Consider the following 91390-nt stretch of genomic DNA (forward strand, 5'->3'; position numbering starts at 1 on the left):
AAAAAATGTTATAAATTTGGAGTTAAAGTTGTGATTTTTAGCTTTTGCTGGTATAAATTTGTCAAAAAGACTACTTCTTTGCGTCTGGTCATAAATGTAGCTAAGATCAGCATTTAGGTTATCAAATTCGCCAAGATAACCCACACCATAGCTCTTTTTCTCGTAGTCGTAAGCGTTTAAGACGTTCATTCTTGGATTTGGATCGGCTGTTTTGCCCTTGGAGCGTGAGTAGTTGTGTTTTTCGTTTGAGCCAAGGATGAAGAATTTATTGTGTTCATCTGGCGTGATCCAAAGTTTCGCACTTAAATTTCTCTTATCGCTTTTTTGATAGCCACCAACATAACTATCCTCATCTCTTAGCTTTTTATAACCCCAAAGCTGAAGCGCTAAAAACTCTTTATAAAGAGGTAAATTTAGATAAAAGTCGCCCTGTCTGCCGTCTCCTATGCCTTTATGCGTGTTTATCGTGGTTGAGATGCCGACGTTGCCGCTAAATTTTGAAAAGTCTTTTTTGGTAATGATATTTATAACGCCTCCAACCGCGTCGCTACCATAAAGCGAGCTCATAGGGCCGCGGATGATCTCTATACGCTCGATCGCCTCGGCTGGCGGGATGAAATTTGAGTTCATATCCCCTGCTCCGCCCTTTGGGTTTGCGCTGCTTGAATTTGCTCTTTTGCCATCAATCAAAACTAGCGTTTGAGAGCTCTCCATACCACGTATAGAGATACCACTAGCTGGACCATCCTCGCCGCCAACGACATTTACGCCTGGTACCTTTTGCGCGATTGAGTGAAGTGAGGTAAAGCTATCTTTTGTAAGCTCATCACCGCTTATCACGCTTATGCTTGCAGGGGCTTCTTTTATCTGCTGCGAGAAGCCACTCGCACTTACTACGACGCCATCTAGCTTAGTTTCGTTATTATCTTTCTCTACTGCATAGAGAGAATTTGCCACACAAGCGCTAAGGCAAATGGCGATAAATTTTGATCTATTCACGGATATCCTTTTGTTAAATTTAATCTTTGATAATGAAAGCGAAACGCAAATTTAACAAAGCAAGCATAAAAACAATATTAATTATCATAATTTTAAACAACAATGTAGAAAAAATTTATGAAAATAAAATTTAAATCAATCTAAGAGGAGCTAGACTCAAAGCGAGTCTAGCAAATTTGAAGTTATTTTGAAGCGACCATTTCGTTGTATGAGTTAAATATCTCTCTACTAAGATCTTCGAGCTTTCTAAACTCAGTGACAAAATGTTTTAAATTTTTCTCGTTATAGCCCTTGCCAGCTTCTGTCAAGATGGCTTTGATATTTTTGTTAAACTCATCCACTAAATGGCGTGATTTCTCGTAGGTTTTAGTGTGGCTAAAGCTCTTTGCACACTCATTTTCATACCACGCTACAAGATCGTCTGCGTCTTTTGCTATATCGTCGCCGTAACCTTGCTCATTTACCGTATCTGAATAAACACCCACTTTATAGACGATGATAGCTATCTTTGCGATGATGCCAAAGGTCTTGTCTTCTACATATTTTGATCTTTGGGCTGTCTCTTTTGCATTTTGGTTAAAGCTAGCTAAAGTTTGTTTGAAATTTTCGACATTTGCTGTGGCGATCTTTGAAATTTCATCTATCTTTTTAGAATTTTCATCTATATCTTTGGCTTCTTGCTGAAGTGTTTGGATATTTACACCGATCTCATGTGTCGCTTTTTGGGTATTTTCAGCTAGCTTTCTAACCTCATCAGCGACAACTGCAAAGCCACGTCCATGCTCGCCTGCTCGTGCTGCCTCGATAGCTGCGTTTAGAGCTAGCAAATTTGTCTGCTCAGCTATATCTTTTATCAAATTTACAACCGAAGTGATGTCATCTGTTCTGCTATTTAGCGTGCTTATAGCGTGGCTTGAGCCCTCTATCAGCTCCTCAAGTGAACTCATATTTACGCTTAGCTCATTTATGCTTTGCGTCGTATCCTCAGCGATCCTAGCTGTATCTTGTGCCATGTGTGCCATTTGGCTTAGGTTTTTGATGCTCTCATTTAGATCGTTTCTAACATCTTCTATGCCGTCATTGCCATTGCCAAGTGTGTCGAGCTCTTTTGAAAGTAGGCCTCTTACTTTACTTTTGTGACTATCTTTTATACCAGTTACGCCGTTGCTCATAGAGATGGCATTTTGTTTAAATATACCGCGAAATCCCTCTGTAAAGATATTTCTATATGTTAGTCCGCTTTGAGCAGCGTCTATTGAGGTTGAAATTTCTCTTTGGAGCGCCTCTACTTGATCAAGCAAGTCATTTATACCAAGTGCTACTTCATAAAGAGGGTCATTTTCTTTTACATTTACTATCCTAGGCTCTAATATGCCGTTTCTAGCTGAGCCTACTACGCTTAAAATTTCATTTATAGAGTCAAGTTTTTTTCCAAACATCTTATAGCCTTTGTAGGTTATTTACAAATTCATCATAACTTATATTTTTTTCTTTTAAAAATTCAGTTAAAAATTTCATCGAAGCATCCATGCCACCGCTCTTTTCTACCGATAACAACTTTTGATATATAGGCTCTATCACCTCAATTGCCTTTGGATTTGGCTTGCGTCTAACTGAGTAGTAGCCAACTGGATTATTTTGCACATCAAGCGAAGTTGTGATATTTGCAAATACCCAGTAGTATCCACCATCAAAGCTTTTGTTTTTAACATAAGCAAAAATTTCTTCTTTATTTTTTATGCGCTCCCAAAGTAGCTTGAAAACAGCTCTTGGCATATCTGGGTGTCTTATGATGTTGTGAGGCTTACCCAAGACTTCAGCTTGTTTGGCTCCAACTATCTTTAAAAATGGCTCGTTACAATATGTAATACGTCCTTTTAAGTCGGTCTTTGAGACCAAAAAGGCGCTCTCTTCGACCATGTGTTCTTTGTTTTCAGACATCTTCTCTCCTTTAAGATTTTAATTATTTTAGTTTTTAACGGCTTTTGATAGATCCCACATCGGCAAAAATATACCAAGAGCTAGTAAAAGCACCATACCTGCTATAAAAACGAGCAAGATAGGCTCTATATAGTTTGAGATGTTATCAATAATATCGTTAAATTTCATCCTGTAATAGTCAGTTACTTTTCCGGTCATATCATCCAAGCTACCGCTTTGCTCGCCAGCGCTTATCATCTGTATGAGCATATTTTCATATAAATTTGTATCTCTAAAAGCCTCCGTTAGGCTAACACCCCTACCAACAAGTATCTTAACGCCACTTAGCTTCTTTTTGATATCCTTGTTTGAGACTGTTATCACAGCCGTATCAAGGGCATCTGCTATAGGCAAACCAGCTCGAACAAGCTCTGTAAAGATGAGGTTAAACCTGCTCATATTCGAATAAAATATGATCTTGCCGATGAGATAGACTTTCAAAAGGTATTTATCGACCTTATCTTGAAATTCTTCACTCTCAAGATAGTATTTTCTAAGCAAATATCCGATAAATGCAAGTGCTCCAAGGATATAAAAGCCGTAGTTTGTCATGACGTATTCGATATTTAGCAAAATTTTAGTTGGCAGTGGTAGCTCTGCATTTAACTGCTCAAAAATTTCTCTAAACTGCGGCACAACAAGTATCATAAGGATGACAAAGGCTATGATGATCGCGCAGATGACTGTTATCGGATAGCGGATAGCTTTTTTAAATTTTTGCTGATTGTCCCAGACCTCTTGCAAGATAGAGGCAAGCTTTGCAAGCGCGTCAGCCATATTACCAGTGCTTTCCCCTAGTCTTATCATCGCTAGCGTCACGTCGCCAAGCTCTTCTTTAAAATTTTCTATACTATTTGTAAGGCTTGAGCCTTGATTTAGCTCCTCATCTATGGTCTGAAATATAAATTTAAGGCGCTTATCCTCGGTGGAGTTTGCAACCTCTTTAATGCTATCGTGGATAGAAATTCCAGCATTTGTCATAACGCTAAGCTGCCTTATGGTGGCTACTAAATTTGGGATTTTCACCTTTGGATTAGTAAAAGCTTTTGCGATCACGTTTTGTAAATTTTCAAAGTTATTTATGCTAGAAGTTTGCGTCTCTTTGATCTTGACGATCATGCCAGTAACATTTGCTTTGTCTTTGATCTCGCTTTTATTATTCGCTCTTAGGCTCATCTTGTGGCGTTTGCCGTTTTGGATGTACTCAACCTCAAAGTATTTCATATCTTAGCAACCCTATAAACTTCTTCAAGCGTGGTTATGCCATTTGCTGCTCTTATGACGCCATCATGAAACATATCTATAAAGCCCTCTTCGTAGGCTACGCTTTTAAGCTCATCTTTAGAAGCGCCATTTGCAACCATACTTGCTATATGGTCACTAATAGGTAAAATTTCACTTATCATCTCACGTCCTAGATACCCAGTTTGTGAGCATTGTGGGCATCCGACACTTTTATAAAACTGGTAGTTTTCAGGGACAAATTTCTTAACCTCGTCAAATGTCTTTTGAGATAGAGTGATCTTTTGTTTGCAGTGTGGGCAGAGCTTTCTAACAAGTCTTTGAGCCTCTATACAAACGAGCGCGCCACTTACTAGATAAGGCTCGATGCCCATATCTATCATACGAGGAAGTGCGCTAATGGCATCATTTGTGTGAAGCGTAGAAAAGACAAGGTGACCAGTAAGTGCCGCTTGTATCGCTATGCGAAGCGTCTCTTGATCCCTGATCTCGCCTATCATTATGACGTCTGGATCTTGCCTCAAGATAGAGCGAAGAGCTGAGACAAAGGTAAGTCCAGCCTTTTCATTTACATGCACTTGTTGGATCATATTTAGCTGGTATTCGACCGGATCTTCAACTGTGATGATCTTAGTTTTTACGCTTTTTATATCATTTAGCGCGCCGTAAAGCGTCGTTGTCTTACCTGAGCCTGTTGGACCAGTGACTAGGATGATGCCATAAGGCGCTTTCATACTCTTTTTAAATTTAGCGAAATTATCTGGATGCATGCCAAGATCTTCTAAATTTATAATGACCTTTGACTTATCAAGAATTCTTAAAACTATACTTTCGCCATTTAAGATGGGTAGCGTCGAGATACGAAAATCATACTCTTTGTCTAAAATTTGAGCAGAAAATCTACCATCTTGTGGGCGGCGGCGCTCTGCGATGTCCATGTTTGATAGTAGCTTCATACGGCTAACCATCGGCGGATAGATATCTTTATCAAATATAAATGTCTCGCTTAGCATGCCATCGATCCTGCTTCTTACGATACAGTTTGTCTCGGTCGGCTCGATGTGGATGTCGCTGGCTCTGCTTTGGATAGATGTTTTTAAGATGATCTCTATTAGCTTTAAAATTCCAGAGTTTTCAGTGTTTTGACCTTGGCTAGCTGAGCTTGAAAGCTCTCTTCTGATCTCTGTTATCACATCTTTTATGCTCTCATTTAGCGCTAGCTTGCTTATATATTTTTCTATCTGGGTTGGCTGAGCGATGGCAACTTTTAGTAGTTTTCTATTAAATAAATTTTGCACCTTATCTTGAGCCATAACGTCAAATGGATTTTTAAAAGCGACATATACGCTTATCTCATCCTCTTTTACTGGGATCGCGCTATATGTCTTTAGCTGAGCGGTGCTTAGCTTTTCGCTGATGCGGTAGTCGATATCGATATCATCAAGGTCAAAGTATAAAACCTTAAATTTCTCGCTTATAAATTTAACAAAAGCCTTTATATCAAGCTCAAGATCGTTTGAAATTTCATCGATATTTACATGCCCTCTTCTATAGATATCAGACAAAATTTCCATAAAGTCTTCATCATTTAGTAAATTTTCATCTCTTAAAATTTTAACAAGACCTTTGCCTTCTTGCTCGCTTATCTGCTTTATCTTTTCTATATCTGATGTGCTTAGTTTGCCGTTTTGTTCTATATTTTTTAAGATTACATTTTCTACATTTTTCATTATCTATACTCTATTTGTGATTTCAGGTCGTTATTTTTAAAAATTTTAAGCACTAGCTTTGGTATTTGTCCATTTGTTGGACTTATCTCATATCTTGTGTCAGAATTTGGCTCTTCAAAGATAAATGTGCCAAGCTCTTCAACATACTCTTTTTTTACAAATTTATCAAACAAAAATGAAAGTATATAATCACTCTTTGGAAGCCTGATATAGCTTATATCAACGCCATCTATCATAGCGTGAAATAAGAGCTTTTTCTTAAATAAGATATCAGCAAAATAGGCAGCATTTTCTCTTGATTTTTCGCTCTTTACTAGCTTATCGATCGGAGTTGCTAGCCTGTTTAGATCGTTCATCTTTATGCAAGCGATGCCAAACATAGAAATTTGCTCTTCGTTATTTTGTGTTTTTAAAAATTCCTCAACCTTTTGGTTGCAGACTTTTGCATAGTTTGCGCTGTTAAAGTCATCTCTTATCTCAGTTAGGCTAACAGCAAAAACTTCACAAACAAAAACCAAAAAAATAACAAAAAATTTCATAATGTTCCACTTTTTATCTTATTTATAAGCTCATTTATCGAAGCTTTGTTTAAGTTTTTATTATACTCCCTTAGAGCTTTGACGGCATCATCGCTTTGTTTTAGCTTATATTTTGACTTTGCAAAGATGATCCATGACTCCTCTAAGCTATTATCTATATCGTTTGCTGCAAGCGACCACTTTATAGCTTCTTTGAAATTATTATTTCTAAAATTTAATCTAGCAAGCTCGAGTGCGATAGTTGGATTGTTTGTTTTTAGAAACTGCTCTCTTAGCACGCTCTCTTCATTTGATGCTGAAGTTACTTGTATATTTACACGCTTTCTAGCTGGTTTTGACTCAAGATCTATCACTTCATCTTGTGGCACGCTCATGCCGTTTATGCCATTTTGTTCGCTAAGTGGCTCTTCATCAGGGATATTTAGCTTAAGCCAACCTTGTGAGCTTCTTTGCCTTTTTGGGTCATTTTTTGAAGTATCGTTTGTTTCGTTTATCTTTACGACCTCTTCAAGCTTTTTAGCTATCTTGTCAGCTAGCTCGTCTTGTTTTTTACCTTCTTCAAATTTAGCCTTAGCAACCTCGCTCTTTTGCTTTAGCTCGCTAAGAACGCTTGCATTTGTCTCGTTTTTTTCTACCATTTTTACTGCGGTTGCATTTTTGGCTAAAAATTTATCGCTTTTACTAGCAAGACTTGGAGTTTTCTCTATGCTTAGCGCTATCAATGCAGCCAGCAAAATGATTATAAGTAAAAGCTCTATGATTAAAATTTTAGAGTTTTTGGCATTAAAAATTTTATGTAAAAAACCGCCATTTTTTTTCTTGTAGCTTTCATAAAGCTTTTCTAGTCTTTGAATTTCTTGTGGTTCAAGCATCGATTAGCCCCGCATCAAGTGCAGCCATGGTGAGTATCATGGTATTTGCCTTATCACCGCTAAGCTTTGAAGGCAGATACTGCTCGTAGTATTCGCAAATTTCATAGAATTTATACATGATCTTGTTTAGCGTTCTTAAATTTCCACCGCAAAATGAGTAGGCGCACTCGTAATCTTTTTTCTCAAATTTAAGATATTTGTCATAGTTTTTTTGACTAAGCTTTCTTTGCAAGTAGATGATGATCTCATTTACATCAGCGCTACTTAGCTCGATGCTCTCCCAAATTCTAGTCTGAAAATAATCTTTTGCCAAAATATCTTCGTTTTCGGTTTTATGTATCGTAAAGAGAAATTTAAACATCCTAGTATCAGCCATAAGCCTTATCTTCTCGATAAGTTCAGTCGGATAGAGCTGCGCTTCATCTAGGATAACCGTCATTTGATTTTTTAAAATTTCATCTTTACTGCTAAAGTCTTTTGAATAAAATTTTATAAAGCTCTCGAAGTTGTTTATATCTTCAAACTTTTTTCCATAAATTTGCTCACAAAGTGCCTCGATAAATGTTGCCTCGCTAAAAAATGGATGTGGGAAAAAGATGAGGCTTTTATCCTCTTTTAGATCATTTGCGATCTTGTTTAGCAAAAAGGTCTTGCCGCTACCTGGCTTGCCATAAAACAAGATGAGTTTAAGTGGCTTTTTTAAAGCTAAAACTATCTTGTTGTAGCAGCTTATAGAGTTGTCTAAATTTACGAAATTTAAACTCTCGTCTTCATCTATGAAAACATCTTTTATATGCGTATAAATATTTTCGTTACTCATAGATCGATTTAGAAAATCCTAGATCTTTTAGCGACTGCTGAACTGGTTTTGGATCTTCAAGATCAACAACTCTTGGCGTGATGACAAAGATAAGTTCAGTCGTTTTTACGCCATCTCTTGTGCTTTTAAAGACGCTACCTATCAAAGGTATGTCAGCTAAAAGTGGCACGGCTGTATTTTGCTTATTTTTAGTCTGTCCAATAAGTCCGCCAAGTATGATAGTATCGCCACTATTTACTTGAACAACTGTTGAGAGCTTTTTCTGAACGGTGTCAGGCGCTATCTCTCTAATAGAGGTGTTTTGACCTCTTGTGTCGTCTTCTGCATACTTAAAGCTGCTCAAGCTTGGGTTGATGCGAAGCATGATCTTGTTGTTATCTGAGACTTCTGGAAGTAAATTTAACAAGATACCGATAAATACAGAGTATTGCTTATAAGTTGTTGTAAGCCTGTTGTTATTGTTATTGTTGCTACCATTATCTGTCTCTTCCATTACGCGGTAGTTTATATTATCACCCACAGAGATTAGCGCTTGTTGGTTGTTTAGAGTGGTTACTTTTGGACTTGAAACGACCTTTGTTTTGCCATTTGTTTCAAGGAAATTTATCATACCATCAAGGCTAAAGTTTAAATTTGCAGCGATATTTAGTGTGCGACCAAAGCCATCGCTTAAGCTGTTGCCCTTGTTTGTCCAGCTTGCACTTGAGCCGGTGCTAGAGCCTTGGTTGCCTATATATGAGTTAAATCCAAGCTCAAATTTACTCCAATCAACACCTTGCTTATACTCATTATTTAGATCAACTGCAATGATAGAAACATCGATGATGACTTGTTTTTTAAGTCTTCTTTGCATCTCAGCTATATATTTTTCAACACGTTTTAGCTGTGATGGGGTAGCTGTAACCGTGATAAGTCCAGCATTTTGGTTTATGATAGGATCTGGCGCTGTGATGTGCTCACTGCTATTATTCAAGATAGCTTTTAGCTCAGCATCAAGCTTCTCCCAGAAGTCAAATTTTTCTGTTGTTCTTATCAAGTTGTTTTCATTTTTTATGTCATTTGAGCTAGTGTCACTGCTTGAACTATTGCCAACCTCTGACGGAGAGGCATCAACCGAAGCTTTTGTGATGGCTGTGCCCTCACGGATAGAGGTGATATAGTCTATTTTAAAAATTTTTGTTTGAAGCGATGAGATTTTTAAGACATTATTTGAAAACTCATAGCTTAAATTTTTCTCATTTAAAAGCAGATCAAAGACCTCGCTTAAGCTCATGTTTCTTATATTTACGCCAAAGACTTTATCATCAAGCTCTTTTTTGCTATAAGCATCTTTTGCAACGATACTAAAGTCACACATTTCAGAGAGCTGATTTAAAACATCTCCAAGGCTTATATCATCTGTGATCTTCATACTAAAATTTTTACTCAAGCATGTGCTTGGTTTTGCCATTATAGGGGTAGCTAAAAATGAAGCTAACGCCGCAATTATAATAAATTTACTTAATTTTGATACCAACATTTTTACTTCCATTTTTAAGAGTTAGTTCTTGTTTTTCATCATCTTTTACGATGATAACCTTGCTGCCTTGAACACTTGTGATGTTGTAATCATCAACCATATCTCCCACTTTATACCATTTGCCATTTATGTTTGCTTTATTTAACAAAATGGCCTTTAGCATAAACCCCCTTGCAGAAGAGTATTTTGTAGCGTTTTGATCGCCTTTTGGAGCAACTGGCAAATTTAGCTTGAAAGGATCTTGCAAGCTAGAAATTTCACCGCTATTAAGCCCTTTTCTTTGCTCCTTTATCTTAACAAAAACTTCATCATAGTTTTTCATCTCGCCTTCAAACTCATTGCCAAATAGACTTAGAGCTAAAATTAAAAATAAACCAAATTTTTTCATCAGTACTTCATACCCCACACTGAGATAGAGAGCTTAGCTCCTAGATCTTTTTGGGTGGAATTTATATCCATCTTGTGAAGATCTACTACGAGTTTTGACTCTTCAAGTCCGTTTATATAGCTAAGCATATCTTTAAAATTTCCAAGGCAAGTGACATCTATATTTAAAATTTGCTCTATCTTTTGGAAATTTGGCTCTTTTATATCGCTTTTAAGCTCTAAAATTTTTATATTATTTTGTTTTGCCAAAAGCACGATACTATCTATATAATTTGCCCAGTTTTGATTGTCAAAAAGCAAAAATGAAAGCTCTTTAAGCTTTGAGTCAAAATAGGTATTAAATTTCAAAATATTCGTGTAGCGAAGTTTTAGATTGCTTAAATTTCTATTTTCTTCATTTATCTTGAAATTTCTATCGCCATCAGGAGAGCTTACTGAGGCTAGATAGTTTCTAGTGTTTTCTAGCTTTGTAGAAATTCTCGTATGTTTATCAAGCTTTTCGTCAAAGAAATTTTGCGCAGGATCAAAGCATAGCATATAGACAAGATAGGCTATGATAAGCGCTGAGCCAAGAAAAATGAGGTTTGTTTCGTTTGGCTTTTTGCTATCAAAGTATTGATCTATTTTGCTCAAAATATCTTGTCTCATTGTCTAATCTCTATGCTTATATTACTTTCATACTCGTGTTTAGCGTCATCGGAGCGAATTTTTTTAGTATTTACCAAGTATTTTTCATCTTTGCTGATATCTTTGATCAACTGGGTTATCCTTTTTTCATTATCGCTAACTGCAGTTATGGTCAAATTTCTATCGTTATTTACGATGTTTGTGATATGAACTGCGTTTAGATTTAAAATATCGGTAATTTTAAAAAGATTTAAACCCTTCATAGCGTAATTATCTTTTTTATTTTCGATCTCAGCAAGCAAACCTTTTCTGAAATTTAGCTTTTCATTCTCTTTTTGAGTCTGCTCTTTTACCGCTTCTTGTTCTCTTGAAATTTTAGCTAGCGTCTCTTTTATCTGCATCTCTTGTGCGTTTAGGACGCTATATTCGTCATTTAGTCTTGCGCTGTCTTTTTCTAAAACAAGACCAGCTATGTAGTTGTAAGCTGGATATAACATACTTAGCGCAAATGCCGCAGCGCAAGTGAGCAAAAATTTACCACTTTTTCTTTTGACAAATGGATCTGGACGAAGCATATTTGAGAGGTTAAAATTCTCATAAAATGGCTCTTTGGTATAGAATCTACCAAATAAAGCCATAACGTTATAACGCTCGTTTATGGTATAGTTTTTGTTGTTTATCGCAACTTTTATGTTTATATACTCGGCATCCAAACCAAGTTTGGTTGAGATAAAATTTGCAAAATTTTTGATCTCATAGTCACAATCTATATAAATTTTCTTTATGGCTATGCCATTTTGGCTATTTATAATGTTTAAAATATCGTTAAAGTAAAAGATATAATCTTCAAAAACTGTGTTTAGATCGTAGTTAAAGCCATCATCATCTTTATTTACAAGCCCTCTTTGAGATAAAACTTCGAGAAATTTTTCATCACTCAAGCGATCGCCGCTTTGCTCTAAGAATTTATCTTTAAGATAGTTTAAGTTATAGCGAATTTCTCTAGTAGTAAAGAAATCACCATCTAAATATATACTTAAAAATGATTCATCTTTTCTAAGTGCTATAAAGCAGTCTGCTTGTGTGCTAGGTAGCAAGCCCTTTTTATAAATAGCAGAGTAGATCAAAGGCTCAGGCGCAAGATAGTCGATATATGGGACTTTTTTTGCAACCGCTTTAAAGGTTGAATTTATATCTTCATTTGTGATAGCAAAAACGGTGAAAATTCTCTCTTGAGCTTTTGTAGTGCCTTCTGAGAAAAATATCTTATTGTCAAGTGCTGGATCAAGTGAGAGCTCTGCATAGGTCTTTGAATAAAGCTCCTCATATAGGGCGTCGTTATCAACACTTCTAGGGATAAAAAATGTTGTTGTTTTTAAGTCTTTAAATTTTATGTATGAGATGAAAAAGTCGCGTTTATTGACTGTTTTTGAAAAGTTAAAAGCTTCTACATTGCTGTTGTGATAACGAAATCCTTTATAGTCATACGGATCTAGTGCAACTATAGAAATTTCACTATTTTTTTTAATATTCATCATGAATCAAAAAACCTTCCTAAACGCTTATATTGAGTATTTTAATATCTTTAAAATAAAAAATCAATAGCCGATTATCTTATTTAGGCTCTTTTCTTCTTTACTCCAGCCTTTTTTAACGACTACATCGAGCTTTAGAAAGACCTTTGTGTTGGTTAAATTTTGTATTAACTTTCTTGCAAAAATTCCAATTCTTTTAATAGTTTCACCATTTTTTCCGATGATCATGCTTTTATGGATCTCACGCTCCGTGATGATACTAGCATAAATTTCAGTTATGCCAGTTTTTTCTTTTACGCTTTTTATGATCGCATCGCTAAGATATGGGATCTCGTCGCTTAAATTTTCATAGATCGCTTCAAGTATAAATTCTCTAAAAATTTCCTTCTCATTTGTCGGTGTGAGAAATTCTGGATCGTAAAAGTACTCATGCTCTGGCAAAAGCTTGCAAATTTCATCAAGAAGCGGCTTTTTATAGGTAGGCTGCTTGGTGCTAAAAGTAAGAAGTGCTGCAAATTTATCTTGAAATTTCTGATACTTAGTGATCTTTTCAAGCACTTTAGCATTTGAGCTCTCATCGACTTTTGTTAGCACTAAGATGTGTGGTTTTTCTGGATTTAGAGCTAGAAATTTCTCATAGTCGCTTGTACTATCATGAATAGGCGCTAAAAATACGATGAGATCGCAGTCTCCCATCGATTTTATAGCTTGGTTTATTAGTAGTTGATTTATCGCCTTGTTGCTCTCGTGAAGCCCTGGCGTGTCGGTGAAGATGATCTGATCTTCGCCGTTCATCACGATGCCATTTATCTTTCTGCGAGTTGCGTTTTGCTTGTGCGAGACAATGGCGATCTTTTCGTTCAATAAGGCATTTAAAAACGAGCTTTTGCCAGCATTTGTGCGTCCTATGATGCTAACAAAGCCTGATTTCAAAGTATATACCTCGCTAGATCTTGATCCTCAACAACGTCTTTTAGGCGCTCTTTTACAAGCTCTTTTGTCACATTTATCTTCTCGCCGCTCTTTTCGCTAGCTTCAAAGCTGATATCTTCTATCACGCGCTCGATCACCGTGTGAAGGCGTCTAGCACCGATGTCTTCCATCTTTTCATTTGCTGCGTGAGCGATCCTTGCTATCTCTTTTATCGCTTCATCGTCAAATTCTAGCTCGACATTTTCAGTTGAAAGAAGTGCGATGTATTGTTTTAAAAGCGAATTTTTTGGCTGAGTTAAAATTTGATAAAGCGCGTCCTCATCAAGGCTATCAAGCTCGACTCTTAGTGGGAAACGGCCTTGAAGCTCTGGGATGAGATCGCTTGGTTTGCTTATATGAAAGGCGCCAGCTGCGATAAACAAAATGTGATCTGTCTTTAAATTTCCAAATTTAGTATTTACATTTGAGCCCTCAACGATAGGTAGCAAGTCTCTTTGCACACCTTCTTTGCTAGGGTCTTGCCTGTTTGAGCTACCTGAGCCAACGGCTACCTTATCGATCTCGTCTATAAAGATGATGCCCTCGTTCTCAGCTCTTCTTAAAGCTTCTGTTTTTACGCTCTCAAGGTCTAAAATTTTATCATTTGCCTCGCTTTGAAGAGCTTTTTTGGCGTCTTTTACCTTCATCTCTTTTTTGATATTTTTGCCGCCGATACCAATTATCTTTATAAAACTCTCTTGCATCTGCGCCATATCAGGTGGCACGTTTGAGCCAGCTTCAAGTGGGTTTTGCTGCACTTCTATCTCGATGCTTAGCTCGTCAAGCTCGCCGTTTCTTAGCCTATTTAGCATTTTTTCATAGCTCTTAGCGTATTCTGCTTGCTTCTCTTCGCTTGCACCTTTTGGCAGTGGTGGAAGTAGCTTTGAAACGATCTTTTCTTCGATGTAGGCGTTGATTTTATCTTGATTTTTCTCGCTTTGCTCGTTTTTTACGAGATTATATGATGCCATAGCAAGGTCTCTTACCATGCTTTCAACGTCACGACCGACAAAGCCAACCTCGGTATATTTACTAGCCTCGACCTTTATAAATGGCAGCCCCATCATCTTTGAAAGTCGCCTTGCGATCTCGGTTTTACCAACGCCAGTTGAGCCGATCATCAAGATATTTTTTGGCATGATGTCATCTTGTAAGCTCTTTTCAAGTTTCATACGGCGATAGCGGTTGCGAAGTGCGATCGCTATGATTTTTTTGGCGTCCTTTTGACCGATCACATAGTCATCTAAAAATTTAACAATTTCTCTTGGTGTTAAGTTCATTTTCTCTCTTATTCTAAAACATAAGTTTTGATGTTTGTATTTGTATAGATGCAAATTTCGCCGGCGATCTTGAGGCTCTCTTTGACTAGCTCTTCTTCGTCGATATCGGCAAATTTATCTAAGGCACGGGCCGCTGAAAGGGCGTAGTTACCGCCGCTTCCGATAGCTGCTATCTTGCCATCTTCTGGTTCTACCACATCACCAGTGCCACTAAGTAAGAAAATTTTATCCCTATCAAGCACAAGCATCATCGCTTCAAGCTTTCTTAGATACTTGTCTTTGCGCCACTCTTTGCTAAATTCTATCACCGCCTTTAGCAAATCGCCCTTTGTATGTTCTAAATTTTTCTCAAACATATCAAAGAGATTAAACGCATCAGCGGTGCTGCCAGCAAAGCCAGCTAGGACTTTGCCGTTGTGAATTTTGCGAATTTTTACGGCGTTGCCCTTTAAGACGGTGTTGCCAAAGCTAACCTGTCCATCACCGCCGATGACCGCTTTATTTTTGCCTTTGTAGGCTAAGATGGTTGTCGCATGAAACATCTACTCTCCTTGCACATCAACCTTTAAGGTCGCATTTATCGAGTGACCAAGCTTTATAGAGACATCATAAAGACCAACTGCTTTTAGGTGTGTATCCAGATCGATAGCCTTTTTCTCAACTACCAAATGATGTGTCTTTTCAAGCTCTGCTGCGATCTCCTCTTTTGAAACTGAGCCAAAGAGTGAGCCATTTGCACCAAGAGTTTTCTTGACGACGACTGTCACTTTTGCAAGCTCTTCTTTAAGTTTTTCTAAATTTGCGATCTCATATTTTAGCTCTTCAGCCTTTCTCTTTTGAGCTGCTTCGTATTGACGAAGGACATCTGGAGTGGCTGCTTTTGCAAAGCCTTTACCGATTAAGAAGTTATTGCCATAGCCGTCTTTTACCTCTTTTATCTCACCAGCTTTGCCAAGCGCCTTTACATCTTTTATTAGTAGTACTTTCATTTTTATCCTTTTAAATTTTATTTTTAGTCAAATTTTCGCCCATTTTTGCGTGCGATGATGAAACGAAGCGCATTTAGTTTGATAAATCCAGCTGCATCTTTTTGATCATAAACGCTATCTTCTTCAAATGTGCAGTATGCCTCGCTAAATAGATTATCATTTTTACTGCTTCTGCCAAGGATAGTCACGTTGCCTTTATAAAGCTCAACTTTTACAGAGCCATTTACGTGCTCTTGGCTCTTGTCGATGAGAGCTTGGAGCATATTTCGCTCAGGTGACCACCAGTAGCCATTGTAGATTAACTCGGCATATTTTGGCATGATCTCATCTTTTAAGTGAGCTGCACCGCGGTCAAGTGTGATGCTCTCTATTGCTCTGTGAGCTTTTAGCATTATCGTGCCGCCAGGAGTTTCGTAGCAACCGCGGCTCTTCATACCAACTGAGCGGTTTTCTACGATGTCAAGTCTGCCGATGCCGTGTTTTGCGCCAAGGCGATTTAGCTCGGTTAAAATTTCAGCTGGGCTCATTTTTTTGCCGTTTATGCTCACTGGATCGCCTTTTTCATAGCCTATCTCAATGATCTCGCTCTTATCTGGAGCATCTTTTGGGCTTACTGTCCATCTCCACATATCATCTTCTGGTGCGTGGCTCGGGTCTTCAAGCACTAGACCCTCATAGCTTATGTGAAGTAAATTTGCGTCCATTGAGTATGGGCTCTTGCCTGGTTTCTTGGTGATATCTATGCCGTTTTTCTCAGCGTATGCTAAGAGTTTTTCACGGCTGTTTAGATCCCACTCGCGCCATGGTGCGATAATAGTTAGGTTGTCGCCAAGTGCGTAGTAGCCAAGCTCAAAGCGAACTTGGTCGTTGCCTTTGCCTGTTGCTCCGTGGCTCACACCATCAGCGCCAACAAGTCTTGCGATCTCGCTTTGACGTTTTGCTATAAGTGGGCGTGCGATTGATGTGCCAAGTAGATATTCGCCTTCATAGATGGCATTTGCTCTAAACATTGGAAATACATAATCACGTACAAATTCTTCTCTTAAGTCTTCTATAAAAATATTTTCAGGTTTTACACCAAGTGCTAGGGCTTTTTTACGTGCAGGCTCTAGCTCTTCGCCTTGTCCGATATCAGCTGTAAATGTGACTACTTCGCATTTGTATTCGTCTTGAAGCCACTTTAAAATAATACTTGTGTCAAGTCCGCCTGAGTATGCTAAAACAACTTTTTTTACATCTTTTTTCATAGCTGTCCTTTTGTTGAAATGGTCGTATTTTAGCCTAAATTGATTAATCTTTAATAAATTAATCTATTAAATAATGTAAGTAAAATTTTATTTTTCTGATAGTTTTTATCCGTAGAAATTAGAAATTTTAGTTTAAATGAAATTTGCTTGCAAATTTTAAATTTACAAGCAAAGTGTTTTTCTAAACGCCTAGAAATTTAGCAAGGGCAAAGTAAAATATAGCCGATGATATCGCGGCTGCTGGAAGCGTGATGAGCCAAGCTAGGATGATAGGTCTTACCATTTTCCAGTTTGCGTTTTTATTTACGATACCGATACCTAAAACCGCGCCTATTAGGATATGCGTCGAGCTAACTGGTATGCCAAGCTTTGTAGCTAGAAGTATGACGATACTTGAGGCAAGCTCAGCGCTAAAGCCAGTCGTAGGTAAAATTTCAGCTAGTTTTGAGCCGATAGTAGTGATCACCTCCTTGCCTAAAAACCAAAGTCCAACGACAAGTGAGATGCCAAAGGTTACCATTGCGATGCTAGGTATCGGCGAGCTTTCGTTTATAGAGCCAGTCTTTAGCACATCAAGCACAGCAGCAAATGGTCCAACTGCGTTTGCGATGTCGTTTGCGCCATGTGAAAATGCAAAAGATGAAGCGGTAAAAATTTGAAACCATGAGAAAATTCTATTGATGCTCTTTTCGCTATCGTTTTTGCTCATGACGTTTATAATAGCAAGGCTTGCAAGATACGCTAGAGCACCGATGACAAATATGATCCAGACTGTTTGGATGATGCTAAAGGCTAAATTTATATGCTCAAGCCCTTTAAAAAGCATCATCGATGAGATGACCATCGCGGCAAATCCAGCGATGATCGGGATGTGCTTTTTCATCGCTTTAAAAGTATCTATCTCTTTTTCGCTATCTTTCATGATGCGAATTTTTGAGCGGTATTCGCTGTATTCAGTGGTCTCGATCTCGTCCTCATCGATAACTGCGATCTTTGAAAGAGTGGCTATCTGCTCCTCAGCTGGCTTTGTCTTGAGTGCTTTTATGAAGCTTTCTTTATAGGCTTTTCTCTCAGCTTTTAACGCTTTTAAATTTGTCTTTAGTTCATGCGTTGGCTCGATTATTTTGCTTTTTACGTAGCCAAATATAATGTAAGACATCACGCCGCCAAGTAGTGGCGAGATGACCCAGCTAACGGCGATCCTGCCGATCTCACCCCAAGAGACCATATTAAATGGCTCAGGATCTTTTATCATAAAACCCATAGCAAGTCCTGCGCCAACGATGCCACCAACTATCGAGTGAGTGGTCGAGACTGGCAGACCTTTTTTGGACGCGTAAAATAGCCAAAGACCTGAGCTTAGAAGAGCTGAGATCATTATAATGACAAATTTCATCGGGTTTAGATCACTTGGAAATTTCACGATCTCGTTTCTAATGGTATTTGTAACCTCAGATCCTGCAAATATCGCGCCACTAAGCTCAAAAATGGCGGCGATGACGAGAGCTTGTTTTAGTGTGAGTGTTTTTGCGCCGACGCTTGTGCCAAAGCTGTTTGCAACGTCATTTCCGCCGATATTAAACGCCATAAAAAGACCAAACATACCAGCGATCAAGAATAAAAAGTAGTTATTTGCCGGGATGTATTGATAGCCCCAAACAAAAAATCCAACGCTGCAAATCGCAAAAATAACTAACGCCAAGAAGTTGTCTCGAAGCAATCAAGCCCCCTTGTAAGAGTTTTTGGCAAAATTATATCTTGAAAATTATTAAAGTTTTTAGAATTTTCTCACTTTAAATGATACTAAATTATCATATGTTAGAATTTGGCAAAAATATTAAGGATAAATTTTGGTTATAGCGATCGATCTTGGCTCAAACACCTTTCGTGTGGCACTTATAAAAAAGGTGCAAAATGGCTTTAGCAACGAGCAAATTTATGAAAAAATAGTTGGAGCTGCAAGGGGCTTAAACGAAAGTGGCAAGATAGGCTTTGAGGCTAAAAATAGGCTTTTTGAAGCGATAGCGGAGGCTAAAAGTAAATTTGACTTTACTAAATTTAAATGCGTGGCGGTTGCGACCGAGGCATTTAGAGTGGCATCAAATAGCGAAGAAATTTTTAGCGAGATAAGAGAGAAATTTGGCATAAATTTTCATATCATTGACGGGCAAGCTGAAGCAAAACTTACATTTTTAGGCGTGCAAAATGCCTTAAGAAAGCTTGGCATAAATGATAAATTTAGCATCATCGACATCGGCGGTGCAAGCTCAGAGATAGGCGAAGATGGAAAATTTATAAGCTTTAAATTTGGCATCATCACCTTTTACGAGAGGTTTAAAGCGCTTGATCTGATGCAAGAAAATGCAAAAATTTATACAAAAGAGGCAAGGGAATTTTTAACAAGTCTTAACAATAGACTTATCGTGCTAACTTCTGGCGTGCCGACCACTATCGCAGCGCTAAAGCTTGGGCTAAACTACGAAAGCTACGATCCCAAAAAAGTGAGTGGATATGAGCTTAAAAATGATGATCTTACTTGGTTTGTAAATGAGCTTTTAAAGATGGATGACAAAAGCGCTGACCTGGCGGTTGGAAGAAGCAGAAAGTATCCGCTCATCGCTGGAACGCTGCTTTTAAAAGAGCTTTTAAGCGGGCAAAAAGCGAAATTTATAGTAATAGACGATGGGCTTAGAGAGGGCGTTGGGGCGACTTATTTAAAAGGCATATTTCAAGAAATTATCACAAAATTTTAGTTATTATTTCAAAAATTTAAAGGAGAGAAAATGAGCATAAGAGAGCAAATTTTGGCCGACATAAAAGAGGCTATGAAAGCAAAAGATGAGTTTAAAAGAGACACCTTAAGGACGCTAAATGCAGCACTTAAGCAGGTTGAAGTCGATCAAAGGATCGAGATGACCGACGAGGTCGTGCTCCCGCTACTTCAAAAAGAGATCAAAAAGAGAGCTGACTCGGTTGAGCTCTATCTAAAGGGAGCAAGAGAGGACCTCGCCAAAAAAGAGCAGAGCGAGATCGAGCTAATCAAGGCATATCTGCCAGCTCAGCTAAGTGATGATGAGCTAAAAGATAAGATTAAAAGCATTATTGAAAAGGTCGGTAAAAATTTGGGCGCTGTGATGAAAATGGCAAAAGATGAGATCGGAGCGAGCGCTGAAGCAAAACGCATAAGCGTGATCGCAAAAGAACTTTTGGCATAAAACTAGATAAACCCATGTAAATTTTCGCATGGGTTTTAAAAGCTATAGTTAAATTTTATATGCTACAAAAGTATTTTATTTATTTTTAAATTTTTAAAAAGCTACTTTGAAAAATAAAATAAATTTACATATTTTTTTAAAAAACCTTGACAAATGGCATTAAAGTCTATATAATTACAACTCTTAAAAACATTGGGGTATCGCCAAGCGGTAAGGCAACTGGTTTTGGTCCAGTCATTCAGAGGTTCGAATCCTCTTACCCCATCCACTTTTAAAAATCCCAAACAACTCTTATCGCGGAGTAGAGCAGTGGTAGCTCGTCGGGCTCATAACCCGAAGGTCGGCGGTTCAAATCCGTCCTCCGCAACCAAATACCAATGACTTTTACCACCTTTTAACTAAACACCAACTCCTACACCATCACGTATATCATCAACATTTAGATGCACGTAATGCAGGCTACTTTTAATATCTGTGTGACCCATAAAAGCCATCAGTTTATGAGCATTAAATCCCTTCAAACTCACTAACCTAGAAGCCACTGTATGGCGTAATACGTAAAGTCCGTGAGTGTTGCTAGTCCCTAAATATCCAAGATGGTTTCTCACAGCCCACCACATACGATTTGCTGTATCGTGATTTAGGTGGGTTATAGGACACTTATCAAGTGGTAGGTCTTTGTATCTATAATAAAGTTAATTTAAGGTATCAAATTTATTTCGGCAGTAAGGCATTGCTTTTTGCAGTTATAATAGGTATTAAATAGCGTGTATATGAGGCGCGCCACTATTTTTACTCTAAAGAGTTTAAATATTTTTGATTATGTTTTTAGCTATTTCTAAAATTTATTTTTAAATTTTTAACGATAGTTTTAATTTGCAAACTTTTATTATCCATTAAATTTAGTACTTAAATTTAAAAATTAACACAGGGCTTTTTATATCTTATCCGCGACACATCTAGCAAGTTCATCTGCATTATCGCCCAGATATTCATCACCCCAAAAATCAATCTTCAAAATTTTTACTAACTCTTTTGAATTTTGCAAATCATCCAGCCAACGACCATCTATATAATCAACCTTTTTAACTTCTGAGAGTAGAATTTTTTGCGTTTTTAGCTCGTAAGTTTTTCTAATCAATATTGCATCATAATCATCCTTTTCTTGCGCATCATCAAAAGATCTGTACTTTTCTATACACTCTTCGTATCTCTTATACTCTTCATTGCCCTGGTATAGCAAATTTGCACTTTTTTCTAGCCTATGATTTATAAAGTCTATTTGCACTATATGCTCTGGTTTAGGACCGTTATTATCACTACTAAAATGTTTTATAAGTTTAAAATCTTTTCCATCTAATGCAAAAACATACACCCAGTATCCATACTTGCCATGTCTATAAAAAAATTTTAGCTCACTATTTTCTATCTCTACTGCAAGCTCTGGTGGATCATAAGCGCCACCATCTTCATGTGGGCTCTCAAAGATATCTCGCTTAGTTACTACGGCCTCATATTTATCACCATTTGAGAGCAAGATCACGATACCACGACGATTTTTATTTACTATTTGACACCATTTATCATCTTTAGTGCTCTCGTCACAACCATCACTAAAAGGTAAAAATTTATCCTTAAATGTTTCTTGAGTTACCACAGCTACATCCTCTATGCCATCTTTATTTAGATCACCCTTGGTGGCATCGTATAGCGTAGTTTGTTTTGGCAATGATACTTTTACAGCCGCTAGCATCTTATCATCTAGCTTGGATAAATTCTCTATCTCATACTCATCGCCAGAAAAAGGTATGTTCATCTGCTTTAGAGTTTTTAGCATAGATGTTGAGTTTTTCCCTACATTACTCGTATTCATATCTTGAGCAAAGGTAAAATTTAGCATTAAAAAAGGAATACAAACGAGAACTCCAAATTTAAACATTTTTATTCCTTTATCTTTACATTGCTTATAAATTTAAACCAAAATTTCTCTTTGGCCTTTTGCATTTACAGGGCTTAAAACGCCCATTTTTTCCATCTGTTCGATTATATTTGCAGCTTTGTTGTAGCCTATTTTTAAGCGTCTTTGTAGGTAGCTGATCGATGTTTTTTGCTCGCTTAAGATGATCTCTTTTGCCTCTTCATATAGCTCATCAAGCTCATCTTCGCCTAGCACGCCAGCAGCCGAGCCTGTACTAGAGCCCTCTTCTGCTAGAAATTTCTCATCATAGATCACATCTTGTTGCTCTTTTAAGAAATTTACGATAGTCTCGATCTCTTTTTCACTCGCAAATGGCGCATGAAGCCTGATCACGCCAGGGCTTCCAGGAGGCGTAAATAGCATATCTCCTCGTCCTAGCAAGCTCTCAGCACCCATTTGATCAAGGATAACCTTACTATCGATCCTCTGCCCTACTCTGTAGCTTATCCTACTTGGTAAATTTGCCTTTATAAGGCCAGTCACGACATCGACACTTGGACGCTGGGTCGCCACTATCAAGTGTATGCCACTAGCCCTTGCCATCTGTGCCAAGCGACCGATGTAAAGCTCCACGTCCTTGCCGCTAGTCATCATAAGATCGGCTAGCTCATCGATGATCACGACAATATATGGAAACTGCTCGCCGCCCTCGCTCTTCATTTTTTCGTTATAGCTCTCTATGTTTTTTGTGCGAGTTTGGCTCATTATCTTATATCTTCGCTCCATCTCAGCGACCATGTTTGAAAGTGCTGTGATCGCCTTTTTAGCCTCTGTGATAACAGGCGTCAAAAGGTGCGGGATGTCGTTATATATGCTAAACTCAAGCATCTTTGGATCGATCATCATTAGGCGCAAAGTTTGTGGGCTATTTCTATAAAGCAAGCTTAAAAGCATCGCGTTTATGCCCACACTCTTGCCAGATCCTGTTGTACCTGCGATTAGTAAATGTGGGAGCTTTTTGAGGTCAGTCACAAAAGGAGCGCCCACTATATCCTTGCCAAGAGCCATGGTTAGCGGACTGCTCGCGTTTTTAAAGACTTCACTTTCTAAAATTTCTTTTAGATAGATCGTCTCTAAATTTTGATTTGGCACCTCGATACCAACGACGTCTTTGCCAGGGATCGGCGCTTGGATACGGATAGTTTGAGCCTTTAGCGCCATCGCTAGGTCATCTTGCAAAGTGAGGATTTTACTCACTTTGATATGTGGGGCTGGGCGAAACTCAAATGTCGTGACGATAGGACCAGTATAGGTTCGCACCACGTCACCATCTATCTTAAATTTACGCAGTTTATCGAGTAAATTTGAAATTTGCTGATCGATCTCCGCCTCATTTATATTGTGCGAGCGCTTTGGTGGATCGTTTAGAAATTTAAGCGGCGGCAAGACAAAGTCTTTTGGTTTTTCGACCTTGCCGCGTTCTATCTGATCAAGAAGTTTTTTGTTTTCAGCCACTTCGTTTAAAATTTCAACCCCGCCTATGGTTGCAGGTCTGCTCTCTTGTGCCGGCTCCATCTCTGGCTCATATTCTGACTCGCTCTCTAAATTTGGCTCATCATCATTTAGCACCTGAGCGTCTATAAGCTCTTCTTCTTTTATCTCGTCGGCTTTTGGCTTTTTACGCTCTATCTTTGGTATCTGCCTTGCCCTTACCTCTTTTACGCTTGCGCTTTTTTCTTCATAGCCATTTGGCTCTTTATCTACAAAAGCCTTTCTTAAAACGATAATAAAATTTTCTCTAAAAGCAAGTCCAAGCGAGATGATGAATATCATAAGTATAGCAACCGCAGTGCCGATAGCGCCGATGACTTCTTTTAGCGCTGAGACTATAAAGCCACCTATCACACCACTATTTGCCCCAGAAGTACTTAGCGCTTGAAACATCAAAAATGCGATAAAAAATAGAAAAATCCCAACTACAAACTGGGCAAAATCAAAGTCAAATTTCTTAAAATTTTTATATACAAAATAGCCTAGAACGATAAGTAAAAATGGATAAACATAGGCTATAAGGCCAAAATATTTAATATTAAAAATGCCAAGGCTTTGTCCAAGTGAGCCTACAAAATCAGCAGTCGGAGCAGCCGTAGCGATACCAAAATATACAAAAAAACAAACAAAAATAGTAAATAATATATGTCTTAAAATTTTAGATCCTTTTGTTAAAAAGGCTTATTATAGCACGCTTGAGTTTAATTTTTAAAAAATCAGCAAGCTAGGCCTGCTGATTTATCATTTTAGTTTAGGTAGTTTAGCAAGCTTAGTTGATTTATCTTGGCGCTTGCTTGAAGTGTTGCTTGATATGAGAGTGAAAGCTGTGTAAATTTAAGGTATGACTCTGCATAGTCTGCGTCTATGACGTCATTTTTAACGGTTAGCACATTTACTTTCATAACCTCTGCACGCTGATTTGTCGCAGTTAGTAGCTTTGTTTGAGAGCCTATCTTTGTAAGCTCTTTGTTCGCGTGGTCTATCAAGTGATCCAGCCTTTTTAAAGCGCCTTGCATGCCTGTATTTCGCGGATCGTGATTGTTAGCATCTGCTCTATAATAGCCATTTCTAACGGCAAATATCATATCATCAAGGTCTTGAAAGACACTTGTGCTTGGCTCATCGATAGTTAAAGCATTGTTTTCGTTAAAGCTAAATACTGAGCCCTTGCCTTGAGGGTGGCTTGCAGCACCAGCGGTGTTTATGCCAGTGCTATCTCCGTCAAATATATCTCCATTTTTCGCATCATACATGGTTAGCTCTATATTTGTGACAGATTTTGTCTTGTCAGTTAAAACCATCCTGCCTTTATCGTCTAAATTTACCTCTACTGCACCTTTAGTCTTTGATAAGGCGTCTTTATAGGCGTTATAGTTTTGATCTCTTCTTACCTTTTCGATATCTGTATCAAAATTTGCATTCTCTACGTTTTGAGGATCAGGGATATTATCGCTTGCAGCCATCGCCACGATATCCATTAACTGACGATATGTAAAGTCGCTTGCATAGGTTCTGTAGCTACCAAACTCATCTGAGTTATAGACGGTCAAATTTCTAGTTGGGGATACCACGCCAGCAGCTGTTGTAGATGTTATTTGAAACTGCACTGGGGTATTTGTGCCACCTGCTTCGCCCATTTTTACTTTGATGTCATACATTGTGCCGGTAATTGATTTTACTTGAATACCTATCTCTTGTCCATCGATATTAAAAAGTTCCCTCTTTCTAGCATCGACATCTCTTGGGTATAAATTTCTATTATAGCTCTCTTTTGTGCCAGAAACCTCGCTTAGCTTTGTCTGATCAGTTGCAAACTCGCCCGTTCTTCTAGCAACTTGTGGTAAATTTGCTATTAATTCATTATCCTTTCGCTCAAATCTAACCTTGTCGTAGTCAAATGCGTTTGTCAAATTTCCATCTTTATCAAGGTATTTACTCTTTGTAAATTCAGTTATATGAACCGTTTTTGGCACAGCATTTGCCATATTTTCAAGGCTTTGTAGAGAATTTATCGTATCAAGAGTATTGTTTGGAGCTATCGCACCACGATTTGCCGCCACAGAAGTAGCTGCAACCATGTGAAAGTCTATCGTTTGATTGCCTTTAGTAAGGTCTTTTATATTAAATTGTCCGTCGTTATTTATGCTCACATCGACAACTTTTGTCGTCTTTGTGTTGCCAAATTCCATACCGATCTTCTCCATCAAACCAGCCATTGACGTATCAGCACTCATCTTAAATTTGCTAGTAAATGTCGTCCCGTCTGGCTTTTTGCCCTGCATGAAAAAGTATGTGTCAGGGAAATTTACATTTGAAGTATCCAAAAAGTCAAAATCAGGCTCGATCGTACCTTTATAAGAGCCGTCACTGCCCACAACTGAGTCGCTTGCGTAGTTTAGACCGATCATATTTTTTATCTTGCTATTTTCATCAAGATATTTTGGCGCATAAGCGATGTCAGTTCTAGTTTGATCAGCTAGCATCACGTTTGTTGTTAAAATTTTGTTGTAGTCGCCATCTTTTCCTAAAAAAAGATCAAATCCTGGGATGTTGTAAGGTAGCTCAACCTGCGCGCCAGCTGAAGTTTTCATATAGTCGCGGTTGCCTTGATATTTACCTGAGCCATCGATCGGCTTAGTATCTACAGCACTACCTGAGAATAAAAACTGCCCATTTATAGAGGTATTTGCGATATTTACAAGGTGGTTTTTGATGCCCTGAAGGTCGTTTGCCAAAGCTTCAAGAGATGTTGTGCTATGCACGTCACTGGCTGCTTGAACGACTTTTGTTTTAAAATTTTCAAGCTGTTTTTCAAATTCTTTCAGCGCATTGTCTGTGTTTTTTGCAAAATTTACTGACTTACCGGTAGCATCAGCCACTTGAGTGAGAGTGGTCGCTTCATAATCAAGCCTCATCGCATCGTTATAAATCGCAGCACCGTCGTATGGATCTTGAATTTTTAGTCCATTTGAGAGCTGCTGATAGCTTTTATTTACGCCAACCATATTTTTTTGATAGTCGTGCAAAGTCTGACTAAAACGTAGTTGATTTGTAATTCTCATAATTTTTCCCTAAATTTTTATTCACTCTAAGCAAGAATAATTCCGCTTTGTGATATATCGGTGAAAATTTGATTTTTTTTAGTGCAAAAAAGTTTTATTGTATAATCTGCCAAAATTTACATATATAAATAGGAAAGAAAATGGCGTTAAAAATCCTCTTCTCACCAAGCGAAAGCAAAATTTCTCTAAATACAAATGATAAATTTGATGGTAAAAATTTGATATTTTCTGAGCTTTTTGACAAAAGGGCTGAAATTTTAAAAAGATATGATGAGTTTTTAAAAAGTGCAAATTTAAACGAGATAAAAAAGCTTTTTGGACTAAAAGAGCTTGAGGATAGCGAGCAACTGCGAGAAAGTCTATCTAAAAAAGGTAGCATAAAAGCTATCTTAAGATATGACGGCGTTGCCTATAAGCACCTAAACTACCGCGGACTAAGTGTTGAGGCTCAAAAATATATAGATAATAATGTTTTGATATTTTCAAATTTATTTGGGCCAATTTTAGCAAAAGATGAGATAGCCGAGTATAAACTAAAGCAAGGCGAAAAGCTAGCTGGCTTTGATATTTGTAAATTTTATGAGCAAAATTTTAGCAAGGCAGTCGATAGCTTTTTAGAAAATGATGAAATTTTAGATCTTAGAGCTAAATTTTATGAGAAATTTTATGTGGTAAAAAAAGAATTTACGACATTTTGCTTTTTGAAAAACAAAAAGATACTAAGCCACCACGCAAAAGCTTATAGAGGTGAGGTTTTGCGCCAGATCGCAAATGCTAAAGTGACAAACAAAGATGAGCTAATGGCTCTAAATTTTGAAAATTTAAAGCTTGTAGATATGAAAAAGATAGGGCTAAAAAATGAGCTTACGTTTGAAATTTGTGAGTGAAAGTTCAAATTTTGGTCTTTTTTACTAAAAAAATGCAAAAAAAGAGCTAAATTTAGGGAAAAAGTATTGTATTTTTTTTTAAAAGAGTGTAGAATTGCCGCATAACTTCTTAAAAGGATGGTTCATGAAAAAAGCTGAATTTATTCAAGCGGTTGCCGACAAGGCTGGTCTTTCAAAAAAAGATACTCTAAAAGTTGTTGATGCTACTTTGGAGACAATCCAAGCGGTTCTTGAAAAAGGCGATACAATTAGCTTTATAGGCTTTGGTACTTTCGGTACTGCTGACAGAGCTGCAAGGAAAGCTAGAGTTCCAGGAACTAAAAAAGTAATCGACGTTCCTGCTAGCAAAGCAGTCAAATTCAAAGTTGGCAAAAAACTTAAAGAAGCAGTTGCTGCTGGTGCTGCTAAAAAAGGTAAAAAGAAATAATTTTCTTTTTCGGGGGGGGGCAAGTCTCCCCTTTTTCTTTCTTCTCACAAATTTAAAATTTCAATCTTAACTTAGCCCGAGTGGTGAAACTGGTAGACGCGTCAGACTCAAAATCTGGTAAGGGCAACCTTGTGTCGGTTCGAGTCCGACCTCGGGCACCATCGATAAAATCGGCTTCCAAATGTTTTCAGCAACTTTTAAAAATTCTAAAAATTAATCTAGGGTACACATTAGGGTACACTTTTTTTTGGTATTTTCTAATTTTGGCTATAATGATTAAAAATAAATGTTGTATAATTTTATGTTTTGGCTTTAAGGAAAATATATGCAATCACACTCGGTAGAATATACTGGATACAAACTGAAAACAAACAATAATACAATAGTATATAGCTCTGTACCACTTTATAATTTTCCATATTACAACACACTGATTGACGCTATTCAAGCGAGCCACAATATTTTAATGGAATTAGAACAAAAATTTAGCATTTTTTGGCTTGATAAGGCAGGTAAGATATGCCATTGCAGTAATAATATAGTTAAAATCGTTAATAAAAATGACTTATCTCAGCTTTTGTCGTCGCTTCTCGGTAGGGATATATATGTTTTTAGAGATAAGCTGGAATTAGAAAACAAAGCAAGAAAGAAACAGTTGCCGTTAAACAGCATATTTCTTGTGTCTACTCTTCGTATTGTAGATGAATATGTATTTACTATTGATAACTACTCAGGCTTTATAAATAATATTTTTGTAAATAATGTTTATTCTAGAAATATTTTTATACGTTCTATGTATCTAAATACAAACAAAAGAAGCGATATACAATTTTCGATTATTATAGAATATCTATATTATATCTCTAATCGTAATATAAACAAATTTAATCATATTATGAGTTGGCTATCTAATTTTGTTAAACGCATAAGTATGGTAACGGATACACCTACTGACCATCCTACAAATAATATATTGATTTTTGTTGCAAATGAATATACTGGAATAGAAATATTACTAAATAAAATTTTAATTCCCCTGTTCGGGGAATATAATTGTGTAGAAATAAACGATGACACAATAAGCAAAAAAGACACAAAAGAACAAATAAAAAATAAAATTTTATATATTATTAAAGATATAAGCCAAAAAACTATAGCAAATAAAAACAAGAAGGAACTGCTAGAAAAAATTATCTGCCCTGATAATCTTTTTTTTAATAATAATCTCAAAATTATTATTACCAAAGAAAATTATTTGCCTTATAATATCAAATGGGAGTATGCTACTTTTAAAATTTCTAATCGTATAGATGATTTTTTACCAAATTTTGGCATCAGCACAATTGAAGAATTGGAAACGAAAACTTTTATAGATGTAAGTAACTTTGCTAATATTTTAAGAGCCTATATCCTAACAGATTATACTGCACTTACAAAACCAAAAGACATAGATATAACAAAAAAACCAGGTCTGGAAGATAGTATTGCCAAATTTGCAGATGAACTTAAAAATGACCACAATTTATTTACCAAGCTACAAGAGTTGTGCTCTGAAAAAGACTATATAAAAATAGCAAAACTTTACAAAAGACACAAAAAAGTTGAAAGAAAACATATATATCAACTTTTTAAATACAGATACGATTACGATATTAGTGCCACTGCTTTATATAAACATTTGGCTCAAATAGACGCAATCTCCTTTGAGACAGTTAAAGCTCCTGGCGGAGCAAAATGTTTTATACTTTGAAAATTTAACTAAGCAGCTAGTAATTTTATATTAAACAAATATTTATAAGATATTACATTATAAGAAACAATTTGTCTTGTTTTTTATGGTGTTTTTTGATTGTTTTTATATAGTTTCTAAAAATATAATAGAAACAAAAATTTTGTTTCTATATTAAAATAGAAATATTTAAGAAATTAAATAGAAATATGTTGTAAATATCTATGTATAAGTAATTTTATTATTTTTTGTTTCTATTTTTATAAAAATATATCACAGCATAAAATATATATAAAAATACAACTATTTAGCCATATTTTATCTAAATATAAAATACAATACTATTGTTATATTAATATATAACGTAAATAAAAGTTATATATTTTTTTTATTTTTACAAACACACTTCCATTGATAAAATCAAATCTAAGGATTTTAAAATGGAAAACTACACAGACTATGATTTATTACTCCCAAAGGGTTTGCTATTTAGCATAAAGGATATTGAAGACATGAGCTTGATAAAATCTGATATGCTAAAAAAGCTAATCTACAATAGAGAGATAGAAGTTGTCAAGATAGGCACTAAGAATTTTATAAGCAGACAGGTGCTTATAATGTTTTTAGAGAAAAATACCATAGCCGCCCTAAACTAAACCAAAATTTTCATAACCTAATTTTATACACAATCCCAAACATATTACATTACAAAAGTATTTTCTGCCTAGTGCAGATCCACTCCTGCGGCGTTATTTGCCGTAGGAGTGGTGCAAAACTGCAAAGTGAAAAAATTTCAATTATATATTATTTATATAGGCATACGCCAAATATCTTTTAAAAGGAGCAAAAATGAAAAAGGGTTGCTTTTATCCGAGAAAGCGAAGATCTTGGCTTAAAGAGCTGTTTTGTAAATTAGTACGCAAAATATGTGGAGACAACAGATATGAGCTTTGACGTTGTCGAGCTAGAAGTGGCTAATTTTAGGGTTTTAGGTTTTGGAATTTTTTCATTTAACAAAAAGGCAAAAATAAATATACAAGGAGTGTAAAATGGGTTTAATCTTAACAATAGCGATAGCTGTCGCAGAGATTATAAAAGAAAATTTGGACAAGAACACAGGAGATAAGATATGAAAATTTTTAACGAAGCATTAAGTAACGAGCAGTTAGAGAAGTTGGCTCCGTCTTTGTTTGCGGACGAGCCATATTTTGAAGCAAGTGAGAAGTATCACTTTATATCTACAATTGATGTTATAGAAGCTATTAGAGAGCATTCGTGGTATCCAGTAGGTGTTAGCGAAGCAAGTGTGAGAGACGAGAAAAAAGACGGCTTTCAAAAACATTGCGTTAGGTTTCGCCACCTAGATGACCTTTTAAAGCCTAGCGAAAATTCAGTTGAGCTTTTGCTCTTTAACTCTCACGATAGAAGCAAAAGTTTTAGTATAAGCTTGGGTGTGTTTAGGTTTGTGTGTGCTAATGGCTTGGTGGTAGCTGATGAAATTTTTGGCTCGTATCAGATTAGGCATTTGGGCGAAAGAGATAATGACGTGTCATTTGCCATTGAGCATATAGCCCAAGCTAAGCATCAAATTTTAGATAAGATAGATTTGTTTAGCAAAATAGAGTTAAGCAAAGATGACAAAGCTAGTTTTGCAAAAGCAGTCATACCGCTTAGGTTTGAAAGTCATTTACAAGTTGATTTTAACGATTTGTTAGTACCACATAGGGTAGAAGATGAAAAAGACGACTTATATACTACGTTTAACACCATACAAGAGCACCTCATCAGAGGTAATCTAAGCGGCACAAATACGCAGACAAATAGGCGTTTTACAAGTAAGGAAATAAAGTCTATCAGCACTGATACGCAGATAAATCAAAGACTTTGGAGTCTAGCAGAAAATATCGCCAAGATAAAATCAACAGCAAACAGACAAGTAGCATAAAAGGAAATAGTGTGAAACTACTAAATTTTCAACTACAAACCGATATAGAACGGTTAAGTCCAGACAAGCCAACGCAATATTTTAAAGAGCATCTTAGAAGTATTTTACAAGATACAAGCACAAGCTACTTTAAAAAGTGCGACTATGTAGGTTTATCCCTAGCCGAAGTGCAAAATAAAATTGACAGCATATCACGCGATATACAAGAGCTAGGAGAACTAAAACGAAACTTAGCACAAGCCTTAAATATCGCTAAACAAATCACGGCTGAGATTTTTATGGAAAATGGCATTGACAGAATTGACGGTAATATCATATCATCACTAACCTTAACAAAAGAGAGTGTAAGGGTCAAGGACGAAGTAAAAATTATAGACGAAAACGCACTTTTAACGCTTGGCTATGTTAAGCATGAGCTTGACTTAGAAGCCGTCGAGCAAGCTTTAAAAGGCGATAAAAGATCCAAGATAAGCAAATTTGCCGAAGTTTTAAGCACTAGAACCATAACACCAGCTAGGGTTAAAATCAATCAAAAGCGAGAAACAAAGACTAAAATAACTGAGATTTCGCCACTAGATGAGCCATTTGCGGTGGCAGTATAGGAGAGCAAAGATGTTTAACGAAAAGCAGAGTGAAATTCTAGCCAGCAAGCTAGACACCAGCAGGATAAAAACTAGACAAAAAGCCAACGTAAGCCTTTCATACTTAGAAGGCTTTGATGTTATAGAGAGTGCAAATGCCATATTTGGCTTTGGTAATTGGAATTATAGTATCATGGCACTAGAACAAGTATCGCAGGAAATAAACAATAATCAAAATTTAGTTATCTGCTATAAAGCGATAGTAAAAGTTGAAGTTTTTAGCATAGACCACGTTAGTTTTGTAGTCCGTCAAGATGTAGGCTTTGGTACTGGTGTGGCACGAAGCCCAGCGGACGCACACGAAAACGCTGCCAAAGAAGCAGTAACAGATGCATTAAAAAGGAGCTTACGAACCTTTGGCAATCAGTTTGGTAACTCGCTTTACGACAAAAGCAGACAAAGTCAAACACAACAAAACAAAACACAGCCAACTCAAAGCGCAAGGATACAAGCCCAAAGACAAGCAAACGACCAAATAGCCTTACGAAATTTAGGCTTACAAGCGATAGAAAAAGACGGCTTTTTACTACTAAATGGCAAAGATGTGTTTGCCAAAAGAGACGAGATAAAGCTACTTGGTTTTAAGTGGGATAATAGCACAAAGCAATGGTATAAAACCATCGCAAATGCCGCGTAGGCAATACACTCAAAGTCTAAAAAGGCTTTGAGTGTATTTATTTTTTCGTTAAATTTTATATTTATTTGTATATACTTTTAAAAATATATATAAAGACTTAAAATGCGAACAGCAAAGATATTTAAAAGTGGTGGCTCCATGGCTATACGCATGCCAAAGCCTACGCAAAAGTCCACAGCAGTAAAAGATAAAAATAGAAACGCAGGCGAGATAGATATGCAGTTAGCAACAACCGCCATAGCAAATAATCTAACGCTTATCACAAACAATGAAAAAGATTTTAACTATATTGAAATTTTAAATACTCAAAACTGGGGTAAATACCCCAGTTTGTATCTCCATTTTATTTTTTGTCATAACTCTGTATATCTTTGATATTTAAAACATCAATATTTTAAGCTTCATTTTATATACACCTGCTCCACCCTGTCAAGAGTTTAGAATTTAGCTTAATAAATATTATTTAATTTAAATATAAATTAAATATAAAGGATATAAGATGTCTAAGAAAAGAAAGATACAAAGAAGACAAGAGAGTTTAAACGGATATATAGATAAGATGATAGAGACTAACTCTAGACTAGACATAGTTAGACTTGATTTATATTACAAACAAGAAAGCAGAGATGAGATAAGCTTAGAAAGTTTTAGTAATGATATAAATCATCTTAACTCTAACAAGCGTAGCAATGCCATATTTGACAACATCAAAGGATATATCATTAAGATAGAACAAGGTGATAAAGGAAACAACCACCTACACGCACACGCTTTGTTTTTCATTAACGGACAAAAACACAAAGAGCAAAATGCTGCAAATAAAGCCAATCAGATAGGCAGATACTGGAACGATGTCATTACCAAAGGTAAAGGTGCATATCATAACTGTAACTTAAACGAATACAAACACAATGCGACAGGCAGGATTAACTACGACGACCATAAAAAGATAGAAATCTTAAAGCAAAATGTAGTTAGCTATCTTTGCAAAGGCGAACAAAGCATAACCACACCTGACGGCAGTAGTATTAAAGCTTTAAGACGTGGTTTAATACCTAAAAAGACGAACAAAGGCAGACCTAGACGTTTTGTAAAACAAGGTGCAAGCGATATATAAAACAAAGCCGTACGTAGTCTGCTGTGCTTCTATTAATATACCAAAAGTGATTGATTACTTAATCTATTTAAAGCTATATTGTAGTATTTTTCAGATAGTTCAATGCCTAAGAATTTCCTACCATTGTTAATAGCGGCAACACCTGTACTGCCACTCCCCATAAAAGGGTCTAGCACCAAGTCGTTTTCGTTTGTGTGTATCTGCATTATTTCTTGCATAACCTTTAAACTTTTTTGGGTTGGGTGCTCTGTTCTCTCAGAGCCACTGACAACAGGTGCTGTATATATTGCACGTAGGTATTTTTTATCATCTGGTTTATTAAAAACCCATTTTGCACCTTTTTTTATCGCCCAAACGGCAAATTCCATATCCTGAACATATCTTCTGTCAATATTTCTAGGCATTGGATTGCTTTTTTGCCATACCAAGATATCCTTAACTTCACAATTGCTATTTTCAAGAGTATCGCAAATATGACTTAAGAACCTATAAGAACAAAAAATTATAAAAGAACCATTATTGTCTAAAATTTTAGAATAGCTTTTTATCCAACTAAAAAGGTCAAAGTTCTTATCCCAATCTCCAAAATCAACCCCTTGTCGTTTTGCTTTATTCATAGTCGAAAAGTTATTATCTTTTGAGATATTATAAGGTGGGTCTGTAATGATATGATTTACTTTAAGTCCTTGTTTTATAAAACTCTCCACCATAGAGTAGGCATTTGAATTGTATATAGTGAAGTTTTTTTCTATACGCTGTTCTTGATTTACTTGGTTTGCAATACTATCTGCTAATGCCTTGGCTAGTAACGGCGGAACTGCGTTTCCTATCTGCTTACACACTTGTGTTTTTGTCCCTTTAAAGTAAAAATTATCGCTAAAACTCTGAATTCTTGCAGCCTCTCTTGGTGTTATTGCTCTATGAAGCACTGGGTGCGAGTTTCTACCGTTGCTTGGAGTATCAAATCTGGTATCTATCGTAGGGCTAACATCATCCCAGACTAATCTACCCCAGGTTGTAGAGAATTTTTGCTTACCGTGTAGATGTTGTGGCAAATGCTCTTTACCGCATTCTGGTGGTATCATTTTTAGCTTGTTTATTGCCATTTTAGAGTGATTAGATGCTATATGATACTGCAATTTAGTTGCTCTCATCATCTTTTGATATTCGCTTTGTGGCTTCATTTTATAGTCTGTTTCCACTGCCCCTTCTCCACTTTCCAAATAGCTAAGGTCGCTAATGGCATCTCTTACATTTACTAAGCTACTACTTTTACTTGGAAAATCCAAAAATAACTCTTTATGTGCTATAAAAAAAACTCTTTCTCTATTTTGAGGAACACCATAATCTTTTGCATTTAGAATTTTGCAATTTACTGCATAGCCCATATTTTTAATCTTGTTTATAATCTCTTCTCTAAAATAACCACCTACTGCATTGTATAAATTCTTTACATTTTCTATTATAAAAATTTCTGGATTTACTCTCTCTACTAGCTCTAAATACTCTAAAAATAAAAAATTTCTCTCATCATCAAGACCTAAATTTTTACCTTTTAAACTAAAACCTTGACAAGGCGGACCACCTATTATCATATTTACTTTTAACTCTTTTGCTAAATTTACAACCCTATTTTTAACTTCTTTATTTGTTATATTGCCGCAAATACCAACCGCTTCTTTAAAATTATAACTAAATGTATCTATTGCTGCTTTTTCAAAGTCAAGACCTATAACAGTTTTAAACCCGTTATTCTGCTCCAAACCATATGAAAAACCACCAGCTCCGCAGAACAAATCCAAAATTCTATACACTGCCATACTCCTGAGGGATAACTTTTTTGTCCCTCAATTTTATTGTATATTTTCTTTATTTTTTATAAAATCCAACAATTACAAAAAACTAAGGATAGAATATGAAATATTTAAAAGTATCGGATTTTTTAACATCTAAAACAGAAATGCCATTTTTGCTCGGTGCTTTTTATGGCAGGTATTGCTTTACAGATGACAATACTCTTATATATACTCTATCCACATACAAGACATCATCTTATGTACCAGATGAAGCCTTTTACAAAAAAAGCAAAATTGACTATTTGGAGCGACTAAATTTTCAAAGTGAAATCTCTCAGTGGCACATTAATAACAATAAAAATATAAAGAGAGCAGAATTTGTATTTGTTCTAGAAAATGACCTAGGGCTAACCCAGCACCAATTTTTTGCTAGGCTTTATACTAAAATTTTATTAAGCGACTTTACAAGCAACAATAAAGCCTTACAAGATAGACAAAAATTTACACGAGCGTTTTTCGAGTTAAGGGGAAGCATTGACACAACAAGACCATTATTAGCACAGGATTATTTTTATAACAGCATTCCAGAGTTAAAAAGAATAAGTCTATTTCTAGATAATATAGGTTTATCTATAAATGTTTTAAATATAAATTTTAGAAATTTACAAGCTCAATATGTCTCTGGCGAAAATCGTAGAAACACCCAGCTAAGAGTAAATCTGTACTGGTACTTAGAAAAAATGGGGCTTATGAATATTTATAAAGCAGAAATCGTAAAGAAAAATTTTGGAATTAATTATGTAGATAGTGAAAAAGGATACTATAAATTTGATTGTGAAGCGCCAGCATTTAACCAAAATAGTTTTCAAGAGAGAATAAACTTCTACTCTACTCGTATTTTGGATAACGACTTAACGGAAAGAGATATTAACAACCTTAGAAAAGAGCTAAACTTTGACGAAGATATAAGCAATGATTTTAAAAGAAATATGAATATAACACAAATCGTAAGATACCAAACAAAAGATGAATGTGCTGCTTGTAAAAACAAATACAACATTGCAGACAGAAGTTTCTTACTGAGAAAATTCCCAGAGAGATATTATACAGAAATTCACCATTTCGTATCAGTAGGTAAAGAAAAAGAATTAGATGTTATAGAAAATTTAACAAAATTATGCCCAACTTGCCATAGGGCTTTAGGGCGTGGCAAAGCAAGCAAACAATACCAAAAAGAGTTAATTAAAAATATCATAAATGCAAATGAGCACAATTTAGAATTTGCTAGTCTTATATTCGAAAGCGACGATAAAGATTATTTAATTCAAAAAGTATATGAGAACTTAAAATAACCATAAAAAAAATATTCTTAAAAGTATAGGAGTAGCATATGAGTAATTATATGGTAAGCAACACAAGATATTCTGAAAACTTAGCAATAGAAATTTTAAAAAAACTTGATATAGTAGCAAAGCCAAACAATCTTAATAATATAACAAATGTAGATTTGTTAGCCGGCGATAAAAACATTAGAATTGATGTTCAGTATTCACAGGATTTTTTAAAATATGGTGATTTAAGAATAGATTTTGTTTCAGCATATTCCATTGGATGTAGAAATAATTTTTATCATAACCATACAATATTTCAAAATTTTGAATCGTTTTATGGCTTTAAAGTAGATAAAGTAGGTAAATACTTTCAGGTCGATTATTTAGATGCCGTAATTATTCTTTTTTATAATAATAAATTAATACAAGACAATAGTATGCCAGATAAAATTTTAATCATCAAGAGAGATGATTTATTAGGATATTTAAACAGCAATATACCAAATATTATAAAAACACTAAAATTAAATCACAAAGAAGAGCTTGGGGATAAACACGGATCTGCATTTATTCCTATAAATATAGAACAACTTGTGCAAAGTGCTTCGTGTTATTATGGCTCAATATCCTACCTAATTAGCAAGAAAAGTGATATAAAAAAATATTTAAACTGCTAAATTTTTTAAGAGATATGTGCATTTAATTGCTTTTTACCCTTTTAAAAAACTCATCTAGGCTCTCAGCCGCCACTTCGCGTCTCACTTTTGAATAGCGTTTGGTTACGCTCGTAGTCGTATGACCCAAGATAGAAGCTATCTGTTCTAATGTCTTGCCTTCTGAAACAAGCACTCCACCTATCAAATGTCTCAAATCGTGAATGCGAATTTTTATCCCAAGTTTTTTTATAAGCTTTTGCCAATGGCCCCTGATGGTGCCTTTATCCATCTTTTTATCTTTATCAGTTACTGCGTGAAACACTAACCCACTATCACGCCTACTGATATTTTTAAGCGTATTTATAAGCTCATCACTTAGCTTATAAGTCATCGGCTTTCTTACCTTATTATTCTCATACCTTATATTATATGTTTTGCTACTAAAATTTATATCTCGCCACTCCAAACTAAGAACTTCATTTAGTCGCCTACCGTGTGAGAGCCACACGAAAATACTTCTAAACGGCTCAACTGGATAGCTATAAAGCGTATCGTATAGCTCTTTTAGCTTGTTTTCATCTAGTTCGACATTGATTTGGTTGTCGAATTTTGGTATCTGTATAAGCGTGGCTGGATTTGTTTTAAGCGTGCCATCTAAAACATATAGATTAAACATCGGTCTTAGGGTTTCTTTAACAGACTGCGATGTTCTAGGACTTTTACCCATATCTAGCATTTTATTTACGATGTTTTGCAACATTTCAGTCGTGATGTGAGTTATCGGCTTTTTAGCTAGATTGCTATCAGACAGAAGCCACTTTTGCGTAAAGAGATTATAAGAAGCGAGCGTATTTGCCGATAGTTGATTTTTCTTCATAGCCATATATCTGTCCCACGCTTGACTTAGCGTAGGTATTCGCACTTTTACCTCTTTATGCTTACCTTCTTTTAGCTTCGCTAATAACCCCTCCCTTTTTGAAGCCACCTCTTTTATAGCCTGTAAAAATGTAATCTTTTTACTAAATGAAAATGTCTTTTTGTTTTGAACTCGCATACCACTTATATTTACGATAGTAATTCTTAAAACTATTTTATAATCCCTATTGATATAAGTCGGAGCCTTTCTTATCGTCTTACCGCTAAACAAATCATCATTATTCACAAAGTATATATTTTTACAATCTGCATTATCAAGGTCTATCTTTATAAGCTTATCCGCCATTTTATTTCGCCTAAAATTTTACTAGGGTACACATTAGGGTACACACTTTTATAGCATATTATATATATTTATCACTTACAAAAAAATTATGACAGTTTTTAAAATGCGATATACAGGGCTTTTATAAAAAGTTATAGTTAGTTGTAATTTGTATAGACCCCAGACTCAAAATCTGATAAGGGCAACCTTGTGTCGGTTCGAGTCCGACCTCGGGCACCATTATGAACTTAAACATTTTATAAATTTAGCCGATATTGAGTATAACATCTTTAAAAGGATTTTAGATGAATGTTGCACAGCAAAAGTATGATTTTATAAATTTAAATGATTTGCAAAATCTCTCCAAAAGATTTTTAAATCATGGTGATCAAAATAGTTCAAAAGTAAATTTAAGCCAGTTTAACGAGCTTTATGAAGCAAATAAAACAGATACCATCTACATAACTGAGGCTGATATCAAAGAATACAACAAACATCTAGCAATACAAAAAGCAGAAGAAATTTTAAAAGATTACTCGCAAAATTTAATAAACAGCAACAATAAAATTTACTCAGACGAACCTTCTAATGGCTTTAGCAAAAACGCCTACTTTAAAAATATAAATGCCACAGATGACGCTGCCATGCTGCCTGTCTTAAAAAGTGGCTACTTGGAAAACACAAAATTTAAAAACTTAAACGACTACGCCTACTCAAACACTCTAAAGACAAATTATGGCGAAGTGGAAGTCTTTTTAGACATTTATGGCGATAACGACGAGCTAGGCATTGGAAAGCTAGAAAACAACAGCGCACTTTTTAGCTTTGATAGCAATAATGACGGCATGCTAGATCAAAAAGATATGCTCTTTGACAAGCTAAAAGTAAGAGGATACGACAAAGACGGAAATGAAAAAATAGCAAATTTAAGTGACGTAACTACTAGAGTTGATCTTAGGCAGTTTATCAGCACAAATGTCGTAAATCACAACCAAATAGCAAGAGAAGAGCTAAACCATAAAGCAATAATCACAAATAGTCCCGATCTTTACGTAGATACAAAAGAGATCGATCACAGGCACTCCTACTACGCCTCAGATCCAAATACCTTGTTTGCTGCAGAAAATAGATATGAAAAGATAGGCAAAAATGATATAAATAATTTCTTTAAAAAATATGCTCAAAATGACGGCTGGGTCGATCTAAGGCACAATAATATCTTTGGCAAGGATAGCTCTTTTAAAAATTTTGCTTACACAAAAATAGGCTTTGATGAGAGCGCAAGACTAAGCGAGTTTAACCCGATCATCGAGTCAAGCAAAGAGCACAAAAAAGATGAAAATTTCTCATATACAAAATTTCAAAAAGATAGTTTTATGAAATTTTATAATGACTACAACGCTGAGCTTGATGCGCATGAAAAGATGATAGAAAATCTTAGCGCTAATTTAAAGAAATTTGACGAAAATGCAGACGCTTACATATCAAAGCTTGAAGATACAAAATCCGCCAAAATGATCGCAATGGAAAATGAATTTAAGCAAGCAACTGGGCTTGATTTTAGCATCTCAAATCTAAAAAAGGTAAAAAAGGCTTTTACATCAAATGAAGCCACAGCTGCCACTGCACTGCGAGATAGCGATAGTGTTATAGCTATGAAACTAAATCAAGATGGCACGATAAGACTAAAATTTGATAGCGGCAGAGAGCTAGACGTAAATGAGCTTTACAATGACACTGGCAAACTAAATACTCCAAGCGAGCTAAAAACTAGCGTAAATTTAGATGCAAAAAAGATGGACAATGCGCATCTAAATAGCCTAAATTTCAATGATATCGGCGTCATGCAAAATGGCAAGATCACAAGTCTAAAAGATGCTGGAGCAATAGCTATCATCAACCTATCAAATAAATTTGAGAGTAAATTTTTAATCAGCCTAAATAGCGGCAAAAGTATATCTGCAAGAGAAATTTATAATATTAGCTATCTTGAAAACGATCTAAAAAATAAAGAAAAGATAGATGAAAGAGATAAATTTTACAAAAAGGTTGATACTAGGGTTTAAATTTAAGGGTAAAATCCAAAAAAGTTTATTGTAATTTAATCTTTTGGGGCATATAATCAATTCTTTGTAAATTCCAAACTTAAAAGAGACTGCTATGAATTTCACACCACTTTTTGCAATATTTTTCATAATCGCAACTGGTTTTTTTGCTAAAAAAGTCGGCATTGTTGAGCAAAAGCACTCGATCCCATTTGTGGATTTTGTCCTTTGTTTTGCAATGCCTGCGCTAATCTTTGATAAAATTTACCACGTAAATGTCGATGCCTCGCTTATAAATACGATCTTAATCGGCTTTGCCTCAACCGCCATTAGCGCTGCTTTGGCATTTGTCATAGGTAAGGTTTTTAAATTTACCAAAATAACAACCGTCAGTATGGTCATGCTAAGCCTTTTTGGTAACACACTATTTGTCGGTATGCCTGTCATTCAGGGCTTCTTTGGCGATGCGATGGTAAATGAGGTCATCTTTTACGATCAAATAGCCACTGGTATCCCACTTTCGATCCTTGGACCACTCATCCTATCTTTTGCCGCACCTGAGAAGGTCTCGCTCTTTCAAAATACGATGAAAATTTTAAAATTTCCACCATTTATCGCGCTCATTATGGGTCTTGTCTTAAAAGAAGTCCCGCTTCCAGATTTTATCTTTGCGCCACTTAGGATGTTTGAAGGTAGCGTCACCCCAGTGGCACTTTTTGCGATCGGCGTTGGTCTTAACTTTAGCAGTATCACAAGCTCATATAAAGGCGTTAGCGTCGTGCTTTTGTGTAAGATGATATTGCCAGCTATCGTATTTTTCATCATATTAAAAGTCTCAGGCATCCAGATGAGCAAAACTTGGGTCGTTGGTCTCTTTCAATGTGCGATGCCAACATCAGCTCTTGCAAGTGCGATGGTCATAAAAGCTGGACTTGATAGCTCACTAGCCATCTCATCAGTTGCTATTGGCGTGCTTTTTTCATTTATCACGCTTCCAGTTATCTATTTTGTATTTGCGTAAATTCACACTTATTTCACACTAAGTGACTACAATTGCAACATAATTTAATTTAAAGGAGACTTTATGAAAAAGTTAATCTTAGTTGCACTTGGTGCTATGTTTATGTTTGGCGGTCTTGCAAATGCTACTGAAATGATGCAAAAGGACAAGATGGGCAAAGATGAGATGATGAAGAAAGAGCAGATGATGAAAGATGATATGTCTAAAAAACATCCTGTCAAAAAACACGAAGCTAAAAAAGAAGACATGGGCATGAAAGACGAAATGAAAAAAGACGACATGGGTATGAAAAAAGACGACATGGGTATGAAAAAAGACGACATGGGCATGAAAGACGAAATGAAAAAAGGCATGTAAAGGCACTTGATGGTCAGAATTTTGCTTGTTGAAGATGATGAAACATTACTTGATCTAATAAGCGAGTATCTGGGCGAAAATGGTTACGATGTCACCACTACAAACAATGCCAAAGACGCACTAGATCTTGCATACGAGCGAAATTTTGACCTACTTATACTAGACGTCAAACTCCCGCAAGGCGACGGCTTCTCCCTACTTTCATCGCTACGTGAGCTTGGCGTCACAACACCTAGCATATTTACCACCTCGCTAAACACCATAGACGACCTTGAAAAAGGCTACAAAAGCGGCTGCGATGACTATCTAAAAAAGCCATTTGAGCTAAAAGAGCTACTTATCCGCATACAAGCGCTTCTAAAGAGAAATTTCTCGCACAACAACGACGAATTGGTCGTTATTTCAAACGAGCTTAGCTTTCATCCACAAAGTAAAATTCTAAGTAAAAATGGCGAAAAGATAAGTATCTCAAGCAAAGAGAGTGACCTGCTCGCCCTATTTTTGCAAAACAAAGGCAAAATTTTAACCAAAGATGAAATTTTTAATAAAATTTGGAAATTTGACGAGGAGCCAAGCGAGCTTAGCCTTCGTGTCTATATCAAAAATCTACGTCAAATTTTAGGCAAAGATGCCATTTTAAACAGGCGTGGAGATGGCTATATCTATGTCTGAAAAGACGCAAATTTTATTTAAAATTTTATCCCTCTATCTTGTTAGCTCCGTGCTCTTTCTGGGCTATTTTTTCATAAATGACTACAAAAATAAAAAAAATGCGCTCATCTTAAACGAGGTCAAAATGCTAAAAGAGATAAAGATGGGCATTTACATGAAAGCAAGGACAAATGGTCTTAGTTCGGTTTCAAGCCTAACAAAAGAAAAAGGGGTAAAAGCCTGCATCATCTCAAAAAATGGAGCGAAAATTTATCAGGACTTTGCCTGCGAAAATATAGATAAAGAAAAAAATATAAATTTGATAAACGGAAAGGTCACGATCTTTGAAAACATCCAAAGTATGGATAACGACATAACAGATGAGCTATCTAGCGCTGAGATATTTTTGGTAGGCAAGGACATCAAAAAAGAGATCTTATCACTTGTAATTTCAAGCGTTGTGGATGCTATATTTTTCCTTTTTATACTACTTTTCATCGCCTTTTACTTAGCAAAACTAAGCCTAAAGCCACTTTATGAAAAGATAGATACGCTAAATCACTTCATAAAAGACTCAACTCATGAGATAAACACGCCCCTAAGCGTTATCTCGATGAGTATAGAAACGGCCGATCTTGAAAACCTAAATGAGCGAAATTTAAAGCGTTTTAACAACATCAGCCTTGCTGCAAAGAGCCTAGGTAGCATCTATGACGCGCTCGTTCATCTAAGCTTTAACCTCGATAAACCAAGCAAAAAAGAGCTAATCGATCTAAATTTACTAACCACGCAAAGACTTAGCTACTTCTCGCCATTTTTTGCCAAACGCGGACTTAAGATAGAGGCTAGTTTAAAGCCAAGCTTCATAAACGCAGACCTTGAGGATGTGAGTAAAATTTTAGACAACCTCTTAAGTAACGCCTCAAAATACGCAGCGCCAAATTCAAAGGTTAGCATCGTTTTAGAGCCAAATTTCTTTAGCATAAGTAACTCTGGACGTGGCATCAGCAAAGAGGATCAGATGAAAATTTTTGATCGCTACACGAGATTTAACGACGATCAAGGCGGCTTTGGCATAGGACTAAATTTAGTCAAAGAGTGCTGCAAGAAAAATGGCATCACCGTAAAATGCCAAAGCGAACTTGATGGCGAGACTACGTTTTTGCTATCTTGGCAGAGTTAAATTTAAAATCACCCTACTTTAAATAATAAAATTTATTAAAAAAGAGAATTTATGTCCAAAATTTATTTTTGATAAATTTTATTAATATTATAATCCTTTTACAAAATCTTAATCAAGGAGAAAAGTATGAAACTACTTGAAAAATACGGGCTTTTCATAAATGGTGAGTGGCGTGACGCAAAAGACGGCGCTACACTTGATGCCAAAAATCCAGCAAACGGCGAGCACCTTGCAAAGATCGCTGACGCTACTGAAGAAGATGTAAATGACGCAGTTCGTGCTGCACGTGAGGCTTTTAATAAATTTAAACACACCACAGTTAGCGAGCGCGCAAAGCTGCTAAACAAGATCGCTGATATCATCGACGAGCACAAAGAGCACATCGCAAAAGTTGAAAGTATGGACAACGGCAAGCCAATCCGTGAGACGCTAAATGTCGATATCCCTTTTGCAGCAGAGCATTTTAGGTACTTTGCTGGCGTTATCATGGGCGAAGAAGGCAGCGCAAACGTGCTTGACGAGAAGCAACTCTCTATCGTTTTACGCGAGCCAATAGGCGTCGTGGGTCAGATCGTGCCTTGGAATTTTCCATTTCTAATGGCAGCTTGGAAGCTAGCTCCAGTGATCGCAGCAGGCGACGCGAGCGTATTTAAGCCTTCAAGCGAGACAAGCCTAAGCGTGCTTGAGCTATTTAGACTGATAGATAAAATTTTGCCAAAAGGTTTGATAAATATAGTAACGGGCAAAGGCAGCAAGAGCGGCGAGTGGATCAAAAACCACCCAGGCCTTGACAAGCTAGCATTTACTGGCTCAACCGAGATCGGCCGCGATATCGCCATAGCTGCGGCTCGCCGTATCATCCCAGCTACACTTGAGCTTGGTGGCAAGAGCGCAAATATCTTTTTTAGCGACGCAAATTTAGACAAGGCGCTTGATGGCCTTCAGCTTGGAATTTTGTTTAACCAAGGTCAAGTTTGCTGCGCGGGATCGAGAATTTTCGTAGAAGAGAGCTTTTATGACAAATTTATAGAGGCTGCGGTTAAGAAATTTAGTACTATAAAAGTTGGCGATCCACTTGATCCTAAGACTCAAATGGGCTCTCAGATCAATAAAAAACAAGCTGAGCAAATCTTAAACTACGTCGAGATCGGCAAAAAAGAAGGCGCAAAAGTAGCAGTCGGTGGCAAAGCCTACACCGCAAATGGTTGCGACAAGGGCGCATTTGTCGAGCCAACGCTGCTAGTTGATGTGACAAACGATATGAGAGTGGCTCAGGAGGAAATCTTTGGACCAGTTGGCGTTGTCATCAAATTTAAAGATGAAGCCGAGCTTATCAAAATGGTAAATGACAGCGAATACGGCCTTGGTGGCGGAATTTTCACACAAGACATCACAAAAGCGCTTCGCGTTGCAAGGTCTATGGAGACTGGCAGGGTTTGGATCAACACTTACAACCAAATTCCAGCAGGAAGCCCATTTGGTGGCTATAAAAACTCAGGTATCGGCCGTGAGACACACAAGATCATCCTTGAGCACTACACTCAGATGAAAAACATCATGATTGACCTTACTGGCAAGGTTAGCGGCTTTTACGCACAATGATTTTAGGGGGTTTTGCCCCCTACTGCTTTAAATTTCATAAATAATTTTTCTTTCTAAATTTATCAGCAAATAACAATCTTTATTTTTAAGTTTAATAGACTAAAATTTGGCGCAAAGGAGAAAATTTGAGCGAGCAAATTTACATTATCGGCGACGTTCACGGCTGTTTTAACACGCTTTTAGAGCTTATCAAGCAGTTTCCAAACAAAGAAAGATCTCAAATTTGCTTTGTTGGCGACGTGATAGATCGGGGGCTTTTTAGCTGCGACGTGGTCGAGCTTATCATGCAAAATGACTATAAAATGGTAATGGGAAATCACGAGCGAAGGCTACTTAGCAATAAATTTGAATTTCTAAACAACAAAGTTCCATTTGACAGGAGCTGGTTCTTTGGAAACGGCGGCGAAGAGACATATAGATCTTATCTTGGACAAAGCGTAGAGTTTAAGCAAAGGCATGTGGATTTTTTAGAAAGCAGGCCAGTTTATCTGGAATTTAAAGATTATAAAACCCAAAATGGCGAGCATCTAGTCGTCTCTCACTCAGCCGTTGGCAATATGTGGGAGCTAAGAAACGACAAATATGCTAGCGAAGAGTTTAAAAGGCACCTACTCTCAGGCAGAGGTGACGAGATGCAAGTTAGTGGTATCTTTAACATCTATGGTCACACGCCAGTAAGAGAGGTAAAATTTTATAAAAATAGCGCAGATATCGACACAGGCTGCGTTTTTAACGAAGTTGGTTATGACAAACTAAGTGCGTTAGAATTTCCATCGATGAAAATTTATACGCAAAGAAATGTTGAAAATTTTAACAAAAAGGATAAAAATGTGGTTTTCTAAAAAGAGTTCTAGCTTTGCTAGCAGGGTTGATAAATTTTGGTGCGAGCTTGGTAAAAATTTAGACGTTATCAAGCGTAATTTAGAGGATAAAAATTACGAAACTGCAAGCAAAATGACCGAAGAGGCGCTAAATTTATGTTTAGTAGATCCAACTTTTATGATAGGCCTTGTTGATAATAAGATCGATCTAGTGCTAACACCAGAAGGGATGAAATATAGGCTTTTTTGGCTTAAATTTATCAAATCACGCATGCCAAAAGAGTATGAGGCAAAGCTTACTTGCACGCTTGGTAAACCACGTGCACCGCGCGAAGTAGCCACTATACAGATGTATGGCGTGAGTGTTGATGCAAACGAGGTCATGGTCTATGCAAATTTTGAAGAAAAAAGCGTGGATATGTGCCTATACAATGAAACTTTAAGCAAGCTTAAAAGCGAAGATGAAAATAAAGCCTACACACTAGCTTTTATACTTTGCGACAATGTTGTTGGCGAGACAGCGATGATAAACACACTTGGCGACTTTGAGATCGTAGATGAGCCAAGAGAAAAAGGCGTCGCGCTTACCGACTTTGCCGATCTTATAGATGATAAATTTGGCAAAGAGGCCTCGAGCGAACCGCTAAAGCAGTTTAGCTTTTATGAGCCTGAACCCCGCTCAGACGCACTAAGAGATGATGTATTTATGGGATATACGAGCCTAACCTCGCTACTAAATGAATACTATGACGGCAAAAGTGATATCTATAATGAAGCTTACGAGCTTGGTATAAATTTCTGCTTTTTAGTATTGTATCACGGCGGCGATGTGCAATTTGGTGTTGATAGCAAAAACAAGATAGAAGATGAGCTTGAAGGGAGCACTTTTTGCGAGAGTATGGGCGCAGCGACTGGCACTAAGCACTCTTATGTTGATCTTATCTGCTTTGATAAAGACGAGCTTGAAAAGGCTGTTAGCAAATTTAGCAAAGAGCTTGATATCAAGATAGAAATTTGCGAATTTAAACGCTAAATACATAAAATTTAACATAAAATATTACATATTCTGCTAGCTGGTAAATTTAAAATTGCCAGCTGGCAATAAATTTATCCTTTAAATTTAGAGCTATTTGAGAGATAGGCGCAAAATTTAAGCCCATATAAAAAGATGATCCACGAGATATATATCCATACAAAGAAGAAAAGCACAGCTGAAAACGAGCCATATACGCTTAGATAGGTCTTGTTGTAAAGGACGTAATAGACAAAGGCTGACTTGCCAAGATACCAAACGAGCGAGGCAGCAAATGAGCTAAAAAACGCGCTTTTAAATTTTATCTCGTCATTTACTGAGATGAGATATGTGACACAAAATATCACCCAGATGATGAGATATGGCACGATACTTAAGAAATTTATCCAGCTTGTAAATTTAGTCGAGTTTAGCATCTCTTGCACAAGGCTTGAGAGGTAAAAACTGCCAGCAAGTCCGAGTGGTGCAAGCGTGATGAGCGTCCAGTACGAGCTAAGTGCCGACCAAAAGCCCCTAGCCTTGCTAGCTCTTGTCACTTTTAAAACTACGTATTCATAATCGCTAAAAAACATAGCTGAAGTAAATATCATCGCCACAAAGCCAACTATGCCTAAATTTCCGCTATTTTGGAGGAAATTTTGCAAGTAGTTTGAGATGATCTCTTGGTTACTTGGCAAAAGAGCTGAGAAGACAAAGTCTTGAATTTTGGCGTAATAATCCTCAAAGCTAGGAAGTTTTGTAAAGATAGAAAACGATATAAGAAGTATCGGTATGATCGATAAGATCGTGTGAAAACTAAGGCTTGCTGCGTAGTGAAAGAGCTCTTTGTCCTTAAGAGCAGCTAGCAAATTTAAACCACTCTTTAAATCGCTCTTGCTTAAGGACAAACGGCTCATTTATCAGTTGTCTTCTTCAAAAAGTTTTTCGTAGTGAGCGTCGTAGTTGTTGATGTGCTCGCTATTTAGCTTCCAAAACACAGTGTCTATGTCGCTAACTCTTGTATAAAATGGTAGTTGGTAATACTCAACCTCGCCAGTTTTAAACTCTTTTAGCACCTTAAAGCTTTGGCAATCAGCAAAAACGCTTCTGCCATCCATCGCGACAAAGATAAGGCCAGCTGCACTTTGAGCGCACATCTTTCTAAAGTCATCTCTGCTTGGATTTGGCTTGTATTCGTAGCTTAAGTATGCTCCGACAAGGTCTGGATGGATAAATATCATATTAGGAAATGCGCCCAAAACCTCTTCATAAATTTCTTTATTTGGCACGACGATTAGCGAGCGATTATAAAGGTAGTTTAGCACGACTATATCGCCACTTGCAGGTGCGATGCCAGGGAGTGGGAGAGCCTTTTGCTCAAGCAGGTCAAACACCTCAAATCTAACCTTCGCAAAGCCGGCATTTTTTGAAACAACGCTCACTCTTGCGATGATAGAGCTATCAGTGTCAAATTTATGAAGCACAACGCCGCTTGATCCGATCAAAATTTCAGGACTATCAACTATCGTTGCTGTGCCGTCACTCTCGACGCTAATAAGAGGAGTTCTATACTCATTTAAAGAAAAATCAGCCCCAAAAGCAAAGCCAAAAAACAGCGATAAAATCACGATTATACGTTTCAAAAATATCTCCTAAGTTTAAATTTTTAGAGCGATTATAGCCTAAAATGCTTTATCTTTTGCAAAATTAAAGCAAGTTTTAGTTAAAATCCCCTCCAGCTTTTTAAAAGGATATCGATGCCTCGTATATTTGTGATTTTTGCAATATTATGTATAAATTTATATGCTATAAAACCAACTGTCGATGAGCTTAGTTGGCCAAATGGCAGCAGCTTTTTAAATTTCCTTGAAACAAATAAAATCCCACTTTCACTTTACTACAACCTAGCAAGCGAAGATCAAGAGCTAACAGAAGAGATCATCGCTGGCACAAAATATCAAATTTACAAAGACGATAACGGTGAGGTTAAACAAGCTCTCATCCCCGTTAGTGACGAGCTTCAGATACATATTTATAGAGATGACAAGGGCAAATTTCAGCTTGAGTTTATCCCGATCTTATACCAAAGCGAAGATAAAGTTTTAGCCCTAAAAGTAGATAAATCAGTCTCTGAAGATATCTTTGACTACACTGGTTCTGGCACGCTAGCGCTTGGTTTTAAAGAGGTTTTTAGCGGCAGTGGGATTGATTTTAAAAAGATAAACAAAGGCGATACGATCGCTATCGTTTATAACCAAAAACTACGCATGGGGCGCTCTTTTGGCACACCTGAAATTTACGCAGCGATGATAGAGACTAAAAACAAACGCTACGTGATGTATAAATTTGAAGATAAATTTTATGATAAAAACGGCAAGAAAAATGACAAATTTTTGCTCGTTCGCCCTCTTGCAAACGCTAGGATTACATCAAATTTCACCCTAAAAAGATGGCATCCGATCCTTCAAAGATATAGAGCACACCTTGGAGTTGATTACGGTGCTCCAAAAGGCACACCGATCAAGGCCGCAGGCGATGGCACGGTCAAATTTGTCGGACAAAAGAGTGGCTACGGCAGAACCGTCATCATCTCTCACGCTGGCGGCTACGAGACGCTTTACGCGCACCTAAATGGCTTTGCAAAGGGCATAAGAAGCGGTCTTAGAGTAAAACAAGGCACGTTAATAGCATACGTTGGCACAAGTGGCATGAGTACTGGCCCTCACCTACACTTTGGCCTCTATCTGGGCGGCAAGCCGATCAATCCAGAAAGCGCCATCAAGGTCGTAAAAAATATAGAAGATAAAAAAGAGTCGGCTAAATTTAAAGCAGTCATAAATAGAAATGATGAGCTGATAAGACAAGCTCTAAGCAACGACAAAGAGTATCACAAGGTGGAATTTTTCCCTAACGTAATAGATTTTTAAAGGTAAAACTTGAGCCAAGAACTAGAAGAAGCAAAAGAGCTGATAGATCAGCACTTAGATGAAAATTTAGAAGACGGTGAGCTCTCTGCTTACGAGCTAGCCCAGCATCTTAAAACACTTAAAAAGCACGATGAAGAGCTTTTTGCCAAGTACCTTGAAAAGCTAGATCCTGAAATTTTGGGTGATGTGGCGATAGAACTACCTGATCACATGCTAAAAGACGTGATCGACACGCTCCCAGCTGAAAAGATCGTAGAAGCGCTTGAAGAGCTAGAGAGTGACGATGCGACAGACCTACTTCAATACATCGAGGATATCGATGAGGACAAGGCTAGAGAGCTTTTTAACGAGCTAGATAAAGAAAATCAAAATGAAATTTTAAGACTTAGAAGCTATGACGAAGATAGAGCTGGTGCGCACATGCAAACAGAGCTATTTTCAGCTCATCTTGAAGAGAAGCTTGGCAGCGCAGTCGCAAGACTAAGACAAGAGAAGCAAGAAGGCAAACTAGAAAACGTCTCACAGCTTTTCATCATCGATAAAAATAGCGTCTTGCAATACGCCATCCCGCTTGAAGATCTCATCCTTTTTGACTTTACAAAGACGCTAAAACAAAATATCGAATCAACCCAGATCGACCACTACAAGCCTCACATGGCAAACGATATGGATCTCATGCAAGATGTCGCTGATATGTTTCAAGAGTACGATCTAAACGTTATCGCAGTTACAAGTAGCACTGGCATACTGCTTGGTCGTATCACGTATGATGATATCCACGACTACATCCAAGAGAGCGCAACAGAGCAAATTTATAACCTAGCTGGCGTTGATGACGAGTCAGAAGAGGACGATACGCTATTTAAAGCTGGTCGTGGCCGTGCGGTTTGGCTTGGTGTAAATTTACTAACAGCACTTTTTAGCTCATCTATCATCGGACTTTTTGACGAGACGATCGCAGCTTACGTCGCACTTGCCGTGCTTATGCCAATAGTTGCTTCAATGGGTGGCAACACTGGCACGCAAGCACTTGCTGTTACGGTTCGTCGTTTGGCACTTGGCGAGATAGAATTTAAAGATGCAAAGAGCGTTTTAAAGCGTGAGGTGACTATCTCACTCGTAAATGGCTTCATCTTTGGCGCTATCATGGGCGTCATAGCCGCTGTTTGGTTTGACAAAGGCATGCTTGGCGTGGTTATTAGCCTTAGTATGGTTACAAATTTATTCTTTGCTGGCTTTTTTGGCACGATCATACCTTTGACACTAAGGCGCTTTAACATCGATCCTGCCGTTGGCTCGGCGGTCATTCTTACTACATTTACCGATGCGATAGGATTTTTTAGCTTTTTAGGACTTGCAAAATGGATACTACTATAACAAATTTAGAAATTTTACCTCTTGGTGAGTCAAAATACCTAAAGCCATTTAAGATGAAATTTAAACAAAATGGCTTGCAAAGAGACTGGGACTGCGTCAAAGTGATGAATAGCGTCAGTATATTTTTATATCACGAGCAAAAAGATGCATTTTTGTTTGTCAAGCAGTTTCGCCCAGCTGTTTGGTACTCGCAAGAAAAAGAAGGCATCAAAACAAGTGAGCAAGGCTTTACTTATGAGCTTTGCGCAGGACTTATGGATAAGGGACTAAGCGAAGAGCAGACTGCTAGAGAAGAGGCAATCGAAGAGGTCGGATACGAGCTAAAAGAGATGGAGCGCATAACGATGACGTATGGCGCTTTTGGCTTTGGTGGCAATATGCAAACGATGTTTTACGCAAAGATCGATGAGAACATGAGGGTAAATGCAGGCGGCGGCGTCGATGGCGAGGATATCGAGCTAGTTTTTATAAAACGAGAAGATATGATGAAATTTGCCTTTGACGAGAGCAAGGTCAAGGGCTTTGGGCTCATCTTTGCCTACTTGTGGTGGGAGAAATTTAAAGGCTAAAAAGAGACCTTTTTGATAAGCGCAAAGACAACAACCGCCACAACAAAAATGCCAACTAAAATAATATAATCCGACATAAGAAACCTTTACGTTTAAAATTTGCACTATTGTAACTAAATTTTTAACAAAATAAGAACTTTATAACCGCACATATCATAAAATAATCAAAAATTATAAGGAGAAAATGATGAGCGAAAACGAAACTCTTTTTATCAACCGCGAATTAAGCTGGCTACGCTTCAACTCAAGGGTGCTCGCTCAGTGTGAAAAGGATATACCTTTACTTGAAAAGCTAAAATTTTTAGCGATCTATATGACAAATTTAGATGAGTTTTACATGATCAGAGTGGCTGGTCTAAAGCAGCTTTTTGCAGCTGGAGTGACGACAAGTAGCAGCGATGGCATGAGCCCGCTCGATCAGCTAAGAGAGATCAGAAAGTATCTGCAAGATGAGCAAAATTTGGTCGAAGCTCACTACAAAAGCACCGTTGATGCGCTTAGTAAAGAGGGTCTTTTTATCAAAAACTATGACGAGCTTGACGATAGTTTAAAGCAAAAATGCGACGAATATTTTTTCTCAAACATCCTGCCAGTCATCGTGCCTATCGCTGTTGATGCGACACATCCATTTCCGCACCTAAACAACCTTAGCTTCTCACTCGCCGTTAAACTTGCTGATATCGAGCATCCTGAAATTTTAAAATACGGCATGATAAGAATTTCAAGGGTATTGCCAAGATTTACCCAGCCAAGTAGCAACGTTTTTGTGCCGATTGAAACGATCGTGCACCGCCACGCAGAAGAAATTTTCCCAGGGTATAAGCTCATTAGCTCGGCTGCCTTTAGAGTGACAAGAAACGCTGATATCGTCATCGAAGAAGAAGAGGCGGATGATTTTATGATGATACTTGAGCAAGGGCTAAAGCTTCGTAGAAAAGGGGCTTTTGTGCGTATGCAGATAGATAAAGACGCAGACGCTGATATCTTAGAGTTTTTAAATTTTCACATGAAAATTTTTCACAAAGATATCTACTTTTCAAGCATCCCGCTCACGCTTAGCTCTCTTTGGGAGATAGCTGGGAGCAAGAACTTCAGCCACCTAGCAAACCCGCCCTACGCCCCAAAAACACTGCCTCCATTTGGCAACGGCATCTCAGTTTTTGACGCCATAGATAAAGAGGACGTGCTGCTAGTTCATCCATTTGAGAGCTTTGATCCAGTCGTTAGCTTCATAAGAGAGGCTAGCAAAGATCCAAAGGTGATCTCGATACGCATGACACTTTACAGGGTCGATAAAAACTCACCGATCATCCAAAGCCTAATAGATGCCGCAAGCGACGGCAAGCAAGTAACTGTGATGGTCGAGCTAAAAGCGAGGTTTGATGAAGAAAATAACTTGCACTGGGCAAAGGCGCTTGAAGATGCTGGCGCACACGTGATATATGGCATCACAGGATTTAAAGTGCATGCAAAAGTTAGCCAAGTGATCCGCCAGATCGGCGATAAACTCAAATTTTACATGCACTTTGGCACTGGCAACTACAACGGCAGCTCAGCAAAAATTTACACTGACGTGAGCCTATTTACGAGCAAAGAGGAATTTAGCCAAGATACGACCTCGTTTTTTCACATCCTATCAGGATATAACAAAAACCGCCGTCTAAATGCCCTTAGCATGTCGCCCTTTCAGATAAAAGAGCGCATCATCGAAAAGATAAGAGTGGAGGCCAGCAAAGGTAGCGAGGGCAGGATCATCGCCAAGATGAACGCATTAATAGACGAAGACGTGATAAACGAGCTTAGCCGCGCCTCAAATGCAGGCGTAAAAATCGACTTAATCGTCCGAGGTGTGTGCGGACTAAGGCCAGGTGTAAAAGGCAAAAGCGAAAACATCAGAGTTCGCTCGATCATCGGCAAATACTTGGAGCATGCTAGAATTTTATATTTCAAACACGCTAATCCAAAAATTTACATCTCAAGCGCTGACTGGATGCCACGAAATTTAGAGCGCCGCTTGGAGCTCATGACGCCTATCTTTGAGCCAAGACTGCAAGAGAGACTGCTTGAAATTTTAGAGCTTCAGCTAAGCGATAACGACCTAGCATTTGAGCTACAAAATAACGGCGAATACACAAAAGTAGCTAGACGCGAGGGCGAAAAAGTGATCTCTTGCCACGAAGTTTTAGAAAACTACATCTCTAAAATTTACAAATCCGTCAAGAAAGACACCGACAAAGCAAAAGCAGATATGCTGGCAAGCAAGCTTTTAAAAGAGAGCTAAAAGATAAATGGCTTTTAAATTTAAGTTTAGAAGCCATTTTTACCTTAAATCCTAAATCTTAAATCCAAATTTCTAAATTTTTATATACTTTAAATTTACATTGCAAGCCTCTAAAATGCTAACTTTTATCGCATAATAATTTTTATATATAAATTACTCATAAAATTTCATAATTAATTATCAAATTTTATATTTTAAATATTACATAAGCATAGGCGTTATAATATTTAAACAAATTCCAAATCAAAGGAAGCTTTATGAAAGAGAGTAGTGATACTAAAAAACTCGTCATCGGTACGATCACACTTGTAATTGCGATCGTTTTCTTTGGAGGTTTTTTACAAAACACCTATGGTGGCATCTTTGACTTTAGCAAACTTGCTGGTCAATTTCCAGAATGGTTTAAAACAGGAAGTGGCACTAGCGCAAAAGGCGGCTTTTTATTTGCCCTTAGCCTCGCCCCTGCCGTTATGCTCGCACTTGGTTTTGTCGCTATTTTTGAGAAATACCATGCACTTTACGCAGCTTCAAGACTGCTAACGCCTGTTTTAAAGCCACTTATTGGCATACCAGGATGTTGCTCTATCTCTTTGATAGCAAGCACACAAAGCACTGACGCAGGTAGTTCAACTGCTAAATTTTTGCGTCAAGATGGCCTCATCTCGCACAAAGAGCTTCTCATCTTTGCAGCGTTTCAGTTTAGCGCTGGTGCGATGATCACAAATTTCTTATCTTCATTTGCACCTGTTCTACTTGTGACTGACAAAGCTGGCAATACAGCCCCTGCTACCATAGCCATGGTGCTTGGCATAGTCTTTGTCTTTAAAATTTTGGGAGCAAATTTGATGAGACTTTATGTTAAAAAATTTGTCAAAGATGATGAGGAGTAAGAGATGACTGAAAATAAACTAATAACCGACGTATTTGTAGAGGGCGCTAGAAAAGGCTGGGACATCGCCGTAAAAAACACCATCCCAAACGTGCTTATGGCCTTTGTCATCATCCACATCCTAAAAGTATCTGGTGCGCTTAGCGTGATAGGCAAATTTCTAGGATTTATCATGCTCCCACTTGGTCTTCCAGGTGAGTCCATAGCCGTTTTCATGGCTGCATTTTTGAGCTGGGGCGGCTCAGCAGGCGTGCTAGTCGCACTTGTGGGAGATGGTACGCTAAATGCAAACGATATCGCTGTCTTGCTTCCTGGCATGGCGCTAGTTGGCTCGACTGTACAGTACATGGGACGAGTTTTAGGCGTGCTTGAAGTACCAGGCAGACACTATCTCGTACTTTTTGGAATTTGCATCCTAAATGCCTATTTGGCGATGTTTGTGATGAGCTTGCTCGTATAAGGATCAAAGATGAAAGATAGTGAAATAGACAAATATTTGGCCGATCTAAAGGAGATAACCGACATCGAAAGCCCAACTTCAAGCATCGACGGCGTAAATGAAGTTGCAGCTTGGTTTAAAAAAAGAGCCGAAATTTTAGGCTTAAAAAGCAGGAGCATAGAGCTTGGCACCGACAAGGTCGCTCCTTGCCTTTTTATCTCAAACGACCTTGAGGCAAAAAGCTACGACTTTTTATTTATCGGTCACATGGACACCGTTTTTCCTGTGGGCACAAAGGCTGATGTGCCATTTAGCAAGATAGATAAGCGCATAAACGCACTTGGTGCAATCGACGATAAGGGTGGCAGCTTGCTCTCGCTCTACGTCATCAAAGAGCTTGATCTTAGTAAGCTAAAGATCGGCCTCTTTTTAAACTCACACGAAGAGATCGGCTCAAATTTCGCTAAAGACGCCATAAGAGAGCTAGCCAAAAAGTCTCGCTATGCCCTAGTTGTCGAGCCTGCAAGAGAGGATGGCTCGATGGTGGCTACTAGAAAAGGCGTGATCTCTTATGTGTTAAATTTCCGTGGCGTTAGCGCGCACGCTGGTAACCACCCAGAGCGCGGTCGTTCGGCTGTAGTGGAGGCTGCAAATTTCATCGTTGAGCTCTCAAAACTCACTGATTTTGAGGCGGGTCATACATTTAATAGCATAATGACAAAAGGTGGCGACGCCCAAAACGTCGTGCCAGACTTTGCCAGTGTGACATTTGAGATGAGATATCGCCACGCTAGTTCTGTGGAGTTTTTACATAAGAAAATGGACGAAATTTTATCTCATCCGATAGTGCCAGAAGTGAGCTGTGAGCGCATCCTCATAAACGAAGAAGGGCCGATGATAGACGAGGTAAATTTACCAAATATCAAAAAAGTCTTTGACGAGGCTGCGAAGGCCACTGACACAAAGGTCACTTGGGTCGATGCTGGCGGACTAAGCGATGGCAACATCAGCGCATCAGCTGGTTGCCCTACGATAGACGGCCTTGGTCCAACTGGTGGCAACATGCACACGAAAAACGAATATCTAGAGATAAACTCGGTCGTTAAAAAGTGTAACCTCATAGTTGAAGCGATCAAAAAACTTTCGTAGTATTGGCAAGCTATATGCTTGCCTAATTTTTAAATTTATAACATTACAGCAGCCAAACCCTACCCAAATATCTCAAATTTATGAAAAAGCTCTGGCTCATCTTTTACAACGCCACCCCTAATAAGCTTAGCCACCACTTCGCGCTCACAGTCTGTTTGCATAGGCCAGCCACGCTTATAGCCCTCAAGCTCACTCTTACTAGTCGCATCCACGCAGAAATTTTCACCCTCGATATTATTTGTCACGCGCCAAATTTCACCGCGTAAATAGGCGTTTTACTCTGCTTTTTAAACTGCCTAAGCTCCTTAACATTTGGCGCAACGCTTTGAAATTTAGCCAAAAGTTTATCATCACTTAAAAGGCTAAATTTAACTCCGAATTTAGCTAGCAATTTTAGCAAAAGTAAAATTTCACATTGGCACAAGCTCTAAATTTAACTACAAAAGCAAAAACCGCCTAGAAAACTGCGTCATCAGTAGCGACGGCTTAGCTATTTTATACATACGAAACTGGCATTCACGAGAAATTTATCACAATGGCAACGTTGTTTTAGGGCTTTTGCAAAGATCGGCGCTTGCAGGGCGATTGAACGCGCCGTTTGAAAGCATGATGACCACAAACTACACAAGGACATAAAGTCTAGTTTAAAAGCCCTCAACTAAATCAAATTTCTAAATTCCCAGCCAAGTGACTTAAATTTAAACCAGCCCTACTCCAAAGCTTTTAAAACTGGCTCTGGTTTTAGCTTCACGCTTGGAGCATTTTTGCTAAAACTTATGAGATCCTCTGTCGTTTGTATGCTAAATGGCAGACGAGTTAAGCAGACTTTGAAAATTTCAGCCGCTGCTATCGCGTCATTTAGGGCTCTGTGATGGGTGTTGTTTATGCCAAGGAGTTCTTTTAGCGAGCCAAGGCCGTATTTTTGCGAGGCGATGGTGCGGCGGCTAAGATCGATGGTGCAGAGTTTTCTGTTTAGCAGTATGCCAAGGCCGATCTCATTTAGACTATGCGAGATAAATCCGTAGTCAAAATTTACGTTGTGCGCGATAAAAACGCTAGTTCCAAGAAAAATTTTAAACCGCTCCAGCACGTTTAGTAAATTTGGCGCACCAACTAGATCGCTCGCTCTTATGCCGGTTAGCTCTGTGATATTTTCAGGCACCACACTAGCTGCCACAAAGCTTTCAAAGCGCCCTATTTCGGTGCCATTTTTCATTTTTATAGCGCCTATTTCTATGATCTGGCCATTTGTCGTGCCGCCAGTCGTTTCGATATCCACGACGCAAAATTCCTGCTCGCTAATATCTCTAAATCTCGTGCCAAGCTCGATCTCGTTGCTTTCATTTCTAGTGATGTCAAGCCCGAGAGTTCGCCACATATCAAGGTCACGCACGTCAATGAGCGATGAAATTTCCTCGATATCACTAAATTTCAAGATAAACTCGTGATAGCCTAAATTTTGCCTGGCTAAAATTTCAATGCTATTTTCTAAACGCTGTTTTTTTGGTTTCAAAACTCAAGCTTTATGGCGCGAATGGCTTGTTCGTAAGAATTTGATGAAAAGATATAGCTGCCAGCCACCAAGACATCAGCCCCAGCCTCTTCAAGATCAGGCGCATTTAGTCCGTTTACGCCGCCATCTACTTCGATGAGACACTTGGCGTTTTTGCGCTCTATTAGCTCTCTTAGCGCCCTTGTTTTCTCAAGCACGACTGGCATAAATTTCTGACCACCAAAGCCAGGATTTACACTCATTAATAGCACCATATCGACTTCATCGATGATATGCTCGATCGCGCTAACTGGCGTGTGCGGATTTAGCACGATGCCAGGACTTACGCCGTTTTTTCTGATGTGATCAATGAGCCTCATTGGATGCTTCTCTTCTTCTATGTGAAAGGTTAGAAATTTTGGTTTTAGCGGCAAGAAAAGGTCAGCAAAAAAAGAGTTATTTTCAACCATTAAATGAATATCAAGTGGCTTTGTAGCAGCCTTTGCAACGGCACTTACCACGACTGGTCCGATGGTTAAATTTGGCACAAAATGCCCATCCATAACATCAACATGCACCAGATCGCACCCAGCCTCGCAAATGGCTCTTATCTCAGCTGCTAAATTTCCGAAATCAGCCGACAAAATACTAGGTGCAACGTACATTTTAAATCCTTATTTACTTATAAAAATCACGCCAGTTTGGCTCTCTTTTGCATTTAATGTGGCAAAAATTCCACTGCTTGCCCTGTCAAAAAACATCTCATTTTCGAAAAATTTAAAGTTGCTAAGTTTTACCTTTAAATTTCTCTCGATGAAAATATCTAAAATTTTGCTTGCAATGATACTAAAAATTTGAGAAAATCCGCTTAAACAGCCACACTCCAGATCGCCATTATCTGAAAAAATAGAGCAAATTTTACCAAGCTTGTCCTTTTTAACACCAAGCAAAATTCTCATCTGTACGTCGCCATAAAAGAGCACGCAAGCCCGCAAATAGTCGTTTTCGCCCTCTACATTAAAGTTGCTGATCTTTGCATCAAGGCATAAAATTTCACTCTCTATCAAAGGTGAGAGCACGTCTGTGACGCTTGAGATCACAAGCGGCAGAAACTCAACCAAGTTTTTATTCATCTTTGTAGGCTCTATGTCGATAAGGCGCTTTTTAAAATAGAGCGTCGAGTCATCTTTGAAAAAGTCATCCATCTTTTTATATAAAAGTATCTTTGCTGCTTTTAAATTTGACGCAAGTGTCTCTGAGATATTGCCCTCATTTAAGCCACAAATTGCCAATATAGCGCCACTTTTTTGGCTCAGCTCAGATAGCTTTATCAAAAAACTAGCACCTATGGTATTTAAAGCGCCAACCGAATCAGACCAAAAAACAAAGAATTTAAAGCCTATCTTTTGCAATCTTTCGTGAAATTTATAGTCAAATTTCTGCACAAAAGAGCTATCTATAAGCCCTGCTGCCTTATAAATGACAACGTCGCCTCTTACAAAGGTGCTAAACTCTTTTTTGCCTAAAACGATGTGATTTAAGGTGCTGATGGTGTATTTGTAGGCTTGTTTGGCAGCGTTAAATTCTTCTACACTTTTTACAAATTTACACTTGTAACACTTTTGCTCCAAAAGCGAGTTGATGTAGTCTTTATACTGCTCATTTTTGTTATAAATCACGATGGCTTCGCTGCTATCTGCTAGCGTATCATTTAAAAATAGCGTCGCAACTTTTTCATTTTCAAAGAGTGAAAATCTCAAAATATTTTTTGAAGTCTTTGCGACAAGCTCGTAAAAAGTATCGTCATAGTCGCAGACTGCAAACTCAGCGCCTATCTGCTTAGCGATGCTTGAGAGGTGCTCGCATGTGCTATTTAGCCAAAGTGGGCTAAAAAATGTGACATTTTTTAATGAAAGCAAAATGGCACTTATCTGCCTTGCGCAAATTTGCTCTATATCGGCCTTTTTGATACTTGAAGGGGTGATATTAACCTCTAAAAATCCAAATGGCCTAACAATGGCCAAAGAGCCCTCAAAAGTTACTTTCATTTTCTAAGAGCCTTTTTTAAATTTATAACCATATCAGCCGAAGCATGGACGCTAACATCAGTGATCCTATCTATGCCAAAGTCAAAAAATTTAGCAGTGCTTGCCTCATAAGAGAGCAAAATTTTAAAGTATTTTAAAACCAAAACTTCTTCTCTATTGAGCCTGTCGCTATCCCATCCCGCAAGCTTTAAAAGTACTCCAAATAGCGAGATATCAAACCTTCGCTGCAAGATCCTATCAAAGCTCATATCAGAAAAGCCAACGATATGTTTAAGCGAGTGTGGATACTTCAAAAAGATCAGCTCGCAAAATATAAGCAAAATTAGCGCGTAGGCAGCTAGAAACAAATTTTTTTGATTTTTTAGCCCAAGATAGTTTAAAAGTTTGCTCCAGTCAGATAGAAATTTGGCATTAAACTCCATCATCGAGTGTAAATTTACACCAAAATTTTTATATCTTTTTGGAGATTTGATAAAAACAAAATAAGAGCAAATTATCATTTTTAGGTTGTCTATGCCTAGCGGATAAGCCATAGCGTAGATATCTCTAGTGTAGTTTTGAACGCCAAAATCGCCTAAATTTACTATCGTAGCAAAGTACGCTTTAAAAGTCTCACTACCCCTAAAAAGCTCCATAGCAGCAGTGATGTCGCCCTCATCCAAGTGCTTTTGGCACTCATAAAAAGCATCGGGCATTTTATAGATAAAATTTGAAATTTCATCTATTTGATTTTTAGTTAGCATTTTTGTTTTACCGATTTTTTATTTTGGGGCTATTTTAGCCTTAATTAAATAAAAAATCAACAAAACTTATAAATATAAATATTCATTTTAAGCAATACTTTGGTTTTGTTTAGATAAAATCAGCAGAAATTTTTGTTTATAAGGAAAAAAAATGTCAAAAAGATGTGCGATAACTGGCAAAGGACCAATGGTAGGCAACAACGTGAGCCACGCCAACAATAAAACTAAAAGAAGATTTTTACCAAATCTTAGAACTATCCGTGTTACTCTAGAAGATGGCACAACAAGAAGAATAAAAGTTGCTGCTTCTACTCTAAGAACTATGAAAAAGCAGTCAAACTAAGAGATAAAATGAAGAGGAATTTATGTCTTTTCTCTCAAGACTTTTAAAATTCCTCAACTGGTCAAACTCCGCAAAACCAGAAATAAGCCTAGATACTGAGCTTTACGAACAACTAAAACCTTTTAGATTTCCACTAATTTCAGTCGTACTACTGTTACTTTTTGGAACACTGGGTTATATCTTTATAGATAACTTCTCTCTCATAGATGCCTTTTACCAAGCAGGTATGACCTTCACGACGGTCGGTTTTACCGAAGTTGCGCCCATAACTCCAAAGGGGCGAATTTTTACTATAACATTTATCCTTGTTGGCTTCATCATTTTTACGCTATCAATCGGTATCGTTGTAGAAGTTCTAAAAAGAGGCACATTAATTAGCATTTTAAAGGAAAGGCGTATGCTTTACAAGATCGCAAGACTAAAAAATCACTTCGTTATTTGTTATCACAACCTCTACACGATCGAGCTTAGCGCTCAGTTTCGTGAAAATCACATACCATTTGTGGTGGTTGATGACAGAGAAGATATCGCAGAATTAGCTCAAATTTACAAGTATCCATACTTCATAAAAGCTCAGCCTCACACTCAAATCGCCTTTTTAAAAACGCATCTATCAAGTGCAAAAGGACTAATCACTCTTAGCCCAAATATCGCTGATAATATCGCACTTATCGCATCTGTTAGACTTTATGAAAAAGAGATAGGCCGCAAAAAACCTTACCACATCATCACAAACTCCGATAGCGAAGATGACACTCAAAGGCTAAAAAAACTTGGTGCTGATAACGTCGTAAGCCCATCTCGCCTAGTCGCACAGCGTCTAAGTGCCATGAGCGTAAGACCTGATATGGAAAATTTGCTCGAGCAATTTTTATACACAAAAAGCTCGCCTATCGACATAGAAGAAATTCTTGTGCCTGACTACTCTTGGATAAGGTTTAAAAGGCTAAAAGAGACGCACCTAAGAAATATCACAAATGCTGACGTGGTAGGCATTAGAGATATAAATAACAAATTTATCCCGATGCCAAATGGTGACACTCTAATTGGCACAGGCACAAAGCTTTTAGTCATCGGTACAGTTGATGGCATACGTCTAACCAAACGCCTAGTAAAGAGCAAACACAAGCCAGAAGAGCTAAAATACGTTTAGTTTTTTGCATTTTGTGATAAATTTGGCTTAAATACTAAGCTTTTATAGATCTAAATTTAGATAGCCAAACATTTACAAAGCCTTGTTAGAATTTATAAATTTTTTACAGGAGCTACGTATGTTACACGAATACACTGATCTCATAAATGAGTTGAAAAAAGTAGATGTTCATTTTGCCGCACTTTGCAAAAAGCATGACGAGCTAAATGAAAAGATAGATAGCAAAGCAGCGCAAGCCTCTGAGCTTGATGCCTTGAAAAAAGAAAAATTAAAACTAAAAGATGAAATTTACGCTCAAATTTTAAAATATAAAGAGCAAAAATAAGCAAAAGTCAATCTAACAATGGAGCCAAATTTCGCTTAGCTCGTATTTTAGGCTTTTACTAGACTACAAATTTAAAAAGCCCAAATTTCTTTGGGCTTACAAATTTTATATAGCTTTTATCATCACTTTTGTTAGAAGTTCTGAAAATTTAGCTGGATTTTCTAGGCTCATGCCCTCATTTAGCCTTGCCATATCAAGAAGCAAAGGCGCTATGTCATAAATCATCGCCTCATTTTTCTCAAGTTTTGCAAAAATTTCATGATCAGCATTGATCTCCAAGATCGGCTTAACTTTTGGAGCATTTGCGCCTTGTCCCATCTGTTTTAACATCTCTTGCATAGCGTAATCAGGATCGTTTTTATCATATATTAGCACCGCAGCTGAGCTTGAGAGTCTTGAGCTTAGCCTAACGTCTTTAACTTCGTCTTTTAAGATCTCTTTCATCTTAACAAGCGTGTTTGCAACCTTGCTCTCATCGACCTTTTCATCGTTTTTGATCTCATCGTTGATATCGGCGTGTGAGACTGATTTTAGAGGTGTTTTGTCAAATTCATTGACCATTGGCATGACGATCGTGTCGATCTCTTCGTCCATTATTAACACTTCGATGTCGTTTTTCTTAAAGCTTTCAAGAAGTGGCGAATTTCTTAGCATATTTTCGTTGTTGCCGCTGATGTAGTAGATCGACTTTTGATCCTCTTTCATCGCCTCTTTGTACTCTTTTAGGCTGATAAGCCCATCTCTTTTTGAACTTTTAAATAGGCAAAGATCCAAAATTTGCTCTTTTTCAGCATTAAAGCCGTAAAGTCCCTCTTTTAAAACCTTGCCAAATAGTTTGTAAAATTTTATGTATTTTTCATGGTCGTTATCTTTTACTTTTGCAAGCTCGCTTAAAATTTTCTTCACACTTTGCTCTTTAACGGTTCGCATGATCGCATTTTCTTGTAAAATTTCGCGGCTAACGTTTAGCGGCAGATCCTCAACATCGATCACACCTTTGATAAATCTAAGATACGGCGGCAAAAGCTCTTTTGCATCGTCAGTTATAAAAACCCTCTTCACATAGAGCTTCACACCACTTTGATAATCAACCCTAAAGAGGTCAAACGGCTCAGTGCTTGGCACATAAAATAGTGTCGAGTACTCGATCTTGCCCTCGGCCTTTGTGTGGATATAAAGTAGCGGATCGCTGCTGTCATGTGAAATTTGTTTATAAAAGTCGTTGTAGTCTTGCTCTTTTAGGCTGGCTTTATTTAGCCTCCAAAGCGCATTTGCCTTGTTTATCTGCTCGTTTTTGCTCTCGTATGTGCCCTCTTTTTTGCCTTCTTTTGGTGCGACATAGCTCTCTTTATCCATAAATATAGGATAAGGGATGTGGTTTGAATATTTTTTGACTATCTCTTCGATACGCCAAGAATTTGCAAATTCATCGTCATTTAAATGTAAGATAATATCCGTACCAAAGCCATCTTTTTTAGCATCTTCGATCTCGTAGCTTTTTGCATCAGATGTCCATTTATAGGCCTTCTCGCTTAGTGCTCGTTTGCTTATGACTTCGATCTTGTTTGCCACCATAAATGCTGAGTAAAAGCCCACGCCAAACTGGCCAATCAACGAGCTATCTTTTTTGGCATCGCCGCTTAAGCTTTGCATAAAACCCTTTGTGCCACTTCTTGCTATCGTGCCTAAATTTGCGATGAGCTCGTCTTTATCCATGCCTATACCGTTGTCGCTGATGATTAAAGTCTTAGCTTTTTCATCTACTTTGATGTCGATCCTTGGAGTGTAGCTTAAGCTTTTATACTTTTCATCAGTCAAGCATAGGTAGTTTAGCTTGTCAAGTGCGTCATTTGAGTTTGATATTAGCTCTCTTAAAAATATCTCTTTGTTTGAGTAAAGAGAGTGGATCATCAAATTTAAAAGGTCATTGACCTCGGTTTGAAATTCAAATTTATCTGCCATTTTCTTTTCCTTGTTTTAAATTTTTGGCAGATTATAGCACAAAGTGATAAAAATATACTTAACCTTGATAGCACTACTATCAAGTTTTTTAATAATTTTTTATGCATATATGGTAATTTATAAATAAAATAAAAATGTGTATTTTTTAAAATGCTATTTTGTATAGTATTTATTTAAAATAATGCAAATTTAGCTATAAATCTTTTACAAAATGTTGCTAGTCTGTCTTTCAAAATAAGAAACAAATACCAATATAAATGGATAACAAAAATTAAAAACCAATAAATTTAAACGCTTGGCTTGAAATTTCAAACGTTTTATCTATCTTTTAATGCCGCATAAGGTGATCAATTTGAGTTTGAAAACTAAAAATAGCTCTGTAATGTTTGACTTTAAAGGCATTTAAATAAAAGCCTCTTTTAAAAATTTAATTTACTAATAATCACTATGCAAGCAATCTTTAATGCCATGCTTTCAAATTTTTCACCATTCTGACTTAATCCGCAAAATATGACATAAACGCTGTGTCTTTCATCAAATTTAGCAACAGTAACAAACTAAAAACTAGTCAAAAAAGACATATACAAAAGCAAACATCAAAATAGCAGCTAGAAAGCATCAAATTTAAAGAGGTAGCAGTAGTGGATAAAATAAAAATTTGCCACCTCTTGCAAGGCGGGTTTGGAGCCAAAAGGGCTAAATTTTATAAGTGAGCTAAAAAGCTTTGATAAAGAAATTTACGCACTTGGCGGACTGGGTATCAAAAACTACAAAGAGACTATCAAAGCTGGTGCAAACGGCATTTGCTTCATGAGCCTAGCGATGAACGGCGATATGGAGCTTATAAAAAAGATAGCAAAAAGCAAAAACGGCTAAATTTAGTATAAACTACATAAAATAATACGTAAAATTTTACTCATTTTTGCTAGCGATATATGTTTTTATATCAAATATAAGTAGCGTCACAAGCGATGGCAGCATATAGGAGTTTAGCACTAAAAGCAGCGACTTTGTCAAATTTGACTTTATTAAAGTCTCTATGTCAAAGCTGCTGTTGTAGTTAAAAAAATATAGCAAGGCAAACTCGCTAACAAGAACTATGCGAGTGATCTTTAGCAAGATGTCATTTCCCGGTCTTGCAAATTTATCATCGACCACAAGCGACAAAGTGATCCAGCCAAGCAGCCAAATTGAGCAGGCTAAAGCATAAACAGTAATGCTTTCATCAAATTTTTCAAGTAGTAAAAATACCAAAGGTTGCAAAAATACAAGGCTAGCGATAAACCAAAGAAGTGAGCTAAAGACTAGCAGGCAAACACAGCCAAAGATAGAAATGGCAGAGATAAAGCCAAAAACCTCTAATCCAAGATAGTAGGCCAGCGCATAGGATAAAAAAGAAAAAACAAGCCAAATTTTAATAACAAGTCGCCACCTATTTGCAAAGGCAGCGGCTTTTAAATTTAGGCTATCTGTCAAACTCATTTACGAGATTTTCTTTTGTTTTGGGCGGAAAACTTTCATCACGTTTTCATCAGTCTCGATAAATGCGCCCTCTATAAGATCAATGCAGTATGGCACCGCTGGAAATACCGGCTCTAAGCACTCTTTTATCGCCTTTGGTTGTCCTGGTAAATTTATGATGAGCGCATGGCCTCTTATGCCTGCTGTTTGGCGTGATAGGATCGCTGTTGGGACATATTTTAAGCTCGCAGCTCTCATTAGCTCGCCAAAGCCTGGCATCATCTTCTCGCAAACCGCCTCAGTAGCCTCTGGAGTGACGTCTCTCACTGCTGGTCCTGTGCCGCCAGTCGTTAGCACAAGGTCACATCCTAGCACGTCTATCATGTGCACGAGTCTCTCTTTTATGAGATCAAGCTCATCTGGGATCACCTCGTAAAAATACTCTCTCTCGCTTACTATCCAGCCATCAAGTACCTCTTTGATCGCTGGACCTGATTTATCCTCGTATGTGCCCTCACTTGCGCGATCTGACATAGTCAGAATTCCTATTTTTGCTTTCATTTTTTCTCCTTTATTAGTAGTTTTCGTTTAAAATTTTAGCAAGCATCTCTTTATCTACGCTCTCATAAGCAAGCAGATATGAGCTTATCCTTGCGATCTGCTCGTTTGTGCCCTTTAAAAAGGACATTATCTCATCTTTTGCTTGTTTTAAAATTTCCTCCACATCGTTTGGATTTGGCACGAAAGAATTTCCCATGCCATACTCATAAACCATCTTTGAAGCGATCTCTTTTGCCAAATTTAGATCGTTGCTTGAGTTTGAAAAGATGTCGTTCTCATCTATCTCGAGCTTGCACATGCCAGCGATTAAAACCTTTATGCGTGAGAGCATCTGTGACTTTGACTCGATCTCTTGCTCAGTCGCCATAAAGCGGTCTTCTATGAGCGAAATTTTTTCAAATTTCACATCAAACCAGTAGGCACTTAGCGCCTTTGCACCTTGGTAGATGGCTTGAATTTTCTTCTCGCTCTCGCTGTAGCTTAGCACCTTTTTCTTGCCAAGCAAGACCTTGTTTAAAACAGCCTCAAAGTCCCTCATCCTAAGCACGCTTTCGTCGTTTCTTAGGGCATTTATAGCGGCTTCATTTACAAGTGTGCTAAGTGCCGCACCAGAAAAGCCAACGCTCATCCTAGCGATATCCTCCGCCGGCACTTCGCAGTTTTTATCTCTTAGATATGTGTTTAGGATAGCCACCCTGTCGTTAAAATCAGGCATTGATAAAAATATACGCCTATCAAAGCGGCCTGATCTAAGCAGCGCCTCGTCGATCATCTCAATCCTATTTGTCGCGGCTATGACGATGACGCCTGAGTTATCTTCAAAGCCGTCCATCTCGGTTAGTAGCTGATTAAGCGTGGCTTCTCGCTCGTCGTTTCTAGTGCCGCCCCTACTCTTGCCAACAGCATCTATTTCGTCGATAAAGATGATTGAAGGTGCGTAAGACTTTGCCCTACTAAAGAGCTCTCTAACTCTTTTTGCGCCCATGCCGACGTAAATTTGCACAAAGCTTGCGCCATTTTGATAAAAAAACGGCACATTTGCCTCGCCAGCGACCGCCTTTGCCACAAGCGTCTTGCCAACACCTGGAGGGCCGATCATTAGCACGCCTTTTGGCATTTTGATACCAAAATTTCTATATTTTTGCGGATTTTTAAGAAAATCAACTATCTCACTAAGCTCGCTTTTGACCTCGCTAATGCCTGCCACATCGCTAAATCTCACGTTTGAGATGACTGGCATCGCATTTTGATTTAGCACGCTTTCTATCTCAAAAGCGCCGTCTTTTTTGTTTAAAAGGCTCTCCTCTTTTTTCTTAATAGCCCGAAAAATATAAGAGTACCAAAGCACAAGACAAACAAAGATGATGCTTCCCCAAACCATGCCAGGCGTGATATACTGCACGCTTCGCTCGACTGGGACCTTTTTGATGAGCTCTTTTAGATCAATCCCTTCTTTTATGATAGCAAAGCGGTTATTTTGCGCATAGAGTATGACCTCATCTTCGTCGATGACCGCTTTATCGATGAAATTTCCATCCATTAGTTGCATATATTGCGAGTAGGTGATGTTTCGTGGCTCTTTGCTCACTGCAAAAAGTAGCGCTATTATTAGAGCCATAGCGGCTATTATCAGGATATTTTTCTTGTTAAATTTAAATTTTTGCATAATTGGCATCTGGCTTAATTTCATATTCGCTTACCTCCAACCACTCTTTTGTTATGTCGTTTTGACTAGAAATTTTAGCTTTGTTGTAAAACTGATCAAAGCCCTCGTAAAAGTCACCGTTTTTTTGCTCGACTAAAATTTTTAAAGCCCCGTTGTGTTTCTTTCTAAAATTTTCATTATTTTGCAAGGCAATTCCTTGCAAAGCCTTTAGCCTTGCCTTTGCCACGTCGCCACTAACGTCGCTTTTTAGCGTTGCTGAGTGCGTATCGAGCCTAGGCGAATAGACAAAAGCATGCAGATGTGTGATAGGAAATTTCTTGAAATTTTCCACCGCTTCTGCCCAAATTTCTTCACTCTCACCTGGATGACCCACGATATAGTCAGTCCCCAAAGCAAAGCCAAGTGAGCTTAGCTCATTAAAAAGCTCTAGGTCGCTAAATGCGCTGTTTCGCCTGCGCATGATCTTTAACATCGCCTCGCTTGTATGCTGAAGTGCGATGTGAAGATGACGCTCCAGCCACTCCTCTTTTAAAATTTCTCTAAAGCTCTCATCTATCTGGCTTGGCTCGATACTGCCAAGTCTTATGCGTCTGATGCCTGAAATTTTGCCTAAATTTGCTAGCAATTTACCAAGTGAGCTATTTGTATCTTTGCCGTAGCTGCCTATGTTTGTGCCAGTTAAAACGAGCTCATTATAGCCATTTTGAGCTAAAATTCTAGCTTCTTTTAGTATCATCGCCTCGTCCATGCTCCTAGCTCTGCCACGCACTGAAGGGATAATGCAGTAGCTGCAGTTAAAGTTGCAACCTTCTTGAATTTTTATAAAAGCCTTTGTGTGATTTTCGTAGTTTGTGACGATGTTTTTATCGACTGAGTTTAAATTTCCAAGCTCAAAAAATGGCTTTTCTTGTTTTAAAAGCTCGTTTAGATCGCTCTTTTTACTAGCTCCTAGCACGCCGTAAACGCCGCTACTAAAAAGCTCTTTGCCCTTGCTAACTGCACCACACCCTGTTAATATGACCTTTGCCCCACGTCTTTTTACGCCGTTTATATAGTTTCTAACGCCACTATCAGCCGAGTTTGTCACGGTGCATGAGTTTATGACTACGATATCAGCGCCCTCTTCGTCGTTTGTGATCTCATAGTCTTTGATGTAGCTCTTTAAAAGCTCGGTGTCATAGATGTTTGTGCGGCATCCAAATGTCTTAAAAAATATCTTTTGCATTAGATATTTTCGCCCTCTTGCTCGGCGTGAGCTACGTGATCGCTTGGCGTTTCTTTTTTGCCTATAAACATAGTTTGTGTTGGGTAAGCTATCTTTATATCATCGTGAGCCAAAAATGCCTCTATGATCTCAGCGCTTATCGTGCTTCTAAGAGCGAGTGTGGCGTATGAGTTTGACATAAACCAGCATGAGATATTTATGCCGTAAGGCTCAAAAAATGTATAAATTCTTGGCTCTACGTTTGGATTTTTGATGCTGTACTGGCTTCTTAGCTTGTTCATCTGGCGTTTTGCGATATCAGTGTAGCCTTTTGAATATTTTTTTACTATATTTTTTGCTAGATAAGCAGCCTTTTTGTGATTACTATCAAAGCTTATCACGACATCTATGCCGTCCCAAACGGTCTTCATGCCGTAGTGCGAGTAGTTTGCGATGAGGTCTGTAAAGATGTAGTTATTTGGCACAAAGATGATCCTACCTGCACGGCGGTTTGTCTTATAGGTCGAGTAGCTAACGTCTTCAAAAACGGTTAGGCGAAGCAGTGAAATATCTATCACATCGCCCACAAATTCGCTACCGTCGTGATAGACTCTGACGCGGTCGCCCACGTGGATCGTGCCACCAAACATGATAACCATCCAGCCAAGCATACTCATAAACATATCTTTCATCGCGATGGCGATACCAGCTGAGGCGAAACCTAGCACGGTTACTAGATATGTGACGTTTTCGATGTATGAAAAGAGCAGGATTATGATGATAACGGTGATGTTTAGCACGTTTAAGAATTTATTGACCGTGTAAAATCTCTCATTATCAGTGATCGTTCTTTTAACTATAAATTTAGCGATAAATGTTAGTCCGATCGTTAAAATGATGACGATGGCTGTGTAGCCCATGCTTAAAAACTGAGCCTTGATGTCAGAGGTCGTCATATTTACCGCTTCATCTGCTCTTTTTTCATAGACGCTATAAGTGGTATCAGCGATCTGTTTTGCCGCTTTGAAGTCGCCTATCTCTTGCTTTGCAAGATTTAGACTTGCCCTATTTTGCTCGCTATCATCTATCAAATTTAGCCTATTTAGCAAATTCTCTTTTGCTTCAAGCTTTTCAAGCAAGGTGTCAAGCTCTTTGATGTGTCTTTGGTACTCGATCTTGTCGCTTCTTATCTTTTTGATGTATGAAAAGCCAGATACCAGCGCTACTGGGCTATTTATCCTAGGTGGTGTCTCCATTTCTGGGGCTGCTAGCATATTTGAAAATGGCGTTTTCTCATACTCTTTTAGCAAATTTATCTGCTCTTTTAGAGTTTGACTTCTCTTTATGAGATCGCCACCTCTTTTTGAGCCTTTATCGAGCTTTTTAAGCTCATTTTCATTTTGCTCTAGCTCATCAAGAAGCTTTTGATATGTGTTGTAGTTGGCGTATCTTGTGATCCAGATATTGTTTTTTAGGGAGTTATCTAAGTTTGAAATTTCTTTTATAAGCTCGCTATTTTGTAAATTTTGTGAGACATTTTGCTCAAGTGTAGTGTTTTCTTCAGCGTAAAGCGCAAAGCAAAAAAGTAGAAAAACTAGGATCTTTTTCATTTAAATTCTCTCAAAGTTTCTAAAACGTCCTCTTTTTTGACGTCATTTTTGATGAACGCACTACCGATTTTATCTACGATGATGAAATTTATCTTATCACCTTTTGTCTTTTTATCCATAAAAAACGCCTCGTAAAATGCATATTCATTTTCTATTTTATAGCTTACAGGCAGATCAAATTTCACTAATACCTGCTTGATCTCCTCTGCCTGCGCCTCGCTCATGAGACCCAGTCTAACACTTAGGCGATTTACCATATTTATACCTATCGACACCGCTTCGCCGTGTAAAAATTCTTTGTAGTTTGTCTCATTTTCAATGACGTGAGCAAAGGTATGACCGTAGTTTAGGATGGCTCTTAGCCCTTTTTCTTTTTCATCTTGCTCGACCACCCTAGCCTTTAAATTTATTGATTTTTCAACTAGCTTTGCTAAGTTTTCATCGTCTAAATTTACGCTCTTTAGCCAGTTAAACATCTCTTTATCAAATGTCACAGCCATCTTTAAAGCCTCTGCCACGCCAGCTGCAAATTCTCTCTTTGGTAATGTTTTTAAGAAATTTATCTCGCAAAAAACTGCCTTTGGCTGATAAAATGATCCGATTAAATTTTTACCAAATTTGTTATTTACGCCCGTTTTTCCGCCCAAACTAGCATCGACTTGCGCTAGAAGCGTGGTTGGGATATTTATAAAGCTTATCCCTCTTTCATATATGCTTGCCGCAAAGCCAGTCATATCGCTGATGACGCCACCACCAAGAGCTATGAGCGTAGATGAGCGGTCAAATTTACTAACAAAAAGTTGCTCTAAAATTTGCTCTATCGTCTCAAGATTTTTATACTCCTCGCCGTCTGGCACGCTTATGATAAATTTCTCATCGCACTTTAAAACGCTAAGTAGCTTTTCAAGATGAAGCCCCGCCACTTTGGCATTTGTGACGATGCCGACCTTGCCCTTTAGCTCTAATCTCTCAAGCTCGTTTATATAAATTTTATAGCTTGACGCCTTTTCCTTAAGGTTTAAATTTATCTGCATTTTCTACTCACTTACTGGCACAAAAAGCTGTGCGTTTTGGCTTAGTTTTTTATAAAGTCTATTTAAATTTGTCGATAAAAAGGCAAAAGCGCTGCCATTTGCCACGTTTTTAGTAAACATCACAAAATGAAGCAGATCATTTGTGCCCTTTAGCTTCACTAGCGGGTTTTTAAGGCTATGATTTTCTATCTTTATGCGCTTTGAAAAGAGCGTGCTAATGCTCTCAAAGTGCTCTTTTAGCGCCTCATCGTCGCTATGCTTGTTATCAAAATAGTAAAATCTCATCTCCAAATCAAGCTGCGCACAACAGTCTGTAATGACGGCTGATTGATTTTCTACCTCTTGGCTTTGATCGCCCAGTATCACGCCCTCTTTTATATTTGAGAGCAAAATTTTACCCGTTTTTAGCACTGGGATTTTAAGCTCGTAAAATAGCTTTTGAAATTTGAAAAAGTATCTATCATCGCTTATGATAAGCCCGATGTCGTGTTTTAAAACGTCATCTTTTATCGATTTATTGTCGCTATTAAAATAATCCATCAAAACAAGGATATTTTTCTCTTTTATTGCCTTTAGCGTCTCTAAATTTTCGCCCAAAGTTGGATTTATCACTCTAAAGATAAGGCGTTTGTTATTTAGCTTTGAATGCACATATAAGCTATCTTTTATGAGCTTGCTAACTCGCTCTTTGCTCATTGATCTCATATCGATTAAAGTGTAGATGTTGCTGCCAAATGGACTTGGAAACTGCCCACTTTCGCGTTTTATCGAGCGATAAACGTTTTGAAGCACGTTTGGATCGCCAACGATTAGCAAGATATCGCTTGGCTGGATCATTGTGTTTGGCTTTGGCAAGATGATCTCAGCGCCCCTGTAAATGAGCGCTATTCGCCATCTTTTTTGAGCGATCGAGCTTACATGACGATACATATATGAGCTGCCAATAGGCACCTTAACCTCCATGATCTCGCCCTCGCTAAAGCCGATATTATCAGCATATACAGGCATATCTGGCAGATAGTCCATGAGCCTAGAAGCTGCGATGTCTCTGATATCAACCACGCTTAGATGTTTATCGCTTGCAAAAGTCTCCTTGCACTTTTCATCAAGCTCCCACGAGTTCATAAAAATGGTCTCAGTTTTTGTGCTGATCTGTCTTAAATTTTCATAAACGGCAACCGCTTCATTTTTGTTCTCGCTCACGATACAAAACTGGCTAAAATAGCCATCACTTATGCTCTTTAGCTTTGAAAGGCTCGTTGGGTCAAACTGATAAAATGTGAAATTTTCGTAATTTGCCTTTTGGCTGTGATCTTCGTTTGAAACAACGATGTAGTGGTGTAAATTTGACTTTGCTCCAAGAAGTCTATCTAAAAAATTTCTTGCAAAAGCTCCATCTGCGATTATTAAAATTTTCTTCATTAATTCTCCGTATTTTAAAGCCGCATTATAACAAAAGGTCTTTAAAATAAGCTATTTTTGGCTGTAAATTTAAGCTTTCACAGCCAAAAAATTTAAGAAAATTTTAGTAGATTATTTCAGAGATCAAAGTATCGATAGCTGAGTTTGCAGCCTTGTTTATCGTCTCAAAAATGGTGCTTGAGCTTGGGTCTGGGCAGAAAATTTCTTTTGTGATCATGCCTGATTTTAGCGAGGTGTTTGCGTTAAATAGCTCATACGCTAGCGAAACTTCGGCCTTGTCACCACGTATTTGAAGTGAGATGATGCTAACTTTTAGCCTAAGATCCTTTGCATTTGGCGAAAATATCGGCTTTGCAGCGCAGTTTGAGTAAAGTCCTTTTACGAGCGACTTATAGATCATCTCGCTTGGTTCAGAGACAAATTTAGCGTCACTCAAATATCTTATCTTATTGTTTTCAGCGACGATTAGAATTTTTCTAGTATCGACCATATCAAGGGCACTTACGTTTTCGATAAAGACATTTTTTAGCTCTTTTTGCTTGTTTTCAGCTGAGCACTCTTTGTTTGAGTAGTGAATTTCATACATAGTTGCCATTGGCACGTCGGTCTTTAGCGAGCAGCCAAAAAATAAAAATGCAGCCGCTAGAAAGATTAAATTTCTCATTTTTTATCTCCTTTGTCATTTGGCACTGGATTTGTGAAGAAAAACTCGTAAGGATTGTCCTCAAGTCTTTGAAGCGCACCTCTAAACTCACGTAGCGTCTTATCAAATCCATTTAAAAACTCGCTAGCCTCTCTAAGCAGCGGAGAAACCGTGTTTCTAAGGTCATACTCGCCGTTTTTTACCTTTTGGGTAACGATATCTTGAAGCGAGCTATATCCAGTGACGGCTGAATTTGCTGATTTGAAAACTGAATTTGCACTTGCGATTAGAGTGTTTAAATTTTTAGCAAGCTCTTTTGTATCTGTTTTGTTTAGGCTGTCGGTGAAATTTTTTACATTTTTAACGATGCTATCAACCTCGCTTAAGCCATTTTCATCGGTTAAAACCTGAGTAAATTTATCGATATTTCTTAGGATTGATTCGATGTGAGAGATATTTTCAGCCGAGAAAAAGCCATCAACCTTATCAAGGGTTTGATTTATCTTTAAAGTGATGTTCTCAGCGTTGTTTCCAAGCTTTGAAAGAAGGCTCTCTTCAAGCTTTAAGATAGGCTTATCGCCTGGTTTAAAATCCTTCGTGCCTCGGCTTATATTGATACTAGCCACACCGCTAATAGCCTGAACTTCGATGCTAGCCACACTATCAGCCTTGATAGGCAGATCCTCTCTTATCTTCATCGTAATGTTTATAAGAGCATTTTTGTCATCGACAAAATTTATATCGCTAACGCTTCCAGCTGGCACGCCGATAAATTTAACCGTAGAGTCCACTTTTAAGCCGCTTGGCAGCTCGCTTGTGTGGATGTAATACTCTTTAAAATCAACCTTTGTATTATTTTTGCTAGTCATCCACCAGATAAATATGGCAAATGCTGTAAGGCAGGCTATAAAAAACATGCCAACAATGGTATAAGAATTTCTATTTTCCATCTACTTTTTCCTCATTTTAAATAGCTCTTCAAGCGGGTTGTTTTCAAGATGCTCAAGCTCTTTTATATCTCCCTCAAAGGCTATCTTTTTGTTATCTATTATCAAAAATCTATCTAAAATATCAAAAATACTATCCGCATCATGCGTCACCATAACGACTGTTACGCCGATGCTATCACGAAGCTCTTTTATGAGCGCGTCCATCTGGCGCGAGCTAACAGGATCAAGTCCGCTGTTTGGCTCATCTAAAAATAGCACCCTAGGGCTTAGCACCAAGGCTCTTGCAAGCGCAGCACGCTTTTTCATACCGCCACTTAGCTCGCTTGGATAGAGCATTGAAACCTCTTTTTTTAGCCCCACCTTTTGTATCCAAAACATCGCTATCTCATCGATCTGGCGCTTGTTAAATTTAGAGTACTCATGGAGCAAAACGCCCACGTTATCAAGGATAGTCATCGAGCTATAAAGCGCTCCAAACTGAAACATCGTCCCACTTTTTAGCTTTATCTCTTGCTGTTCTTGTTGGCTACTTTTCCACATATTGACGCCATCAAAAAATATATCGCCCTTATTTGGCTTTTTTAGATATATCATAGTCTTCATTAGCGTCGTTTTACCAGTGCCACTGCCGCCTAAAAAGCCGTAAATTTCAGCCTCTTTGACGCTCCAGCTCACATTATCGTGCATTATCTTGTCGCCATAACTTGTCGTTATGTTTTTTCCAACTATTATCTCGTTCATATCTTTAGCCACATAAAAATTATCGCAAAAAAGGCGTCAAGCGCGATGACCCAAAATATCGCATTTACAACGCTAACAGTAGTCATTGCTCCAAGACTCTGAGCATTTTGACTAACGCCAAATCCCCTCATGCAGCCAATGATCGCTATCACCGCGCCAAAAAACGGAGCTTTTATCATACCAACAGCAAAGTGCCTAAGCTCGACCATCTCACGAAATCTATTGAGATAGTCGCTAAAGCTGATGTCAAGTATCGTTTGACAAATGATCATCTGCCCTAAAATGCTTATGCTGTCAGCTATAAAGATGATAACAGGCACGCAAAGCACCATGGCGATGATGCGAGGCAAGACCAAGAAGTTAAAGGGCTCAAAGCCCATCGTCTTCATCGCGTCTATCTCTTCAGTTAGCTTCATAGCGCCAATTTGCGCGGTAAAGCTAGAGGCCGACCTGCCCGCCACGACGATAGCAGCGATGAGCGGGGCCACCTCTCTAAGCGTTAGCATACCCATGATCTCAACTATAAATATACTTGCCCCAAAGCTTGCAAGCATCGCACTGCCAAGATAAGCAAGCACGACGCCTATCAAAAAAGCGGTGAGCGATACGATAAAAACGGCATTTACACCGCCATCTTTTATGTAGTTGCTAAATTCTCTAAATCTTAAATTTGCAGGATTAAATAAAATCCTCACGCTCTTTATCAAAAACTCGCCCAAAAACGAGCCAAACTCAAGCAAATTTACAAATCCCTCGCAAATTTTCTCCCCCAATCGTGAGAAAAAATTTAGGCTATTGTGAGGCGGCATATATTTAAAGTCGATCTTCTCGTCATTTAAAAGATCGCTCATCGCCTTTATCTTTTCATCATTTGTGATGATCTCAAATTTCTTGCCATTTAGCGTGTTTTTTAAAAGGATCAAAACAGCGTAATCAATGCTCTTTAGCTCGCTAAAGTCAAATTTAACATTTCCGTTAAGCTTTTGGATTTTTTTAAAAATGCTTTGTAAATTTTTTGCGTCTTTATAGCTAAACTCACCTGCAAATTTTATGGTCGCAGTGCCGTTTGCTTCGGTAAAAACGATATCATTTCTCTTTTGCAAAAAGTTCCTTTGCCTTAAAATTTCTGGATTATATTATAAATTTTGTTAAAATAAAAAATCAAAAATTAAGGGACTTAGATGAAATTTGAAGTTATAAAAAAAGATGGCAACGCAAGGCGCGGCGTCCTAACAACCGCTCACAGCGTGATACAAACGCCAGTTTTCATGCCAGTTGGCACTGTTGGCGCAGTTAAAAGCCTAGATGCCTTTGATATGAGTGAAATTTTAGACGCAAAGATAATCTTAGCAAACACCTACCACATGTATCTGCGCCCTGGCAGCAAGGTCGTGCGTGAGTTTGGCGGGCTTCATGGATTTTCTAAATTTGATCGCTCGTTTTTAACTGATAGCGGCGGATTTCAGGCATTTTCGCTTAGGTCAAACACCAAAAACGACGATGGCGGGATAAAATTTAAAAGCCACATCGACGGCAGCACGCACTACTTCACGCCAAGATCCGTCCTTGACACGCAGTATGAGCTTGGCAGCGACATCATGATGATACTTGATGATTTGGTTGCATTGCCAGCTGAGCCAAAAAGGATTGATTTAAGCATAAAACGAACGATAAAATGGGCAAAAGAGGCGATTGATTATCACAAATTTATGCAAAGCAAGGGCGTTGGCTTGCAGCAAAATATCTTTGGCATCGTCCAAGGCGGCACCGACTATGAGGCACGTAAATTTTGTGCCGAGGCGCTAAACGAGATGCCATTTGACGGCCTTGCCATAGGTGGGCTAAGTGTTGGCGAGAGCAACGAGGCGATGTATGAGACGGTTGAGGCGGTTATGCCATTTATGGATGAGCTTAGACCTCGCTATCTAATGGGCGTTGGCACGCCTGAAGACCTAGTTGAAAACGTGGAGCTAGGCGTTGATATGTTTGACTGCGTTATGCCAACAAGAAACGCAAGAAACGGCACGCTATTTACTAGCTTTGGCAAGATAAATATAAAATCAGCCAAATTTATAAACGACCACGCGCCAATCGACCCAGCTTGCCAGTGTTACACATGCAAGCGCTACTCCAGAGGCTATCTAAATCACCTTTTTAAGGCTAGAGAGCTAACGTTTTTTAGACTAGCAAGCCTTCACAACCTGCACTACTATCTAAATTTAATGAAAGAGATGAGAGAGGCGATAGAGGCTGGAGAATTTGCTAAATTTAAGCGAAATTTCTACGCAAAAAGGGTAAATAATGAGTGCTAGTCTTAGTGGATATTTTTACGGCGAAGAATTTGACTATATAATCTTAAATTTTGGCGCCAATTCGCAGAAATTTCTCTTTAAAGATGGGCAAATTTTTAAAGAGGATCTAAGCTCGCCTTGTGAGAAAAATGAGTTTTTAGAGACGATAAAAAAGTTACTCGATCACTTTTTAAATAAAATCTTAGAGCACGAAAGTGAGCTTGAAAACTACGAGCAAATTTACACAGGCAGCGCAAAGGTGGTAAATTTCGCCAAAAAATATCACGTTTTAAGATATGAGATCAGGAAATTTGAGAGTAGAATTTCTAGAATTTATGAGGCTTTGCAAATTTGTGCGGCTGAGCAAAATGAGCTAAAAAAGGAGCTAAAAAACAGCATCCACAAGTGTGGCGTGCTAAAGAGCATGATCAGCGAGTATTCGCTCAGGGTCGAGGACATCTACTCATTTATACAAAGCGACAAAAACGACAAGATAAATAAAAATATCTACCTCTTGACGCTCATTTCGGCTCTATTTTTGCCGCTAAATTTCATCACTGGCTTTTTTGGTATGAATACAAATGGCATGTTTTTAAGCTCATTTAAAGATGGCACATTGATAGTTTTTGCCTTTGTAGCGATGCTTTGCGTGCTATTTTTTATATTTTATTACAGATCAAATAAGGATATTAGTTAAATTTATGCGAGGCTTGGCAAGTTGATCCAACCTGCCAAGTAAATTTGAAGTTATTTTTTCTTAATGATGATCTTCTCGCCGTTGCTATCAATGGTGATCTCATCGCCACTTTCAAGCTCATCTTTCAAGATCAAATCAGCGATCTTATCTTCAACTAGCTCATAAAGCGCTCTTCTAAGAGGTCTTGCGCCATAAACTATGTCAAAGCCAGCTTTTGCGATAAATTTCTTAGCCTCTTCGCTTAAAATTGCCTTGATACCGCGGTTGTGAAGAGTTTTTTCAAGCTCTTTAAACATGATCTCAACGATAGATATCAAACCTTGCTCGTTTAGAGGATTAAAGATGATAGTATCATCAAGCCTGTTTAAAAACTCAGGTTTAAAGTAGTTTTTAAGCTCGTTTTTAACAGCCACGTCACGGTCTTCGCCCTTTAGCTCCATTATGAAATTTGAAGCGATGTTTGAAGTTAAAATGATGATCGTGTTTTTAAAATCAACCGTTACGCCTTTGTTATCAGTCGCGCGTCCATCATCAAGTATGCCAAGAAGTATGTTAAATACATCCTTGTGAGCCTTTTCAACCTCGTCAAAAAGTATGACTGAGTATGGTCTTCTGCGAACCGCCTCTGTTAGCTGACCGCCCTCATCGTAGCCTACATATCCTGGAGGCGCACCAAGAAGCCTGCTCACGCTATGTTTTTCCATATATTCGCTCATATCAAAGCGGATAAGCGCCTTCTCATCGTCAAACAAGAACTTAGCCAAAGCTTTAGCTGACTGAGTTTTACCAACACCTGTTGGTCCAAGAAACAAAAACGAACCAATCGGCCTTTGACCCTCATTTAGACCAGCTTTGTTTCTCTTAACAGCACGTGCAAGTGCGTGTAGTGCGTCATCTTGACCGACAACGCTCTCTCTTAGATGCTCTTCGATGCGCAGATATTTCTCTTTTTCACTTGTTAGCATCTTTTTAACTGAAATTCCAGTCCATTTGCTCAAAATTTCAGCCACAAGCTCTTCATCTACTTGATTTTTAAGAAGCACGCCCTCTTTTTTCATGTGCTCCCATTTTTCTTCAAGCTCGTGTTTGTGCTTTTTAGCGTCAGCTATCTTGCCGTATTCTATCTCGGCAGCTTTTTGAAGATCGCCATTTCTTTTTGCTATCTCAGCTTGTGATTTTAAGCTATCGATCTCTTTTGTAGCTTTTGAAATTCCGCCAAAAACGGCCTTTTCGTTTTCAAATTTAGTATCAAGCGCTAGCTTTTTCTCATTTAGATCAGCTATCTCTTTTTCGATCTCGCCAAGTCTTTCTTTATTTTTATCCGCATCCTCCATCTTTAGTGCTTCTTTTTCTACTTGAAGCGTTACGATCTCGCGTTTTATCTTTGAAAGCTCGTATGGCTCGCTCTCTATTTGCATCTTAAGCTCAGCTGCTGCCTCATCTATAAGGTCTATCGCCTTATCTGGCAAGAAGCGGTTTGCGATATATCGGTCACTTAGCCTTGCAGCGGCAACTAGCGCGCTATCAGTTATCGTGATGCCGTGATGAACTTCAAGACGCTCTTTTATACCACGTAAAATTTGAAGTGCCTCATTTACGCTTGGCTCTTTTACGTCTATAGGCTGAAAACGTCTTTGAAGTGCTGCATCTTTTTCAAAGTATTTTCTATACTCTTTTAATGTTGTCGCACCAACAGCGTGAAGCTCACCACGTGCAAGAGCTGGTTTTAGGATATTTGCAGCGTCCATTCCGCCCTCGCTCGCACCAGCTCCAACTATGGTGTGAATTTCATCTATAAAAAGTATGATATTGCCAGCTTTTTTAACCTCGTCTATGACAGCTTTTAGCCTATCTTCAAACTCGCCTCTATACTTTGCGCCAGCTACAACTGCACTCATATCAAGCGCGATGACACGCTTGTTTGCAAGGCTTGTTGGCACATCGCGAGCAACTATCTTTTGAGCTAGCCCCTCAACGATGGCTGTTTTACCAACGCCTGGCTCACCAAGCAAGATAGGGTTATTTTTGCTCTTTCTTATTAAAATTTGCATCATCCTAGTGATCTCTTCATCACGGCCGATGACTGGATCAAGCTCTTTATTTAGCGCTTTTTGCGTTAGATCGATACCAAATTTCTCTAAACTATCAAGGGTATCATCGCCAGTTTGGCTATCTATCTTTTTACCACCTCTTATGCTCTCAAGGTTCTTTTTGATCTCTAAAATATCGCAAAATTTGCTTAAAATTTGTTTGATCTCACTAAGCTCAAGAGCCGAGATAATCCATGTATCAACAGCTATGTAGCTATCGCCCATGCTTACCATTAAAGCTTTTGCATTTTCAAGTGAATTTATAAGCTCTCTTGAAACTGAAACGTTATCTTTTGTAACATTTGAGCTGCTTGGGAGTGACGAGATCTTGCTTTTTATCTCAAGCTCGACTGCGTCCTTGCTTATGTTCATCTTATTAAATACTTGATTTAAAATAGAATTACTATCAGCGAGCAAAGCCCAAAAGACGTGAAGTGGCACAACTTGTGGATTTTTAGAAAAGATCGCTAAGCTAACGCCTTTTTCAAGTGTCTCTTGCATCTGTGCTGTTAAATTTTCTGTTATGTCAGCCATTAAAGCTCCTTAAGTTATTTTATAATGGCGGCATTATATAACTTTAGTCTTATATTGTCAAGTATTTTTATAACATTTGTCACTCTTTTTATTTAATTGCTAAAATTTGCTGTTATAAATTTGTGTTAAAAATAGACAAAAGCTAAAAATATAAGGCTAAATTTATGCTTTTTTTAGCCAAATGTTAATAAAATTGAGCCAAAAAATATAGGAGATATTTTGAATAAATTTACTAGATCTTTTGCGCTAAAAATAACAGGCGCCCTACTCATCTCAAGCGTAGCAGTAAATGCACTTTTTGCTAAAACCGAAGATGAGGCGAGTGCGAAACTTGAAGCACTTTCAAAACTTACAAAAACCATCTCAACTGTTGAAAAATACTACGTTGATGACATTAAATTTAAAGAGATAATTGACAAAGCCATCGCTGGTTTGATGCAAAATTTGGATGCTCACTCGAGCTTTTTAAATGAAAAAGCATATAAAGATATGCAGGTGCAAACAAGCGGCGAATTTGGCGGGCTTGGCATAACAGTTGGCATGAAAGATAGCGCACTAACCGTTATCTCGCCTATCGAGGACACTCCAGCTGATAAAGCAGGCATAAAAGCTGGCGATATCATTTTAAGGATCGATGGCAACTCAACTATCGGCACAACGATAGATGAGGCTGTAAATAAGATGCGCGGCAAGCCAAAAACTCCGATAACAATTACGATTTTGCGAAAAGGCGAGCAAAAACCATTTGACGTAAAGATCATAAGAGATCTTATAAAGGTTGAGTCTGTCTATGCAAAAATGATAGAAAATGAAAACATCCTTTATATACGCGTCACAAATTTTGACAAAAACGTCGTCACAAAGGTAAAAGATGCGATCAAAGAGCATCCTAAAGCAAATGGCATCATACTTGATCTTAGAAACAACCCTGGCGGTCTTTTAAATCAAGCTGTTGATCTAGTGGATCTTTTCGTAGATAACGGCGTCATCGTCTCTCAAAAAGGTCGTGATGCATCTGAAAATGTAGAGTATAAAGCAAGCGCTAGCAAAACCTTATCAAAACTCCCACTAGTTGTCCTTGTAAATGGCGGAAGTGCAAGCGCTAGCGAGATCGTAAGTGGTTCATTGCAAGATCATAAGCGTGCGGTGATAATCGGCGAAAACACATTTGGTAAAGGCAGCGTTCAGGTGATCCTACCAATAGACGATACAGAAGCGCTAAGACTAACCATCGCAAGATACTACTTGCCAAGCGGCAGAACTATCCAAGCTGTTGGCGTAACGCCTGATGTAGTAGTGCATCCTGGCAAAGTGCCACAAAGTGATGATAGCGCATTTAGCATCAAAGAGAGCGAACTAAAAGCACACCTAAAAAGCGAGCTAAACAAGATAAATCCAACAAGTGAAGGCAATAAAACTGAAGCAAAAGATGATAAAAATATAATCACACAGAAAAAAGTCGATGAGGATATTCAGTTAAAAACAGCGATTGATACGATCAAAATTTTAAAAATAAAACAACAATAATCTAAAGGAGAACAACATGCAAAAAAGAGAGCTTATCTACGAGGGAAAAGGCAAGAAAATGTACGCCACAGACGATCCAAATCTACTTGTGGCTGAATTTAAAGACGATCTAACAGCATTTGACGCTCAAAAAAGAGGCAACGAAGCTGGCAAAGGCGCACTAAATAACAAAATCTCTACTCAGCTTTTTAAACTGCTAGAGAGCAAAGGTATCGTGACTGACCTTGTTGAGACCATCAGCGACACTGAGCAAGTGGTCAAAAAATGCGAGATCATACCTCTTGAAGTTGTTGTGAGAAATATCGCAACTGGCTCACTTAGCAAAAGACTTGGCATAAAAGAAGGCACAGTTCTACCTTTTACACTTGTTGAGTTCTACTACAAAAACGACGATTTACACGATCCACTAGTTACTGACGAGCACTGCATCATCATGGGTCTAGTAAAGAGCGAAAAAGATCTACAAACACTAAGACACACAGCAAGAGAGATCAACTCTATATTATTTAAATTCTTTGCAGAGAGAAATTTAAAACTAGTTGATTTCAAAGTCGAATTTGGTATCGATAAAGATGGCAACATCATCTTAGCTGACGAGATAAGCCCTGATAGCTGCAGATTTTGGGATGCGACAACAAACGAAAAACTTGACAAAGATAGATTTAGACAAGATCTTGGTAGCGTAAAAGTAGCTTACGAAGAAGTTTTAAGAAGAATTCTTTCTTAAGGACAAAGATGAAAGCTGTTGTAAATATAGCATTAAGAAGTGGGGTCCTTGACCCTGCTGGTAAGGCAGTGGAACACGCGCTAAATTCACTTGGATTTAGCGGCGTTTCAAATGTCAGGATAGGCAAACAAATCGTTTTAGATATCGACGAGAGCGATAAAAGCAAAGCAAAAGAGCAGCTAAAAGTGATGTGTGAAGAGCTTCTAGCAAACACTGTCATCGAAGACTACGAGATCGTGCTATGAAAGTAGCGATCATACTTTTTCCTGGCACAAACTGCGAAGAAGACACAGCTCACGCTTTTAAACTACTTGGCTGCCAAACACAGATCATCTGGCACAAAGAAGATAAGATCGATGCTGATCTAGTCGTTTTACCTGGTGGTTTTAGCTATGGCGACTATCTAAGGACGGCTGCAATAGCTAAATTTAGCCCAGCAATGCAGGCTGTAAAAGAGCATGCGAAAAAAGGTGGCTACATTTTAGGAATTTGCAATGGCTTTCAGATGCTTCTAGAGCTTGGACTTTTAAAAGGTGCGATGAGAAGAAATGAAAATTTAAATTTCGTCTCAAAATACCACCACCTAAAAGTGATCTCAAATAACAATAAATTCCTAGCAAATTTAGCTAAAAACGAAGTGGTAAATATCCCTATCGCTCACGGCGAGGGCAACTACTATACCGACGAAGATACGCTAAAAAGCCTATATGATAATGAGCAAGTCCTACTAAAATACTGTGATATCAACGGCAATGAGATAAATCCAAATGGCTCAGTTGATAGCATAGCTGGGATTTGCGATGAGAGTAAGAGGATCTTTGGTCTTATGCCTCACCCAGAGCGCGCTTGCGAGAAAATTTTAGGCACAGATGATGGCATGAAGATGTTAAAAGGGCTAGTTTGGTAAAACGAACACTTTTTATCGCCCTACTCGCGCTAAATTTATTTGCCGCAAACACTGATGAAGTCAGCGTTTTTGACATGATGGATGAGGCAAGAGAGGATAAATTTGTAAATAGCCCAAGCTCAAAGCCACAAACAAAGGCTCCAAGCGAAGAAGAAATATCAAGAAAGCTCGTCTCTCCACGCTCTATCACCCCACAGCCAGAGCGTATCACTCCAGAGCAGATGCGAAATATCGTGCCGACAAACGAACCAGACATCAGCGTCCCTGATAATCAAGTCTACGACAAGATCAAGATAAAAGACCTCCTTTTAAAAGCGACAAATATCCCTAAAAATGTCGTCGTAGGAGAAATTTTTAGCGTTGAGATCGTAGCCGATACACAAAGTGACCTTGAGTTTGAGTTTGAGACACAGCTTGATGAGACAAATATCAAATGGCTAAATAAGAAGAATTTTCAATGGGTAAAAGGCGAAGAAAACAAATATATCGGCACTTTCTACCTTGAAGCAACAAGCATTGATGCAAAAACTTTACGAGTTAGCTTGGATCTAAAAAGAAATGGCGAGAACTATCAAAACTCAAACATAAATATCTTTTTACCAAAGCTAAAAGAGCTTAGAAGTGACGAGAACTACAACCACATCGTCGCTGACAACCTTGAGGTAAAGAAATTTAAAACGACTAAATTTGATGATATAAACAACATCATGGTCGTTGAAATTTACGGCAACAATGTCGATCTAAGCGCATTTAATATCGAAAATAAAACGATCCTAAAGCAAGGCGTAGATACGATAAACGGCGACTTTAACTCGCAAAGTGCATATTATTTTGCAGTGTTTAAGCCAAATAAAAAGACGCTTGACTTTAACTACTACAACCTAAAAAAAGCTAAATTTGAGAGCTTTTCACTGCCTGTGAGCGTCGAAGAGGACGAGGTTAGCACGCAAATCGGTCTAAATCCAAAACAAAGCGAATTTAGCACTTACAAAGATATCACGATCTACTCTTTGGTCGCTATCTTTATCTTGCTAGCGATCTGGCGAAGAAAGCTAAGCTACTTCTTTGTAGCAGCCGTTTTTATCGCACTTGGGATTTATACTTACAATCCTTTTGGCAAAGCAGTGCTTAAGCCAGATGTGAGTGTCACTATCTTGCCAACTAAAAATTCAACCGTTTTTTATACATCTCGTAAAAACGAAAATGTTGAAATTTTAGACACAAAAGATGACTACTCAAAAATTTTATTTAGCGACGGCAAAATCGGCTGGGTAAGAAAGGGTGATCTTGTCAAAAATTAGAGCTATTTTCTTCTCTATCACATTTGTTCTTAGCGTTTTTGTCGTAGTCTTTTTTATGTGGCTTTTTAACTCTAAAAATAGACCTATTAGAAAAGTTTGGGGTAGAGCCCAGAGATTTTTTGGCGGTTATAGCCTTGAGGTGGTAGGTGAGTTTAAAGATGAGGCAAATATATTGCTGATAAATCATCAAAGTATGCTTGACATCATCGTGCTTGAAGAGGTGCACCCTAAAAATCTTTGCTGGATCGCAAAGGCGCAGATCGGAAAAATTCCGATCATTGGCAAAATTTTAAGCCTTCCAAAGATGATAGCCGTCGAGCGCGAGAACAAGCACTCGCTCATAAAGCTTTTAAAAGAGGCAAAAGATAGAGTTGAAAATGGCCGTGTTTTAGCGATATTTCCAGAGGGAACGAGGTCGCAAACTGAAAAACTGCTACCTTTTAAAGGTGGAGCTAAAATGCTAGTTGAAAAGCTAAATTTAAAGGTGCAACCTATCGTCATCGTCGGAAGTGATGCGATGAAGGTTAAAGAATTTACCTTTAAAAAGGCTGATATCAAGATCATATGTCTTGATCTAGTCGATACTTCTAAAGAGGACTGGCTGGAGGCTACAAGAGAGAGCATGCAAAAAGTCCTAGACGAAAACAGAAAATAAATTTAGCTTTGTAAATTTCTTTTCTAGATTTCACATTTTAAGCAACCACATAAAGAGTTAAAATTAATAAGCGATAAAACAAATGCTGGTGTGATATTACCTTATAAATTTAGGCAAATCATCTTAGTAAAAAAGAATTTTATCCACCAGCGTTTTGCTAATATCTTTTAGAAGTTTTTATATATCAAAGTACGTATCCAAATTTGCTTTTTACCGCTACGAGCAAACAACCTGTAGTAAATGGGCTACTCTATACATCATTAAACACAAAAATTACTACATCTTATAACATTTACTCATATTAGTTCAGCCATTTTATTATGAGCGTTAAATTTTACTTAAATCTAATGCTTAAACTAGATCTCTTGCTGGCTATTTTTATTAGCCATAAATGTTAGTTTGTGATTGCGGTGAAATAAAATAAATAGAAAAATTTAAATTATAGAAGTACGACAACTATTTGGCGGAGAGCTCCGCCAAATTTAGTTTTTCTTAAAAAATCTCAACATCTTTGCTTGTAGTTTAAACTGCTCTGAAAGCTCCATTATTGGATAGGCTCCAGCGTATTTTTTACCGCCAGGCAGGTCTTTACTAACGCCTCCACGTGCAGCGATCTGAGCAAAGTCTCCAACGCTTACGTGACCAGCTGAGCCACTTTGTCCGCCCATGACGACGTTTCTGCCTAGCACTGTTGAGCCAGCAAGTCCAGTTTGTGAGACGATGAGGCAGCCATTTCCAAGCTCACAGTTGTGGCCTATTTGAACGAGATTGTCTATCTTAGTGTAGCTTGCGATCATCGTGCTTTCAAAAACGCCGCGATCTATCGTCGTGCAAGCGCCTATCTCGACAAAATCGCCCAAAACAACGTTGCCATTGTGATAAATTTTCACATGCTCGCCAGTTTTTGTATGCGCATAGCCAAAGCCGTCGCTACCTATAACGCAGTTTGCTAGCAGGTGGCACTCGTTGCCGATGACGCAGTCATTATAGATGACGACGTTTGGGTGTATGATGCAGTTTTTGCCGACACTCACGTTATCGCCCAAAAACGCCCCAGCCATCACTATCGTATTTTCGCCAACGCTCACGTTTGAGCCGATATAGACATTTGGCATTATAGTGGAACTCTGGGCGATATTTGATGGTTTTGGCTCGCAAAAAAGCGGCTTAGCGTAAATTTTACTAAGGATAGCAAATGCAAGGTGCGGGTTGTCGCACACAAGCGCTACCATGCCAGCCGGCACCAAGTCCAAAAGCGATTTTGTCACCAAGATAGCTCCAGCGTTTGAAGTGCTTATAAATTTAGCATTTTTCTCGCCGTCGCAGTATGTTAGCTCAGCTTTATTTGCATTTTTTAAAGAATTTAGAGCAAAAATTTCAAGATCTTCTCCGCTAAAAGTAGCATCTACTTTTAAGGCTATTTCGCTTAGTTTCATCATATATCCATTATCACAGATCCGCCGCGCACGACATCAACTGGGTTAAATTTCTTTATCGATTTTAAAAAGCTCTCTACCCTGCTCGCATCGTCAGCCACCATGACGACGATGTAGTTTTCGTTTGTATTTGTGACGATGCCATTGTATGTCTTTAGTATCGCCTCAAGACCGGCGAAATTTTCACCAAGCGGAATTTTAACAAGCGCCATCTCTTTTTCGACAAATTCGCCACTTTCTATGACCTTATACGTTGGGATGAGCTTATGAAGCTGCTTTACGATCTGCTCCAAAACTCTCTCATCGCCGCTTGTTACGATGCTTAGTCTTGAGAAGTTGCTCTCAGGTATAGGAGCGACCGTGAGTGTGTCGATGTTGTAGCCCCTGCCCGCAAAAAGCCCAGAAATCCTAGCCAAAACGCCATGTTCATTTAAAACTATAACCGAAATCGTTCTTCTGATACTCATTTTTCTTCCTTGCTCTTTAATATCATATTATAAATCGCAGCCCCTGCTGGAACCATAGGAAGCACGTCCTCAAAGCGGTCAATCCTCACGTCGATAAGAGCTGATTTTTTACTCTTGATCGCCTCTTTTAAAGCCTTTTTAAACTCATCTTTGCTCTTACAAACAAAGCCAACGCCGCCAAATCCCTCAGCAATCTTGACAAAATCAGGCTGCAAGCTAAGATCAGTCGATGAGTAGCGCTTTTCATAGAAAAATGTCTGCCACTGGCGTACCATGCCTAAGAAGTTGTTGTTTAAAATGATGTTTATGACAGGGACATTTGTCTCATAAGCAGTCATCAGCTCTTGGATATTCATAAGTATCGAGCCATCGCCTGTAAAATTTACAACCAAATGTTCAGGCTTGGCGCACTTTGCGCCGATCGCTGCAGGGAGGCCGTATCCCATCGTACCAAGGCCGCCACTTGTGACAAGCTGTCTTGCGCGGTTAAATGGATAAAACTGCGCCACCCACATCTGGTGCTGACCTACGTCAGTTGCGATGATAGCCTCAGGACCAACTATCTTTGCGGTCTCTTCAACTACCCATTGAGGCTTTAAGACCTTGTCGCTATCTGTGTAGCCAAGTGGGTTTAGCTTTTGATATCTATCTAAAATTTCTCTCCAAGGCGCATAGTTTTTAGGCTCACCTTTCACCTCTTCATAAAGCTCGCTTAACACGTTTGTAAGGTCGCCAACTATCGGATAGTGAGCGTTTATGATCTTTGAGATAGAGCTTGGATCGATGTCGATGTGAATGATCTTAGCATGTTTAGCAAACTCGTCCGTTTTGCCTGTGACCCTATCGCAAAATCTAGCGCCAAGCGATATGAGAAGGTCGCACTCGCTAAGAGCCATATTTGAAGCGTAGCTGCCGTGCATGCCTGCCATGCCTAAATTTAGCTCATCTTTTGCATCAAGCACGCCAAGAGCCATAAGTGTCTCGACCGCTGGGATGCCAGTTTTTTTCATAAATTTACGTATGATCTCGCTTGCATTTGATGCGACAGCACCGCCACCGATGTAAAGAAGTGGTCTTTTTGCTTCATTTATCGCAGCTGCTGCTTTTTTTATCTGCTTTGAGTTGCCTTTATATGTCGGTTTGTAGCTTGGGATAGAAATTTCTTTTGGATAGACAAAGTCGCCAAGCCTTGAAGTGACGTTTTTTGGGATATCGATATGAACTGGTCCTGGGCGGCCTGATCTTGCGATGTAAAACGCCTCTTTTATGATGCGAGGTAGCTCCTCGACGCTATTTACTAAAAAGTTGTGTTTGACACAGGGGCGTGAAATGCCGACTGCATCGATCTCTTGAAAAGCATCTGTGCCGATCATAAAGGTTGGTACTTGACCGCTTATAAGCACAACTGGGATGCTGTCGCTGTAAGCCGTGGCAAGACCAGTGACTGCGTTTGTAAAGCCAGGGCCGCTTGTCACAAAAGCCACGCCAACTTTGCCGCTAACCCTAGCGTATCCGTCTGCTGCGTGAACGGCTGCTTGCTCGTGGCGAACCAAGACGTGCTTAAAATAAGTTTGTTTATATGTTTCGTCGTAGATATTTAAAGCTGCACCGCCAGGATAGCCAAAAACTATCTCAACGCCCTCTTCGTGCAAGGCTTCGCTTATCATCTGTGAACCAGAAATTTGTTTTATCATCACTTTAGCCTTTTGATAAATTTATCGCAAATTATATCCCAAAGCATTTTAAATCCATTTTAACTTTTTAGCGAAATTTGGGCGTTATCTTAAATTTTTTGAAAAATTTTTGAGTTAAAAAAGTGAGAAATACAAAATATTTTACATATATTTATGCATATTATTTTTAGTATTTTTAGAAATTTGAAGTGCTAAATTTAAAACTTTGCGTTTGCTGGTGTAAAATTTGGTAGTTTTCAAGCCAACCAAGCCAACCAAGCCAACCAAGCCAACCAAGCCAACCAAGCCAACCAAGCCAACCAAGCCAACCAAGCCAACCAAGCCAACCAAGCCAACCAAGCCAACCAAGCCAACCACAGAACCACAGAACCACAGATAAACCTGACCCCCATCCACATCTCCGACCCCACGAGACCCCTGACCATCACGTCTGCCGTCTTCTCCTTGAAAAATACATAAGAGCACAGCATCTTTACACTCACATATATACTGTTAATACTATACAAAACAACACAGACCGCACTTTACGTCT

87 protein-coding genes, 3 tRNA genes and 4 pseudogenes (1 of these 94 running past the window's edge) are annotated in these 91390 nt (G+C 38.1%); 43 read left to right on the forward strand and 51 right to left on the reverse strand.

Features of this window, described 5'->3' with window-relative positions; translation table 11 throughout:
- The 18 genes from CVS81_RS05555 to CVS81_RS05640 form a co-directional block, all read right to left on the reverse strand.
- Positions 1-999 carry the 5' end (the start) of a TonB-dependent receptor domain-containing protein gene (locus CVS81_RS05555; protein ID WP_107965359.1) on the reverse strand. Its footprint begins 1110 nt before the window's first position, so only the first 999 of its 2109 coding nucleotides appear in the window; the start codon lies at positions 997-999; its stop codon lies beyond the left edge, outside the window.
- 182 nt (positions 1000-1181) lie between these two features.
- Positions 1182-2438 carry a methyl-accepting chemotaxis protein gene (locus CVS81_RS05560; RefSeq protein ID WP_009293850.1) on the reverse strand — a complete coding sequence of 419 codons (1257 nt, stop codon included), beginning with the start codon at positions 2436-2438 and terminating at the stop codon, positions 1182-1184.
- Between the two features lies 1 nt (position 2439).
- Positions 2440-2940: a PAS domain-containing protein gene (locus tag CVS81_RS05565; protein WP_103597587.1), complete on the reverse strand. Its 501-nt coding sequence runs from the start codon at positions 2938-2940 to the stop codon at positions 2440-2442.
- Between the two features lie 27 nt (positions 2941-2967).
- On the reverse strand, positions 2968-4203 hold the full coding sequence (locus CVS81_RS05570) for a type II secretion system F family protein (RefSeq protein ID WP_012001751.1): 1236 nt from the start codon (positions 4201-4203) through the stop codon (positions 2968-2970).
- Complete coding sequence (locus CVS81_RS05575) at positions 4200-5951, reverse strand: GspE/PulE family protein (protein ID WP_107965360.1); 1752 nt, start codon at positions 5949-5951, stop codon at positions 4200-4202. The genes CVS81_RS05570 and CVS81_RS05575 overlap by 4 nt, the downstream gene beginning before the upstream one ends.
- Complete coding sequence (locus CVS81_RS05580) at positions 5951-6490, reverse strand: hypothetical protein (RefSeq protein ID WP_009293846.1); 540 nt, start codon at positions 6488-6490, stop codon at positions 5951-5953. The genes CVS81_RS05575 and CVS81_RS05580 overlap by 1 nt, the downstream gene beginning before the upstream one ends.
- Positions 6487-7362: a CDC27 family protein gene (locus CVS81_RS05585; protein WP_107965361.1), complete on the reverse strand. Its 876-nt coding sequence runs from the start codon at positions 7360-7362 to the stop codon at positions 6487-6489. Before CVS81_RS05585 ends, CVS81_RS05580 begins: the two co-directional genes overlap by 4 nt.
- A complete protein-coding gene (locus CVS81_RS05590; RefSeq protein ID WP_107965362.1) occupies positions 7355-8182 on the reverse strand; it encodes an ATP-binding protein in 828 nt (275 codons plus the stop codon). Before CVS81_RS05590 ends, CVS81_RS05585 begins: the two co-directional genes overlap by 8 nt.
- Complete coding sequence (gene mshL / locus CVS81_RS05595) at positions 8175-9701, reverse strand: pilus (MSHA type) biogenesis protein MshL (protein ID WP_107965363.1); 1527 nt, start codon at positions 9699-9701, stop codon at positions 8175-8177. Before mshL ends, CVS81_RS05590 begins: the two co-directional genes overlap by 8 nt.
- The gene (locus tag CVS81_RS05600) at positions 9679-10089 is read right to left on the reverse strand and encodes a hypothetical protein (RefSeq protein WP_107965364.1); all 411 of its coding nucleotides are present in this window, start codon (positions 10087-10089) and stop codon (positions 9679-9681) included. The genes mshL and CVS81_RS05600 overlap by 23 nt, the downstream gene beginning before the upstream one ends.
- A complete protein-coding gene (locus CVS81_RS05605; RefSeq protein WP_012001744.1) occupies positions 10089-10736 on the reverse strand; it encodes a hypothetical protein in 648 nt (215 codons plus the stop codon). Before CVS81_RS05605 ends, CVS81_RS05600 begins: the two co-directional genes overlap by 1 nt.
- Entirely contained in the window at positions 10733-12253 is a 1521-nt protein-coding gene (locus CVS81_RS05610) for a C4-dicarboxylate ABC transporter (protein WP_107965365.1), read from the reverse strand. Before CVS81_RS05610 ends, CVS81_RS05605 begins: the two co-directional genes overlap by 4 nt.
- A 60-nt stretch (positions 12254-12313) precedes the next feature.
- Positions 12314-13183 (reverse strand): GTPase Era, encoded by an 870-nt coding sequence (gene era, locus CVS81_RS05615; RefSeq protein ID WP_107965366.1) that lies wholly within the window; start codon positions 13181-13183, stop codon positions 12314-12316.
- Positions 13180-14502 carry an HslU--HslV peptidase ATPase subunit gene (gene hslU / locus CVS81_RS05620; RefSeq protein WP_021089127.1) on the reverse strand — a complete coding sequence of 441 codons (1323 nt, stop codon included), beginning with the start codon at positions 14500-14502 and terminating at the stop codon, positions 13180-13182. The genes era and hslU overlap by 4 nt, the downstream gene beginning before the upstream one ends.
- 8 nt (positions 14503-14510) lie before the next feature.
- On the reverse strand, positions 14511-15044 hold the full coding sequence (hslV, locus tag CVS81_RS05625) for an ATP-dependent protease subunit HslV (RefSeq protein ID WP_002940451.1): 534 nt from the start codon (positions 15042-15044) through the stop codon (positions 14511-14513).
- Positions 15045-15491, reverse strand: coding sequence for a 50S ribosomal protein L9 (gene rplI / locus CVS81_RS05630; protein WP_021086217.1), 447 nt, complete (start codon positions 15489-15491; stop codon positions 15045-15047).
- 23 nt (positions 15492-15514) lie between these two features.
- A complete protein-coding gene (locus CVS81_RS05635) occupies positions 15515-16738 on the reverse strand; it encodes an argininosuccinate synthase (RefSeq protein WP_103595350.1) in 1224 nt (407 codons plus the stop codon).
- A 181-nt stretch (positions 16739-16919) separates the two neighbouring features.
- A complete protein-coding gene (locus tag CVS81_RS05640; RefSeq protein WP_002940474.1) occupies positions 16920-18458 on the reverse strand; it encodes an inorganic phosphate transporter in 1539 nt (512 codons plus the stop codon).
- Between the two features lie 130 nt (positions 18459-18588).
- On the opposite strand from CVS81_RS05640, the gene CVS81_RS05645 reads away from it, so the two are divergent.
- From CVS81_RS05645 to CVS81_RS05660, 4 genes are all read left to right on the forward strand, one after another.
- A complete protein-coding gene (locus tag CVS81_RS05645; RefSeq protein WP_107965367.1) occupies positions 18589-19491 on the forward strand; it encodes a disulfide bond formation protein DsbA in 903 nt (300 codons plus the stop codon).
- Positions 19492-19521: 30 nt separating this feature from the next.
- Positions 19522-19953: a GatB/YqeY domain-containing protein gene (locus CVS81_RS05650; RefSeq protein ID WP_107965368.1), complete on the forward strand. Its 432-nt coding sequence runs from the start codon at positions 19522-19524 to the stop codon at positions 19951-19953.
- Positions 19954-20146: 193 nt separating this feature from the next.
- Positions 20147-20221 (forward strand) — tRNA-Gln (locus tag CVS81_RS05655).
- A 27-nt stretch (positions 20222-20248) separates the two neighbouring features.
- Positions 20249-20323: transfer RNA gene (locus tag CVS81_RS05660), tRNA-Met, on the forward strand.
- 28 nt (positions 20324-20351) lie between these two features.
- On the opposite strand, the gene CVS81_RS05665 is transcribed toward CVS81_RS05660, so the two are convergent.
- From CVS81_RS05665 to CVS81_RS05680, 5 genes and pseudogenes are all read right to left on the reverse strand, one after another.
- Entirely contained in the window at positions 20352-20606 is a 255-nt protein-coding gene (locus CVS81_RS05665; protein ID WP_223232074.1) for a site-specific integrase, read from the reverse strand.
- Between the two features lie 284 nt (positions 20607-20890).
- A complete protein-coding gene (locus tag CVS81_RS05670; RefSeq protein ID WP_107965369.1) occupies positions 20891-21892 on the reverse strand; it encodes a hypothetical protein in 1002 nt (333 codons plus the stop codon).
- 33 nt (positions 21893-21925) lie between these two features.
- A pseudogene (locus CVS81_RS05675) lies at positions 21926-23389 on the reverse strand (DNA translocase FtsK); the annotation flags it as partial.
- A gap of 279 nt (positions 23390-23668) precedes the next feature.
- Positions 23669-24079 (reverse strand): annotated as a pseudogene (locus tag CVS81_RS10020) (DNA translocase FtsK 4TM domain-containing protein); the annotation flags it as partial.
- Positions 24080-24168: 89 nt separating this feature from the next.
- Positions 24169-26484 carry a flagellin gene (locus CVS81_RS05680; protein WP_107965371.1) on the reverse strand — a complete coding sequence of 772 codons (2316 nt, stop codon included), beginning with the start codon at positions 26482-26484 and terminating at the stop codon, positions 24169-24171.
- A gap of 140 nt (positions 26485-26624) precedes the next feature.
- On the opposite strand from CVS81_RS05680, the gene CVS81_RS05685 reads away from it, so the two are divergent.
- From CVS81_RS05685 to CVS81_RS05730, 10 genes are all read left to right on the forward strand, one after another.
- Entirely contained in the window at positions 26625-27371 is a 747-nt protein-coding gene (locus CVS81_RS05685) for a YaaA family protein (RefSeq protein ID WP_107965372.1), read from the forward strand.
- A gap of 124 nt (positions 27372-27495) precedes the next feature.
- On the forward strand, positions 27496-27798 hold the full coding sequence (locus CVS81_RS05690; protein ID WP_012001719.1) for an HU family DNA-binding protein: 303 nt from the start codon (positions 27496-27498) through the stop codon (positions 27796-27798).
- Between the two features lie 74 nt (positions 27799-27872).
- Positions 27873-27959 (forward strand) — tRNA-Leu (locus CVS81_RS05695).
- Positions 27960-28123: 164 nt separating this feature from the next.
- A complete protein-coding gene (locus CVS81_RS05700) occupies positions 28124-29548 on the forward strand; it encodes a hypothetical protein (RefSeq protein ID WP_087578719.1) in 1425 nt (474 codons plus the stop codon).
- Between the two features lie 419 nt (positions 29549-29967).
- Positions 29968-30183 (forward strand): FAD-binding protein, encoded by a 216-nt coding sequence (locus CVS81_RS05705; protein ID WP_087578718.1) that lies wholly within the window; start codon positions 29968-29970, stop codon positions 30181-30183.
- Positions 30184-30656: 473 nt separating this feature from the next.
- Positions 30657-31472, forward strand: a complete 816-nt coding sequence (locus CVS81_RS05710) for a DUF932 domain-containing protein (protein ID WP_087578717.1) — start codon at positions 30657-30659, stop codon at positions 31470-31472.
- Between the two features lie 11 nt (positions 31473-31483).
- Positions 31484-32074: a siphovirus Gp157 family protein gene (locus CVS81_RS05715; protein ID WP_087578716.1), complete on the forward strand. Its 591-nt coding sequence runs from the start codon at positions 31484-31486 to the stop codon at positions 32072-32074.
- A 10-nt stretch (positions 32075-32084) separates the two neighbouring features.
- A complete protein-coding gene (locus CVS81_RS05720; protein WP_087578715.1) occupies positions 32085-32750 on the forward strand; it encodes a Rad52/Rad22 family DNA repair protein in 666 nt (221 codons plus the stop codon).
- Positions 32751-32852: 102 nt separating this feature from the next.
- Positions 32853-33125 (forward strand): hypothetical protein, encoded by a 273-nt coding sequence (locus CVS81_RS05725; RefSeq protein ID WP_087578714.1) that lies wholly within the window; start codon positions 32853-32855, stop codon positions 33123-33125.
- 124 nt (positions 33126-33249) lie between these two features.
- A complete protein-coding gene (locus tag CVS81_RS05730) occupies positions 33250-33867 on the forward strand; it encodes an inovirus-type Gp2 protein (RefSeq protein ID WP_087578713.1) in 618 nt (205 codons plus the stop codon).
- Positions 33868-33899: 32 nt separating this feature from the next.
- Here CVS81_RS05730 and CVS81_RS10025 read toward each other — a convergent pair whose 3' ends face one another.
- Together CVS81_RS10025 and CVS81_RS10030 are read right to left on the reverse strand one after the other, a co-directional pair.
- Complete coding sequence (locus CVS81_RS10025; protein WP_223155820.1) at positions 33900-34577, reverse strand: DNA-methyltransferase; 678 nt, start codon at positions 34575-34577, stop codon at positions 33900-33902.
- Between the two features lie 78 nt (positions 34578-34655).
- A pseudogene (locus CVS81_RS10030) lies at positions 34656-35687 on the reverse strand (DNA cytosine methyltransferase); the annotation flags it as partial.
- A gap of 95 nt (positions 35688-35782) precedes the next feature.
- Here CVS81_RS10030 and CVS81_RS05740 point away from each other — a divergent pair.
- The gene (locus tag CVS81_RS05740) at positions 35783-37015 is read left to right on the forward strand and encodes an HNH endonuclease signature motif containing protein (protein ID WP_087578712.1); all 1233 of its coding nucleotides are present in this window, start codon (positions 35783-35785) and stop codon (positions 37013-37015) included.
- A 38-nt stretch (positions 37016-37053) separates the two neighbouring features.
- Complete coding sequence (locus CVS81_RS05745; RefSeq protein WP_087578711.1) at positions 37054-37671, forward strand: hypothetical protein; 618 nt, start codon at positions 37054-37056, stop codon at positions 37669-37671.
- A gap of 22 nt (positions 37672-37693) precedes the next feature.
- Here CVS81_RS05745 and xerC read toward each other — a convergent pair whose 3' ends face one another.
- Entirely contained in the window at positions 37694-38872 is a 1179-nt protein-coding gene (xerC, locus tag CVS81_RS05750; RefSeq protein WP_087578710.1) for a tyrosine recombinase XerC, read from the reverse strand.
- Positions 38873-39156: 284 nt separating this feature from the next.
- On the opposite strand from xerC, the gene CVS81_RS05755 reads away from it, so the two are divergent.
- From CVS81_RS05755 to CVS81_RS05790, 8 genes are all read left to right on the forward strand, one after another.
- Complete coding sequence (locus CVS81_RS05755; RefSeq protein WP_107965373.1) at positions 39157-40917, forward strand: response regulator; 1761 nt, start codon at positions 39157-39159, stop codon at positions 40915-40917.
- A gap of 94 nt (positions 40918-41011) precedes the next feature.
- Complete coding sequence (locus CVS81_RS05760; RefSeq protein ID WP_103610693.1) at positions 41012-41917, forward strand: AEC family transporter; 906 nt, start codon at positions 41012-41014, stop codon at positions 41915-41917.
- A gap of 63 nt (positions 41918-41980) precedes the next feature.
- The gene (locus CVS81_RS05765; RefSeq protein WP_009293910.1) at positions 41981-42274 is read left to right on the forward strand and encodes a hypothetical protein; all 294 of its coding nucleotides are present in this window, start codon (positions 41981-41983) and stop codon (positions 42272-42274) included.
- Positions 42275-42283: 9 nt separating this feature from the next.
- A complete protein-coding gene (locus CVS81_RS05770; protein WP_107965374.1) occupies positions 42284-42946 on the forward strand; it encodes a response regulator transcription factor in 663 nt (220 codons plus the stop codon).
- Entirely contained in the window at positions 42939-44108 is a 1170-nt protein-coding gene (locus CVS81_RS05775; protein WP_107965375.1) for a sensor histidine kinase, read from the forward strand. The genes CVS81_RS05770 and CVS81_RS05775 overlap by 8 nt, the downstream gene beginning before the upstream one ends.
- A 126-nt stretch (positions 44109-44234) precedes the next feature.
- Positions 44235-45710, forward strand: a complete 1476-nt coding sequence (locus CVS81_RS05780; protein WP_107965376.1) for an aldehyde dehydrogenase family protein — start codon at positions 44235-44237, stop codon at positions 45708-45710.
- Between the two features lie 125 nt (positions 45711-45835).
- The gene (locus CVS81_RS05785) at positions 45836-46552 is read left to right on the forward strand and encodes a metallophosphoesterase (protein ID WP_107965377.1); all 717 of its coding nucleotides are present in this window, start codon (positions 45836-45838) and stop codon (positions 46550-46552) included.
- On the forward strand, positions 46539-47564 hold the full coding sequence (locus tag CVS81_RS05790; RefSeq protein WP_107965378.1) for a hypothetical protein: 1026 nt from the start codon (positions 46539-46541) through the stop codon (positions 47562-47564). The genes CVS81_RS05785 and CVS81_RS05790 overlap by 14 nt, the downstream gene beginning before the upstream one ends.
- Positions 47565-47638: 74 nt before the next feature.
- Here the strand turns inward: CVS81_RS05790 and CVS81_RS05795 are convergent, their stop codons facing one another.
- Positions 47639-48460, reverse strand: coding sequence for a YihY family inner membrane protein (locus tag CVS81_RS05795; protein WP_002942744.1), 822 nt, complete (start codon positions 48458-48460; stop codon positions 47639-47641).
- Positions 48461-48463: 3 nt separating this feature from the next.
- Entirely contained in the window at positions 48464-49186 is a 723-nt protein-coding gene (locus tag CVS81_RS05800; protein WP_002942758.1) for a plasminogen-binding N-terminal domain-containing protein, read from the reverse strand.
- A 114-nt stretch (positions 49187-49300) separates the two neighbouring features.
- Between CVS81_RS05800 and CVS81_RS05805 the strand changes: the two genes are divergently transcribed.
- The 7 genes from CVS81_RS05805 (at position 49301) to CVS81_RS05835 (ending at position 57174) form a co-directional block, all read left to right on the forward strand.
- Positions 49301-50470: a peptidoglycan DD-metalloendopeptidase family protein gene (locus CVS81_RS05805; RefSeq protein WP_021088210.1), complete on the forward strand. Its 1170-nt coding sequence runs from the start codon at positions 49301-49303 to the stop codon at positions 50468-50470.
- A gap of 9 nt (positions 50471-50479) precedes the next feature.
- Positions 50480-51847 (forward strand): magnesium transporter, encoded by a 1368-nt coding sequence (gene mgtE / locus CVS81_RS05810; RefSeq protein ID WP_107965379.1) that lies wholly within the window; start codon positions 50480-50482, stop codon positions 51845-51847.
- The gene (locus CVS81_RS05815; RefSeq protein WP_107965380.1) at positions 51832-52416 is read left to right on the forward strand and encodes an NUDIX domain-containing protein; all 585 of its coding nucleotides are present in this window, start codon (positions 51832-51834) and stop codon (positions 52414-52416) included. The genes mgtE and CVS81_RS05815 overlap by 16 nt, the downstream gene beginning before the upstream one ends.
- A 163-nt stretch (positions 52417-52579) precedes the next feature.
- Positions 52580-54697 (forward strand): RNA degradosome polyphosphate kinase, encoded by a 2118-nt coding sequence (locus CVS81_RS05820; protein WP_258033693.1) that lies wholly within the window; start codon positions 52580-52582, stop codon positions 54695-54697.
- A 257-nt stretch (positions 54698-54954) separates the two neighbouring features.
- On the forward strand, positions 54955-55587 hold the full coding sequence (locus tag CVS81_RS05825; protein ID WP_107965381.1) for a nucleoside recognition domain-containing protein: 633 nt from the start codon (positions 54955-54957) through the stop codon (positions 55585-55587).
- Positions 55588-55590: 3 nt separating this feature from the next.
- Positions 55591-56046, forward strand: coding sequence for a YjiG family protein (locus tag CVS81_RS05830; RefSeq protein ID WP_002942766.1), 456 nt, complete (start codon positions 55591-55593; stop codon positions 56044-56046).
- Positions 56047-56055: 9 nt separating this feature from the next.
- Positions 56056-57174 (forward strand): M20/M25/M40 family metallo-hydrolase, encoded by a 1119-nt coding sequence (locus CVS81_RS05835; protein WP_107965382.1) that lies wholly within the window; start codon positions 56056-56058, stop codon positions 57172-57174.
- 59 nt (positions 57175-57233) lie between these two features.
- Here the strand turns inward: CVS81_RS05835 and CVS81_RS10035 are convergent, their stop codons facing one another.
- From CVS81_RS10035 to CVS81_RS05865, 6 genes are all read right to left on the reverse strand, one after another.
- Positions 57234-57419 carry a hypothetical protein gene (locus CVS81_RS10035; protein ID WP_234399528.1) on the reverse strand — a complete coding sequence of 62 codons (186 nt, stop codon included), beginning with the start codon at positions 57417-57419 and terminating at the stop codon, positions 57234-57236.
- Entirely contained in the window at positions 57416-57574 is a 159-nt protein-coding gene (locus CVS81_RS10040; RefSeq protein WP_234399529.1) for a hypothetical protein, read from the reverse strand. The genes CVS81_RS10035 and CVS81_RS10040 overlap by 4 nt, the downstream gene beginning before the upstream one ends.
- A 309-nt stretch (positions 57575-57883) precedes the next feature.
- Positions 57884-58687, reverse strand: a complete 804-nt coding sequence (locus tag CVS81_RS05850) for a 3'-5' exonuclease (protein ID WP_103573830.1) — start codon at positions 58685-58687, stop codon at positions 57884-57886.
- The gene (gene rpe / locus CVS81_RS05855) at positions 58684-59331 is read right to left on the reverse strand and encodes a ribulose-phosphate 3-epimerase (RefSeq protein WP_009293926.1); all 648 of its coding nucleotides are present in this window, start codon (positions 59329-59331) and stop codon (positions 58684-58686) included. The genes CVS81_RS05850 and rpe overlap by 4 nt, the downstream gene beginning before the upstream one ends.
- 9 nt (positions 59332-59340) lie before the next feature.
- The gene (locus CVS81_RS05860) at positions 59341-60714 is read right to left on the reverse strand and encodes a prephenate dehydrogenase (protein WP_107965385.1); all 1374 of its coding nucleotides are present in this window, start codon (positions 60712-60714) and stop codon (positions 59341-59343) included.
- Entirely contained in the window at positions 60711-61457 is a 747-nt protein-coding gene (locus CVS81_RS05865; protein WP_107965386.1) for a hypothetical protein, read from the reverse strand. The genes CVS81_RS05860 and CVS81_RS05865 overlap by 4 nt, the downstream gene beginning before the upstream one ends.
- Positions 61458-61608: 151 nt before the next feature.
- Between CVS81_RS05865 and rpmB the strand changes: the two genes are divergently transcribed.
- From rpmB to CVS81_RS05880, 3 genes are all read left to right on the forward strand, one after another.
- Positions 61609-61800 (forward strand): 50S ribosomal protein L28, encoded by a 192-nt coding sequence (rpmB, locus tag CVS81_RS05870; RefSeq protein ID WP_002942221.1) that lies wholly within the window; start codon positions 61609-61611, stop codon positions 61798-61800.
- 22 nt (positions 61801-61822) lie between these two features.
- Positions 61823-62953 (forward strand): potassium channel family protein, encoded by a 1131-nt coding sequence (locus CVS81_RS05875; RefSeq protein ID WP_009293929.1) that lies wholly within the window; start codon positions 61823-61825, stop codon positions 62951-62953.
- 118 nt (positions 62954-63071) lie between these two features.
- On the forward strand, positions 63072-63278 hold the full coding sequence (locus CVS81_RS05880) for a DUF465 domain-containing protein (protein ID WP_002942218.1): 207 nt from the start codon (positions 63072-63074) through the stop codon (positions 63276-63278).
- Between the two features lie 105 nt (positions 63279-63383).
- Here the strand turns inward: CVS81_RS05880 and htpG are convergent, their stop codons facing one another.
- Positions 63384-65240 (reverse strand): molecular chaperone HtpG, encoded by a 1857-nt coding sequence (htpG, locus tag CVS81_RS05885; protein WP_107965387.1) that lies wholly within the window; start codon positions 65238-65240, stop codon positions 63384-63386.
- 669 nt (positions 65241-65909) lie between these two features.
- Here htpG and CVS81_RS05890 point away from each other — a divergent pair.
- Positions 65910-66116, forward strand: a pseudogene (locus tag CVS81_RS05890) (thiamine phosphate synthase); the annotation flags it as partial.
- A 36-nt stretch (positions 66117-66152) separates the two neighbouring features.
- On the opposite strand, the gene CVS81_RS05895 reads toward CVS81_RS05890, so the two are convergent.
- The 11 genes from CVS81_RS05895 to CVS81_RS05945 all read right to left on the reverse strand — a co-directional run bounded on the left by CVS81_RS05895 (position 66153) and on the right by CVS81_RS05945 (position 77635).
- The gene (locus CVS81_RS05895) at positions 66153-66722 is read right to left on the reverse strand and encodes a nitrogen fixation protein NifR (protein WP_107965388.1); all 570 of its coding nucleotides are present in this window, start codon (positions 66720-66722) and stop codon (positions 66153-66155) included.
- Complete coding sequence (mog, locus tag CVS81_RS05900) at positions 66723-67262, reverse strand: molybdopterin adenylyltransferase (RefSeq protein WP_009293784.1); 540 nt, start codon at positions 67260-67262, stop codon at positions 66723-66725. It lies immediately after the preceding gene.
- 13 nt (positions 67263-67275) lie between these two features.
- Positions 67276-68928, reverse strand: a complete 1653-nt coding sequence (locus tag CVS81_RS05905) for an ATP-dependent metallopeptidase FtsH/Yme1/Tma family protein (protein WP_107965401.1) — start codon at positions 68926-68928, stop codon at positions 67276-67278.
- Complete coding sequence (gene mtaB / locus CVS81_RS05910; RefSeq protein WP_107965389.1) at positions 68915-70153, reverse strand: tRNA (N(6)-L-threonylcarbamoyladenosine(37)-C(2))-methylthiotransferase MtaB; 1239 nt, start codon at positions 70151-70153, stop codon at positions 68915-68917. Before mtaB ends, CVS81_RS05905 begins: the two co-directional genes overlap by 14 nt.
- The gene (locus CVS81_RS05915) at positions 70153-71742 is read right to left on the reverse strand and encodes a mechanosensitive ion channel domain-containing protein (RefSeq protein WP_107965390.1); all 1590 of its coding nucleotides are present in this window, start codon (positions 71740-71742) and stop codon (positions 70153-70155) included. The genes mtaB and CVS81_RS05915 overlap by 1 nt, the downstream gene beginning before the upstream one ends.
- Entirely contained in the window at positions 71739-72776 is a 1038-nt protein-coding gene (gene aroB, locus CVS81_RS05920) for a 3-dehydroquinate synthase (RefSeq protein WP_107965391.1), read from the reverse strand. Before aroB ends, CVS81_RS05915 begins: the two co-directional genes overlap by 4 nt.
- A 3-nt stretch (positions 72777-72779) precedes the next feature.
- Complete coding sequence (locus tag CVS81_RS05925) at positions 72780-74198, reverse strand: COG3400 family protein (protein ID WP_107965392.1); 1419 nt, start codon at positions 74196-74198, stop codon at positions 72780-72782.
- 103 nt (positions 74199-74301) lie between these two features.
- Entirely contained in the window at positions 74302-74862 is a 561-nt protein-coding gene (locus tag CVS81_RS05930; protein ID WP_021084630.1) for an ABC-type transport auxiliary lipoprotein family protein, read from the reverse strand.
- Positions 74859-75791, reverse strand: a complete 933-nt coding sequence (locus CVS81_RS05935) for an MlaD family protein (RefSeq protein WP_021086782.1) — start codon at positions 75789-75791, stop codon at positions 74859-74861. The genes CVS81_RS05930 and CVS81_RS05935 overlap by 4 nt, the downstream gene beginning before the upstream one ends.
- Positions 75792-76532, reverse strand: coding sequence for an ABC transporter ATP-binding protein (locus CVS81_RS05940; RefSeq protein ID WP_103589696.1), 741 nt, complete (start codon positions 76530-76532; stop codon positions 75792-75794).
- Complete coding sequence (locus tag CVS81_RS05945) at positions 76529-77635, reverse strand: MlaE family ABC transporter permease (protein WP_107965393.1); 1107 nt, start codon at positions 77633-77635, stop codon at positions 76529-76531. Before CVS81_RS05945 ends, CVS81_RS05940 begins: the two co-directional genes overlap by 4 nt.
- Positions 77636-77713: 78 nt before the next feature.
- On the opposite strand from CVS81_RS05945, the gene tgt reads away from it, so the two are divergent.
- On the forward strand, positions 77714-78844 hold the full coding sequence (gene tgt, locus CVS81_RS05950) for a tRNA guanosine(34) transglycosylase Tgt (protein ID WP_107965394.1): 1131 nt from the start codon (positions 77714-77716) through the stop codon (positions 78842-78844).
- On the forward strand, positions 78834-79520 hold the full coding sequence (locus CVS81_RS05955) for a CorA family divalent cation transporter (RefSeq protein ID WP_107965395.1): 687 nt from the start codon (positions 78834-78836) through the stop codon (positions 79518-79520). Before tgt ends, CVS81_RS05955 begins: the two co-directional genes overlap by 11 nt.
- 50 nt (positions 79521-79570) lie before the next feature.
- Here CVS81_RS05955 and CVS81_RS05960 read toward each other — a convergent pair whose 3' ends face one another.
- Positions 79571-82144 (reverse strand): ATP-dependent Clp protease ATP-binding subunit, encoded by a 2574-nt coding sequence (locus CVS81_RS05960; protein ID WP_107965396.1) that lies wholly within the window; start codon positions 82142-82144, stop codon positions 79571-79573.
- A 252-nt stretch (positions 82145-82396) separates the two neighbouring features.
- Here CVS81_RS05960 and CVS81_RS05965 point away from each other — a divergent pair, with 252 nt between their 5' ends.
- Genes CVS81_RS05965 through CVS81_RS05990 form a run of 6 tightly spaced genes read left to right on the forward strand, consistent with a single transcriptional unit; the run spans position 82397 to position 87261 of the window.
- On the forward strand, positions 82397-83671 hold the full coding sequence (locus tag CVS81_RS05965; RefSeq protein ID WP_223228650.1) for a S41 family peptidase: 1275 nt from the start codon (positions 82397-82399) through the stop codon (positions 83669-83671).
- A gap of 16 nt (positions 83672-83687) precedes the next feature.
- A complete protein-coding gene (gene purC / locus CVS81_RS05970; RefSeq protein ID WP_009293856.1) occupies positions 83688-84398 on the forward strand; it encodes a phosphoribosylaminoimidazolesuccinocarboxamide synthase in 711 nt (236 codons plus the stop codon).
- Positions 84399-84406: 8 nt separating this feature from the next.
- Positions 84407-84643 (forward strand): phosphoribosylformylglycinamidine synthase subunit PurS, encoded by a 237-nt coding sequence (gene purS / locus CVS81_RS05975; protein WP_002941745.1) that lies wholly within the window; start codon positions 84407-84409, stop codon positions 84641-84643.
- Positions 84640-85305, forward strand: coding sequence for a phosphoribosylformylglycinamidine synthase I (purQ, locus tag CVS81_RS05980; protein WP_002941742.1), 666 nt, complete (start codon positions 84640-84642; stop codon positions 85303-85305). Before purS ends, purQ begins: the two co-directional genes overlap by 4 nt.
- Positions 85299-86606, forward strand: coding sequence for an SH3 domain-containing protein (locus tag CVS81_RS05985; RefSeq protein ID WP_107965397.1), 1308 nt, complete (start codon positions 85299-85301; stop codon positions 86604-86606). Before purQ ends, CVS81_RS05985 begins: the two co-directional genes overlap by 7 nt.
- Entirely contained in the window at positions 86587-87261 is a 675-nt protein-coding gene (locus CVS81_RS05990; protein WP_234399531.1) for a lysophospholipid acyltransferase family protein, read from the forward strand. The genes CVS81_RS05985 and CVS81_RS05990 overlap by 20 nt, the downstream gene beginning before the upstream one ends.
- Before the next feature lie 482 nt (positions 87262-87743).
- On the opposite strand, the gene lpxD is transcribed toward CVS81_RS05990, so the two are convergent.
- From lpxD to CVS81_RS06010, 4 genes are all read right to left on the reverse strand, one after another.
- The gene (gene lpxD, locus CVS81_RS05995; protein ID WP_107965399.1) at positions 87744-88697 is read right to left on the reverse strand and encodes a UDP-3-O-(3-hydroxymyristoyl)glucosamine N-acyltransferase; all 954 of its coding nucleotides are present in this window, start codon (positions 88695-88697) and stop codon (positions 87744-87746) included.
- Positions 88697-89158 carry an acetolactate synthase small subunit gene (gene ilvN / locus CVS81_RS06000; RefSeq protein ID WP_223227413.1) on the reverse strand — a complete coding sequence of 154 codons (462 nt, stop codon included), beginning with the start codon at positions 89156-89158 and terminating at the stop codon, positions 88697-88699. Before ilvN ends, lpxD begins: the two co-directional genes overlap by 1 nt.
- Before the next feature lie 2 nt (positions 89159-89160).
- Positions 89161-90855, reverse strand: a complete 1695-nt coding sequence (locus tag CVS81_RS06005; RefSeq protein ID WP_234399533.1) for an acetolactate synthase large subunit — start codon at positions 90853-90855, stop codon at positions 89161-89163.
- A gap of 144 nt (positions 90856-90999) precedes the next feature.
- The gene (locus tag CVS81_RS06010) at positions 91000-91323 is read right to left on the reverse strand and encodes a hypothetical protein (RefSeq protein WP_159070966.1); all 324 of its coding nucleotides are present in this window, start codon (positions 91321-91323) and stop codon (positions 91000-91002) included.
- Positions 91324-91390: the final 67 nt, after the last annotated feature.

Source organism: Campylobacter concisus, assembly GCF_003049065.1.
Lineage (GTDB): Bacteria > Campylobacterota > Campylobacteria > Campylobacterales > Campylobacteraceae > Campylobacter_A > Campylobacter_A concisus_BE.

Coding starts and splice junctions, on each gene's coding strand:
- CVS81_RS05740 (WP_087578712.1), top strand. CDS start 35,783: ATGAAATATTTAAAAGTATCGGATTTTTTAACATCTAAAACAGAAATG.
- CVS81_RS05770 (WP_107965374.1), top strand. CDS start 42,284: ATGGTCAGAATTTTGCTTGTTGAAGATGATGAAACATTACTTGATCTA.
- CVS81_RS05685 (WP_107965372.1), top strand. CDS start 26,625: ATGGCGTTAAAAATCCTCTTCTCACCAAGCGAAAGCAAAATTTCTCTA.
- CVS81_RS05560 (WP_009293850.1), bottom strand. CDS start 2,438: ATGTTTGGAAAAAAACTTGACTCTATAAATGAAATTTTAAGCGTAGTA.
- CVS81_RS05730 (WP_087578713.1), top strand. CDS start 33,250: ATGTCTAAGAAAAGAAAGATACAAAGAAGACAAGAGAGTTTAAACGGA.
- CVS81_RS05860 (WP_107965385.1), bottom strand. CDS start 60,714: ATGAAAGTAACTTTTGAGGGCTCTTTGGCCATTGTTAGGCCATTTGGA.
- aroB (WP_107965391.1), bottom strand. CDS start 72,776: ATGCAGATAAATTTAAACCTTAAGGAAAAGGCGTCAAGCTATAAAATT.
- CVS81_RS05765 (WP_009293910.1), top strand. CDS start 41,981: ATGAAAAAGTTAATCTTAGTTGCACTTGGTGCTATGTTTATGTTTGGC.
- CVS81_RS05915 (WP_107965390.1), bottom strand. CDS start 71,742: ATGAAAAAGATCCTAGTTTTTCTACTTTTTTGCTTTGCGCTTTACGCT.
- CVS81_RS05710 (WP_087578717.1), top strand. CDS start 30,657: ATGAAAATTTTTAACGAAGCATTAAGTAACGAGCAGTTAGAGAAGTTG.
- CVS81_RS05875 (WP_009293929.1), top strand. CDS start 61,823: ATGTCTTTTCTCTCAAGACTTTTAAAATTCCTCAACTGGTCAAACTCC.
- CVS81_RS05780 (WP_107965376.1), top strand. CDS start 44,235: ATGAAACTACTTGAAAAATACGGGCTTTTCATAAATGGTGAGTGGCGT.
- rpe (WP_009293926.1), bottom strand. CDS start 59,331: ATGTACGTTGCACCTAGTATTTTGTCGGCTGATTTCGGAAATTTAGCA.
- lpxD (WP_107965399.1), bottom strand. CDS start 88,697: ATGAAACTAAGCGAAATAGCCTTAAAAGTAGATGCTACTTTTAGCGGA.
- CVS81_RS05585 (WP_107965361.1), bottom strand. CDS start 7,362: ATGCTTGAACCACAAGAAATTCAAAGACTAGAAAAGCTTTATGAAAGC.
- CVS81_RS05880 (WP_002942218.1), top strand. CDS start 63,072: ATGTTACACGAATACACTGATCTCATAAATGAGTTGAAAAAAGTAGAT.
- CVS81_RS05745 (WP_087578711.1), top strand. CDS start 37,054: ATGAGTAATTATATGGTAAGCAACACAAGATATTCTGAAAACTTAGCA.
- CVS81_RS05795 (WP_002942744.1), bottom strand. CDS start 48,460: ATGAGCCGTTTGTCCTTAAGCAAGAGCGATTTAAAGAGTGGTTTAAAT.
- CVS81_RS05755 (WP_107965373.1), top strand. CDS start 39,157: ATGAATGTTGCACAGCAAAAGTATGATTTTATAAATTTAAATGATTTG.
- purC (WP_009293856.1), top strand. CDS start 83,688: ATGCAAAAAAGAGAGCTTATCTACGAGGGAAAAGGCAAGAAAATGTAC.
- mtaB (WP_107965389.1), bottom strand. CDS start 70,153: ATGCAAAAGATATTTTTTAAGACATTTGGATGCCGCACAAACATCTAT.
- CVS81_RS05600 (WP_107965364.1), bottom strand. CDS start 10,089: ATGAAAAAATTTGGTTTATTTTTAATTTTAGCTCTAAGTCTATTTGGC.
- CVS81_RS05830 (WP_002942766.1), top strand. CDS start 55,591: ATGACTGAAAATAAACTAATAACCGACGTATTTGTAGAGGGCGCTAGA.
- CVS81_RS05930 (WP_021084630.1), bottom strand. CDS start 74,862: ATGAGAAATTTAATCTTTCTAGCGGCTGCATTTTTATTTTTTGGCTGC.
- CVS81_RS05895 (WP_107965388.1), bottom strand. CDS start 66,722: ATGAGTTTGACAGATAGCCTAAATTTAAAAGCCGCTGCCTTTGCAAAT.
- CVS81_RS05670 (WP_107965369.1), bottom strand. CDS start 21,892: ATGTTTAAATTTGGAGTTCTCGTTTGTATTCCTTTTTTAATGCTAAAT.
- CVS81_RS05760 (WP_103610693.1), top strand. CDS start 41,012: ATGAATTTCACACCACTTTTTGCAATATTTTTCATAATCGCAACTGGT.
- CVS81_RS05790 (WP_107965378.1), top strand. CDS start 46,539: ATGTGGTTTTCTAAAAAGAGTTCTAGCTTTGCTAGCAGGGTTGATAAA.
- CVS81_RS05680 (WP_107965371.1), bottom strand. CDS start 26,484: ATGAGAATTACAAATCAACTACGTTTTAGTCAGACTTTGCACGACTAT.
- CVS81_RS05935 (WP_021086782.1), bottom strand. CDS start 75,791: ATGGAAAATAGAAATTCTTATACCATTGTTGGCATGTTTTTTATAGCC.
- CVS81_RS05580 (WP_009293846.1), bottom strand. CDS start 6,490: ATGAAATTTTTTGTTATTTTTTTGGTTTTTGTTTGTGAAGTTTTTGCT.
- CVS81_RS05705 (WP_087578718.1), top strand. CDS start 29,968: ATGGAAAACTACACAGACTATGATTTATTACTCCCAAAGGGTTTGCTA.
- CVS81_RS05590 (WP_107965362.1), bottom strand. CDS start 8,182: ATGAGTAACGAAAATATTTATACGCATATAAAAGATGTTTTCATAGAT.
- CVS81_RS05650 (WP_107965368.1), top strand. CDS start 19,522: ATGAGCATAAGAGAGCAAATTTTGGCCGACATAAAAGAGGCTATGAAA.
- CVS81_RS10025 (WP_223155820.1), bottom strand. CDS start 34,577: ATGGTGGAGAGTTTTATAAAACAAGGACTTAAAGTAAATCATATCATT.
- CVS81_RS05905 (WP_107965401.1), bottom strand. CDS start 68,928: ATGCAAAAATTTAAATTTAACAAGAAAAATATCCTGATAATAGCCGCT.
- CVS81_RS05805 (WP_021088210.1), top strand. CDS start 49,301: ATGCCTCGTATATTTGTGATTTTTGCAATATTATGTATAAATTTATAT.
- rplI (WP_021086217.1), bottom strand. CDS start 15,491: ATGAAAGTACTACTAATAAAAGATGTAAAGGCGCTTGGCAAAGCTGGT.
- CVS81_RS05690 (WP_012001719.1), top strand. CDS start 27,496: ATGAAAAAAGCTGAATTTATTCAAGCGGTTGCCGACAAGGCTGGTCTT.
- CVS81_RS05835 (WP_107965382.1), top strand. CDS start 56,056: ATGAAAGATAGTGAAATAGACAAATATTTGGCCGATCTAAAGGAGATA.
- rpmB (WP_002942221.1), top strand. CDS start 61,609: ATGTCAAAAAGATGTGCGATAACTGGCAAAGGACCAATGGTAGGCAAC.
- CVS81_RS05565 (WP_103597587.1), bottom strand. CDS start 2,940: ATGTCTGAAAACAAAGAACACATGGTCGAAGAGAGCGCCTTTTTGGTC.
- CVS81_RS05940 (WP_103589696.1), bottom strand. CDS start 76,532: ATGAACGAGATAATAGTTGGAAAAAACATAACGACAAGTTATGGCGAC.
- CVS81_RS05725 (WP_087578714.1), top strand. CDS start 32,853: ATGCGAACAGCAAAGATATTTAAAAGTGGTGGCTCCATGGCTATACGC.
- CVS81_RS05925 (WP_107965392.1), bottom strand. CDS start 74,198: ATGAAGAAAATTTTAATAATCGCAGATGGAGCTTTTGCAAGAAATTTT.
- CVS81_RS05700 (WP_087578719.1), top strand. CDS start 28,124: ATGCAATCACACTCGGTAGAATATACTGGATACAAACTGAAAACAAAC.
- CVS81_RS05955 (WP_107965395.1), top strand. CDS start 78,834: ATGAGTGCTAGTCTTAGTGGATATTTTTACGGCGAAGAATTTGACTAT.
- CVS81_RS05610 (WP_107965365.1), bottom strand. CDS start 12,253: ATGATGAATATTAAAAAAAATAGTGAAATTTCTATAGTTGCACTAGAT.
- tgt (WP_107965394.1), top strand. CDS start 77,714: ATGAAATTTGAAGTTATAAAAAAAGATGGCAACGCAAGGCGCGGCGTC.
- CVS81_RS05825 (WP_107965381.1), top strand. CDS start 54,955: ATGAAAGAGAGTAGTGATACTAAAAAACTCGTCATCGGTACGATCACA.
- CVS81_RS05775 (WP_107965375.1), top strand. CDS start 42,939: ATGTCTGAAAAGACGCAAATTTTATTTAAAATTTTATCCCTCTATCTT.
- CVS81_RS05575 (WP_107965360.1), bottom strand. CDS start 5,951: ATGAAAAATGTAGAAAATGTAATCTTAAAAAATATAGAACAAAACGGC.
- mshL (WP_107965363.1), bottom strand. CDS start 9,701: ATGTTGGTATCAAAATTAAGTAAATTTATTATAATTGCGGCGTTAGCT.
- CVS81_RS05570 (WP_012001751.1), bottom strand. CDS start 4,203: ATGAAATACTTTGAGGTTGAGTACATCCAAAACGGCAAACGCCACAAG.
- htpG (WP_107965387.1), bottom strand. CDS start 65,240: ATGGCAGATAAATTTGAATTTCAAACCGAGGTCAATGACCTTTTAAAT.
- CVS81_RS05960 (WP_107965396.1), bottom strand. CDS start 82,144: ATGGCTGACATAACAGAAAATTTAACAGCACAGATGCAAGAGACACTT.
- mog (WP_009293784.1), bottom strand. CDS start 67,262: ATGAAAGCAAAAATAGGAATTCTGACTATGTCAGATCGCGCAAGTGAG.
- CVS81_RS05605 (WP_012001744.1), bottom strand. CDS start 10,736: ATGAGACAAGATATTTTGAGCAAAATAGATCAATACTTTGATAGCAAA.
- hslV (WP_002940451.1), bottom strand. CDS start 15,044: ATGTTTCATGCGACAACCATCTTAGCCTACAAAGGCAAAAATAAAGCG.
- CVS81_RS05815 (WP_107965380.1), top strand. CDS start 51,832: ATGGATACTACTATAACAAATTTAGAAATTTTACCTCTTGGTGAGTCA.
- xerC (WP_087578710.1), bottom strand. CDS start 38,872: ATGGCGGATAAGCTTATAAAGATAGACCTTGATAATGCAGATTGTAAA.
- CVS81_RS05720 (WP_087578715.1), top strand. CDS start 32,085: ATGTTTAACGAAAAGCAGAGTGAAATTCTAGCCAGCAAGCTAGACACC.
- purQ (WP_002941742.1), top strand. CDS start 84,640: ATGAAAGTAGCGATCATACTTTTTCCTGGCACAAACTGCGAAGAAGAC.
- CVS81_RS05865 (WP_107965386.1), bottom strand. CDS start 61,457: ATGCTAACTAAAAATCAAATAGATGAAATTTCAAATTTTATCTATAAA.
- hslU (WP_021089127.1), bottom strand. CDS start 14,502: ATGAACTTAACACCAAGAGAAATTGTTAAATTTTTAGATGACTATGTG.
- CVS81_RS05635 (WP_103595350.1), bottom strand. CDS start 16,738: ATGAAAAAAGATGTAAAAAAAGTTGTTTTAGCATACTCAGGCGGACTT.
- purS (WP_002941745.1), top strand. CDS start 84,407: ATGAAAGCTGTTGTAAATATAGCATTAAGAAGTGGGGTCCTTGACCCT.